The organism is Bradyrhizobium sp. USDA 4454 (genome assembly GCF_054822705.1).
The window spans coordinates 4804728-4917601 of the sequence record NZ_JBTRCN010000001.1 but is presented as its reverse complement, the minus strand read 5'-3'; the positions used below and the strand labels follow the sequence as shown (position 1 = coordinate 4917601).

The window sequence follows — 112874 nt, the reverse complement described above, 5'->3', positions numbered from 1 at the left end:
CGACGAGGAAAACAGGAAGCGCTTGACCTTGTTGCGCTGTGCAGCCTGCAGCATGTGCGCATCGATCAGGGTGTTGTTGAGCGTGATCTCGGCGTGTTGCGTGCTGATATAGCCGATGCCGCCCATGTCGGCGGCAAGATGATAGACCTCGTCGATATTCTCGGTGACGCGCAGGCACTCCGCACGCTCACGCAAGTCGGCAATCATGAACTCGTCGGCGGCGGTCTCTTCGTATTCTGGAGACTTGATGTCGGCGCCGCGGACGAAGTATCCGTGCCCGACAAGGTACTTGACCAAATGGTGGCCGATGAACCCACCGGCACCCGTGACGAGCGCCGTTTTCCTGCCTCGCATTTTCGCGCCTCCATGTTGTCTCGGTAGCTGTCTGAACTGCACCAATCGCGGAAGGACTGAGCAACGTCGAACGCAAGCTTAACCGGAGCGTTTCAAAGTCCCGATTGAAACGAGGTGGTAGTCCGAAATCGCAGTAACCATGGACTGTCGATGTGCGCGGCTTGCGAGCATCGTGACCTGGTCATGTCAATGGACGAGGAGACTGCCGTGCTGTTCGAGCCCGGCGTGTTGCAGTCGGTCCCAATCGAGGACGGCACGCCCCCCACGCGAATCTGACCGGCGCGCCTCCACGGGAGATGCGATAGACGTTGTGATCGAACTGGTTGTTGCCGGTCTCGATGACGTCGGCGTTTGCGCTGTCAGCTCCGACGTCGGAGGCGGCGCCGGCACAAACTGCACCCTCGAACGTCATGTCGTTGTCGTGGATGTGATTGTCGCGGGTCTTGTAGAGCTCACCCGATTTGGTGCGGCGGCCCTGGTCGACAAGGATGATGCCGCACTTTCCTGCGCTTACGATCAGCTCGTTGCCATACACGTCGACGTTCTGCGATGCGGCAATCAGGAGGTTGTTGCCCCAGAACCCGCCCTTGCCGAGGCCGTTGTGCCGAAGCTTGTTGTTGCGGATCACCGCAGCGAACGAGATCTCGTGAAATATGCCGGCTTCGCTGTTTCCTTCGGCGATATTGCCTTCGTAGAGAACGTCGCGGCATTCGATGTCGCACCACAGGCCTGGGCCGCGATTGTTGTAGACGACATTGTCGCGCATGACGACGTTCGAGCTGACCGCAAGCTTGACGCCCCCGGCTTCCCAGTTGGGATTGAACTCGCGGGTGTTATTCTCGAATACGCGATTGCGTTCGATCACGACGTCGTGGCCGACTCCCGTGATCCCGATCTGGCCGTTGTGGTGGACGTCACAGTCGCGGATCCGGGTGCCGGAGCCCACCGCGATCCCTCCCGCGCTGTTCAGCCGAAGTTCGCAATTCTCGACCACCCAGCCGTTGGCATCCTGGGCCTGGACGGCCCCCTTCTGGCCGACACTGGCATATTTCTCGATGATGAGATTCTTGATCAAGACGCCGGGTGCGGTGCTGTCGAACGCGAACGCCGCAACGGTGACCTCGACCTTATGGCCCGAAGGATCGTTGGCGAGGAATATCCTTCCAGTTGAATGATCGAAGTAAAAGCGGCCGGAAGTCACGTCGTTCTTCGTCAACACCTGAGTGAGCGGAACGTCGTCGACGAAGACGGCCTCCGGCAAATTGCAGGCCGGCGCCGACTTGATACATGATCCAACCCGGCGTCCCTGCTGGTTCTGGCCACCGGCAACCCAGTAAGTGCCTTCCCGGCTGAAGTCGGTGAGCACGCGGCTGCCGTTCAGGATTGTCCGGCCCTCTCCATAAAAGCGCTGGTCTTTGCGTGGCCGGACAGCCTGGCTGCGATGAATGCCGCTCTTCAGACAGAAGGCCGCGCCCACCTGGGCACGATCGACGGCGGCCTGGATCGGCTCGTCCGGCTGAATCGGAATGGCATCGGCGGGGCAGGGCTGCTCGACCGGGCCACACAGCGCCGGCTGGGCCGAGACAACCCAGATCAGCGCCGCGAGCCAGGCTGCGTGCCTCAGCGTGCGCCGGCTTGCGAGAGCTCGCGATAGGTGGGTGCGTAGGACGCTCGGAGCTGGCGCGGGCGGGACGATCAGGCAGCCGGACCGAAGCAGGGCAAGTAACCCCGCGATCAGGGTGAATTCGCCGACGAGGACCGGTCGGTAAGAAAAATACGCCAAGCCTGTTCCGAGCAGCGCATAACCTACGAGAACGCAACCTGGCAGGAGGACGTAGCAGTCCGGAGATACGGAGCGCGCGGTCGAGGCGGGTGTTGTCATGGCTCCTGAAGGGCCCAGGCTCAATTCACGGGCGGCAGTTCGATGGCAGCGCGACCTGGCTATCTCGCAATCGGGTTGGTGAAGTCCTGGCCGCTGGCTTGTTCAGTCCCGGACGATCGCGGTCCGAGCGATTGCGCGGTGGCCTGCTCGCCCGACGTGATGCCGCCTGGCATCTCGTTCCTGACCTCGATGACGTCGCCGGGCTCAACGGACGTCGTCTCGTCGGCATCCGAGACGACGGCCTTGCCGTTGCGCATGCGCGTGATGCTGATCAAATGCTTGGCGCCGGCGCCGCCGCCGACGTTCCGCCATCGGGCGTCGCGAACCGCGGTGGCCGCGGGCAGCGTGATCTCGAGGTCGTTGAGCTGATCGCGCGTCTGCTGCAGATCTATCGCGACCTGGCGCTTGAATGCCGCGTCAACCTCCTTGATCCTGAAGTCCACGTTTCCCGCATCGACCTGCAGCCGGGACACGTCCGAGAGCGATCGCCAGACCGCCGCTTCCTGGTTTGCCTCGAGGACGCGGTAATTGAAGTCGTTGTTCTGTGTCCCCAATCCTTGCCGGAGAAGGTTGGCATATCGATCGATCTGTTGGCGGATCAGGTCGAGCTGCTTCTTCCCGGCACTGCCCTGTTCGCTGTTGGCCTCGATCTGCTCCTTCAGCAGCGGTTTTTGTGACCGAAGCAGGTCGATCTGGCCTTGCAGAATCGCAGTCTGGACCCGGAACATGTCCTGCTCGCTTGCGATGATCCGGAGCGTTTCTTTGTCGTTGGCCGCGTTGCCGAGATCTGGCGGGGAGAAGCTGTCCTTGCCGTCGCGCTGCGCCTCGAGACGAGCCTGGCGAATGAGCATGGTGCGCTTCTGGTTGGTGAGCTGGCGGACACGTTCGTCTGCCAGCAGATAGTCGGAGAGTGCGGTCTGGCGAAGTGCGTCGACGGGGCCATATCCTCCAGCAAGCGCCACGGCACTCTGCGTCGTGCTGCCGTAGCGGAACGGATAGGCGCCCGGCAGCCGCACGTCGCCCAGCACATAAAGGGGCCGCAGTTCGGCGATGCGCACGCCGACGGATCGGGTCCGGAGAAGTCCTTCGGCAAGCAGTTGGTCGTTGATCCGCTCCTGGCATTCGAACACGGTCAGGTCCTTGACCTCGATGGCCGCGGCAAGGGGAAGGCTGATGGTGCCGGCATCATCGATCAGGTGGTCGCCCGAGAGTTCGGGCTGCCCGAACACGGTCACCGTGATGCGGTCTCCCGGCGCAAGATGGTAAGTTGTCTGGCCTGCCGGCGCTATGCCGGAGCACAACAAGACGGAAAGGCACGCCGCCGACAACGATGTCAGGAAGCGTCGGATCGGCGTCGACGCGCCGGTGCCGAAAGCAATCGGTCGGTGATCACTGTCCACGAAGAACTCCACGCGTGGCCGGCCGAATGCGCGCAGACGCGTCATTGCCGGCGGCGTCAAGACTAGTGGTTGTGTGGGCCAAGTGCGGAAAAACACGGGCTAATAAGGCGCGCGTCGGCGGTACTTCGCTGGTGGTACCCCTCGATTCGCGCCGGATAGCTCCTATTCGTTGCGGCTTATCCATGAGCGCGACTGTCGGCTGTCCCTTGGCTCACGCAAGATCAGAAACGCCGGAGACTGTCCGGCGAACATGCAAAACGGCGGAGAGCCAGCGTGAAAAGACGTGTTCTGGTCACCGGGGGAGCAGGATTCCTCGGCTCACATCTGTGTGCACGACTGCTGAAGCAGGAATGCGAGGTGCTTTGCGTCGACAATTTCTTCACCGGGATGCGTCGGAACATCGAACCGCTTCTCGGCGAGCCTGCATTCGAGGTCATGCGGCACGACGTCACGTTCCCGCTCTATGTCGAGGTCGACGAAATCTACAACCTCGCATGCCCGGCATCGCCGATTCACTACCAGCGCGATCCGATCCAGACCACGAAGACGAGCGTGCTCGGCGCCATCAATATGCTGGGCCTCGCCAAGCGGCTGCATGCCCGCATCCTTCAGGCGTCGACCAGCGAGGTATATGGTGATCCGGACGTCCATCCGCAGACCGAGGATTACTGCGGCATCGTCAACATCGCCGGACCGCGCGCCTGTTACGACGAGGCAAAGCGCTGCACGGAGACGCTGTTCTACGATTACCGGCGGCAACATCGGCTGGATATTCGCGTCGCCCGCATCTTCAACACCTACGGCCCGAACATGCATCCGCAGGACGGCCGCGTCGTGTCCAGCTTCATCGTGCAGGCGCTCAGGGGCGAACCGATCACGGTTTTCGGTACGGGAATGCAGACACGATCGTTCTGCTACGTCGACGATCTGATCGATGGCCTGACGCGGTTGATGAACGCGACAGTGGACATCGAGGGATCGGTCAATCTCGGCAATCCGACCGAGATGACCATGTGCCAACTCGCCGAGCTCATCATCTCGCTGACGGGGTCGCGCTCCAAACTCGAGTTCCGGCCGTTGCCGCAGGACGATCCGCGCCAGCGCCGGCCCGACATTTCCCGTGCGCGTGAGCTGCTGCACTGGGCGCCGGTCGTGAGCGTGGTCGAAGGACTGAGCAAGACCATCGAATACTTCGACAAACTGCTGTCCGATCCGCGCGAGGCCGACAAGCTCGTGTGGAAGGTGCCCCAGTGATCGCCAGGGCCAACCCAGCGCTTGATCGTGGCGACGTGCTCGGTGTCGGCGTGAGCGCCATTACCATGGACGACGCGGTTGCGACGCTCGAGCGCTGGATCGAGGAGCGCCGCCGCGAATATGTCTGCGTCACGGGCGTGCACGGCGTGATGGAATGTCGAAGCGATCCGTCGCTCCGCAAGATCCACGATGAGGCCGGCATGGTGACCCCGGACGGGATGCCGCTTGTGTATTTCCTGCGCCTGGCCGGCAAGAAGCGCACGCAACGGGTCTATGGACCGGACTTGATGCGCGCGATGACGGCGCTTTCCGCGAGGCGGGGTTATCGGCAATTCTACTATGGCGGAGATGTCGGCCTCGCCGAGAAGCTGCAGGAAACCCTGGTTCACACCGCTCCGGGATTGCAGGTGGTAGGCACCTTCTCGCCGCCGTTTCGCGCACTGACACCGGACGAAGACCGCGCGATTGTCGACATGATCAACGCCGCGCGTCCGGACATCGTCTGGGTCGGCCTGAGCACGCCGAAGCAGGAGCGGTGGATGGCGGCGCATCGCGAACAGATCGAGGCGCCGGTAATGGTCGGCGTCGGCGCGGCATTCGATTTCCTCGCGGGCACCAAGCGTCAGGCGCCGCTGTGGATGCAGCGTCATAGCCTCGAATGGCTGTTCCGGCTGTGCTCGGAGCCGCGGCGTCTGTGGCGACGCTATGCCTACATCGTCCCGGGATTCTCCTGCCTTGCGGCGGGTGAGTTGTTGCGACGCGCCATGCGAAGTCGAAAGTCGACCGGCGCGATGCCGTCGCGTGAGGCCGGGTGAGTCGAAGGTCGGGATGCGGAAAATTGGAATGAAAAGCCATTCCGTGGCGCTTGGTGTGGACCGCAACGCGCTGCCGCATCCGAAGCACCACGCTGTGCGAGAACCCGCCAGCCGGAGCGCCACAGCGTGGGCTGCGATCACGCGCATCATCTTTGGAACGCATGTCTTGGCGTTGGCGGACCAGGCGATCGTGAGTGGCACCAGCCTGTTGTCGACGGTGCTGGTTGGTCGTTTCACCCAGCCCAGCCAACTCGGCATCTACGCCATCGGGCTGTCGGTGGTGGGATTTGTGCTCGCGGTCCAGGACGCCCTTGTCCTGATGCCTTATACGATTCAGCGGCACCGCTCGTCGCGAACTCCCGCGCAGCATGCCGGGCTCGCGCTGCTGCACAGCACATGGTTGGCGGTGGCCGCCATCGTCGTGCTGGCGATCGTGACCATCGTGATGACCGTGCTATGGGGCGGGAGGGATTTGACCTGGCTGGTCTGTACGCTGGTGCTGACCGTTCCGTTCGTATTGCAGCGGGAGTTCAATCGGACTTATGCATTCGCACATTTGAATGTGGCGAATGCCTTCATCCTGGACGCCGGCGTGGCGGCGGTGCAACTGCCTGCGCTGGCCTGGCTGGGATGGACCGGCAGAATGTCCGCCGTCAGTGCCTCCGTCGCACTGGGGGGCGCCTGCGCGTTGACAAGCCTCGTCTGGCTCTATTTGGCACGACGGAAGTTCTCGATTCCGACGGGCCAGGTGCGGCGGGCGACTGCGGACAGCTGGCGACTCGGCAAATGGCTGTGCGCCGGACAGATGACGGTCACGATCCAGAGCTATGTCACTTACTGGGTGCTGCCGCTCTTGATCAGCCTGGGGGAAACCGGCGTTTTCGCGGCTTGCAACAGTATTGCGTCTCTGGCCAACCCATTGTTGAGCGCGTTCCGCAATACGCTGACGCCGCGCTCGGTCCTTGCTTTCAAGGAGGGGGGAGTCGAGAGATTGCGCCGTCAGGCGTCGCGTGATGCGCTTCTGCTTGTCGGTGTCATGTCACTTTTCTGGCTCGTGATTTTCTTCGGCGGCGACACCTTGATGAGCGTGGTCTACCACGATCCCGGATACGACGGGCGGGGTGACGTCGTGACGATCCTCGCGCTGGCAGTGCTTGCGACTGCCGCCGGGGCGTCGGCCTCCAACGCAATGGCAAGCATGGAACGGCCGCGAGCGGTCGTGCTGGCGACGTCGGTCGGAGCGTTCGTCACGGCGGCAGCCGTCTGGGCATTTACCGTCGAATGGGGATTGCTCGGAGCAGCTTACGGGATATTGGCCGGCAGCATTGCGGGCTCGTCGGCCCGCTGGATCGCATTCCTGACGATCGCGGCCAGGCCCGGTCCTGAAGATCACGTCCGGGCTCCGATCGTGCGGGTTTTGCAACAATTCGCGCAACCGAATCCGGCGCTCGAACTGGACATCAGGCAAATCGGAGAAGGATTCCAGGGCCGGATCTACGGCATCCGTACTGGCAGGGACGATGTGGTCTGGCGAGGATATCGCGATCTGGCCGTCAAGCTCTATCCCGATGAGCCGTCCGCGATCGAGACGGCAAAGCGGCAGTTCGATGCCCAGGTGCGGCTGCACGATTCGGTCGACGGCAAGACGGTTCATGACTGGACGTTACGCGCGCCATTGCCACTTCACGTCTCCGAAGCGCCGCCGGCCCTGGTGATGACGCTGGCTGCCGGCACCGACCTCAATAAGTCCCTTGCTGCCCATAGCGATCAGCCTCCCGAAGTGCTGGCGGCCATGGCCCGGGTCCTTGTCACCGTGCTGCAGCCGCACTGGGCGTCGGGCAGTCCGCACGGTGATCTCTGCCTTCAGAACATCCTTTACGATCCTGCGCATCGCATTCTCACGCTGGTCGACGCCGACAAGCCGGCATGTGCCGGCGCCGTATTCAACCAAAGTCACCCGGCGGCCTACGACCTGGCCGGCCTGCTTTGCGATGTGGCGACTGATATTCGCACCATCGATCGGCGCGTGGCCCTCAGCAAGCGGACGTTTGTGGAAAGCGCCTTGTCGACCTTCCTGACAACGATGGACGCGCCGGAGCAGGAGCCGGCGCTGATCGCGGAAATCCGCGCCTTCGCATGCGCCGAGCTCAAATTGCTCGACCTGCGATGGTCGCCGCGCGGGCTTTTCCGCCTGATACAGCGAAGCATCGCGATGCCCCGCATCGATCGGATGCTCGCCGCCGCACAGGCGAACGTCCGGACGCGTCATCGTCTGCGTGTGGTGGGAGGCGGGTCATGACGTTGCCGGCCTACATCACGACCAGTTGGGATGATGGCCACCCCCTGGATCTTCGCGTGGCGGCATTGCTCTCGAAATATGGACTGGAGGGCACCTTCTACGTGCCGGCGACCACCAGCGAACGACCGACCATGTCCGCCACGCAGCTGCGCGCGCTGAGCAAGAGTTTCGAGATTGGCGCACACACGCTCCATCATGTCGATTTGACGTCCGTGACGACAGAAACGGCCTCGCGCGAGATCGCCGATTCCAAGTCCTGGATCGAAGACAGCACCGGTGTTCGTTGCGAGTGCTTCTGCCCGCCAATCGGCCGCTTCCGCAGCGAGCATGTGCGCATGATTCAGCGCGCGGGATATGTCGGCCTGCGCACCGTCGAGCTCCTCGCGCTCGGCTTTCCGCGTCCGTCGGCTGGCCTGTTGCACGTACCGACGACGGTCCAGGCGTTTCCGCACCGCGGTTCCGCGCTGGCGAGGAATGCGATCAAGCGGAAGGCCTTCGGCAATCTCTGGCGCTACATCCGCCACGGCCGCACGGCAGATTGGCCCGCGCTCGCGGAATCGCTGCTGTCTCAGGTCATTGCACGCGGCGGCGTCTTCCATCTCTGGGGACATTCCTGGGAGCTGGAGGAGTTCGACCAATGGCAGCGGCTGGAAACCGTGCTGCGCCTGATGGGGCAATGCATGCGGCAGGCGCCGGCGATCAGCAACGGACAGCTTTGCCGGCTGCCGATTCCGCCCGTCGCGACGTCCGGTGAGACGGTGCCCGCCGTGGAAGCCGCAGCTGCAGGAGGACGTCGATGAACATTCTCGTGGCGCACAACTTCTACAAGCTCGCCGGCGGCGAGGACCAATGCGTCGCGGCCGAGGTTGCGCTGCTCAGGGCGCACGGCCACGAGGTGACGCAGTATTGCCTCTCCAACGACGCGATCGACGACATGGGTCGTCTGAAGCTCGTGGGCCGCACGATCTGGAGCCGGCAGACCATTGTCGAGATGCGGCGATTGATCCGTTCGCATCGGCCGCAGGTCGTTCACTTCCACAACACGTTTCCCCTGATGTCTCCAGCCGCCTATTACGCCGCGCATGCCGAGGGTGTTCCCGTGGTGCAGACGCTGCACAATTTCCGTCTCGTGTGCGTCAATGCGCTGCTGTTCCGCGATGGCAAGCCTTGCGAGGATTGCCTCGGCAAGGCGACGCTGTGGCGTGGCGTTGCGCACAACTGCTACCGGCACAGCACAGCGGCGAGCGCGACCGTCGCGACGATGCTTGCGACGCATCGCTTGCTGGGGACCTGGCAGCACGCGGTGGATGCGTATGTCGCCCTCAGCGCATTCAGTCGCCGGAAGTTCATCGAAGGGGGGCTTCCCGCGGAGAAAATCGTGGTAAAGCCCAACTTCCTGTTTCCCGAGCCGCGCGTCGGCGTCGGCGATGGCGGCTACGCCGTCTATGTCGGCCGGCTTTCCGAGGAAAAAGGCATTCAAGCGCTTCTCGAGGCCTGGCGAGGACTCGACGTGCCGCTGAAGATCGTCGGCGACGGCCCGCTTGACGGGCTGGTCCGCGAGGCGGCCGCCCGTAATGCGGCGATCGAATGGTTGCACGGCGTGTCCCACGACGACGTCTACGAACTGGTCGGTGCCGCGGCGGCGTTGATCCTGCCGTCGCAATGTTACGAGGGGGCACTTCCTCGTGTCGTGATCGAGGCGTTCGCCAAGGGCACGCCCGTTATCGTTCCCCGACATGGCGCGATGGCCGACATCGTCGATGGGCGCAACGGCGTGTGCTTTGCAGCCGGCGACGCAGACGATCTCGCGGCATCTGTGCGCTCGCTCTGGTCCGAGGCATCAGCGCTGACCGAGATGCGCCGCGCTGCGCGAGAGACGTTTGAGCGGTACTTCACCGCCGAAGCCAACTATCACGCGCTGATGGCGGTCTATGCACGCGCGATCGATCAATACGCCCGGCACGATGTGTCCGAAATCGAAGCGGGGTCGGCGGCGTAATCTCTGGGGAATCGGAGCCGAAATATCGATGTTGATGCTGGAGAGGCAGGCGATAATCGAGCGATCGACGGTGGCGCTGGACCCGCTGCCGGCCGAGGCCGAGTTCTATTCCGCCTATGATTGGAGCCTCGATCCTCATCTGACGGTGGGCGAAGCGAGCGAGCGACTTGCCGGGGAGCTTGACCGGCTCGGCGATGTTGAACCGGGCTGGCAGGCGAGGGACGTTGCCACAAACATATATCTGCTTTCGTGCTCGATTCTGAATGGTGTCGACGAATATCTGCGCGGACGCACGCTGCGCATACCCTCGCAGTTGGCAAGAACCCGGCTCGGGCGTCTCGCATCATGGACCACTGATAACGTCGCGCAGAAGTGGCCGCTGCAGCACAGGTCTGAGCTTCGTCGCTGGAGAGAGGAGTGGCAGAACGGGCTCGAAATGCTCCTTGCCGACTTGATGCGATCGGAAGGCGATGCGGCGCCGTTTGCGGAGGTGATCGGGAAGCTGTCGGCGTTGTTGCGCTGGCGGCTGCCGTCCGGTTTGCGCGACATCCGCCTGGGCATCCCGTCCGCATTCAATCGGCTCGATCTCACGCCTGTCGATGTGTTCGAGCTGGGGCGACAGTTTATGCGGCAGGTTCCCGAGAGGTCGCATCCGATCCTCGTTCTGGGTTTGCGAACGGCTGGCACCTACTTCTCTGCGCTGTTGTGCTCTTTCTTCAAGTCTGAAGGTTACGGCCGGATCGCCGAGCTCACGGTGCAGCCGAAGAAGGGCCCGAGCAAGTCGGAGCGCAGGCAGTTGTCGGAATACGCCCGAAAGGGCTTCACGCTCGTCATTGTAGACGATCCGCCGAATTCGGGGGGCACGATCGTTCTTGCCGTCGATATCGCGCGTCAGGCTGGCTTCGACCTTTCCAGGATAAGGGCGCTGGTACCGACGCATCCGGCAACGCCCGATTGGGCCACGGCGTTGCCGGATGGCTTGGTGATCACGCTCGAGCCGGAGCGCTGGCGAAAGCGGCAGCTGCTTGATCCCGGGATCGTCGAGGCACGATTGGCCGAATATCTTGCACCACGTGGGTTTAGCGATGTCGAGGTGCTGGATAGCTGGCCGGCGGAGGAGTTCGATGGCAGTGTGCAGCACGGCGCGGGCGCCAAGCGAGGCGCGACGCTGAAGCGGGTGTTCAAGGTGCAGCTGCAGACCGCGCAAGGCGATCACGAGATCCGTCACTTTGTGGCGAAGAGCGTCGGGCTGGGATACCTCGGTTATCCGGCGTTCCTTGTCGCGCAGCGGCTGTCCGAATTCGTTGCGCCGATCCTCGGGCTGCGTGACGGCATCCTCTACAGCGAGTGGCTGCCGCAAAAGCAGGCTGCCATGGACATCGGACTGAATCGCGATTCCTGGATCGACAGGGTGGCCTGCTACGTCGCTGCGCGCACCCGTCTGCTGGCCCTGCCGAAGTCGCGGGCGGCGGGCAAGGCCGTGCACGAGAACGGCTGGACGCTGCTGGCGGAGGCGTTCGGTCGCGCGTATGGCAGTTTCGTGCTCGACGTTCCGATGCGGTCGTTGATCCAGCAGCGTCTTTATCGGTTGCAGTGCCCCTATCCCACCCTGATCGATGGCAACATGGGACCTGCCGGGTGGATCGGGGGCGCGACGGGCCTGTTGAAGACGGGCTATTTTGGGCACGCCCTCGGCAAGACCTTGCTGAACAGCGTCGATCCGGCTTACGACCTCGCCGAGGCCATCTTGAGCTTCGAGCTGTCGCACGACGAGGAGGATCGATTGGTCCGCCGTTACGTCGAGGATTCCGGCGACGCGTCGGTTGCAGACCGGCTCTTCATCAACAAGCTGCTCGCCGGCTTGTGGGCAATGGAGACCGCGCAGGAGAATCTCTTCAGCGTCGTGCAGTGCGGCAGGCAGCAGCAGGAACAGCACCGCCGCTTCCTCGCTGCTTGGGATTTCCTGACCGTCCAGACCGCTCAGTTCTGCGGTGCGCGATGTCGGCCCCCGCGAGCGGTGTCCTGGCGCTCGCCCCTTGTGTTCCTCGACATCGACGGCGTCATGGATCGGCGCATCTTCGGTTATCCGTCCACGACGGCAGCGGGCATCGAGGCTCTTTCCCTGCTGTCAAAGCACGGCTGCTCGGTCGCGCTCAACACGGCGCGGTCGGTCTATGAGGTCAAGGACTATTGTGAAGCCTACGGGCTGGCCGGGGCGGTGGCGGAAAGCGGAGCTTATTTGTGGGATGCCGTTGCCGGACACGGGCTGCCGCTGATCGATCAGGACTCGCTGGTTCAGCTCGATGAATTCAGGCGGGCGCTGCGGCAACTTCCCGGCGTTTTTCTCGACGAGCGCCACAGATATTCCATCCGGGCCTACATGATCGAGAAGAAGCCCCAGAGCCTGCTATCGCGGATGCGCCGCTTTACCGTCGGCCAGGGCGTCCCGGTCCCGCTGCCAACGCTGATCGTGCGTGATCTGATCACGACGCTGCGGCTCGACCGGCTTTGCTTCCGTCAGACCACGAGCGATACCACCGTGGTAGCAAAGGACGTCAACAAGGGGACAGGCCTGACGGCCCTGCGCGACCGGGTCTTGGGACCGGACGCCGAGACGATTGCAATCGGCGACACCGAAGCCGACCTGCCGATGTTTCGGTCGGCTACACGCAGCTTTGCTCCGGCGCAAATCCGCTGCAGGCAAGAGGCGCGGCTGCTCGGCTGCACGGTCTCGCGCTATTCCTATCAGCGGGGTTTGCTCGACATAGTCGGCGCTCTCGTCGACCGAAAAGCCGACGGGCGCGATGGCCGAATGGAACCGGCCGTCCGATCCGACGGCGAGCGCCTGTTTCTGGATCTGCTCAGGGTAGCCGACCGCCTTCAGGCCCGTGCGCTGGTCGGCGCGCTTTTCAACCGGGCCACTTTCAGGATTTTCATACGATGACGTCACTGAGCAATCGGCTACGGGCCAACCGCTTTGGCCACTCGCAAAGATCGGGGACCAGCCCCCGCTCGGGAGATCAGGACATGTTTGTCGAGACAGGCGCGATCAACGCCCCCCGCATGCACTATGAGCAGGCCGTATATCATGCGCTGGGTGTCGTATGGAGGCACCGGCGGCTCGTCATGGGAACTGTCGTGGTTGCGCTGGCAGCCTTCCTGGCCGCTTTCATGTTTATGGCACCGCGATACACCGGTGAAGCCGTCATTCAACTCGATTTTGTCCGCAACGAAAATATCGCCGGCGAGAGGCTGCAATCGACAGCGGCCGTCGATGCGGCCGCCGTCGTGGACAGCTCGGCACGTATCATCCGGTCGCGCGGCACTGCCAGCGCGGTGGTGTCGGCATTACGGCTCGACCAAGACCCCGAATACACGCGCCCGAGCCGCCTGGAGCGAGCGTTGTCCTATGTCGGGCAGTACTTCGGAGCTCATTCCGCAACAACGCCGCGCGAGCTCGCGATCACACATCTCATGAAGCAGATCACCGTTACCAACGATCCGCGGTCTTATCTGATCTCGATCGCGGTGACCACGTCGAACCCGGAGCGCGCGGCCAGCCTGGCGAATTGGGTTGGGTCCGAGTATCTGCGCGGGCGGCTGCGCGCGCAGGCGACGGAGGGCTACGCCGCGGCCGAACGGGAATTGGCCGGCCTTTCGGCCGTGTTGGGCCCGCGTCATCCGACCTATCTCAGCGCTCAAGCCAAACTCGAACGTCTGAAGCAGGTCATGGAGGGCGCGGAGAAGGATGCCGCGTTCGACGACCAACACAGCGCGCCGGCGCAAGACGTGGTCAGGTTCGCCGCGGGGCAAACGCTACTGCCCGCGGAACCCGTGATGATACCCTCCGGTCCCAACGGTCCGCTGCTGTTTGCTCTGACGCTCCTCGCCGCACTGGTGCTCGGTGGTCTGCTGTCGTTGCTCGCCGAAAGACGCCGCTAAAGCATGATCCGGAAAAGTGGAAACCGGTTTTCCGAAAAGATCATGCTCAAACAAAGAGATGAGATCATGATGCGATTCCGTGGAAACGCATCATGATCTAACGACAACGGTCCGCCCGTCCGCGGGGGCCATTGAGGAGGTTGGCTCTCGCGGGCAATGACTCCCGTTTGGTCCGGAGATGCCGTCGTTTGGCCGCACGCAGATGCAAATGGACGATGGGTCGGTCAAGCCCGCGTCTGGCGCGGTGACGGTTGAGATCACGACGGGCAGGCGCCGGATCAGGCAGGGGCACCAGCACCAGGCGTTGCGAAACGATGGACAGTCCGGCTGCGTTGGCGCGGACCTCGGCACCGGTCATCGCGCATCGCATCCGCTTGCGCGCCTAGCGGTTCGCGCGACATCCCGCCGGGGTAACCCAGCGGGACGTCAAGCGGGAAGGCGTCGGCTATTTGCGAAGCCGGATCGCCCCGTCGATCTTCGAGTTCATGCCGTTGCGGGTGTGGCCGTTCGTGAGCGGCACTTCAAAATAGTTCACCGCGTGGTCGATCGTGCCAAGCGGCGCCGGCTGGCTCGCTCGTGCGATCTTGGGAGCTTCTCGCTTCGGCGGGAGCGGCCGCCCGGCATCCGTGGCCTGAAGCGCAGAGCCGTTGTTCTTGGGCCAGGCCGCAGGCCGATGGTTCAGGCCCCAGATCGCTGCCTGGGTCCTGTTCTGCACCCGGATCTTGCGCAGGATCGCCTTGATGTGAACCTTCACCGTGGCTTCGGCGATATTGATCTTGCGCGCGATGCACTTGTTGGAGTCGCCTTCGATCAGGCACTGCAGAATGGAGACTTCCCGCGGCGACAATTGCCGAGCAAGCCGGTCATCGGTCTCCGCGACGGCGCGATCGTCATCGATCGGGGCCGGCGCATCGTCTGCGTCGTGTTCTTCGGCATCGAGCGCGGACGTCAGGAACGCCGGCGGGAACACCGTCCCACCCATCATGACGAGCTCGATGGACTTGATGAACGCGTCGCAATTCATCACGTCGATGAAGTATCCGGTGGCGCCGGCGCGAAGCGCGGCAGCGAGGTCGCTCACACGATATTGATCGGCGACGACTGCCACGCGCCCGTCGACGTGACGACGCTTGAAGGATTCGATCTGCTCGATTGTCGGGCGGAAATCATCGCCTGTATGAACAATGAGGAGCAGCAGCGGCTGCCTGGTCGGAGCTTTCTGATGCGCGTCGCCGCCAAGCAAATCATCGGCATCGGATATTGAAGCCAGGACTTGAAAACTTTCCGCGTTCAAAATTCTGGCAAGACCTTCTTTGCGAAGACTATTTTCACCAACAAGCGCAATGGCAAAAGGATATCGCCGTCTCATGGAAACTCTCCTGGACGCTACAATGAAACAATGGGCTGAATCGGTTGAATCCGGCTCCTTTTCGGTGATGGTTCCGCCCAGCAAAAAAGAACGAGGTATCGAAAAATCTTCCTTGGTCGTCACTCGGGAATCAAAGCTGAGGACCAAAAAGTCCCAAGCCCACTCAGAAAATATTTAAGAATGTTAGATGCTAATCCCCAATATCCCTATATACCGTTGGTTATAGTCAATGCTTTGGATGTCGACCGTAATAAGAAAGCCGCCGGCGTAATCCAATTGGGCTATTGGCCCCGCCGGGGGGAACCCGCTCTGGGTGAGCGAAACACCCGTTGCGATCATTCGTTGTTCCAATTGTGCCCGTTCGCGCGCTCTGGCCGTAGATTCCCGGATACCAGCGACAACAAATTCTTACTCGAAAATCTCAAATTGGAGTAGCCTGATTAAGGAAGGCGGGCGCCGATCTGAAGCCGGAGGGATGCGAGGATTGGTCGTAAATGCATTTCAGTCGTGTGGTTATTGCCAGTAGATTTCCAGTTGTCTTATTGGGTTTGAACTGCCTGCTCGAAGCAGAACGTGATTTCCAGGTTGTCGCTCGTTGCAACGACGGTGCGAGCTGTTTCGAGACAATACGAAGTCTTGCACCCGATATAGCCATTTTGGATATGTCGATGCCCGATATTCTGGGGCAGGCGACGCTCGATGTCGCGAACTACGGGACGGCGGCTGCGCGTCTCGTATTCCTTGCTACCTCGGTCGAGGATCGCGATCTCGCCGTGCTGGCGGCGGCGGGGGCCTATGCCGTTATCCTGAACGACGAGGAGCCGGAGACTCTCGTACAGACGTTGCGGCAGGTCGCGGACGGCCAGAAGATGCTGCCACCGCCCGCGTGCGACGAAGCTCTCTCTTGTGCGCAAACCGCAATGCCGGAGAAATATCTGGCAGTGCTGACCGACCGCGAGCGTCAGATCATGAGCCTGGTGTCGGAGGGTTTGTCGAACAAGGAGATTGGCCGCCGCCTCAAGGTGGCCGACGGGACCATCAAGGTTCACTTGCACCACATCTTCCGCAAGCTCGAGATCAGCAACCGGACAGTTCTCGCCACGCTCGTCGTCTCGCAGGCCGGGCCGGGCGGCCTGCCATCCAGCTGATACGGGTGTGCGGTCGCCAGCCTCTCGCGGCAAGGACGAAGCTCGGCGCAGCGGCCATAGCTGTAGATGCAGGCAGGCCTTCGTCGAAGGTCAGCTTCGCTTCAGATAGGCCGCCAGCATCTTGCGTGCGTCGTCGCGCCGGCTGGCGCGCCATGCCGGGTCCGCAAGGTCGCTGGCGAACATCGAAGACAGCGTGTGGACGTTGGTGAGATGGAACTGGCTCAGCGCGGCGATCATGACGTAGAGGCGCAGCGGATCGATATCAGCGGCAAGCGCGCCCTCGGCGACACCGCGTGCCAGCAGGCGCTTGGTCATCGAGAGCACCGGCGAGGACATCTCGTGGATGCGCGGCGACTTCTTCATGAAGCGCGCTTTCAACAGATTCTCGGTCCGCAGCAGGCTCACGAGGTGGCCGTTGCGTTCGAAATGCCCGTTCATGAAATCGAACAGTTTCAGCAATCCCTCCAGCGGATCGAGATGCATCACGTCGAGCGTGAGCTCTTCGGTTCGTAGCGCGCTGAGCGCGCTTTCCAGGGTTGCAACATAAAGCTCGGACTTGCTGCCGAACAACTCGTAGATGATCCGCGGGTTGGCGCCGGCTTTCTTGACGATCCGGGTGATGCGGCCACCGGCATAGCCATGCGCCGCAAACTCGGCCGTCGCCGCGCGCAAGATTTCCGCGCGGTTCTGCTCGGCGGAGCGGCGTGGTCGCCGCCGCGGCTTTGGATTGTGATCTGTGCTGGAAGAGAGACGTTCGGTCATGTCATTCTGCTGGTCGTGAAGGGAAGCGCCCAGGCGCGGACGCCATCGAGCAGCGCGCGGTCGTGCCCGGCCGGGGCGACGACCGAAAGGCCGACGGGACAGCCATCGACCAGGCCAACGGGAACCGTGATCTGGGGCACGCCGGCGTGACCGGCGATCGAGGTCAACGCCAATGCCCTTTGATAGAAGGCGCCGATCTTCTCGCCGCTCGCGTCCTTCCGCAGGGCAGGCGAGGGTGCCGTTGGTATCACCAGCCCTGTGCCATCCGCAAGCTTTGCCCGGACGCGCGCCGTGAAGGCCGCGCGCATCGGCGTCCAACGCGCGACCTCTGCTGCGGTGATGGACGCTGCGTCCGCAAAGCGCGGGGCGATGTTGTCGCCGAAGACCGGCTTCGTTGCCGTGATCCAGCCGCCCAACTCGCGCCAGATTTCTGCTCCCTGAAGCACCCGGTAGCATTCGCGCCAGTCGTCGGCAGGACCGTCAAAGATCTCGATCTCGTCGCTGACGCCGAGCTCTGCGCAGGCGTCGCGCATGATCGCGGAGACCGAGCCATCGGCCAGCTCGACAGCGTCGCGCACGGCGACCAATCTGCTAATGCGCGGCGGCGCGGCCCGCGGCAGCAGGACGCTGCCGACCGCGGCGACCGTTGCGGGTTCGCGCGCGAACCAGCCGATGGTGTCGTAGGACGGTGCGAACGGGACGACGCCCGTCAACGGAATCGCGTTGTGGGTCGGTCGGAAGCCGAACAGGCCGCAGAAGCTCGCCGGCACGCGCACCGATCCGCCGGTGTCGGTGCCGAGTGCGAAGTCGACGAGGCCGGCGGCGACCGCGGCGGCCGAGCCTGACGATGATCCGCCGGGGATTCGATCCGGGCAGGCCGCATTCAGCGGCGTACCGTAATGGGCATTGACGCCTTCGAGACTGAAGGCGAGTTCGTCGGTCACGGTCTTGCCGCGCAGTCTCGCGCCTGCGGCCAGAAGCCGGTCCACGGCCGGTGCCGAGCCTGCCGCCGGCGCGTGCGTACGCTGCCAGTCCGGGTTGCCGCCGCCGGTGACATGGCCTGCGACATCGATCAGGTCCTTCACCGCGAAGGCGAGGCCGCTCAGCGGCCCGGTGGCTGTCGGCTCCAGCGCAACCGGTGGTCCGGGAACGAATGCGCCGATGTCGGCGTCCGGTTCGCATCCCGTCGTGGCGGCCGTACCCACGTCAGTCGCGCTTTCCGAGCGCGCTGATGATGGCGGCGGAGTCCGTGACGAAGCCGAAGCACTTCTTCACATTCCACACCGTCGCCTCGGTGCAGAAGTCCGGTGACGAAGTGGCGCAGCAATCCTCGACCAGAAGACAGCCATACCCAAGGAAGTTGGCATCGGTCAGCGAATGCATCACGCATTGGTCGGTATTGACGCCGGCGAACAGCACCGACTTGACGCCGAGATTGCGCAGGATGCTGTCGAGCGGCGTGTCCCAGAAGCCGCTGATGCGATACTTGTCGACCTTGATGTCCTGCGGTTCCTGCGGCAGCTCATCGACGATCGCGGCGGCCCATGAATCCTTCTCCAGCACGTGCGCGCCGTTCCCGGGCAGGGGGTCACCGAGTCCGACGCCGGTGCCCTTCGGCTTATAGAGGTGGATCTGGTTCGGCGGCATGTTGGCCAGATCAGGCCGATTGCCCCAGTTCACCCAGATCACCGGCACGCCGGCCTTGCGCAGCGCCGGCAGCAGGCGTTGCAGGGGCTCGATCGGCTTGCGGTCCGGGCGATAGTCGCCGCCGATGTGGTCGACCCAGCCGCCGGCCGTGCAGAAATCGTTCTGCATGTCGATGACGATGATCGCGGTGCGCAGGAGATCGATCGTGACGTTCTGCGGCGCGCAAGCAATGGTCACCGGGACCGGCATCGGTTGCGGCATCGCCATGTTCACGTCGGTTTCGGTCGCCCACCACGTGTATTGCTGGCCGAGGCCAAGCCGCCCGCCCGAGGTCGGTTCCGCGCGTTGTTCACTCGTCTTCATCGTCTTCTCCTCCCAGGCGAGGCCGGCGTGCGGATCGCGTTGCGCGCTCGGTGCATCGATGCCGATGAGGAAGTGCAAATTCGCTGCCAGAGATATTTCGCGAGGATTTTCAACGCCGGCTCGCTTGCGCGCCGGCGCTGTTGCCCATGAATCCGACAAACGCTCACGCGATCTGGATAAAAAGTAAGCATTTGTTTGTTTCGAGCGGCCCTCTCAATGCGATTGTTTAGTAAAATCAATGTATTGAATCTCTGGCATGCCGCTTGCTGCGTGAACGTCGCCGGGCGATTTAACGCAGTGTGCAAGAGGTTTTTCCATGAGGTCATGCCGTTTGGTTCTTCAGGCCGCGCTGCTTGCCGGAGCGCTCGCGCTTTCCGCAAACGCGGCCCACGCCGATCCGCTCAAGGTCGGCATCCTCATTCCGGGATCGAAGTCCGACAAGGGATGGATGGAGTCGTCCTACGACGGCCTGATGGCCGCCGAAAAGAAGTACGGCGACAAGGTCCAGGTGCAGATGATCGAGAACATCAACTACGCCGACATGGATCAGGCGCTGACCAATCTGGCGAGCAAGAATGAGCTCGTGATCGGCGTCGGCGGCCAGACCCAGGCGTCGGTGTACAAGATCGCGAAGCGCTTTCCCAAGGTGCACTTCTCGATCGTCGGCGGCAATGACGGGGAGAGCGCGCCGAACGTCGCCGGCTATGACGTGAAGCAGGCCGAGATCGCCTATGTCGCCGGTGCCGCGGCCGCGATGCTGTCGAAGACCGGCGCGATCAGCTATGTCGGCGGGCTCGAGATTCCCTCGATCGTCAACGCCGGCAAGGAATTCGGCAACGGCGCGAAGTCGATCAACCCGAACATCAAATATACCGAGAACTATACCGGCGATTTCGACGACGTCGCCAAGGCCAAGGAAGCGACACTGGCCGCGATCGCGCAAGGTGCCGACATCCACTATCACATCCTGAACCTAGGCCTGCGCGGCATGGAGCAGGCCGCGAAGGAGAAGGGCACCCACATCATCGGGAGCTACACCGATCGCTGCGGCACCGATCCGCTCTACGTCGCCTATTCGATCACCGGCACCGGCTACCAGGTGCAATATGCGATCGACGAGGCGGTGAAGGGCTCGTGGAAGGCGGGATACAAGGAGTTCGGTCTCAAGATGGGCCCCGAGGCTTCCAGCATGGTGATCTGCGGTGCCACGCCCGAACAGAAGGCGAAGCTTGATCAGATCATGAAGGATCTGCTCGACGGCAAGATCAAAGTGCTGAAGGGCTGAGGCCTGATGACCGCCATGTCCCAGGGATCGGCCACAACCGTGGCCGAGCCGCTGCTCACCTTGTCGGAGGTGACGAAGCGGTTCGGCAGCTTCACCGCGTTGTCGGAGGTCTCGCTCGAGCTCCGGCGCGGCGAGGTACACTGCATCCTGGGAGAGAACGGTGCCGGCAAGTCGACGCTGTGCAACCTGATCTTCGGCGTGCACCGGCCCGATGGCGGCGTCATGCGCTACCGCGGTGCGCCGTTCCAGCCCGCCGGGCCGGCGGATGCGTTGGCGCAGGGCATCGCGATGGTGCACCAGCATTTCAGCCTCGTCGATGACATGAGTGTCGTCGACAATGTGCTGCTGGGCCGCGAGCGCGGCATCCTCAACCGCAAGCAGTGCGCGCAGCAGCTCGAGCAGGTCGCCGCCGAATACGGCCTGCCGCTCGATCCATTTGCAAGGATCGAGCAGCTCTCCGTCGGTGAGCGGCAGCGGGTCGAGATCGTCAAATGCCTGATCCGCGATCCCCAGCTGTTCGTGCTTGACGAGCCGACCGCTGTGCTGCTTCCGGATGAAATCTCGGCGCTGCTCGATGTCTGCCGCCGGGTCGCGGCTGGTGGCCGCGCGGTGGTGCTGGTGACCCACAAGCTCGCCGAAATCAAGAAGGTCGCCGATTGCGTCACCGTGCTGCGCGGCGGCCGCACGGTGACGACATCGAGCGATCCGGCCGGGGATATCGACGCGCTGGTGCGCGCGATGATCCAGGGCAATGTCGACGCGCTCGACACCTCCGCGGCATCGATCCTCGGACTCGAGCCCGTCACGCATGTCGGCCATGGGCCGGCTGCGAAAACCAGGATCGAGGCGCTTCAGATCGACGGCCTGACCGTGAAGGACAGTCAGGGTGTCACGCGGCTCGACAATTTCACGCTCACGGTCGACCGCGGCGAGATCGTCGGCGTTGCCGGCGTCGAGGGCAACGGTCAGAGTGAACTGACGGCCGTGCTTGCCGGCATGATGGAGGCGACCGAGGGACGCATCCATCTCGGCGCGACCGACCTGACCGGCCGATCGCCGCAGCAGATCACGGCGGCCGGCATCGGCATCGTGCCGGAGGACCGTCATGCCGTCGGTTGCGTGCTCGGCATGAGCCTTGCCGAAAACATCTATCTCAACCGGCTCGACGAGTTCACCCGCTTCGGCTTCCTCAACCGTACCGCGCTGGAGCGCGAGGCGAACGTGCTGATGCAGCGCTTTGACGTGCGCGCCCGCGGTCCGGGCTCGCTGTTCTCCTCGCTCTCCGGCGGCAATCAGCAGAAGGCGGTGCTCGCGCGCGAGATCACGCTGCCGAACCTGTCGTGCCTGGTTGCGGCGCAGCCGACCCGCGGCCTCGATGTCGGTGCGGTCGCCGCAGTCTACAGCCACATTCGCGAAGCCTGCGGTCGCGGCATCGCGGTGCTGCTGGTTTCGTCCGAGCTCGACGAGCTCCTGACGGTTGCCGACCGCATCATCGTGCTCTACCGGGGCCGCATCATGGGGTCCTGCCCGGCCGATCCGGCACGGAAAGAAGCGATCGGCGCCATGATGGCGGGGCAGCCGCAATGACCGCCGTGAACCAGGAGCGTCCACTTGCCGCCTTGCCGCGATTTGCGCTGCGTCCGGCACTCATCGTGCCCGTGCTCGCGGTGGCTTTCGCGTCCGCGGTCGGGCTCGTCTTGATCGCGCTGATCGGTGTTTCCGTGCCGAAGGCAGTCGCAGCGTTCGTTGACGGGACGTTCGGTTCGCCGTTCGCGCTCGCGGCGTCGCTCAACCGCAGCTCGGTGTTTGCGCTGGTCGGCTTCGGCTTCGTGCTCGCCAACCGCGCCAACCTGACCAATGTCGGCGGTGAGGGTCAGATCGCGGTCGGCGGCATCGCGGCCACCGCGGTCGCGCTCTACGGCCAAGTCAGCGGGCTGCCGCTGGGCCTCGCCTTCATCCTGCCGACGCTTGCGGCTGTGCTTGCCGGCGCGCTGTGGGGCGCGCTTGCCGCCGTGCTGAAGGTGAAGTCGGGTACCAATGAGGTGATCTCGACCCTGTTGCTCTCCTTCATCGGGGTCTGGCTGCTGTATTGGTCCGTGCAGTCTCCATCGCTGTTGCGCAAGCCAATGACGAGCTCGGCGACTTTGCCTGAATCGCTCGAGATTCCGGAATCGACACAGCTTCCTCTGCTGACCGGTGACTACTCGTTCCCGGTTCACATCGGGCTGCCCCTGACGCTGATCCTCGCTGTCATCGTCGGCGTTGTCCTGTCACGAACCATCCTGGGCTTTCGCCTGCGCGCGATCGGTCTCAATCCCGTCGCGGCCAAGCGGGCCGGGTTCTCCTACGCCAGGACTGTCATTTTCGCGCTCTCGACCGCCGGCGCGCTGGGCGGCCTTGCAGGGGCGCTGATGCTGCTCGGCGAGCAATACACGCTGAAGGACGGCTTCTCGTCCGGCTATGGTTTCGATGGTCTCGTCGCGGGATTGCTGTCGCGCGGCTCGATTCCGGGCGTGATCGCCGCGTCGCTGCTGTTCGGCTTCATGCGCTCCGGCGGCATCAACATGGAGATGGTCGCGGCAGTGCCGACCGCGCTGGTCGTGGTGATTCAGGGCCTGATCGTCGTAACGCTGGCGGGCGCCGGCCTCTTCATTGAGAAGTGGGAGCAGCGATGACCTGGGAGCTGTTCGCGGTCTTCTTGGGCTCCTCGATCCGGCTGGCCACTCCGCTGCTGCTCGCCGGCATTGGCGAGATGGTGTCCGAGCGTGCCGGTGTGCTCAACATGAGCATCGAGGGCATGATGCTGATGTCGGCGTTTGCCGGCGCCGTGGGCGCCTGGGCGAGCGGCGATCCCCTGATCGGCCTCCTGATCGGCATCGTCGCGGTCGTCCCGGTCGCGCTGCTTCAGGCGTTCCTCAGCAACACGCTGCGCGCCAACCAGATCGTATCGGGCATCGGCATCAACATCCTGGTGCTCGGCGCCACCACGCTCGCCTATCGCGAGATTTTCGGCGCACGGTCGCGCGCGGAAATACCAGGGCTTGCCAAGGTGAAACCGCCGCTGCTCGGCGACATTCCGATCATTGGTCCGGCCGTATTCGAGCAGGTGTGGCTGCTCTACGCCGGCGTTGCCGTGATCGTCGTCACCGCGCTGGTGCTGCGCTACACGTCGATCGGTCTCGCGATCCATGCTGCCGGTGCGGAGCCCAAGGCCGTCGACAAGTCGGGCCTGTCGGTCGGGCGCATCCGCTATGCCTGCGTGGTTTTCGCGGGCTTCATGGCCTCGCTCGCCGGCGCCTTCCTGTCGATCGGCGACATCCACACCTTCACCGAGGGCATGACCCGCGGCGCCGGATATCTTGCGATCGCCTCCGTCATCTTCGGCAAGTGGCGGATCGGCGGCACGGTACTCGCTTGCTTGCTGTTCGGGGCGGCGACCGCGCTGCAATTCCAGTTGCCCGCGCTCGGTATCGGCGTGCCCAACGCGCTTCTGATCATGCTGCCGTATCTTCTGGCCCTGCTGGCCGTCGGCGGCCTGGTCGGTCGCCAGGCGGCACCCTCGGCATTAGGCGTCCCGTACCGGCGCTGACGATGCCCGGTTCGGCGGGCTGCCGGTCGGCGCCGGTTCCGTGGGGCGATGCAGGTGGAGAGCTAAACCGACGATCCCGGCCGGGGTGCTCCTTTGCAAGGGGTTGTTTTCGATATTTGAGTTGGGGCAGGCCGGCAGGTTATCAAAAGCAAGTCCTGGTTGCTCCGCTGCCTTGCGAACGCCAGCACTCCAGGCATATGGAAGTTGCTCGCCATTCAATTCGTGCGCGCCGATCGCGCGGAGCTTGAAGATGGCGGGATTGTGGGAAGCGATGGTCCGTGCGTTGCGCCAGTGCCGATCGATGGCGAGTTTCTCCGAGCTGAGGGAGGCGCCCGCGTGAGCAAATGGATCGAGCACGCAATCTGGTGGCATGTGTATCCGCTCGGCTTCGTCGGCGCCGAACGGGAGGCCGACGCGTGTGCCGGCATCGTGCATCGCCTCGACCACCTGGTGCGCTGGCTCGATTACGCCGTGGAACTCGGCGCATCCGGTCTCCTGCTGGGGCCGATCTTTGCCTCGTCGACCCACGGCTATGACACCACCGATCACCTCCAGATCGACCGGCGGCTCGGGGACGATGCGGACTTCGATGCATTGGTCGCAGCAGGCCGTCGCCGCGGGCTGCGCATGATCCTGGATGGTGTGTTCAACCATGTCGGCCGCGACTCTCCACGCTTTCGGCGCGCTGTCGCAGGCCGCCGATCGCCGGAAGCCGCCTGGTTTCGCTTGACGTGGCCGCCGGACGGCAAGGAACCTGATTGCGCGACCTTCGAAGGCCACCACCAGCTTGTGACGCTTAATCATGACGAGCCCGCCGTCGTCGACTATGTCATCGGCGTGATGAATCACTGGCTTGACCGCGGTGCCGATGGCTGGCGTCTCGACGCGGCCTATGCCGTTCCGCGGCAATTCTGGCAGCGCGTCTTGCCCGCGGTGCGCGCCCGGCATCCCGCCGCCTACATTTTCGGCGAGGTCATCCACGGCGATTATGCCGGCTTCGTCGGCGAGATCGGTGTCGATGCCGTCACGCAATACGAGCTTTGGAAGGCGATCTGGAGCGCGCTGAACGATCGCAATTTCCATGAGCTCGCATGGGCGCTTGCGCGGCATAATGCGATGCTCGACCGGTTCGTGCCGCAGACGTTCGTCGGCAATCACGACGTCACGCGGATCGCGAGCCAGCTTGTGGACGAGCGGCATCTCCCGCACGCGCTGGTCATCCTCATGACCTGTGGCGGCACACCCTCGATCTACGCCGGTGATGAACAGGCGTTCCGCGGCATCAAAGAGCGCCGTGCCGGAGGCGACGACGCGATCCGTCCGCACTTTCCGGCGACGCCGGCTGAGCTGGCGCCATTCGGCTGGCCGATCTACCGGCTCCATCAGGAACTGATCGGACTGCGGCGGCGACATCCATGGCTGCCTCGGGCGAAGTCCCGCATGATCGAGCTTCGCAATACGGACATCGTCTTCGAAGCATTCGATGAAGGCAATCGGTTATGGGTTGCTCTGAACCTCGCCGATGCAGCCGTCGTGCGCACCATCGAGTCGGGCGCCGACAGGCTGGCAGGATCAGCCACGGTCAGCAGAGCAGGTGCAAAGACCGAGTTCACGCTGCCGCCGCATGGGTGGGCTATCCTGGGCTAACGTCTGCCGGCGATTGCGGCCGAGTTACAGCGTCCGACCTGATATCCTGGTTCAGCGCGCGCCACGCACGAACGCGAAGCGGCCGAGCGACGCGCCGCGCGTCTGTTCGGGCGAGTTGACGCGAGCGGGCTGCGGCTCGAACCCGCAGTCGGAACGGACGGGTGGCCGCGAAGTCTCGGATGCTGGACGGACTGTTGTGTCGGCGCTTTCCGACATCCTGCTCAGCAGCGTGCGCAGCCGCCGGTTCTCGGACTGCAACTCCTTCATGGCCAATAGCGCCGGTGGCGTCAGGCTGCCGTAGCGCTTGCGCCAACGATAGAATGTCCGCTCGGAAATGTGGGCTGTTCGGCAGATTTCTGGTATCGAGATACCGGAATCGGCCTCGTGCAATAGATACAGAATCTCGGTGTCGGTGTGCTGGGAGTGGCGCATGGGCTCACGCTTTCATCGTTGCGTATCCTGCAGAACGAACACCGCTCGCCGGCGCAATAAGCCTGCGCAATCACGCGCGGTCATCATGCGCGGCGCCGACCATGTGACGTTGCGACGCCGGAATGATGCCGACAAGACTACTGCGAAACGCCGGCGATCCAAAATGGCAAAATTGACATCAAGCTTGCCGGAGAAGCGTTTTTGCCGACTGATTGAGCAGACTTGCAGGTTATTTGGAGTTGCCGCTCCGTCGCCTGCGGGGGAACACTCACGGCACTTCCACCACAGGGGTCGGCCATGAGCAGGTTTACGCGGCGTTCGTTTCTTCAGACCACCGGACTCGCGGCGGCAGCGCTGACGTCACCGCTCGGCGCGCCTTCGATCATCCGCTCTGCACAGGCGGCCGGCACCGTGAAGCTTGGTTGTCTGTTCTCTTCATCCGGCACGATGGCGAACATTGAAGGTCGGCTCAATCACGTCGTTCGCATGGCCGCCGACGAGATCAACGCCAAGGGCGGCGTCAACGGCCGCACCATCGAAGTTGCGGTGTCCGATCCCGCCTCGGACTGGCCGCTCTATGCGCAGATCGGCAAACAGATGCTGGAGCAGGACAAGGTCGCGGCGCTGTTCGGCTGCTGGACGTCGGTGTCGCGCAAGTCGGTGCTGCCGGTGGTCGAACAGGCCAACGGCCTGCTGTTCTATCCGTTGCACTTCGAGGGAGACGAGAATTCCAAGAACGTCGTCTACGTCAATTCGCCGCCAGCCAGCTCCGTGCTGCCGGCGGTCGACTACCTGATGAGCGAGGACGGCGTCAGCGCCAAGCGCTTCTTCATGCTCGGCTCGGACTACGTCTGGCCGCGCACCATCAACAAGCAACTCAAGGGATATTGGAAGTCGAAGGGGATCCCGGAGAGCGCGTGGAAGGAAGAATACGTCCCGCTCGGCTTCTCCAACTTCCAGACGCTGGTCAATCAGATCCGCGCTTTCGCCGATCAGGGCGGCGGCAAGCCGATCGTTGTGCTGACGGTGGTCGGCTCGTCGATACCGGACTTTCTGCGCGAGTTCGCCAATCAGGGCATCAAGGCGACCGACGTGCCGGTGCTTGGCCTCGACATGGTGGAAGCCGATCTCGAGGGCCTCAACACCGAGCCGCTGGTCGGCCATCTCAATTGCTGGGCCTATCTGCAGAACGCCAAGGGCGAAGCCAACGCCAAGTTCCTCAAGCAGTGGGCGGACTACGTCAAGGCCAAGAACGTGCCGTTCAAGGCGGACGTTGCGATCGACCCGATGGTCTCAGCCTACGATGCCGTGCATCTGTGGGCGATGGCAGCCGCCAAGGCCAATTCGTTCGACGTGCCGGAGGTGCGCAAGGCGTTCGCAGGGCTCAGCTTCGACTGCCCATCCGGCTACAAGATCCAGATGACCGCCGAGAATAACTATGCGTCGCGCGGCGTGTTCATCGGCTCGGTCAACGAGAAGCAGGGCTTTGATGTGCTGTGGCAGTCAAAGGACGCGCCGAAGCCGGTACCGTTCAGCCCGTACAGCTGATGATGCGAGAGGCGAGCGTCTGCCGGCCGGATCGGGCCGGCGGAAATCGGCAAGCTTGATGCGACGTTTGTTTCTCATTCTGTTGTCCCTGTTCGTGGCCGTCGGCCCGTCCACGGCCGCCGAACTGGATCGCGCCGGGCTGATCGGCCGCCTGTGCGGCGATGCCGCTGCGGTCGGCGAGGCGGGTCGCTCCTTGATCGGCATCGCCGCCGAGAGCGCCTCGGCCGATCGCGACTGGGCCGCGCCGATCGCGCGGGCGATGATGGACCGCAAGCTGACATGCGACGGCGAGGGCGCAGTGATGACGACCGCCGATGGCGGCCGGGATGCACTCAGCGGCGCGCTGCGTGCCGCTGCTGCGAGCGCTCGATCGCCCTTGCTCAGCCTCAAGAACCGCGGCGTGTTCGAGATGGCCGATGCGGCACTGGCGCTGCGTAGCGCGTCCGACCCCGGACGGCGTGCGGCGGCGCTTCGTACGCTGGAGCGGCAGGCCGCAACACTGCCGGAACGCCTGTTCGAGTCCGCGGCCGCGGAGGAAAGCGATCCGGTGCTGAGGGCGCAGATCGGCGCGGTTGCGGAAGCCGCGGCGCTCAATTCCGCCGACCCGGCGAAGCGGATCGTCGCCTTGCAGCGCATCGCCGCAACCCCGGACCGGCGCGCGCTCGCCAAGGTCGATTCTCTGACCAAGGACCCGGCCTATGCCGCCGATCCCGCGTTCAAGGCTGCGGTCGACGCGGCGGTCACAAAGATCGAGCGCGGCATCAGGATCGGCGACGTTCTGGCGACGCTGTATAATGGCCTGAGCTTCGCCAGCATCCTGTTCATGGCTGCGATCGGGCTGGCGGTGATTTTCGGCCTGATGGGCGTGATCAACCTGGCGCAAGGCGAGTTGATCATGATCGGTGCTTACGCCACCTGGATGGTACAGGAGGCGCTGCAGCGGTTCGCGCCGGCGCTGATCGAATACTACCTGATCATCGCCATTCCCGTCGCTTTCCTGGTCACCGCCACGATCGGCATCGCGCTCGAAGCGGTCCTGCTGCGGCATCTGTATCGCCGACCGCTGATGAGCCTTCTGGCAACCTGGGCGGTCAGCCTGTTCCTGATCAATCTCGTCCGCGTGGCGTTCGGCACGCAAAATCTGAATTTCACCACGCCGTTCTACGTCACCGGCGGCGTGCCGGTGATCGGCGATTTCATCTTCACCTGGAACCGGATGTTCGCGATCGCTTTCGCGGCGGTCACGTTGGGGCTGACCTGGAGCATTATGCGGCTGACGCCGCTCGGCCTTAACATTCGGGCCGTGACGCAGAACCGCACCATGGCGGGCTGCATCGGCATCCCGGTCCGCCGTGTCGACATGCTGGCGTTCGGACTGGGCTCGGGGCTCGCCGGGCTGGCGGGCCTGGCGTTGGCGCCGATCTACAGCGTCAATCCGCAGATGGGGCAGAACTTCGTCATCGACAGTTTCATGGTTGTGGTGCTTGGCGGCGTCGGCACCATCGTCGGCACCGTGGTCGCCGCTCTCGGCATCGGCCAGGTCAACGTTCTGATCGAGCCGCTGTGGGGTGCGGTCGCAGCCAAGGTCATCGTGCTGCTGATGATCATAGCCTTTCTGCAATGGCGACCCGAAGGGCTGTTCGCCATCAAGGGCCGCCGCAAATGAAGCCGCTGGCATGCGATCGCCCGTTTCAAATCCTGCTCATCGTCGTGCTGGCGATCGCCGCGCTGCTCGCCGTGTCAATGGTGACGTCGTTCGGCATCTCGGCCTATCTCGCGAACGCCGTCGGCCAGCTCGCGGCCTTCGCCGTGTTGGCGCTCGCCCTCGACCTGATCTGGGGCTATCTCGGCATCCTGTCGCTCGGCCACGGACTGTTCTTCAGCATCGGCGGCTACGTCGTGGCGATGCATCTGCTCAAGCATTCGAGCGAAGTCACCGGCCGGGTACCGGACTTCATGCAGTTCATGGGCTGGACGAGCTATCCGTTCTACTGGGCCGGGCTCGGCTTCTTCCCGTACGCCCTGCTGGTCGCGGCGGTGGTGACGCTTCTGATCTCCGGCGCGTTGGGCTACGTGTCGTTTCGCTCGCGGGTCGACGGCGTGTACTTCGCGATCATCACCCAGGCGCTGGTTTATGTCGCCATGCTGCTGATGTTCCGCAACGATACCGGATTCGGAGGCAACAACGGCATGACCGGCTTTTCGGTGCTGTTCGGTTGGCCGATCGGCGGCAGGGCTGTTGTGATTGCAATGGCGGTGGTCTCCGTGCTGTTGCTTGCAGCGGTCCTGCTTGGCTGCCGGCTGTTGCTCGGCAGCAATTTCGGCGTGCTGATGATCGCGACGCGGGACGACGAGGTGCGACTGCGCACGCTGGGCTACGAGACGCTGCGGCTCAAGCTTGCGGTGTGGTGCCTGTCGGCGCTGATCGCCGCCCTTGCCGGCATGCTCTACGTACCGCAGGTCGGCATCATCAATCCGCGGCTGCTGTCGCCCGAATTGTCGTTGGAAATCGCCGTATGGGTCGCGATCGGCGGACGCGGACATCTGATCGGCGCGGTGATCGGCGCCGTGCTGGTCAACGCGCTTAAATTCTGGCTGTCTGCGGCGGCGCCGGAATTGTGGCCGTTTATCTTGTCCGGTCTCATCGTCCTGGTCGTGCTGGTATTTCCCAACGGGCTGGTCGATCTCGCCAAGTGGAAGCTGACGCGGCCGATGGGTATCAAGCGCCTCGCTTCCGAACCGGAGCTGCGCTGATGGCGGCGGCGCTGCTGATCGACGATGTCACGGTGGAGTTCGGCAGCTTCCGCGCCATCGACGCCCTGTCGCTGGCGATCGATTTCGGCGAAGTGCGTGCCGTGATCGGTCCGAACGGCGCCGGCAAAACCACCATGCTCGACGTCGTCTCCGGCATCACGCGGGCCAAACAGGGGCGGGTGGTATTCGACGATGCGATCGACATCACCCGGTCGAGCGAATCCGAGATCGCGCGTGCCGGCGTGCGCCGCAAATTCCAGAAGCCAAGCATTTTCGAAGGGCTCGACGTGCGTCAGCATATCGCGATCGGCGCGCAAGGCGGCCTGCGGCGGACGCTGTCGCCCGACGCTCTCGTACGGCGCGTCGACGACGTGCTGGTGGAGATCGGGCTTGCCGATCTCGCGCTGCGCTCGGCATCCGAACTGGCGCATGGCCAGAAACAGTGGCTGGAGATCGGCATGGTGCTGGCGTCCCGACCCAAGGTGTTGATGCTGGACGAGCCGGTCGCGGGCCTCACCGACGAGGAGACCGAGCGCACCGTCGCGTTGGTCCGTAAGCTTCGACGTCCTGACCGGGCGATCGTGGTGGTCGAGCACGACATGGACTTCGTCGAGCAGATCGCGGATCGGGTGACCGTGTTGCACGAGGGCAGGACGTTGTTCGAAGGCTCGATGCAAGACGCCCGCGCCGATGCGCGGGTCGTCGACGTCTATCTGGGGCGATGACCATGCGCTTTCGCGTCGAAAGCCTCGATCAGCATTATGGCAGCGCGCAGGTGCTGCGCCGCGTCGACCTCGAAATCGCACCGGGCGAATGCCTTGCCGTGCTCGGCCGCAACGGCGCCGGTAAGACCACGCTGCTGAAATGCCTGATGGGTGTGCTGCCGCTGACGCGTGGCAAGATCCTGGTCGATGATATGGACATTGCCGGCTGGTCGTCGCATCGCCGCTCCACCGCCGGTCTCGCTTATGTGCCGCAGGGCCGCGAAATCTTTTCAGAGCTGACGGTCGGCGAGAACATCGAGGCCGCGGCGCGCGCCCACGGCACGTTCGGAACGCCGTTCATGGACGAGGCGGTCGGACTGTTTCCGGTGCTTCGCCAGATGTGGCGACGGCCCGGGGGCGCGCTGTCCGGCGGCCAGCAGCAACAACTCGCGATCGTGCGGGCCCTGGTGACGAAGCCGGGCCTGCTGATCCTGGACGAGCCGACTGAAGGCATCCAGCCCAATCTCGTTGCGATGATTCGCGATGTGCTGGCCGCGTTCAAAGGCCGGATCTCGTTGCTGCTGGTGGAGCAGTATCTCGATTTCGCCGTCAGCCTCGCCGACTCCTTCGTGGTGCTGTCGCGCGGCAGCGTCGCCGAGTCCGGCCGCATCGATAATGCCAGCCGCGAAACGCTCGCCCGCCATATCGCGATCTGATCCCCCTGAAACCGAACGGAGTCTTGCAATGTCCCGCCGCCACGAAATTCCAGCGAAGCCCGAAAACATGGTGTGGGGCTATCTCGACAGCACCACGCCGCCGGTGCTCGAGGTCGCCTCCGGCGATACCGTGACGTTGCATTCGTTTCCGGCTGGCGGCAAGGAAACGCTGCCGGAAGATCGCAGCATCGTGCCAGCGGACTATCTGAACGCGCTCGACACGATGGTGCAGGGGCCGGGCCCGCATTTCATCACCGGCCCGGTGCACGTGAAAGGCGCCAAGCCAGGCGACGTACTGCAGGTCGACATCCTCAGCGTCAAGGTGCGTCAGGATTGGGGATTTGTCTCAATCCTGCCGTTGCTCGGGACGTTGCCGGACGAGTTCACCGAGTATGAAACCATCCACCCCAAGGTCGATCACGACCGCAATGTCTGCATCATGCCGTGGGGAACGGAGATCCCGCTCGATCCGTTCTTCGGCATCATCGCCACCGCGCCGCCGCCGGCCTGGGGCCGGTGCGGATCGCCGGTGCCTCGCGTCTTTGGCGGCAACATGGACAACAAGGAACTGCGCGCCGGCACGACGTTGTATCTGCCGGTGTTCAATGAAGGCGCGTTGTTCTTCGCCGGCGATGGCCACGGCGTGCAGGGCGATGGCGAAGTCTGCATCACCGCGCTGGAGACCGGCGTTACCGGCACCTTCAGGCTGACGGTTCGCAAGGACATGGACCTGACCTGGCCGTTCGCCGAAAGCGCCACGCACCTGATGTCGATCGGTCTCGATGAAGACCTCGACGACGCTGCCAAGCAGGCGGTACGCGAGATGGTCAAGCACGTCTGCGACCGTACCAACCTGTCGCGCAACCAGGCCTACATGCTATGCTCATTGGCCGGCAATCTGCGCGTCACGCAACTCGTCGATGGCAACAAAGGCATCCACATGCTGCTGCCGAAGGCGTATCTCTAGGAACCAACAGGTGCGCCTCGCGCGAGCCACGTTATGCTTGAGGCTGCCTCGCGCGCTGCCCTGAACTCAGGTTCTCCGGCCCATCCGCGTGCCTGGCCGATGCGCCCGGCAACCGGACCACAAAGATCGGGGCGGACGACGACCGCGAGATCAGAACGGTTGCCTTTGCCGTGGCGTTCCCCAATCGATGGGCGCCTGCTGACCATGCGTCGGGTATTATTGCTGCTTCGCCAGGCCGCAGGACTCGCGCATGATAAATTCCGTCGGCACGACCAGCCTACCTCGGCACGACAGCGTCGTTTCCTCTCAGCCTCTCGAGCGCGAAGCGCGCGGCCATGCGCCCGACAGAGCGATCAAACCGGAAAAAATGCGAGGCTGCTCGACAGGGCGGGAACGCCGCACCCGGCGGCTCGAGCGCCATCCATCGGCACAATGCACATGCGTTTGTTTACGTGCTGGAGGGGGCTGTCGTGATGCAGCTGAAGGGTGGAGAAGAGGTGACGCTGACACCGGGACAGTCGTTCTATGAAGGCCCGGCTGACGTTCATGTCATCGACCGGAACGCGAGCGCCAACCAGCCGGCGAAATTCCTGGTTCTCCTGATCAAGGACAAGGGCGCCCCGGCGCTCGTGCCCGCAAAGTGATCTAGATGCAACCCAAGTACGCCACTGTCGTTCCGCCCGTTGTTTGCTGCCCCTCATGAGTCAGCTTGTGGCCCTTACGGAACACTGGCGTCGCCTGCTCAGATGCCTACATCTAGACGTGGAGGGGACTTGGCCTAGTCGGCTGAAGTTGGCTTGTGACGGAGAACAGAGAGCCTGTCCATACTCCGAACAGGGCGTGCACCAGACGGACTCGCAGTTCGGCCCGATCGGCGTCGCCTAGCGTGGCGATTTTGATCAGGTTGCTTACTCAGACAATCCCGTGCGCGCTGTAGATCGAGATAAAACAGGCGCATCATTTTGGACGATAACGATAGTTGGCGCACCCGACACGATTCGAACGTGTGGGTCGCCAGCTGTTAGCGCGAGACGGACGATCTTTGATCGCGCTGCTCTTGAAATCCTCTAGCTAGCTCCCATTGGTCCATGATGGATTGGAGCGAGAGTTCAAGTCTTACAACGCTTGGAGAGCGGCGTACGCACGCCGTGTGCACGGGGAGATCTAAAAATATCTATCGAGCGCAAGCGTCGGCGGTCGCTCTTGGCTTGGTGTGTGAAATGGAGGGTGCAGACCTCACGAAAGGAGCTTTCAGTGTTCGGTCGATTCGATGAGCTACCCCAATCTGTGGTCGCGGTGAAAATTGGCGTCCGGAGGTTCGAGGCGCTCACCGCTAGTCCCGCCTTGCGGTGCAAGCTCTGACATTCAGTAACGATTGCCGTCGGGGACCGGAGGAATCTCGGGTCGCAGAGGTCACCACCAATTTCAGTTAGGAGAACGGCTACGTCTCCGAGAAGATTTCAACGATTTCGTTGGTCATACCGTTCACGATCAGCACCTGGTTCTTCATCTTCACGTACATGTAGTCACGCAGCTCAGGCATTTGCGAGAGAACCGCCGTCGGCAACGATTGGGCCTTAACTCCTTTTGTTGGCACGACAGCAGGAGTGAAGTCCTTGGCGGATTTGGCGGCTGCCAGACGGAATTCCACCTCGTTGTGTTCGGTCAGCACGGCCTTGCGAATCTGCTCGCGCTGGGAGTTTGAGAGGTTGAGTTTCGGTAACGATGGATTCTACAGCACCTTGGTGCCGTTGCTCAGTTCAAACCGCGCTTTGTCCATTCTGTTGCGCCTGAAAGCGGGGTGCCGCCATGATTGCCAGTGCGGCGACGATGGTGGGCTCCTCATGGGCTTCATCCTTCTGCGGATGCTCTGCCCCTGGAAAGTAATGGAGAGAGTTTTCCTCCGTTCCTGACGAGCCTTCGCTGGACGAGCATTTCGCCCGCGATCGGCTCTGGTTCCAGATCGGGAACCGGCGCGCGCAACTCAACATCGCGAGAGCTGTGAGGCGGTTCACACCGGGGAGTCCTGTTTGGCACTAGTCAGAGCACTGCAGGATATCGCTGCACGATATTTCTGGATTTCAAAGCGGGAGATTTCGCATGAAGCTTCTGATCGTTGTTTCTTTCACCGCCGCCGTGAGTCTGCTTGCTGCTCTGACCGCCATACCGCGATCACACTCCGGCTTGACGACCGGGCGAGGCGGTACAGCAAACACGTCGATATTGCATGACATGCAAAGCGCCCGCAGCATGGACAATTTGCCAGCCGAGGACTTCGAGGATCGGTCATTGGTGTATCCGAGGGAAACGAAGCGCTGATTGGAAACAACGCGCGGCAAGCTTTAAGGGCCCCAGAAGGCAGTCGGGATGGACTGATCGCCCGCCACCAGACCAAGCGATTGCAGTTCACTTCGATAAGCGTTTATTTCGAGAATGGCGAGGAGAAGCGCCAGCACGATCACGGTAAAGATGAGCGCCGGCGATGCTTTGGCGGGCACACGCTCATGGCGTGGCGAAATCGCATTGCGAAGCAATCGCCATAGAGAGGTGAGATGCAGATACGTTTTTGGTCGTATTTGCATAACGTCATCCTTGACGCGTCATGATCGAGCATAGGATCAGGCTATATCCGGTTCAAGCTGACAACGGCCGTTGCGGCATTGAGTAGCAGGTGCATCTTGTCTCGTGCGATGCAGCATTGAACGGGGCAACTGCTACCAACATCGACGAGATAGCGAATGCGAATGGCCCAAAGGACCGCCACGAGTCTGAGCATGACCGCCGCTCTGCTGGCGCTTCTTGTTGCGTCGGCGCAGGCACAACTGGCGGGTCACGGCGGTCCGGTGCGGGCAATTGCGATCTCCGGCGATGGAAACAGCCTGCTGTCGGGCAGCTTCGACACCGCCGCTATCCGATGGTCGCTCAAGACAGAATCCGCCGAGCAGGTTCTGCGCTTCCACTCGGATGCGGTGAACGCGGTCGCCTTCCTGAAGGATGGGCGAATGGTGACCGCTGGAGCGGATGCGAAGGTCGCGATCTGGACGTTCGGCAGGCAGCGGCCGGACCGGGATTTCGAGGGCCATACCGCACCGGTCGTTTCACTCGCTGTCTCGCCGGACGGCGCAAGGCTGGCTTCTGCCTCCTGGGACCATACGGTTCGCGTCTGGTCGCTGGACGACGGCACGCATCAGCTGCTGGAAGGGCATTCGCAGCAGGTCAATGGCGTCGCATTCACACCCGATGGACGATATCTGGTAAGCGTCGGATACGATCGCGAACTGAGGATCTGGCCATTGGCGGGCGGCACTCCAAACGTTATTGCGCTAGGATCACCCCTTAACGCCGTGGCAGTCACGCTTGACGGCGAGATTGTCGCGGGCGGTGCCGATGGGAAGCTGCACTTTCTGACGACGGAGGGCCACGAGAGCAGCGAGGTGCAAGCCGGGCAGAGGCCTATTGTCGCGCTGGCAGTCTCTTCCGACGGCACGTCGGTGGCGGCTGCGGGAATTGGCGGCAGCGTTGCTTTGATCGATCGCGAAGCGCGGACGATCGCGCAAACGCTGGCCGATTCCGGTTCGCCCGTGTGGGCGGTCGCGTTCTTGCCGGACAGCGCAACATTGCTGACTGGCGGCGCCGACGGCAAGATCCGGCGTTGGAACGCTCGGACCGGCGCTGCCGTCGGCACGTCGCAAGCCCCGGCGAGCGATCCGCTCGCCGCCTATGCCGGAGATCACGGCGCCGAGGTGTTCAGGGCGTGCGTTGCCTGTCACACCCTGTCAGGGAAGGACGCGCAACGCGCCGGCCCCACGCTTGCGGGCCTTTATGGGCGCAGGATTGCGTCACTGCCGGGCTATCGCTTCTCGGACGCCCTTAAGGGCATGAACATCATATGGACGCCCGAGACCGTGTCGAAATTGTTCGAACTCGGTCCGAACACCTATACTCCCGGCACGAAAATGCCGGAGCAGCGGATTGGATCTGCGGAGGATCGCAAGGCCCTAACCGATTTTCTCGGGCGCGCGACATCGAAATGACGCCGAAGGTCTAGTACCCGGGCCATCGCTCGACCGGAAGATCCGTTAAATCCGGACGGTCCCTGAGCATGGTGGAGACGTCCATGTTGGGATGTTCCTTCATTGCCTCCGTGACGCAGTTGTTGACGTATTTCCTGCGCGAGAGCCACTTGATCTTCTTGCCCTTCGCTTCCGCCTTGCAGGCCACGATCGCCCGCTTAAGGGCGGCTTTGTCGGCCTTCGATACGGCAGCCGCGGCCGGCACGGTCTGTATTGCGAGGGCACCAACAAGCAGCGCGGTCGCGAATACTCTTGCGTTTGTGCAACGAAACATAACGCCCCCCATTGTTGCTTATCGATTGATTACTTGTTCGTGATCTCCGGCTAATCCTTGCGTTCTCGCTCGCGTAAATAATCATCCGTCGTCCGGGGCGGAGCGCGTTCCGGAAAGTCGTTGAACGGATCGAACTGCTGCTCGCTCATGGTGACGACGCGGCAATCGGCGCACATCCTGACCACGTCCAGCCGCTTGTCGCCGGCGGGATACATCCAGTGCCGGCCCTCGAGCTTCGCCGCGATCTTCTCGATCGTGCTCTTCACGCCGAAGGGCGTGCCGCAGCGGATGCAAAGCGCTGGCTCCTCTTCCCTGATTATGCGGGCTGGAGCGGTGGCGGCGCGGAAGTCGATCTGCGGCTTCAAGGTGATGACCTTTTCCGGGCAGGTGCTCTGGCATAATCCACACTGCACGCAGGCATCTTCGACGAATTTGAGCACGGGACGCTCGGGATCGTCGCGGAGGGCGCCGGTGGGGCAGGCCGAAACGCAGGCCAGGCACAGGGTGCAGCCGTCCACGTTGACACTGATCGCTCCGAGCGGCGCGCCTTCTGGCAAGGCAATCACGTCAGTGGGCGCAGGCGCGACGCGATGCAGCTCGCGAAGAGCGAAACGAAGCAGGTCGCGCCGCTTGCCTACCGTCTTGAAGGTTGCGGGAGTCTCCACGGCCGGCGCGGGCTCGATGGCCCGCAGCACGTTCCCCAGCACATCCGGATCATCCGTTTCGATCGTCGAGACAGGTTTGCCGGAAAATCCAAGCCCGACAACAATCGCATCGGCCATCGCTATGGTTCGGCGAAGACCGGCGACGTCGTGCCGCGGTTTGGCCCGCAGCAGGAAACGGATTGCCGCCGTGCCATAGGCAAAGGAGGCTGCGATCGCTTCGAGGCCGACCTGCGTCACCTCGTTGACGGTGAACGGCAGCACGTTGGCAGGAAGCCCGTCGCCGTAGCGGGCGAGAGCATCAATCAGCGCAGTGCCATGTTGGCCATCGTGAAACAGGATAACCGCATTCGAGCCGCCGGCTTCACGATAGGTCAGCAGCGTCGCGCGCAATTTGTGAAGCAGGACGTCGGCTGGCGGCAAGGCATAGGTCGCTGCGCCCGTCGGACAGGCAGCGACGCACTGCCCGCAACCGGCGCAGACCTCCGCATTGATCCTGACATGGTCGCCGTCCGGGGTGATCGCTCCGGTCGGGCAGAGATCGAGGCATCGATGGCAACCCGTTAATTTAGAGCGCGAATGGACGCAAATCTCCGGGATGAAATTGACGTATTTGGGCTTGTCGAAGCTACCGACGAGGTCGCGCGCCCTCAGCACGGCACGCAGCATCGCAGCCGGATCTCGCGGGTCGGCGCGGAGATAGCCGTCACGCAGCTCATGGGCGGAGAAAAGCGGCGTTCCGCCGGAGAGATCAAGGACGATGTCGCAGCGCGATGTCAGGTCGTTGCGCGAAGCGTCGAAGACGAGCGCGTTGCGCGAGGAGGGGCGCGGGGCCGCATAGTCATCGACCGTCAGTTCGAACGCTCCCAGATAGCCGCTGGCGTTACGGATCGTTCCCTTGACGATTGGGAACGACGTCGTTGCCGGCGGCATGATCTGTGTCGGCTTTGTAATCATGACCGTCACGTCGAGATGCTCGGCAAGCAGTCGGCCAGCTTCGATTGCCACTTCGTCGCGGCCGTAGATCAGGATCACCCCTCCGCTCGCCAAGGTGACAAACGAAAAATCGGGCATAGCCTCCGACGCCGCGGCAAGCAGAGCTGCCATTTTTGGGCCCGCCTTCGCAGCCTCCGCTGACCAGCCGGCCGTCTCCCGAAGGTTGACGAATTCTATCGCCCCGGCACGTTGCTTCGCTTCCTCGCCAAACAGCGCCGCCTCCTGGGTGCAGCCGACGATAAGGGCTCCATCCGCCTTCGCCGCGTTGCGAAAATAATCGAGCTCCGCACGGCAGAGCTGACGGAATCCGGCGATTTCGCTTTTGCGGCACCCACGGCTGATCGCGCCCGTGTCGAGACGCATGGTGTCCTCGCAAGAGCAGATCAGGATCGCTTTTGGCGGTTCGGACATGCGCAGCCGCTTACCTCACCGAGAGGCAGGGAACGATCGCGAGCAGACTCGCGTCAATCCTTCTGCTCGATTAAGTTATTCTCACGAGAAAGGAAAAGGAAGCCGGAGGTCCGACTGACACCGACAGCCCCCAAGCGCTCTGCGGTTTCGGAGTCCATAAATCTGCCTCCGCCATTCACGCTGGTGAGGCTGCGCGAAAGCCGTGACGCCTTTGCCCACGCAACCGATATCGCGAAGGCGAGTGGGGCAGGTACGCTGACCTATGTGGGGCGGTTCGATCTTGCCGAATTCGCAGTCGTGCTCGAACCTAGCGAGCCCTTGCGCACTGCGCGCCGCGCTTTCTACGCGGGGATGGTGGCGCTGACCGATGCCTTGCGTGCCTACGCACCGCCGAACAAGGCGATCGCGATCGACTGGCCCGACACGGTCCGTGTCGACGGTGGCCTTGTTGGCGGCGGACGGCTTGGCTGGCCGCCATCAGCGGAGGAGGACAAGCCTCCGCGCTGGCTGGTGTTCGGCGCCGTGATCCGGACTGTTGCGATCACCGACACGGAAGCTGGCCTGTATCCGCTCGCTACCGCACTGGATCAGGAGGGATTCGGCGAGGCCGGTGCGGTTCAGCTCACGGAAAGCTTTGCGCGGCATCTGATGCGTGCGCTGGACGGCTGGCAAACCGACGGGTTCGACGGTATCGCACGCGAATTCCTGGGTCGGCTGTCGCGTGAGCCGCAGATTACGCATGTGATAGCTGACAATGGCGACCTCATCACCCGCCGGATCGGGACAGATATGACCGCCCGGCAGGACCTGAGAAAAGGCTTGCTGTCGCCCGCATGGCTCGATCCAAATTTCGGAGGGCCGCGCCTGTGAAACTCTTGCGCACCATCGCGCTCGATCCGTCCGACAGGTTCGTATTCGACGTGGCCGCGGAGCCCGGAGATTGGGCGGTTTCTGGCGCGTTCCGCTTTTGCGATCAGGATCCGGCGAAGCTGGGCGGCAAGGCCCGTTCGGCGTTTCGCAGCGGCTTTCTTGGGGTGCAGTCCTGGGGCTGGTCGACGCTGGCGCAAATCGTCCCTGCATCAGAGGACGACCGGCTCGCGTTGGTGGAGCTCCTTGCAAAACAGCTGGTGGAACAGTTCGCCGCGCCGGATGCTGCGACCGCGCACCTTGCCGCGGAGGACGAGGTCGCCTTTGCGCAGTCACTCTGCACCCATCCCGTAAGCACGCTGATCGCCGTTCATCGCTCAGTGAACGATAGCGAGCTCCGCGAGTCATTCCGCAGGCTGCGACTGCGGGAGGGGCCGCGTCACGGCAATGCGTTCTCGTTCATGGAGGTCGAGGATGACCTCGAGCCCGACAGCGATCTAAATCTTGCGAATATCGGCGCGGAGCCGTCACGGCGATGAAGGATTTCTGGATCACTTGCGGCCATCACCTGCTCGATCGAGATGCGGGCGGCCGCCTCGTGGCGACCGAACAGTTCCTGAAGGCCTATTTCGTCCGTCCCGAGTTGATGCCGCCGGACGATGCCTGCGATATCGAACGCAGGCTGCATCGGGAGTTGCGCGCCGATCCGCGCAGGGCGGTTGCCGAGGAAGAGGTTGCCGCGATCGGCGATGCGGATGCCCGGGAGAATTGGCAGTTTGTGCTGGCGTTCCGCGACCTCTTGCTGCGCGAACCCACGTTGGAAGCGGCCTATCTTGCGCTCGTTCGGTCAGGGTCGATCAACCTGCCGCCCCTGTTCGTGAACCAGCTCGTGCACGTCATCCTGCGCAACGCACTCGATGGTTGCGAGGACTCGTTCGTGTTGCGTGCAGCCGAGTTGTTCTTCCGGCCTCAGCTCATCGTGCCGCACGAGCAGTCGTTGCTGCTCGGTGACGCGGAAGTCATTGGCGGACGAAACTTGACGCCGGTGTTGTCGCTGATCTCCATGTTGGGGAGCGCGACTGGAGCCGGGGTCGACGTCTTGGGCGATGCGAATGCCGACAGCTACTGGCATCGCAGCGATCAGTTCGATCTTGCGGTCGATTTCAGCAGCGGAACGCGGGGGCCGGCTGCCCTGGCGGACGTCATGAAACTCTGGATTTCTCATTTGCTTGGGGTTGACGTCGCGATCGAGCCGCTCACCGCCCTGCGCGATGCGAAGCTCGCCTGGTATGTCGGGCTCGATGCCGAAGCCACTCGGATCGGCGACCGGCTGTGGCACGGCGAGACGCTCGATGACCGAACGATGGCGCGCGTGCTGGCGTTATTTCGGGTGACTTTCGCTGATGCACATCTGGTCGTCGACGCCGTCGGGCGCGAGGGCGTCTATCTGATACTGGCAATGAGCCCCGATCAGCTTGTGCGGATGAAACCGCAGAATCTGTTGACGGGGCTGCCGATCAAACACCTGGAGGCTATGACGTGAGTTCCGCCGTCCTGCCGTTGTTGCGCATTCCGCTCGGCGTCGTGGTCGAGCGGGCCAGCGCGGAATCCCCGTGGATCGATTTTGTCTGGCGCGGCACCGGGGTGTTGCCGGATGAGCCCGACATGACGCCGTGGACCGTCTTGCGGGAGCAGGAGGGAACCACGCTGTTTTATGCCGGGAGCGCGATGGTCGATCTCTATCGTTCGGAAGCAGCGCGCTACCGCGACAATCTCGCCAGCGGTGATCCCAGTGTCTGGATTATACTGACTCCTTCCGAGGGCGCCTGGCCCTATGTTGTTTCGGCAATCACCGCAGACCCCGCGGAAGGAGAGGCATTCAGCGAAGCCGGTGCCAATCTGGTCGAGGCGGTGCCGATGCCTGAGGTGCTACGTCAGGCGATTGAAAATTTCATCGTGCAGCACCACGTCGAAACGGAGTTCGTCAAGCGCGAGCGGCGACGCGCCGACCCCGAGGCGCTTGCGCGGCGTCTCCACGAAGGTGAGCATGAATGAGTGACGAGCATTTTCTGGCCCGCTGGTCGCGTCGCAAGCAGGAGGCGAAGCCCGATTACGTCGAGCCGGCGTCGGAACAAGCGTTCGAGGCGAGCGCGCCGGCGCCGGCAGACCCTGCGCCGGCGGTGCCGGCTCTCGCCCAGCCGGATCTTTCGAACTTGCCGCCCATTGAATCGATTGATGCCGCCACCGACATCACGGCTTTCCTGCGCAAAGGCATTCCGCTGGAGTTGAGCCGGGCGGCGCTTCGTCGTGCCTGGAGTGCCGATCCCGCCATCCGCGATTTCGTGGGCTTGGCGGAGAACGCCTGGGACTTCAACGACCCGAACGCCATGTCGGGCTTCGGCCCATTAGACTGTTCAGCCGAGCGGGTCGGCGCGCTCGTCAATCGCATTGTCGGGGGTGCGGCGGAGGCCGCCGAAAGCCTCGCCAACCCGTCCACCGAAGGGGCCGAAGAGGCCGCGCGATCGGCTGATGTGCAATCCGAATTTGGGCCGTCATCAGGCCCGGTGAAGGCGATCACCAATCCTCAACGGTTCGGGGAGCGCCCGGTCGAGGAAGTACCGCCCGGTTCTGCTGCGCCGCAACCCGCAGCTGCGCGTGACGAGACTTCCGTTCCGCGCCGCACACATGGCGGTGCGCTGCCCCGGTAGACTGCGACGAAATGCGATAGCCTAAAGCTATGGCAGTTGATTGACCGCTTGCCGAGGCGGGCCGTATTCTTCGTCGTCCGCAAATGCATTTGGCCCCTTGAACGGGAGGTCGGCGTGCGCGATGCGGGACTTGAACGCGCAATTGATGCGGCGGGCGGCGTCGCCGAGCTCGCCCGCAAGATTGGTATTGCCCAGCCTTCAGTGTCGAACTGGAACAGGGTGCCTGCGCAACGCGTGATCGCGGTCGAGACCGTAACGGGCGTCCCGCGCAAGCTGCTTCGCCCCGATCTCTACAGCGGGCCTGTGGTAGGCGACGCAGTTGATCCGATCGATGCGGCGCGTGCCCAGGAATACGTGCTGCTTGCAAGCTTGCTTTGGTCCGCGCCATCGGCCGCATTGCTTGAGCAGATCGCGCACTTGAAGGGCGATGCGACGCCGCTCGGGCGCGCCCACATAGTTCTTGCCGACGCTGCATCGGTTGCCGTGGCATCCGAGGTTGAGCGCGAATATTTCGATCTGTTCGTCGGTCTCGGCCGTGGCGAGTTGCTGCCTTACGCGTCCTATTACCTGACCGGCTTTCTCAACGAACGTCCTTTGTCGCGCCTGCGCGACGATCTGGCTCTGCTCGGCATCGAGCGGGTGGAGAACAACTTTGAGCCGGAGGATCATGCGGGGACGTTGTGCGAGATCATGGCGGAGCTTGCGGTGGCGGGCCCTTCGGCATCGCCGGACGCGCAACGCGCCTTCTTCGAAAAGCACGTATCCCTCTGGATGGGACGTTTGTTCGCCGACATGGAGAAGGCGGAAAGCGCTGGATTCTACCGATCGGTAGGGACGCTCGGACGGGTTTTTCTGGAAATAGAAGCCGAGGCTTTCACGTTCGCCAACTGACCGGCGCTGCCGGTCCGGGAGTAACGCGATGAAAGACGAGAGGAAAACGATAGCCGGCCGCCGCGACTTTCTTCGTAAGGCCGGAATCGGCGCCATCGGCGCGGGAGCCACACTGGCGACGCCCTTGATTGCGCCCGCAAAAGCCGACAGCGAGACCGACGATGAGAAACGCAAGGCGCGCTACAAGGAAACCGACCACGTGAAGGCCTACTACCGCGTCAATCGTTATCCCGGGTGAGGGAGGCGGCCGTGCTGATCAAGAGAACACAACAGCGTTCCGAAATCGTCTCAAGCGGATCTATCGCGGCAGGCTTGTCCGGGCAAAGGAATGGTCTCGACCGCCGCACCTTCCTGCGCCGCTCGGGTCTTGCGGGCGGTGCGCTCGCCGCGTTGAGCACGCTGCCGCCTGGCAGCGTGCGGACCGCTAAAGCAGCAATGGCAGGTCCCCTCTCATCGGGGGCGACGGTTCGCAAGAGCATTTGCACGCATTGCTCGGTGGGATGCACCGTGACCGCGGAGGTGTTGAACGGGGTCTGGATCGGTCAGGAGCCGAGTTGGGATTCTCCGATCAATCGCGGATCGCATTGTGCGAAAGGCGCTTCCGTGCGCGAGCTCGTGCACAGCGAACGCCGGCTCCGTTATCCGATGAAGCTGGTGGCTGGACAGTGGACGCGCGTCTCTTGGGAGACGGCGATCAACGAGATCGGCGACAAGCTACTCGAGGTTCGCGAGAAATCCGGCCCGGATTCGGTTTATTGGCTCGGCTCGGCCAAAATGACGAATGAAGGCGCCTATCTGTTCCGCAAACTCGGAGCATTCTGGGGCACCAACAACACCGACCATCAGGCACGCATCTGCCATTCAACAACCGTCACCGGCGTAGCCAACACCTGGGGCTACGGCGCGATGACCAACAGCTTCAACGATATCCGCAATGCCAAGACCCAAATGATCATGGGCGGAAATCCGGCTGAGGCGCATCCGGTCTCGTTGCAGCATCTGCTCGAGGGCAAGGAACTCCAAAAGGCCAACTTCATTGTCATCGATCCCCGTCTAACGCGAACCGCGGCGCACGCGACTGAATATGTCCGCATGCGGCCGGGTACCGACATCCCGGTGCTCTACGGCATCATGTGGCACATCCTCCAGAACGGCTGGGAAGACAAGGAATTCATCAGGCAGCGCGTCTACGGTTTCGACGATCTTCGCAAGGAGGCCGACAAATGGAATCCGGAGGAGGTTGAGCGCGTCAGCGGTATTCCCGGCGAACAACTCAAGCGTGTCGCCAAGATGTTTGCGACCGAAAAGCCGTCGACGCTGATCTGGGCCATGGGCCAAACCCAGAAGACAGTCGGCACGGCCAACGTGCGGGCGAGTTGCATCCTGCTCCTCATGACCGGCAACGTCGGCGGACCGGGTATGGGCGCCAACATCTTCCGCGGCCATGACAACGTGCAGGGAGCGACTGACGTCGGGCTCGATATCGTCACGCTGCCGTTCTACTACGGCCTTGCCGAGGGCGCCTGGAAGCACTGGTCGCGGGTCTGGGAGGTCGACTATGAGTTTCTGAAATCGCGCTTCGATTCCAAGCAGATCATGGAAACCCCTGGCATTCCGCTGACGCGCTGGTTCGACGCGGTGACGTTGCCGAAGGATCAGGTCGCGCAGAGAGACAATGTGAGGGCGGTGTTCGTGCAGGGACACGCCTCCAACAGCATCACCCGTATCCCTGAATCCCTCAACGGGCTGAAGGCGCTTGAACTGCTTGTCATCGCCGACCCGCATCCGACCACTTGGGCATCGCTTTCCATCGAGGCGGGACGCAAGGATGGCGTCTACGTTCTTCCGGTTGCCACGCAATTCGAGTGCAAGGGTTCGCGTGTCGCCTCCAACCGCTCGCTGCAGTGGGGTGAGCAGATCGTCAAACCGGTGTTCGAATCGAAGGATGATCTCGAGATCATCTATCTGATGGCGAAGAAGTGCGGCTTCGCCGACAAGATGTTCAAGAACATCAAGGTCGAGAACAATCTGCCGGAGGCCGAGGATGTCCTGCGAGAGATGAATCGCGGCAGCTGGTCCACCGGCTATTGCGGCCAGTCGCCCGAGCGCCTCAAGGCGCACATGAAGAACCAGGCCAAGTTCGACTTCCTGACCATGCGGGCGCCCAAGGACGATCCCGAAGTCGGCGGCGACTATTACGGCCTGCCGTGGCCGTGCTGGGGCTCGCCTGAGGTGCGCCATCCCGGCACGCCGCTGCTCTACAATACCAACTTGAGTGTGATGGATGGCGGCGGCACGTTCCGTCCGCGCTTCGGCATCGAGCGCGAGGAGAAGCTTGCGGACGGTACCACGCGCAAGGTGAGCCTGCTTGCGGAGGGATCCTACTCCAAGGATTCCGAAATTACGGACGGCTATCCGGAATTCACGCTGGCGAGCCTGAAGAAGCTCGGCTGGGACAAGGATCTCAGCGAGGTGGAGATGGCCACCATCACCAAGATCAACTCCGCCAATCCGGACGCGGTCTCATGGTCGCTCGACCTCTCCGGCGGCATCCAGCGCGTAGCGCTCAAACACGGCTGTGTGCCCTATGGCAACGGTAAGGCGCGCATGAACGCGTTCGGCCTGCCCGATCCCATTCCGGTTCATCGCGAACCGATCTATACGCCGCGCGTCGACCTGGTCGCGAAATATCCGACCCTGCCCGACGCCAAGCAATTCCGCTTGCCGAACATCGGTTTCTCCGTGCAGAAGGCCGCAGTCGAGAAGGGGATCGCCAAACAATTCCCGCTTATCCTGTCTTCGGGCCGCCTCGTCGAGTACGAAGGTGGCGGCGAGGAGACGCGCACCAACCCGTGGCTTGCTGAATTGCAGCAGGACATGTTCATCGAGATCAGCCCGGCTGATGCCGCCGATCGCGGCATCAAGGACGGCGGCTGGGTCTGGGTGACAGGCGCCGAAAACAATTCGCGCGCCAGGATGAAGGCGCTGGTGACTGAACGCGTCGGTAAGGGGGTCGCCTGGATGCCCTTCCACTTCGGCGGCTGGTTCGCAGGCAAGGATCTGCGCGGCAATTATCCGAACGGCACCGATCCGATCGTGCTCGGCGAAAGCGCGAACACGATCACTACCTACGGATACGATCCGGCGACCGGCATGCAGGAGCCCAAAGTCACCCTCTGCCAGATCGCGGCGGCATAAGGAGCAACGACCATGGCACGTATGAAATTCCTCTGCGACGCCGACCGTTGCATCGAATGCAATGCCTGCGTCACCGCCTGCAAGAACGAGCACGAGGTACCCTGGGGCATCAACCGGCGCCGCGTCGTCACCATCAATGATGGAAAGCCGGGCGAGCGTTCCGTCTCGATGGCCTGCATGCATTGCACCGACGCCCCATGCGCAGCGGTTTGCCCGGTGAATTGCATCTACACGACGGCCGACGGTGTCGTGCTTCATTCCAAGGACCTCTGCATCGGCTGCGGCTATTGCTTCTACGCCTGTCCGTTCGGAGCGCCGCAGTATCCGAAGGTCGGCAACTTCGGCTCGCGCGGCAAGATGGACAAGTGCACCTTCTGCGCTGGCGGTCCCGAAGCTGACGGCAGCAAGGAGGAGTATGAGAAATACGGCGCAAACCGTCTCGCCGAAGGCAAGCTGCCGCTCTGCGCCGAGATGTGCTCGACCAAGTCGCTGCTCGCCGGCGACGGCGAGATCATTGCCCAGATCTACAAGGAGCGTGTGATGAAGCGCGGCTACGGCTCCGGCGCCTGGGGCTGGAAGACCGCCTATCGGGAGACGATTGAGTCGTAATGGCGATATCGCCGGCGATCGCTCAATACCGGGAGGAATTGATGGTGTGTCTTGCACGATTTATTCGGCTCGCGGTTGGTACAGGCGCGCTGGCGCTGTTGGTATTCGCGGCTTCACCGTCCATTGCCCAGCAGGTCAATCCGACCGCAAGCTCAGTCAAGGAGCAGCAGCTTCTCCAGGAATTCAACCGGGTCCAGGGACGCGTCAGCATTCCCGACCAGCGTTCCGGCGTGCTCGAGCAACCGGCAGGCCGTGAATGGCGTGAATTCCGGAACGTGACGCTGCACTGGATAGGCGGTATCGCCATTCTGGGGATGCTTGCGGCGTTGATCATTTTCTATCTGATCCGGGGCATGGTGCGGCTTCAGAGCGGTCGTTCGGGCCGGACCCTCGTGCGCTTTGGCTCATTCGAGCGCTTCGTGCACTGGATGACGGCGACCTGCTTCATCATTCTTGCGCTTTCGGGATTGAACGTCACCTTCGGCCGTACGCTGCTTCTGCCCTTGGTGGGTCACGAAGTGTTTTCCGAATGGTCGCAATGGGCGAAGTATGCGCACAATTACCTGAGCTTGCCGTTCACGATTGGCGTCGTTCTGATCTTCCTGATGTGGCTCGCTGGCAATATCCCGAATAAGGTGGATATCGCTTGGCTCAAGCGCGGCGGCGGCATCGTGGGTCACGACCACCCACCGGCCTATCGTTTCAACGCCGGCCAGAAGGCAATCTATTGGATCGTTGTCATCGGCGGGGGCGTAGTGGCAGCCACCGGATATGAGCTGATGTTCCCGTTCTATCTATCAGGTATCGAAGGGATGCAGCTCGCGCAGGTCGTCCACGCCACCGTGGCGATGCTGTTCATCGCGGTGATGCTGGCCCACATCTATATCGGCACGATAGGCATGGAAGGGGCGTTCGAGGCTATGGGTAGCGGCACCGTCGACGTCAACTGGGCGAAGGAGCACCATAGTCTCTGGCTCGAAGAGGAGAATGCGCGTATCGGTGCAAACGATGCGCGAACACAGCCCACTGCCGCGGAGTAGGTGGCGCACGCAGCCCGAGACGTTTGGCGCATCCCACTAAAGGCGCACGCCGGTCGTTGCAAAGGCTTGCTGGACCGGCTCCTGCACGCGGTTCAGAACTGCGGCCCCAATTGCTGCCAGAACAATGGCGGCCGCGCAGGCGAGCAAGAAGGACTTCATCGCTGTCTCCCAAAACGGCCGGGATGTCATGAGCTTACATAAAACAGCTCATCGCGCATAGCGCCGTCATGTGCCGTCGTTAGCTGCGGTTCGAGGAGGCCGCAGAAGAATGTGCGCGGACGCCGTTCTCGTCGCACCGGCGTCTCCAGATAAGACGGTGAACCTTCAAAGGAAAAACTCCGTCGCTTCCCGTTGCGCAGCATTGATAAATTCCCAAGCCCAATGATGAGATATAAATCTCAACAATTTCAATTGGTTGGATAGCCGCATTGTGCACGACCTGTGCATCGGGAGATCAACAGAAGTCAATTGAGGGAATGTGTGTTTGGTCGCACCCTACGGTGATTGGCCCTCTGCAGCCGTGATGGGCCCTATTATCCTCGCGGCTACTACACCACAAAGACAGAGTTCGAGGCCGAGCGGCCGAGCAAATAGGATGCGGTTGCGTGCCGCACCGCGAGGTGGGCCTCACCGTCGTGCGCGGAGCGCATCGATGGTGTGGGCCGCAAAAACGCCTACGCTCGCTAGGGCCAGAAATGCGATCAGGATATTCACGAAGTCCATCCTCGCGCTCGAGGAGGCCGGCTCCTAAGACAAAGCGCCACACGCCTCCCTGGTCGAGAGCCAACACCGGCACCGTTCGGGAGACGATCGTGTTGTTCACCAACCTGAGGTGATGTTGCAATGCTCTGGAATGCCACTGGCCGTTCTCTGAGTCGTGCTATCGTGAGGCGGTTTGTCGGTTGCTAGCTTTAGCGATGCCCCCTTGCGGAGCAGACCCAAGGACTTCGACGGTAGCCGTAGCTCCGGCGACGAGTTGGTTGCGCTCGTCGGCGCGATCGAGCGCGATCCGGACTGGGACACGTTGTGCCAGCCGCACCCAGTTGAAGGTCGGGTTGACGTTGGCGAGCAGGGTCGAGCCGTTGCTGCGATCGCGATCTTCGATACCGGCTGCAACGCTCTCGACCTTGCCCAGCAACGCACGGCTGCTTCCCATCAGGCGCACGTTGACGGGATCGCCGACATGGATGCGCTGCAGCTTGGTTTCTTCGAAGTAGCCCTGGACGTGCAGCGTGTCACTATCGAGCAGCGCCATCACGCCCTTTCCGGGAGTGAGATAGGCGCCCGGACGCAGCTCGTTGTTGGTGACAATGCCGCTGACCGAGGCCCGTACCTCGCTGCGTTCGATGTTGAGCTTCGCAAGGGCAACGTCCGCGAAGGCCTGGTCATAGGCCGCCTGGGCCGAGCCCTGGATGGCGACGACCTGGTCCATCCGCTGCGTGGAAACCACGACGCCGGGTGTCAGCGCGCTGTAGCGCTTTAGATCGGCATTGGCGTTGTCGAGCGTGGCGCGCTTGCCTTCCCGTACCGCCTCTGCCTGCTTGAGCGCGATTTCATAGCGCGCCCGGTCGATCCGGAAGAGCACATCGCCCTTTTTTACTTGCTGATTGTCCCGAACCAGAACCTCGCTGACAAAGCCGGAAACATCGGGAGCCACGGGCACCACGTCGGCTCGCACATGTCCGTCACGGGTCCAGGGTGCATCAAAATAGTAATCCCACAGCTTGTAACCGGCCCAAAGTGCGACCAGCACAATGAGACCGGTCAGCGCGAAGCGACGCAGCGGGTTCAGAACGGCTTTCATGGCACCAACTCCTTGGAGGCGAGGTGAGGAATGGGAGTGACGCCATCGGGGGCCTCTCGATCCCGGCGGCGTCTGCCGATCTCGAATCCGTGCATGCCGGTCTGCCATTGGAGGCCAACAATCGTCCCCTTTACGGGCTGCAGGAGAAAGAGAGCCGAAAGCCCGGTGACGGGGAGCCAGATCAGCAGCTGAAGCCAGGCCGGAGGTGAATAGGCGATCTCGACGGCAAGAAGTCCCGGCACGACAAGGTGGCCAACGATCGCGATCACGAGATAGGCCGGAAGGTCGTCGGCGCGTTGCGGCGTGTAATCTTCACCGCAAACCTCGCAATTGTCGACCACCTTGAGAAAGGCGCCGAACAGGTGGCCTTGTCCGCAGTTCGGGCACTTCATCGTGAACCCGCGCCATAAAGCCTTCTTGAGGGAGACGGGTGCGGTCATGTGAGTAACTCCGCTGAGCCTAAGACGAGGCCGGTGACGAGGCAGATGAAAAGCGCGAAATCGAAGAGTGCGGGATGCCAGATCCATCGATAGAGGCCGATACGCGCGATATGCTTGCTGATGAGGCGCTCGAACGCGTAGGCAACAACTGTCCAGAGCAGGAGCGTCGGAACGAGCACGCCAAATAGGTCAAGTTGATATTTCATGCGGCGATCGTCCCAGGTTCGATTTGCTGCGGTTGATAGGCCGGCGACTCCGGAAAGAGCCCGGAACGAACGCCGGTGAGACCGACCAGCACGCGATCGCGGGCTTCGCTCCTTGGTTCCTGCAACGTCAATGCGATGGTCCCGTCGAGCTGCCCCATCAGGTCATCGGGGATCGTCCCCCTCGTGTGGGTCCGGCAAATCGGGGCAAGACGAGCGAAGAACGCTTCGGTTGCCGCTCTTGCGCAGCGTGACAGCCCCAGGCTCGAGCGCCTCACGCCGAGAATGTTGAGCGCCGTCCGAAGTTGACGAAGATTGGCGGCGCCGCTCCTTGCGTCGGCAGGGACGACGGCGATACGCGCAGCAAGCAGGGCGAGGCGATGCTGCATGAGGCTGGCAAGCGCAAAGGGGTCCTGATCCGAGGTGCGCTCGGCGACTGATGCAAGCGTGGTCCAATTGCTTTGTAGCAATCGCTTTGCCATCCAATCGGCTCCAGCCAGGCGAACGATGCCGCAGGTCACGCCGGTCAGCGCTACACCGAGCATCAGCGCAACGCTGGAGTTGGCATAGGTGATAAAATCGGCCGAATAGGTCTCGGTCAACGCGAGTTGCACCGAGAGGTAGATGGCAAGTATGGCGCCGATACGCGCGGTCGCGGGCCGCGCAGTCATCCAGCCGAACAGCACGAAGGGAGGCATCAATGCGGCGATGAGCACCTCGAGAGTCGTAATCCGCGGCAACACGCCAAACAGGTAGATGCCATGGACGGCGATCACGACGAGGAATAGTCCGTAGAAATTGCGGAACGCCGGAAGCGGATCGTCCGCGCCCGCCAGAAAGCTGCCGACGACAGCTGCGAAAAGCGGTGCGGCAACCCCGTCTGACCAGCCGGTCGCAATGGAGAAGCAACTGCAGCATAGCACCGCAAGGGCCACGGACCCGGCCGCCAGGAGCGCAGACCAGTAGTCGCGATGCGGGACGGCAACAGCCGCGGCGCCATGAGAGAGGGCGAGAGGAAACGAATCGGGATTGCGTTCCTCGGAGATGGCCTGGCGCAGAAGCTGGCAATCCTGCATGACATCGATAAGGTTGCGGAGCCGCGCAACGAGACCAAAGATCGTGATCTCGATCCAGTCGGCGTCCACGCTCGGTGCTGGTCGTACTTCATCAAGTGCTGCGCGCAACCCGCTTGCTTCCTGCCCATCGCGACCGCCCGCTTCGAGCCATGCCGCTATCCTTGAGCAAATGTTGGCGACCCGCACAGCGGCCTCTTCATGCGAGCTGATAGGAAGCCTGCGATCTTCGATCGATCCGAGCAGCGGCAGTAGCGACAGCATGTGCTGCCGGAGCAATTGCAGCCCCCGTCCCATGTTCGTGGACGTGGTCGCCTCATAGCCGAGATGACGCTCAAGCTGGTCGATTTCGGAAGCCGCGGCGGCGAGACGTAGGCGTTCGCTATCACGCTGCTGATCGCCGCCGCGGCCCGTCAGGACGTCTGCGGCTAGCCGGCGCGCGCCGGCTAGCCATGCGTCGGTTTGCGCGGTGACGGCGGAGGCTACGCTGCGCGGCATCACCAGCATCGCGACGATGTTCGCGCACACGATTCCGAGCATGATCTCCTGCACGCGGGAAACCACGATGTCAAAGGCCGACTGGGGCGTCGAGACGATGGGAAATCCGAGCAGCGCGACGGTGTAGCCGGCCAGCATGAAGACGTAGCCGCGCGGCGTGCCGTCGATCAGCGAGAGATACAGGCAGATGCCGACCCACACGGCGATGCAGAGACTGAGCAGCTCCGGCGCGTCGACGAGGTTCGGAACCAGCACGATGGTGCCTGCCCCACCGATCAGTGTGCCCAAAATGCGATAGACGGCCTTTGAGGTGGTCGCTCCCGTGAAGAGGTTCGAGGTGATGTAGACTGACGCCATGGCCCAATAAGGACGCGGCATGTCCAGCAGCAGCGCGATCGAGAACGCCAGCATCGCCGCTGCAAAGGTCCGCAGCGCGAAGATGATGGCGGCATGTCGATCGCGGAATGAGGCAGCTTGGGTCATGGCGGCGGCGAACCGTTGCGTCAGCAGTGAGCGGAATTTCTATGTGCGATGCATGACTTCGCTTCGGACAGCGAAGCTGTTGCAAATACGTTCGAAACGCATTCCTGCCGTGCTGGGCGTTGCAATCCGCAGCTAGCGGCAGGCGCCGACGTCCGGATGACGCCGATAGCGTCCGGTTTCAGGACCGTCACGAACATCGCGAGACACAAGAGTATCCCTGCGAATACGGCGAGGCACAGAACGTCTTTCATGTCGGCTCTCGATCAATGGGTCTTGGCTGCACTCGTCATACGCGTCCTGGGCTGCTGCGGCTTTGCATGGATTGCCGATGCATTTTCATTTTTTGCTGTCGGGCCAGCCGCCGCAGCTTCTTCCACCGCAGCGAACGCATCGCGTGGGCTGCGCCGCGAGGTCTGGGAAAAAACTTCGGGGACAAGGTCCGGCGCGAGGCCAGACTCAGCAATGTGTGTCACTGGCGCGTGAGCGGTGTCGAATACTATCCGCTCCGGCCATTTTTGGTCCGAGGTGATACGCAGGTTGGCCCGTTCGCTCGGAGCGACCGCGGAATGTGAATATGCAGGAGGCGCTGGGAGCAGCCAGTCAGCCGCAAACAACAACCCGAGGAGGGCGCCTCCCACGCACACGAAGTATTGACGTATCGGCACGTCGAGCGGCCTTTCAGTGAATAACCAGCCTGGCGAAGATAGTCGCATGACGGCCCGCGTGCTTTGCAGAGCGTGCTCTCATCTTGTCATTTGTTGCTGCCGGCTAGCTCGCAAACGATATGCAGGCTCAGGCAAAAACCGAAAGCGAATGCCTGACGTCCATCAGGGTGGATTGGGCTGCGTGGGATCCCGCCGTTTGACGATATTGACCTGGCGCCTGCCCGGTCGCCTGCTTGAAAGCTCGCGTGAAATTGGCTTGGCTGGAAAAGTTGAGCGTCAGCGCGATGTCCACCAAGGGGCGATCACTACGTATCAGCAGGGCTTTCGCCCGCTCCAGGCGCTTGGCACTGACGTAGCGATGGGGAGATTCTCCGACGGCTTGTCGGAAGGCTCGCGCAAAATGGTATTTGCTCAGGCACGCGATCGTTGCCATGCCTTCGAGGCTGAGGTCACGTTCCAGATTCGCATCGATGTAGTCCAGCACACGAAAGAGTCTGCGCTGATCGAGCCCATGGTGGGCACGACGCGGAAAAAGCTGAGTGAGCGATGTGCTGTCCCGCTTTTGAAGCAACCTCGCCGCCAGACTGGATGCGAGGGATTGGACGAACAGACTGCCAGTGGAAGTTTCAGTCTTTAGCTCGGAGGCGACGGCAAATCCGATCTCGGCCAGCAGCGGATCCTCGAAACCTGTTTCGTAGTTTAACGCGTGGATTACCGATTCACCGGTCTCGTTTTCGAAATTGCTCGACGAGAACTGGCTTAGTGGAAGATAGATGTGCAAGAATTCCGGCAGATCCTCAGCGAAATCGATCTCACCTTCCTGCAAGCCGGGAGGAGAGAGCCAAACCGTACCTCGCTCGGCGACTATCTGACTTTCGATGCCTGGCGCCCGCCGCGTCAGAGTCGCTTGATTGCTCCGGGTGGCGACGCAAATCCGGATATCAGATTGTGGGGTCCTCCACGGGCCAACCCCTCTTCTAACAGCGCACAATTCGGCCGACAGGCCGGACCAGCCCCGATCCGTCGACGACAGCAGCAGCTTGCCAGGACAGTCCCGATCCCAAACGCCGCGGTGCGGCCACTGCTCATAGCGGCCTGCGGCGGTCAGCTGCTCTGATTGCATCTCCATGTGGCGCTCCAGGATCGCATTCATCATTGTTGGGAGGCTAACTCGGCACAGGCGGCGCAATTTGCTCGTTATCGGTTGTTAGAGGCTGTTAGTGTTTGCGAGTCTCACACCAGACAGCGCCGCCCCACACGCCCGCGGCAATGGCCGCTAATACTCAATACTCCGCCGAATTTGGGATCATCCACGCCGACACCGTCTGCCAAACGCCGTCGCTTGACTTGCGCCGATATGTGACGAAGTCGGCCTCGTCGCTGTACTGGATTTCGTACCGATAGGATTCGAGATGCCTTGTCATTGAACTCTCCCGTGTTGAGGACGGCGCTTCTCACGTCATCATCCCAAAACATCGATTGGAGAGCTCGACTCAGAAAGGGCCATACGTGGAAAGGGTCCTTCCAGGCAGCGGAAGGTTCGTACGAGATCGCCAGCTGATTCACCCAACCGATGCCGTCTTCCGAAATCCGGGGCGGTATGGCAAAGTTGGAAGGTATCCTCCCGATTTATGGAAGGAGATCCGATGGATCGCCTGGAAGCGATGTCGACCTTTCTGACCGTGGTCGAGCAGGGCAGCTTGTCCGCGGCGGCGCGGCAACTGAAAACGCCACTCACAACAGTCAGTCGCAACGTATCCGAGCTCGAGGCTCACCTGCGGACCAAGCTCTTCAACCGGTCGAGCCGGCAGCTGGTGCTGACGGATGCAGGCACGTCCTACGTTGCAGCTTGCAAGCGCATCCTCACAGATGTGCTCGAAGCGGAGCGTACCGCCTCCGGCGAGTATACCACGCCGACGGGCGAGCTGGCCGTGACCACCCCATTGGGCCTTGGGCGCATCATTCTGATGCCGATCATCGCGGATTTCCTCAAGACCTACCCGGATATCAAGGTCAGGATGATCCCCACCGATCAGAAGCTGAGCCTTGCCCAGGAGCAAATCGATGTCGCGGTGCGCATCGGCGAATTGCCGGACTCGAGCCTGGTCGCGCTACGGCTCGGCAGGACGCGCCGGGTGGTGTGCGCCAGTCCGGCCTATCTGGCGGCGCGCGGAACGCCGCGTACGCCTGAAGATTTGGCCGCGCATGATTGCATCAGCTATCCCGGCTTCTCGCCACCCGATGTCTGGACGTTCGTGAGAGGCAAGGCGCCCATCGCCGCGCCGGTGCATACGCGGCTCACCGTCGGCAGCGCGGAAGCGGCTTGTACGGCAGCCCGCGCTGGCGTGGGAATTTCCATCGCCTTTGCCTATCAACTCGAAGCCGGTTCGGAAGCGGGAGCATTGATGACCGTGCTGGATGAATTCCAGCCACCGGCAATGCCGGTTAATCTCGTCTACACAGCCAACCGATTTCTGCCGATCAAGGTCAGAGCGTTCCTTGACTTTGCAGCACCGCGGCTGAAGCGAGTTTTCGCGGAGTAAACCGAGCCGTGCTCACTCCGCTGTCGAGTTTCCAAAATCCGGAAGGATGACTCCCGGGTTCCCCGCCTGTTGACCCCGGCCTTTCGCCCTACCTCCCAGTCACGACCTGCCGGAAACGGCGTTGCGAACTGGAGGCGAACATGGGTGAAGTTATCCAATTTATCCCGAAGGCCGAGCGCGAACGGCTCCGCCTGATACGGGAAGCCCGCGCGATCTACGACAGCGTCTTCCCGTCGGTCGATCCGGTCAACGGGCAGCCCGATAGCGCACCGATCGTCATCAACGGAACCTGGATTCATCGGGGCGGCGAACCGTTGTCGTAATCAACGACTTCGCAGTGCTCGATCGTCAACTATTCGGAGAAATCGTCATGTCAATCCGCAACACGCTTTTCGCTGCTGGATTCGGTATCGCCTCCCTCACGGCCGCCCAGGCAGAAGGGCTGCGTCCAATCGAGGCCAAGAGCATCGACCTCGGCGCGATATCTGGGGTCGCCTACTATACTGTCGAGCGCGACGGATTCCACGTGGTTGCGACCTTGGCACAGGGCGAAACAGGAACACCGCTCCGCGTCGTATCTGTTCTTACACCTGGTCAGCGCGTGCTTCTCTCGACACCGCAACCGGCGGGCGTGATCGAGATCAGCCGCGAAGGGGACAGCGTGCTCATTCGCAAACCGGGCACAGCCTCGAACTGAACTTCGACTCGTGCGGCTGCCAATCCATGTGTGACCATGCAGCAGTAGCATTCTCAAAAGGAAAAGTGAGACAGGAAAATACGATGAACACCATTTCACGTCGTCACATTCTGGCCGCCAGCGCCGGAGGTCTCCTGAACCAGGTAGCGTACCTGCGACTCTTGAGACCATGAATGCGTTGTCTTTCTGGTGGCGGAGCGCCATGCGAGATCCTCATGACGTGCAGGTCGTGGTCAGTGAAGGTGTCGCGTTCGACTTCTTTAGCGCTATTATTCCCGTTCTGAAGAACCTGAAAATCGATTCCGGGCGATATTGGAGCGTGCATGCCGACATCGGCATGCACCATTTGACGATGGGGCCCGATCTTTGCGAGGAGGTCGCGCCAAACTCCGTGAAGGGGCAGCTCTATCACCGCACGCTGTGGCAATCCGCCACTCTCTACCACCAAAATGCTCAGCTCCTGGATCGGCGAGCGGGTTGCGCCGACCGCTGACCTAACCGGACTAAGTCGTCAATAAGGCAAGAATCCAGGTGACGAGTGCATGCCCTGAAAGCTCGCGCCGCGCGACAGGACTTTTCCGCCATATTTTTTTTGAATGTCCGGAACCTTGATCCGTGCAACGTTTGTAGGACACGGGATCGTTAATCATTGCGCGGGCAGGCCAGTAACAGCTCATCGTAGGTCTCTCAGTTTTCGAAGCGGGTTAGTTGCCGCGCATCCGACGCGGATTGATCAGGCACGTGACGAGTGCGGCAGCGACGGCCGTCAGCGTCACGGACACTGCACCGGCGGTAGACCACCCAAGAACCGGGACAAGTGCGCCGAACGTTGGGCCAGCGACGAACCCGGCAAGATGTGGACTTGCTGCGGACCCGCATTGAGAGGATGATGCCGCGCAAGAGTTGGTGTCATCCGTCATTTCGATGGAGATCAGCGATGCGCGTACCGGTCTACTATGGCGATTACCTGCGGCTCGACCGCCTCTTGTCATCGCAAGAGCCCGAAAGTGCCAGAATCGGCATCAGCGCCCATGACGAGATGCTATTCATCATCGTCCACCAGGCCTACGAGCTGTGGTTCAAGCAGATCCTGCATGAGCTTGACCGGGTTGAGGCAGACTTTGGCACGATCCCAGTCACCGATGATGCCATGGCCCGTATCGTACACGGGCTCAATCGTGTCCACGAAATCCTCAAGCTTGTCGTCGCCCAGCTTGACGTGCTGGAAACCATGACGCCATTTGACTTCCTGGATTTTCGCGACCTGTTGATGCCGGCTTCGGGTTTCCAGTCCCTGCAGTTCCGGCTGATCGAGACGCGGCTCGGCTTGCCGCCTGAAACGCGCATTCCATTTGATGAAAAGGCGATCGACGAGCGTCTTTCCCAATCGGATCGGGACGCCCTTCGAGCCGCCGGCGCTCGGCCATCATTATTTGACTTGCTCAATCGTTGGCTTGCGCGAACGCCATTTCTCGACTGGGGAGGGGAGACATTCCGCGAGGCCTATCGCACTGCGGTCAAAAAGCATCTAGCTCGCGATGCCGAGCTGGTGCGTGCGGATCCTGCGATCCCGCCGGAAAAGCGCGATCGCGAACTGAAGAATATCGAGCGGGCTATTGCGTCGTTCTCGGAAATTTTCTCGGAAACAGACGAGGGGGGTAGTTGGCGGCTGTTGCCGCAATCAGTGCAGGCTGCCCTTTTCATCACGCTCTATCGTGACAAGCCTGCCGTGCAGCCGGCGTTCGGACTTTTGACTGCCCTCATGGACATCGACGAAACCCTAACTCTGTGGCGATATCGGCATGCACTCATGGTGGAGCGCATGATCGGTTTGAAGATCGGTACTGGCGGCTCCTCGGGTCACGCCTATCTTCGGATGACGGCCGAGCGACATCGCATTTTCTCTGACCTGTTTCGACTGTCCACTTTCCTCATTCCGCGTTCAGCTGTGCCCGAGCTCCCGGCCCCGATTCAGGAGCAGATGAGGTTCGTTTACGCGTCATGACCATGCTCGATCTTACCGCTCATTTTGCGAAGTTTCGCGCCGCGGCGCCTGAGCGGATCAACCTCGCGGCGCACAGCCACCACGACTGGCCCGACGTGACACTCGCGGCGCAAGAGCAGTGCTGGCGCGATGCGGCGCGGCTCGCCGGCGAAAAATGGGGCTTGGTGTTCGATGAGCTGATCCCGCGGGTCCAGGCCGGGATCGCCAAGCACCTCCAACTACCCGACCCATCGACCATCGCCGTTGCGCCCAACACGCACGAATTCCTGCGCAGGTTGTTGTCCTGCTTTCCGTCGGATCGACCTATCCGTATCCTGACGAGCGACGCCGAATTCCATACCGCACGGCGTCAGATCGACCGCCTGGAGGAGGATGGATTGGTCGCCGTCACGCGCATATCCGTCGAGCCATACGAGACCTTCGCTGAACGCTTTCATGCGGCATGCGGGAGCGGCGAACATGACCTTGTCTTTGTAAGCCAGGTGTTTTTCACCTCGTCAGCAACGTCGGGAAATCTCAAGGCCCTGGTCGAGGCAGTACCTTCGCGCGATACTTTCATCGTAATCGACGGCTATCACGGCTTCATGGCCCGTCCAACCGATCTGTCTGAGATCGCGGGCCGCGCCTTTTATCTCGCAGGCGGCTACAAATATGCGATGGCGGGGGAGGGATGCTGCTTCCTGCATTGCCCGCCTGGCTACGGCCCAAGACCCCGAGACACAGGCTGGTTCGCCGATTTTGGCTCGCTTGCAGCGCCTCCGGGGAAATCAGTCGGGTATCCGCGGGATGCCGGCCGTTTCCTCGGTGCGACCTTCGATCCCTCGGGTCTCTACCGGCTTGTCGCCGTATTCGATTGGTTTGCCCGTGAGAGCTTGACCGCTGAGCAAATCCACCGTCACGCGCAGGGATTGATGACGTTATTCATCGAGGGGCTCGCGCTTCAGCACAATGAGGGACTGCGGTTTGCAGATTTGATTACGCCATGGGGCGCTAAGGCCCAGCACGGCAATTTTCTGACGTTCCGGACGCGGCGTGCAGGCGAGATTGAGGCAAAACTTGCCGACGTCCACGTGCACTGCGATCACCGCGGCGACCGCCTTCGCTTCGGTTTCGGAATTTGCACGAATGCAGCGGACCTCGATCAGGCGCTGGCGAGAATCCGACGTGTGATTGGCAACTAAGGCCCGTCCGGCACTCAATGGTGCGCAGTCTGCGGTTCTGCGCGTTCTTGCAGCCAGAACCAGCCGCGTCCGCGAGGGTTTGAACGGCTTCGTCGGGAGCAGGCCTACCCGTCGAACGCGCAATTCTGCAAGCGACCGGGATGATCGGTGAAGTCACCTGTCGCTTCACCCACGTCTACCCGGACGGGCCCGCGCCCTTGTGATTTGCCGGGCCTCCAAGCGTGGACAGCCGATCAGCGTATCCGAGTTTGAAGAGTACGTCTTCGGTATCGTCTTGCTGAACGATTGGAGTGCGAGAGATTTGCAGCGTTTCGAAACCGAGTGGCTCACTACAACCTCTGCCGCGTACATGAAGCTCTGCGCACCACGCCTGCGGTCGCGCTTGGAGTGGATTGAGCGCGTGTGGAGTATCGGGGATTTGCTGGACACCGTCTTGCCGCTGGACCCGAATCGGCCGGTTCGGATAACGCGGAATTTTACCGTAATCGATGGCGGCAAACGGTAGGTTTGCCAGAGCCCGCAAATGCAAAAGGCCGCCCGGAAGGCGGCCCTTCAAAATTCTGGGATTTTATCCGTGATCAGGCGTGAGACGGATCTGCTCGGTGCGACCAACCTCGCCCGCGCGAGATCAGTCGATCTCTTCGATGACCCGACGTTCGTGGGGTTCGACGATGTAGGTGCGGCTGTCCCGGTTGATGTACCGGTACTCGCGAAGGCTCGGAGCATCCCGATAGACCTCGTCTGGAAAGACATCGATGTCAACGCCGTCCGGCACGCGCTCGCCGGTCCGGATCTCGGTTCGGACGGTGCTGCCGGTCGTGCGACTCTCGCGTTCGACCGGGCGAGCCTTGACGTGTTTGCGGACAACCTCTCGGTCGCGGTCGCTGAACGTCACCTTGCGTTGCTCGGTGCGCGCCGGCGCCGACGCGGTCGAGCGGCCGGAGTACGGCAGGACCGTCACGATCTTGTAGGTGGACGGCTCCACGATCACGATCTCGTCTTTCACCAGGACGAAGTCATAGCCCCGATACTGGGGCACGATCTCGACGACCTCGGCTGGCAGTGGCTGCAGGCGGACGTCCCGCGGCACGACCGTGCCCACCGACAACGAGAAGTTCACGTTGGTGAGGGGCTGCACGTTCAGGTGCGAGATCGACGTGCTGATGCGCGTCCGCTGCTGGTCGTTGATGTTCGCCGAGGCGTTCACATTGGTGTTCGACGAACGGTCAGCAGTGTTCTGCTGATTGTTCGGCTGCTGCGCGGTGTTTGTCGATCCGCTACCCGTCGGCGACTGCGCCTGGTTGGTGTTCGAGGCGGGCGGATTGGCGCTCTGCGTCGGATTGTTCGTGCTTGACGGCGGATTGGTCTGCGCCGGGTTCGAGGGCGTTGTACCCTGGGTGGAGGGATTGCTCTGAGCCTGGTTGGCCGAATTGTTTGAGGCAGGCGCCTGGGTCGTGTTCGTGCCGCTTCCAGAACTGGACGACTGGCCTGCCGCAGTCTGACCGTTCGAGGACGGAGCCTGCGTCTGGGCGGAATTCGACGACGGGTTGGTCTGTGCGGATCCGGATGACGAGCCGGATGACGTGGTCGATGTCGATGGTGACGTGGTTGATGTGGAATCCTGCTGACGCTGCGTCGTCGACGGACTGGAGCTTGACGTGCTTGGAGAAGACTGCGCAAACGCCGAAGTCGCGATGGCGACCGCAGCGGTCGTAGCCAAGAATAAACGCTTGTTCATCTGAACCTCCCTAATGTGGACGCCGATCAACCCTCGGCATGGCCTTCGGTTCCGAATCGAGAAATATCGGCAATTGCCGTGAGATCGGGGCCGGGATTTTCTCTGGGGAGCCGGCGATGCTGCTTCGCGGAATGGCGAGCGCGCGCTAATTACCAGAGGTGGTCCGCGGAAAGAATCCTCGCCCGCCTAAAGCGCTTGCGAGAGCGCAGCATCGAGTTCCTCGAGCGGCGTCACCTGCGAGCGACCAGCTCGCGATACCGGCTTTCGTATTCCCTCGCCATGCGACTGGCGACGAAACGATCCTCGAAACGGGCGCGGACCGTTCTTCTGTCCAGCCGCACGGCTTCCTTGATGGCTTCCATCGCCTGCTCCTCGCTGTCCACAATATAGCCTGTGACACCGTCCTCCACGACTTCCGGCACCGATCCGGAGCGATAGGCGATCACGGGCGTGCCGCACGCCATCGCCTCGATCATCACCAAGCCGAAGGGCTCGGGCCAATCGATTGGGAACAGCAAGGCGGCGGCACCCGCGAGGAACGGTTGCTTGCGGACTTCGTCTACCTCGCCGACCAGCATGATATTCTCGCCGTCGATCTCATGCTCGAGCTTCTTTTTGAAGTAGACCGTCTGCGCGCGGGGAATCTTGGCGGCAATCCGCAGCGGCATCCGGACGGCGCGGGCGATGCGTATTGCATCCTCCGGGCCTTTCTCCGCAGTAAGTCGCCCGAGAAAAGCCAGGTACGAACCCGATTCGTAGGAGGGCCGAAACAGATCCTTAGGTAGTCCGTGCGGAATCGTCGCGATCCAGTGCGCGCCCGGAAGGGGCTGGCGCTGATTGTCCGAAATGGAGACGAATGGGGCCTCCGGAAACGCGCCGACGACGTCGGACAAGCCGGGAAGGTCGAGCCGCCCGTGCATGGTCGTCAGAAACGGCACACCCGCGCGAGTCAGGACCGGCAGAGGCAACCAGTCGACATGCGAGTGGATTACATCGAATTCGCCTGCGCGCTCGGCGATGGCCTCAATCAGCAGCGCGCAGGCGGCGTTTGAATCGACGCCCTTCTGTCCCAGCCGCAATGCGCGCGGCCAGACAGCATGGAGCTTCCCCTTCGTCCTCGAATCTCCGCTCGCGAACAGGGTGACGTCGTGCCCGAGTTCGACCATCTGATCCACCAGCCAGGCGATCACCCGCTCCGTGCCACCATACAACCTTGGAGGAACACTCTCGGCCAAGGGGGCAAGCTGGGCGATCCGCATCGATCACTCACCAAAGACCGCGGAGATGAGAAAGGCGATCGCGAGCAGCGTCGAAAAGGGGCCTTGTACTCCCCCGACCTACGTGTATGACGAGCATTTTCATGCTCGTCTTCATTCGTCTAGGGGAAGGCGGTGCAGGTAGGCAATCCCGAAGCCGGCGAGTTCTTCGGTATCGCTCTCTCGCTCTTCCCCTCTCCTTTGCAGGAAGCGTTCGAGAAGGCAGCGCCGGTTGTCCTGCGGACCAACGTCAGGGTGGCGCGCCCGGTAAACTGTCCAGGCGGTCTCCGCGGCATTCTTCAAGACGACATCGTTGACCATCTTCACGCTCCCGGCGACCGATCCAACCTCTGGCAACTCAAGACGTCAGCAAAGTTTCCTATTTTTCCCGGCCACCCAAATGAGTCAAAGAATACGTATCCAACACGCTTTGGCGGTCCTCTCGCGTGCCGAACAGCGACGCTGCAGGCGCTGGCTTCGGCCAGAGCGCTTGGCGGCAAGAAGCGGGGACGAAGTGGGGCTGAAGCCGACGGCTTGCTGCGGGCGCGGCGCTCTCCGTCCGCATCTCGGCGGTCCCGCCTCCATGAACTCGAGCACGGCACGACCTTTCTCAGTGGTGTGCCATCTGCCTTTCAGACGCTCGACATGCGAGAGGATATCGAGCTCGGACAGCGCGAGCGGCAAGGCGCTTAGTCGGCTCGGCCCAGTCGCCCCCTCGTCGCCAGAATCGCTATATCGCGCTTGAGGTCGGCATGACCGCGAACCCCCTCGGGATACTGACCAGGGTCTTGGGCACAGTGACCTGGAAGTTCACCCCGCCTGCTTCTGCCTATCGCCCCCTGTCGGAACGTCGTTAGGGGCCTCGCGTCCCACCTGGTTCTAGCTTCTCGGACGAGGCGTCACTGTTGGTAGCCGCTTCAGAATCCTTGAGGCCACGTGGGCGCACACTGGGGCTTCATAGCGCGAGACATCTTCGCAGACCTCGTCGATTACGGCGCGCAAGAGCGCGATCGTGGCCTACCGAACATCGGAACCCGTAGCGCAAGAAGAGCCGATTGCGTAAAACTCTCTCCGGCGAATTCAACAAAGTTAACGCGGCCACATCGGGCAACAGCCATCGAGCGCTTCCGCGGCGCAGCATGAACTGAGCCCCGCCTAGAACTTCCTGTTGGGGTGAAAGTTCGATGCGCTCGGGTCAAGGTGCGTCGGCGCCGAGTACCCATTGCCCGCCCGCCGTCGGGCAAGCGAAACCATTGCCAATTGTTCCCGTTGTTGATGGGGCGCTCGAACAATATGAAAGGATCCTCGATGAAAAAGATTGCAATATCGGCGCTGATGGTTGGCGCCCTCGGTCTGGCCTCTGTAGCCACGACGGCTCCGGCCGAAGCTCACTGGCGAGGCGGATGGGGACCAGGGATCGCCGGTGGCTTGGTTGCCGGTGCCGTGATCGGCGGGCTCGCCTCTTCGGCTTACGGCTGGGGACCGGGTTACGGTTACTACAGCGGCCCCGGCTACTACGGCGCCAGCTATTATGGCGGCCCGTACGCCTACGACTACGGGTACGACGAGCCGTATCGCTGGGGCGGCGGCTATAGCACGACCTACTACACGGCGCCCGTCTCCTACGGTTATCGCTATCACCGAGTCGTCCGCCCGGCCTACGCCTATTACCGTGGCTCTTATCCAGTCATTCGACACCACTGGCATCGGCATTACCGGCACTGGTGAGAGCTATCGATCCGCACGCAGCGAGGCCGCGCTATAGAAGGCGCGGCCTATTCCTTTGCAGGATCACGGCCAGCATTCTGTCACTATCCACCAGCAAATGGCTCGGTTCGCTCGAAGGCGAGACGCCGGTCGGGGCTTCTTTTCTACAGCTTTGCTGAACGCTTTGGATGCGGGCGGGTCGTGGAGCCTTAATCTCGACGCCCTATGCTGCAGGTATTGCGGCCATGGCTCAGCAGCATCCGCGATGAAATGATCGGCATGAACGGCCGCTCGCAGATAAGAAATCAGGTATCGGCGGAGGCCGGATTGAAGCGGCGGGCCGCGTCGTTCAGCGGCCCGCCACTGGAAGGACTAGTCGATCTCCTGGACGACCTCTCGGGTCGACGGATCGACCAGCATCACGCGCTCGCCCGAGTAGACATAGCGGTACTTGGTGAGCGAGGGACCCCATTCGGCAGGCACCGCCTCGAGCTCGACTTCGCGCGGTACCGGCCGACCGACGACGATCTTCTCGCGGGTCTCCACGGGACGGACCTTGTGTTCGGTGACGTAAGTGCGGATCTTCGTGCGGTATTCCGGCTCGATCTGCACGGCGGCAGCACGTCCGGTGCCGGTGGTGGTGGTGACGGTGGACTGCGCCATCGCGCCCGTTGAAATCATCGCTACCATCGCAGTTGTCAGTAAGAGCTTGTTCATCTTTCTCTCTCCTCGCCGCCATATGCGGCAGGGTCGAGAACCCTCGAATGATGGCAAGGTTCCGGTTCGTCCGCATGCGCCTGACGGAACATTCAGGTTCGGCGGCGGTTCGTCCCAGGTTCCCAGCAGGGACTTGCTTAGGGAGTCCGCTGATGCCACCGTCCGACGCAGCCAGGAGTGCCTCCGATCAACGCCAACGAAGGCTCCTGATCCTGCTGGCTTTGGGATTCATCATTTTTGGCGCTGCTGCGGCCGCCCTGTTCTATGTCCTGCAGCCCGAGACCCTCCGGGTCGCCGTCGGCCCCTCAGGCAGCGACGACCATCAGGTGATCCAAGCGATGGCCGAGGCCTTCGAAGAAGAAAGCAGGACGGTTAGACTGTCTCCAATCACTACCGCCGGAGCGGCCGAATCCCTTACATTCCTGGGGGCCGGCAAAACCGACCTTGCAATCGGTCGCGGCGACCTCGCCATGCCGGCTGATGCGCAGACGGTGGCCGTCCTGCGTAAGAACTACATCGTCATATGGTCGCCGTCCGGACGCGCGGGCAAGGACTCCAAGAAGAAGGGCGCTGCAAAGATCGGTGAGATTGCCGATCTCGCGGGACACAAGGTCGGCATCATCGGACAGACCGGCGCCAACGTCGCGCTCCTGCGGACAATCCTAGAAGGTTCAGGCGTGCAGCCCGACAAGGTTGCCACGGCCCAATTCGGGACCCAAGAGATCGAAAAGCTTGCGCAGGACAACACGCTGGACGCGTATCTCGCCGTCGGGCCCCTCGACAGCAAGATCACGGCCGCGGCCATCGCCGCGACGTCCCGATCACGCGGAGCGCCGAAGTTTCTTCCGATCGAAGCGTCCGAGGCGATCGCCCTGCGGCATCCACGCTACGAAGCCGAGGAAATCCCCGGCAGCGTCTTCAACGCCAACCCGGCCTGGCCCGAGGACAAGATCGACACCATCAGTGTCAGCCATCTTATCCTGGCCAGAAAAGAACTATCGGAAGCCAAGGCGGCGGCCTTCTATCGGCAGCTTTTCGCGGTACGCGACACGATCACGCAACGCGTCGCCGGCGCGGCGCACATCACAAAACCGGAGACGGACAAGGAGGCCGAACCTTCCGTGCACCGGGGCGCAACAGCAGTCATCAACGGGACCGAGCGGACGTTTCTGGACAAGTACAGCGACTACTTCTGGTTCGCCCTGCTTCTTCTCTCCGGGATCGGTTCGGCCGCCGCCTGGCTTCGGCGATATCTGAACCGGGACGAACGGGAGGATAACACCAGTCATCGCAACCGCATTCTCGCCGCGGTTTCGGAGGTTCGCGATGCCGGCTCCGAGCAGGACCTGCTGATATCGCAGCGAGAGGTCGACGCGATCGTCGGGGAGACCCTCAAGTGCTACGACGAAGGAGCCATCGAACAGGAGGACATGGTGGTGTTTGGCCTCGTCCTTGAGCTATTCGATCATGCGGTCACGGAAAGGCGGGCGGCGCTTCAGAGCGGTCTCCCCGATCCAGCGCGGACACAAGGACCGAGTCTCGCCTCTCGCCGATAGCCGCACCTGGCAGGCCAAACTCCTCGTGCAACACCGTCGAAAGCGCCGAGCCGTCGTTCAAGATCGAGAAGACCTCCCGCGGAGGTAGATCCGCGGTGGCTCCCTCGAACGTCTGCTCGCATCGACTTTGGCACGCCGACCGCCAGGTTGGCATCGACCGTATCGGGTCTCTCGGGGCGAGGAGGCGGCGTAAGCGGCGTTCAGAGGGAGTGATCTGCGAGTCTGCGGTTTGGAGCGAGCTGGTGCGCAGTTGAAACACACCGGGCCTGCGCCAAACTTCAAGGTCGCTATCGTGGCCGTCAACCAGGTTTCTTGATCGCTTGGTAAAGCGAAATGCGACCTCGTCGAGATCAGGCCAGGCAAATAGACCTAGCGTGCTGTCCGCGCGTTCCGATCCCTACGTTTCGGCGCGATGGCGGCGGCCGCGCATGTGTCCAAACGCGCCCAGACCTTGGATGCAGACTACCGCACATTCGTCATCCAACTTGGCCGATGCGGAGTTTCGAAGGCCTTCTGACAGCTGTCTATCAATATCAGATCAGAGACGGGTGGACGTTGCAGCCCAATCTGCAATACATCATCCATCCGGGCGGAGGTGCCACCAGCCCTTCCAGTGCAATGCCCGGAAGGGTTCTACATAACGCAACCGTGCTTGGCCTACGTATGACACTGAAGTTTTAGGCCGAGTGCCCGGTAAATGTGGCGCCGGTATATGCGTCACTCCACAGTGACTATACATCGGCTCCATTACTTTTTCTTGGGGACTTTCTTGCCTTTTTTGCGGGCCTTGGAAAGACCGATCGCGATCGCCTGCTTTTTGCTTTTTACCTTGCCGCCCTTTCCGCCACGGCCACTTTTGGCCGTCCCCTTCTTGTACCGTCGCATCTCGCTTTTGACGTCCGAACCGGAGCTCTTCGAGTAGCGACGTTTCTTCTTGGCTTTCTTTGCCATGGGTTTTTCTCTTTCCGTGTGAGGACGATAAATGACGCGGCTGGTGCCAACTTGAGAAGCATGAGCGCGGCGCCGTCTGGCTGTCCCATTCAACGCATCGACAATCTTGTTAGCCCTGGCAAGTTCCACGGCGCGGTTCCGAGCATCCGTCACAGGACGTGCTGAACGCAGTGCCCGCATAGGAACGGTGCCAGGTACTTCTAGCTTGAGGTGCCAGGTGTGATTCTCACTTGATAGGTTGGAGATCCGCGTCGATGCGCCGCACTAGAATTCGGCTCAAGCACCAGATATCCGGCCGACCCGGCCCACGCGGTCGGCGGCTTAGCGCCGAGGAAGAAGAAGAAGGTATCGAGGATTGGATGGGCGGTGGAGGCGACAGCCCGTCAGCTTGAACCGCGAATGATCCCGGGAAATTGCTACTACCACAAACTTCGGAAAGGGTCCTCGTACTGGTTCGATCGCGATTCAGCGGGCCAACCGCTTAATGGCCTTGGCCGCACGGTTGGGCCCATGCCAGCCGAGAAACTTCAGCTCCTTGTTCTCCAGCGCATTCGTCGCGCGAAAGAACTGTTTGAGATCATCGCGCGCATGGGACGGAAGATTGCGGATATCCTTGAGATCCGTTTCGAGCGGCGACCTGTCTGGCACCGCGAACACCCGGTCGTTGCGCTCCGTCTTGCCCTTTTTCCTCTGCTCGACTTCGAGAATGCCTACCGGGCGGTAGCGCAGAACGACACCTGGATAGGTCTGCGCGTCATGCAGGATCAGCACGTCAAGCGGATCGCCATCCTTTGCCTTAGTCGAGGGAATGAAGCCCCAATCGTAGGGATAGGTCAGACCTGCCATCAGCGGCTTCGCCAATGCAAAAACGCCAAGCTTGGAGTCGAAATCGAGCTTGCACGAACTGCCCCGCGGCGTCTCGACCACGGCGAACATATTGTCGTCGTCGGCCCCTCGGCAGTTTTGCCAGATTGGTCATAGCGGGTGACTTGGGCCTCGAAAGGGAATCGGGCCCGACGGAAGCTTGATCCGCCAGGCCCTGCCGGATCAGGCAGCGGTGGAAGCCTTCTTATTGACGCCCTTGCGCAACGCAACTGTGTTGAGCTTGGTGTTCGCCGCCTTCTCTTCATTCAGGTTCGTGGTCAGGAAGCGCACGATATCGTCGTGGCCGAGCTCCTCTGCCCAGGCGATCAAGGTGCCGTAGCGGCATATCTCGTAGTGCTCGACGGCCTGCGCGTTGGCAACGATCGCCGCATCCAGCACCATCTTGTCCTCGATCTCACCGGCCGTTTCGTCGGCTTCTTTGATGATCCCGTCGATGGCTGGGCATTGCGTGCCGCTTGGCGATTGGCCGAGCTTTTCGAAGACCTTTTCGAGGCGCTCGATCTGCTTGTTCGTCTCCTCGAGATGGTTCTTGAGGCCCGTGGCCAGATCCTTGTTGGTGGCCTTGTCGATCATTTTCGGCAAGGCCTTGGTGATCTGCTGCTCCGCATAATAGATGTCCTGCAAGCCATGCAGCAGCAGGTCATCCATCGTCTTGATGTCTTTCGTGAATAGTCCCATGACGTCGCTCCTCCAATTCAAAGCGATGGAACGGCGGCGGCTTGGCTTTGTTCCACGCACTAGTGCCGCTGTCGCGGTCCTGGCGCGTGAGTTGCTCAACGGGCTGTCGCGCACCGATCATCTGCGAATACCGGGGAGGAGGTGGGCTGCCGCGCGCTCGCAGGAACCCGCGCAAACAGCCCGCGTTTTGCCTCTTTAGGTGGAGTTCAGCATGGTCAGCACCTCGCTCTGGATGGACACCGCGATCCTGCCGGAGGCGGCTACGCTAAAGGGCGATGTGCACTGCGATGTCGCGGTCGTTGGCTCCGGGATTGCCGGTCTCTCGACGGCGTACGAGCTGATGAAGCGCGGCCGATCGGTTGCTGTCATCGACCGCAAGGGTATCGCCAGCGGCATGACGGCGCGCACGTCGGCGCATCTTGCGCCGCTTTGCGATGATTTGATGAGCGAATTTAGGAAGCTGCGTGGCCCGGATGCCGCCAAGCTGTTCTACGAAAGTCAGGCCGCCGCCATCGACCGGATCGAGGAAATCCAGGCCAGCGAGAAGATCGCCTGCGACTTTCGCCGTCTTGACGGGTATCTGTTTCAGGGCAACGGCATGCCTGCCGACATATTCGATGAGGAGCTAGAAGCGGTGCGCGAGGTAGGCGCACCGGTTCACCGGTTGGTCGGGGTACCACTTAAGGGCTGCGAGAACCGGCACGTCCTTCGATATCCCCGCCAGGCAAAATTCCATCCCCTCAAATATCTCGCCGGACTTGCGGCCGTTTGCGAGAGCGGCAGCGTTCGTTTCTTCGCCAACAGCCCGGTCGAGGAAGTCGCCGAGCAAGACAGCGCGGTTACGCTGCGAACCTCCCAAGGGCGGATCACGGCGGGGCATGCCGTGATCGCGACCAACGCATCCATCGCCGACCGCTTTCAACTGCACACAAAGGTGGCTCCCTATCGCACGTATGTTGTCGCGTTTGCCATCGAACGGGGCGAATTTCCCGACGCCCTCTACTGGGACACCGAAGATCCATACCATTATGTGCGCCTGCAAACAGGTTCAGATGATCATGATTTTGTTCTTGTCGGTGGCGAAGACCATAAAAGCGGCGAGGCAAACGACGCCGACCAGCGCTTTGCCCGGCTGGAGAGTTGGGCACGCGACCTGATCCCGGCGCTGCGCCGCATCACCCATCGCTGGTCGGGCCAGGTTCTCGATACGATCGACTATGCCGGCTTTATCGGCCGCGAGCCCGGTAGCGAACGCATCTTGCTCGCGATGGGTGATTCGGGCCAAGGCCTGACCCATGGCGTGATGGGCGCAATGCTGAACACCTCCCTTATTCTGGGTGAGGATCATCCGTGGAAATCTGTTTATGCGCCGGATCGCAAGCCGCTCTCAGCGGCGTGGAATTTGCTGCGCGAGAACGTGACGATCCTGCAAAATCTCACGGAATACCTCGCGCCGGGTGAAATCACCTCGCTCGAAGAGCTAGAGCCGGGTGAGGGCGCCATTCTACGCCGCGGTCTCGAAAAGATCGCGGCCTACAAGGGCAAGGCTGGCGAACTTCATCTTCATTCGGCCAGTTGCACTCACGTCGGCTGTCATCTGCACTGGAACAGCTTTGAGAGTTGTTGGGATTGTGCGTGCCACGGTTCGATCTTTGCGCCCAACGGACAGCCGATCAATGCTCCGGCCGTGTCGGCTTTGCGCCCCGTGAAGGCCTAGCGAGATATGATCAAGGATCTGGGAGCGGTCGATCTTCAAGGACGACGACATCGAGAAAGACGATCTGCGCAGCCCGCGCACACCTTGGGCCGTCCTGCCGCCGCGGCCGATCGAGGCCATCGCTGAAAGCTTTCGATGTGAGGTTCTGATCATCGGCGCCGGCATAACCGGTGCGCTGATGGCCGAGCGCCTGACACGGCAAGGCCGCCAGGTGGTCATCATCGATCGCGAGCTTCCCAGTCTCGGCAGCACGATGGCCAGCACCGCCATGCTGCTCTGGGAAATCGACCGACCCCTGTTTGAACTCGCGCAGCTCTATGGCTTCGAGAAGGCGGTGCGCTGCTATCGGGCAAGCCATCATGCCGCGCAAGGTCTGCTGTCGCTGGTCGCGCATCATGGAATTGCCTGCCAGGTGCGACGACGCCTTTCGCTCTATCTCGCCGTCGATAATAGTCCGAAGCGTGTCCAGGATGAATATGCGTCCAGGGGCCGCGCCGATCTGCCGTCCCTCTATCTCGATCATAGCGCGTTGCTGCAGCGCTTCGGCATCGCGCGGGCGGGCGCTCTGTTGTCAAGAGACGCGGCTGATGCCGATCCGGTTCTGCTCACGCATGGCCTGCTTAATATCTTCCTCCGGCGCGGCGCTCGCCTTCTCAAGGCCAATGCCGTGGCCTACGATAGCGCTGCCCGCAGCGTGACCGTCGGCCTTGAGAGCGGCCTTTCGATCGACGCGCGCCAGGTCGTGCTCGCGACAGGCTACGTGATGCCGGATATTGTGTGGGCCGCGGCGCAGCAGTCAGCCTCCAGCTGGGCCATCGCGACCCGGCGGCAGCCAGGCCATCTGTGGCCCGAACAGGCGCTCATTTGGGAAGCGAGCCGGAACTATCACTATGCGCGAACCACCGCTGATGGCCGTATCATTCTTGGTGGCGAGGATGACGGAGCGCTCATCGAGACGGACGCTCGTGATGATGCTACACCTGCAAAGGTGAGGGCGCTCAAGGACTATCTGAAGGCGCTCTGGCCACATGCATCAGATCAGCTCGAGTTCCATTGGTCGGGCGCCTTCGATACCACCCAAGACGGCCTGCCGTTGATTGGTGCGGTCCCCGGTTGCATGAATATTCGCCGCCTTTGGCTATGGCGGCAACGGCATTACCTTCAGCTTCCTCGCGGCGGAACTTCTGGCCGCGTTGCTTGCCGGAGAGTCTTCGCCCCTGCTCGACGATCTTGCGATTGACCGCGATATTCCCAGCTAGCGATGCGCGATCACAAGGCCCAGCATGCGGGCGACGAGTGGCGAGGGGCCCTCCTAGCTACATCGCGCAGAAAGGCGAGCGCCTGGCCTAGTGGCTGCCCGTCTTCCAGGGCTTTGCCGCACCGCGCGGGCGGCCCACGTACGCCTTCCGAAACGTTCTTCACTTTTGCCAAGGCGTCTTCGCTGTCCATCTCACCGGCGTATTCAGCAAGCTCACCGGCGCCGAGTTGTTCCGCCAGCATTCCGGCCCTCGCACCGATGCAGACATGACGCTGACAGTGGGATGAACCAATCGGCGGAAACTTGCCTCGGCGCCCGAGACGAAAGACGGAGAGCAAGCCACGGCGCCTCCGGTAGTGTAGCCGTTCGCGGCGCCGCCTCGCGTGGGCCGTACGGAAGACCGGTTTAGGAACTTCTGATCGCGGCGGGGCGTTTAGGCATGTTTCGCGAATTCGGGAACTGACCGGCCAAGGCGACCCAGCGGCAGAAAAGCAATGGTGCGGTTACCCCTCTTGGTCCTGGCGCAGGGCACGAGGCCTATGAATATTCAGCAGACGGCGGTCGATCTTGAGAGTCTCGAGCCGCTCGCATCGCTCGGCTTGCAAAGTCCGGCGTCCGCTTTTCTGGCGCAGCTTCCCATCGCAATCTATGCTTGTAACGCGGAGGGCCGCATTTTGTGGTTCAGCCGGCGCGCGGCGGATTTGTGGGGACGCACGCCACGGATTGGCGATGATGGCGAATTCTTCTGCGGCCCCTACAAGCTCTTCCTTGACGGGCGACCGATCTCGCGCGAACAGACGCCGATGGCCGAAGTGCTGCGGACCGGCATTCCGATCCGGGGTATTGAAGGGCGCCTCGAAAGACCTGATGGCTCGCACATCTGGGCCACCATCCATATTGCGCCGGTCTTCGATGAGGATGGCGTCCTGGCTGGTGCCATCAACTGCTTTCACGAGCGCATCGGCGGCAGATTGGATGTGTCCGACTCCCGTTCCGGCGACTGGGCGCAGGCCCGCGACGAGCGGCTCGCTGCCACCTACGAGCACGTGGGTGCCGGCATCGTCGAAATCGATCGCGACGGCCGCATGCTGCGGGTCAACCAGCAGCTTTGCCGTCTGACCAGACACACGGCCTCCGAGCTTTTGGGGCGAACGATCTTCGAGGAGACGCTGCCGGAAGATGTTGCCGAGGATCGCGCGCAATTCAGCCGCCAGATCGCGGGCGAATTCGATCGCTATAGCATCGAGAAGCGCATCTACTGCAAGGATGGCGGATATATTTGGGCGGCCGTCACCTCATCGAGCATTCGCGACGCCGCCGGCAATTTTCTCTACGCCGTCCGTGTGCAGCATGACATTACGGACCGCAAGCGCGCCGAACAGTCGCTCGCCCGGCGCATGGAAGAGCAAGCCGCCTTGTTTGCTTTCTCGGAGAGACTTCAGCACTGCCAATCGGCCGAGCAAGTCCACCAAGCCGCGCTTGATGCCATCACGCGCGCGCTGGGCTGCACGCGCGCCTCGATCTTGCTGTATGATCAGGCCGACGTCATGCGGTTCGCGGCCTGGCGCGACCTCTCGGAAGCCTACCGGAAGGCGGTCGAAGGACATTCCCCGTGGGATCGTGATGAGGTCAGACCAGCGCCTGTTTGCATCGAAGATGTCGACCGCAGCGACCTGCCCGATGATCTGAAACAGACAATCCTCAATGAAGGCATTCAAGCTGCGGCCTTTACGCCTATTGTCCAGGATGGCCGGCTTGCCGGCAAGTTCATGGCCTACCATGGCGAGCCCCATCACTTCACGCCATCCGAGCTAGATACCGCGCTCACGCTGGCACGCCTGCTCGGCTTTGCCCTCGCGCGTCTTGCTGGCGAAGAGGCCCGCCGCCTGGCCGAGCGTGACGCCCAGCAATTGGCGGCCATCGTCGAATCATCTGCGGACGCCATCATCAGCAAGAATCTCGATGGCATTATCCAGACCTGGAATGACGGCGCCCGGCGTCTGTTTGGCTACAGCCGGGATGAGGCTGTCGGCCGATCGATCACGATGCTTTTTCCGCCCGATCGGCAGGATGAGGAGCCGCGCATTCTGGCCAAGATCAAAGCCGGCGGGCGGGTCGATCATTCCGAGACCGTGCGCCGCCGCAAGGATGGCAGTCTGGTCGACATTTCGGTCACAATCTCGCCGATCCGCGATCGCTCGGGCCGTGTGATCGGAGCCTCGAAGATCGCCCGGGACATCACCGAGCGCAAGCTCAGCGAAAAGAGATTAAAGGAGAGCGAGCAGCGGCTGCATGAATTGCTCGACGCCATACCCGCCGCCATCTACACCACCGATGCCGACGGCAAGATCAGCTACTTCAATCAAACCGCCATTGAATTTGCCGGGCGGACACCGTCGCTCGGCAGTGACGAATGGTGCGTGACCTGGAAGCTCTATCTTCCCGACGGCACGCCGTTGCCGCATGATCAATGCCCCATGGCCGTCGCCCTCAAGGAAGGCCGCCCGGTACGCGGGGTCGAAGCTGTTGCTGAACGGCCGGACGGGACCCGCGTTCCCTTCATTCCGTTCCCGACGCCCCTGTTCGGTGCATCCGGCCAGGTCACCGGAGCCATAAATATGCTGGTTGATTTGAGCGAGCGAAAGCAGGCTGAGACCCAGCAGCGCCTGCTGCTCAATGAACTCAACCATCGTACCAAGAACAACATGCAGATGCTCCAGGGGCTCCTTTACACAGCGGCCCGCAGCGCCCGGAGCGAGGAGGCCCGGCGCGTGCTTGATGATGCCTGCAGCCGGATCACCGCCATGGCCGCAGCCCAGCGCGTCCTCTACGGCACCACCGACGCGACCAGCTTCGCGGCGGATGAGTTTCTCGGTGCTGTGGTAGAAACGATCCAGCAGACCCTGCCAGCAGGAATCAGAATCACGCGCATGCCGGCCAACGGCGCACTGTCCAACGATCTCGCCATGCCGCTGGCGCTAATCCTCAATGAACTGCTGACCAACGCAGCCAAGCATGGGATCAGCGATCCGGCCACGGATAGCATACGTGTCAGCCTTATCGAGCATAATGGAGCGTTCGAGCTTCATGTCGAGGATGACGGACCAGGGTTCGAGCTGAATGCGGTGCGGCAAACCTCGTCGGGCCTGCGTCTAGTACTTGGCCTAGCGCGCCAGCTCCACGCTGAGCTCACGGTGAGCCGGTCGCCTTCACGCGCCACGCTTCGTTTCGGCGCATCGCGAGGTGCATGATGACGCAGGCGAGCCAGTCCGATCGCCACGAGTTTGCCGTTCCGACCGACCTCCCGCCTGATGACAAGGTGGCGCCAGCCGCTAACGAAACGAGCGACCGGGTTGATCAGTCCCACGCGGTTCTGATCGTCGAAGACGATTTTCTAATCGCCATGCAAGCTGAAGCCGCGTTGCTCGATGCAGGCTTTCAGGTGACCGGCATCGCAACCACGGCCGAGGAAGCCTTGACGATGGCGAGGGAACAGAAACCGGCCCTTGCCGTCATGGATATACGTCTGGCCGGCCGACGCGACGGCGTTGAAGCGGCTGGTGATCTCTTTCGCGAACTCGGCCTGCGTTGTGTCTTCGCTACGGCCCATGACGATCTCTCGACGCGCACGCGCGCCGAACCGTTCGCGCCGCTTGGCTGGCTCTCGAAGCCTTACACCATGGCCTCCCTGACGAGCGTGGTCCGTGCATCGTTGGCGCGGACTGTTCGGTTGTGATCTTCGTCGCCGAACTCGAGGGCTTTTCATGTATCACCACGTCAAGAAGCTGACGTTCACCGTCCGCGTCGATGAGCCGGACCCGCGTTTTGGCAATATGCGGCGCCAGTAGCGACGATCTTGCGGCCGGCACCTTACAAGATCCCACGCGCCGCGCGGCCAGCAAGATGAACTGAGGCCGCCTCAGTCGAGCCGGTACTTTCTGCCGTTAGTGTTGGGTCGCTATTGTCGCTTGTCGAGAACATTAGTATCAGCGCGCTTTCATCCTCTTCCTTGTAGAGCCGGTAGAGGCCGGCCCTTCGCAGAGATTTCCTGCGGATCGCTGTTTGCGAGGCCGATCAGAACCCCGTCCTCGTAGAGCTTCGCCTCTCGCAGCTGGTATATCGCCGCAACATTCGCCAGTCTTTGTGCCCTGTCACCATGGCAACCTGCTGTATTGAGAAGCCCGCTTCGAAGAGTCTACTTGTTCCTTCATGGCGCAAATCGTGAAAGCATAGGTCGTCTATATCGATGGCGTTGCATGACCTGCGGAAGGCAGCTCCTACGGACTTTGAGTGGTAAGGAAAACGTGTCCGAGGCCGCGCGTGAGAATCCGCTGCTCGAGCATAATCTGCCAGGCATCGTACCCGGTCGAATTGAGGAGAGGAACCACTTGGTGGTCTTTGCGGTCGCGAATAGTGACGGTTCGCTTTGACATGTCGACATCAGACCACTCGATGCGGCAGATCTCAGCCTGGCGTATTGCCGTCGCCACAGCGAAGCGAATAATTCTACCGAGCGGTAGATACTGTTGGGCGTTAGACTCTGTGTATCCGATCAGTCGATCGAGTTCGACTTGACTAGGGCCCCGATCTCGTTCGTTTGACTTTCCGACGAGATCCAGGTGCTTTAGTGCGGCTCTGGCCAGTTGCACGTTCTCGACTGAAACGTTGATGCCGTTGTGCAATTTTGGCTAGTTTGGAGTGCACACGTGTGCACTTGTTCCTCTTCTAGTCCGTTGAAATGATAGGGTAAGTAATTGGAATCTCAAGACTATCGCTTTTCAGTGGCGCCCATGATGGATTGGACTGACCGGCATTGCCGCGTCTTCCATCGCCTGATGTCGCGCAGGGCGCGGCTTTATACGGAGATGCTGACGACTGGCGCTGTGATTCATGGCGACCGGGCGCGGCTGCTCGGCTTCGATGCCATCGAGCATCCGGTGGCGTTGCAACTCGGCGGTTCCGATCCGGACGATCTCGCGACTGCAGCCCGGATCGGCGAGGAGTTCGGTTACGACGAGATCAACCTCAATGTCGGCTGTCCGTCCGATCGGGTGAAGGATGGCCGCTTCGGCGCCTGCCTGATGGCGGAGCCGGCCCTGGTTGCCGAAGGCGTCGCGGCGATGAAGCGCGCGGTGCAAATTCCGGTCACGGTGAAATGCCGGATCGGCATCGACGATCAGGATCCGGAGGCCGCGCTTGATACGCTGGCACGAGGCGTCATTGCCGCCGGTGCGGATGTACTGGTCGTGCATGCGCGCAAGGCCTGGCTGAACGGATTGTCGCCGAAGGAGAACCGCGACATCCCGCCGCTCGACTATGATCGGGTCTATCGCCTCAAGGCGGCGCTGCCCGATGTGCCCATCATCATCAACGGCGGCATCACGAGCCTTGCCGAGGCCAGGCAGCATCTCGCGCGTGTCGATGGCGTGATGCTGGGGCGGGCGGCCTATCAGGAGCCGTGGCGGCTACTGACCGTCGATTCCGAGCTGTTCGGCGAAACGCCGGCGCACGCGACGATGAAGGATGTGTTCGAAGCGATGCTGCCCTATATCGAGCGCCAACTGGCCGCGGGCACGCGGCTGCACTCGATCACGCGCCATTTCGTCGGCGCCTTCCACGGTGTCCCCGGCGCGCGTGCGTTCCGCAGGCATCTCGCGGAGAACGGTGTTCGGCCGGGCGCCGAGATCGACGTGCTGCGCGATGCGATCGCGCGCGTTGACGATCGCGCACGCACGGCGGTGGCGGCCTGACGGCGCAAGTTACGGCTTGCGCTGCCGCCGCGTGACGTCCTGCGCGATCTTCAGGAAATTGAACAAATGTGGCATCCGGTTGTCGCGCCGGTAGTTCAGCGACAGCGCGGTGCCCGGATTATGTCCCTGGTAGGCGCGGTAGGCGACGCCGGGGCGTTCCGCCTGCGAGACCGATTGCGGCACCAGCGCGATGCCGACGCCGACCGAGACCAGGCTGATCGCGGTCTGATAGTCCTGCGCCAGCACCTGTGATTTCGGAATGAAACCTTCCTCGAGGCAGATGTTGAGGATGTGGTCGGCGAAGCTCGGCCGCGGCTTGCGCGGATAGAGCACGAAGGTCTCGGCCTTCAGTGCCGAGAGAAGCGTGACCTGCTGTTCGAGCAAAGGCGAGGTATCCGACAGCGCGAGGATCAACGGCTCCTGCAGCAGCGGCTCCGACTTCAGTTCCTCGTCGTCGAGCGAGGGCCGCGCGACGGCGATGTCGATCTCGCGCTGGATCACCGCGCGCTTCTGCTCGGCATTGTTCATCGCCGACAGCGCGAGCTCGACGTCGGGATAGGCCGCGCGAAACGCCTTGATCACGTTGGGCAGCACGCCATAGGTCGCCGATCCGACGAAGGCGACGCGCAGGTGTCCCGAAAAGCCTTCGCCTATCCGCTTGATCTCGCGATGGGTGCGGTCGAGCCGCTCCAGCACATCGCGCGCCCGCTCCAGCAGCACGCTGCCGGCCTGGGTCAGGCGGATCTGGCTGCGGCTGCGGTCGATCAGCATGACGCCGAGATCGCTCTCGAGCTGCGCGATCTGCCGGCTCAGCGGCGGCTGGGCGATCGCAAGCCGCGATGCGGCGCGGCCGAAATGCAGTTCTTCGGCAACCGCGACGAAGTAGACCAGCCGCCTGAGGTCCATGACATCGTCGCGCTCGGTCACGGTCAGCCGCGTGTTGGTTCGCGCGCTTCCGCGGAAGCTGTGGGAAGGGCCTGCCGGGTTCGATGCCGCGTGATCATCGGTGCACGATCGAGTTGATTGCAGCGCAAACACTGGGCGTGGCTCCCCGGATTGTCAATTGTCCGAGGGAGCGAGGCCATCCGGCTAGTCCTTGCGGGCGTAGGCACGGATCTTGTCCTCGTCGAGCTCGACACCGAGGCCGGGGCCGTCGGGCACGCAGATCTCGAACTCGTCGAATCTGATCGGGCTCGCGACCAGATCCTCCACCAGGATTCGCGGACCGAAATGTTCGGTGCCCCATTCGAGCCTGGGGAAGGTGGCAAAGGCGGCGAGATGTGCAGCCGCGCCGATGCTGCTCTCCAGCAGACAGCCGCCATAGAGCTCGAGGCCGTGCGCGCTAGCGACCGCGGCGGCGCGCTTGATCTCGAACAGGCCGCCGCTCTTCACGAGCTTCAGCGAGTAGACGCTGCCGCAGCCCATCGTGGCGACGCGGGCGATCTCCTCCTTGGTGAACGCCGCTTCATCGACCAGCAGCGGGATGGAGGTGCGCCCAGCGACACGCGCCATCGCCTCGAGCTGCAGCGCCGACACCGGTTGCTCGACCAGGGCAACATCCAGGTCCTCCAGCGCCGGCATGAAGCGGATGCATTCGGCCTCGGTCCAGCCCTGGTTGACGTCGACGATCAGGCGCACCTCGTGGCCGAGCCCTGAGCGCAGGGCTTGCAGCCGCTTCAGATCGGCCTGCGGCCGGTTGAAGCCGAACTTGATCTTGAACTGGCGGTGCTCGCGGCGCCGCAGCTTCTCCTTGGCTTCCTCCAGCTCCTGGCCGCTGTCGCCCGAAGCGAGCGCCCAGATCACCTCCATGCGCTCGCGCACCGCGCCGCCGAGCAGCGCGCTGGCGGGAAGGCCGAGCGTCTTGCCGGCGGCGTCGAGCAACGCGGATTCGAGCGCGCCCTTGGCCGCGAAATTGCGAGTGGCGGCCTTGCTCATGCGGACGGCATTGGCTTCGAAGGCGAGGGCAGGCTGCCCGAGCAGCGCCGGCGCCAGGTAATTCGTGACCGCGGCCTTGATCGATTCCACGCTTTCCTCGGCCCAGCGTGGTCCGCCGAGCGTCGAGGCCTCGCCGATCCCGCTCACGCCATTGTCGAGCAGGACGCGCACCAGCACGTAGCCCTGATGCGTGACTTCGGTGTTCGACAGTTTGTGCCGGCGGCGGGTCGGCGCCTCGACGATGGTGGCGCGGATGCTGCGGATCGCGGTGTCCCTTGCGAGGCTCCGCACGTGCTCCACGGGCTCGGCGATGTCGATCACGGCACGGCTCATTTGTCCTCACAGGTCAGTTCAAGTGGCGCCCGCCGGGCCGTCGAGGTCCGGCGGGGCTTGGTACGTGTTACTCGGCCGCGACGAGCCGCTCGGCCGCCGCCTTCTTCAGCTTGAAGTCGAAGTTGAGCACGAGATCGGTGTCGGCGCCGGCCGGCGCCTTGTTAAACTTGCCGATCAGGCTCTGCTTCACGGCGAACACCGAGTCGTTGTCGAGATACTTGGTCTCGGAATCGTAGATCTGCGAGATCAGCGATTGATAGCCGTCCTTGGAGAGCATGAAGTGGATGTGACCGGGGCGCCATGGATGGTGGCCCATGTACTTCAGGAGTTCGCCGCCGGCGCCGTCATAGGGGATCGGGTAGGGCTCGGGGCGGAGCGCCACGAAGGCATATTCGCCGTTGGCATCGGTCGTGAACCGGCCACGCAGGTTGTAGGCGGGCTGCTCGGGGTCCTGCAGATCATAAAGCCCGTTCGGCGCGTCTTCCCAGACGTCGATGGTGACGCCCTCGATCGGCCGTCCCGCGGTGTCGACGATGCGCCCCGAGATCTTGACGGTCTGCGCGTTGTCGAACGTCTTCTTGATGATGGAAGCGCCCTTCGGCAGCACCGGCGGGTTCTCGCGGTAGAACGGCCCGAGCACGGTCGACTCGCTCTCGCCGTCGGTGACGCGGTGGTCGAGCATGTCGACCAGCACCTCGACGCCGAGAATGTCCGCGATCAGGATGAACTCGTTGCGCTTCTCGTCCGAGATGTCGCCGGCGCGGCGCAGGAATTCGCAGGCCGCGAACCATTCGGCGAAGGTCAGGTCGACTTCCTTGCAGAAGTCGTGCATGTGGCGAATCAGGCTCGTCATGATCTGACGGTTGCGATCCGGAATATCCTTCGCGAGCGCCGCGATCACGTGGTCGGTGATGGTGTCCTTGTTGACGTTCAGCATGGTCGTTTCCTCCTTTTCTTGCAGTTTCCTCAAACGTGCATCCCCGTTTTCGGGAATATCGGCTGGTGGTCTCACCAGATGAATTCGTAAGCGGCATTCTCCAGCGTCGCGGGAGCAGGGTGCGGGTCGGCGAGGCCGCCGAACCGGCCGCGGCAGAACAGCAGCGGCTTCTTGCCCGGCTCCAGCGCCATCTCGCGGACGTGGCCGAGGAAGATCGTGTGGTCTCCGGCGACGATCTCATCGGCGAGATCGGTCACGAAATACGCCGCTGCATTGGCGATGACGGGCAGCTCGTTGCGGCGCTCGAACACGTCGCAGAGATCGCGCTTGGGCTTGCCGGCGAAATGCCAGGCGAGATATTCCATTCCCTCCGCGAGCACGCTGACGGCAAAACGGCCGGTGTTCTGGATGTTGCAAAGCATCTTGGCACTTTGCGCGATCGAGATCGCGACCAGCGGCGGATCGAGCGAGACCGACATGAAGGCGTTGGCCGTCATGCCATGGTCGCGTCCCTCGCAATGCGTGGTGATGATGGTGACGCCGGTGCCGAACTGGCCGCAGGCGTTGCGCAGCTCGCGCGGATCGATGGCGGTCATTGGCAGATGACCTCGAGTTGGGCCGGGCCGGATCGGCTGGCCGGCGGCGCGCTCACAATATCCCGCCAGTTTTCTAGCGCCGACGCTGCGGCCGCAAGGCCGGATCGCCGAAGCGCGCGGATCCGGCTGCTGGAGACGATCTCGCCATTGCCGCAGCGCACCGGCGGCAGGATGCGCGTGTTGAAGTGTTGCTGCAACAGTTGCGCGGTGCCGCCCTTACAAGACCCGAAGCGGAAGTCCTCGCCGACGACCACCTCGCGCGGGCGCAGAAGCTGCAATTCGGCGAGGAAATCGGCCGCGCTGCGCCGGACATAGATCTGGTTGAAGTCGGCCACGACGACATGGTCGGGCACGAATGTTGCGATGCGCGCGAGCTTTTCGCGGAGCGAGATCAGCGGCTCGGCCTGGCCGAAATACACTTTTGGCGGCGGATCGAAGGTGTAGACGACAGCGGGAAGTCCGCGGCGCCGCGCTGCCGCAATCGTCTGCTTGAGCAGTTCCTGATGGCCGCGATGAACGCCGTCGAATGCGCCGATCGTGACGACGCAAGCGTCGAGGGCCAATTCCCCATCGCGATGGAAAGCGACAGCGGTGCTGTCAAAACCCTTGCCCAAAGCCTTGCCCAGGCCCTTGCCCATGGTTCGCTCCCTGTGCCGCGCAGTGCACTGCTGCATCAGCCGCGTCGTTGCGTCGGCGGGACGATCATCGCCGTCCGGTCCGTGCCGGCCGAGTCATAGCCTGAGCCCGGTCAATCCGCGCGGTATGGTGTGATACCTTTCGCCGGCTCCTGCCGAGCGCGTAGCTTTTCCTCCGATGTCACGCCGACCAAGAGCGTGACGGGATGGTCCGGGCCGGTGTGGCAACGCTCCGCCGGTTCAACGACACAAGCGGAGGAGAACCCATGACGACAGCAGCAGCGCTACGGGCCGACGCGCCCCAGCCAACGACCAGCGTCTATACCGGCGCGGAATTCCTGGACAGCATCCAGGACGGCCGCGAAATCTACATCTATGGCGAGCGCGTCAAGAACGTCACCCAGCATCCCGCGTTTCGCAACTCGGCGCGGATGGTTGCGCGCTGGTACGACCGCTTCCACGAAAAGAAGGATCAGATCGCCGTCCTGACCGACACCGGCTCGGGGCAGCTGACCCATCCGTTCTTCCTCGGCTCGAAGACGGCCGACGACCTCGTCAGGGGGCGCGATGCGATCGCCGAATTGCAGAAGGTCGCGTATGGCTGGATGGGCCGCTCGCCGGACTACAAAGCGGCATTCCTCGGCACGCTCGGCGCGAACTCGGGCTTCTACGGCGAATACGCCGGCAACGCGAAGAAGTGGTATTCCCGGACCCAGGAGCGGCTCGACTTCTGGAACCACGCCATCGTCAATCCGCCGATCGACCGCGATCGCGCCATCGAGGAGGTGCGCGATGTCTTCATGCATGTGGAGAAGGAGACCGACGCCGGCCTGATCGTCTCGGGCGCGAAGGTGGTCGCGACCGGCTCGGCGCTGACACACTACAATTTCATCGCGCACTACGGCATTCCGATCAAGGACAAGTCGTTCGCGCTGATCTTCACCGCGCCGATGGACGCCAAGGGCATCAAGCTGATCGCCCGCTCGTCCTACGAATTCACCGCGGCCGCGACCGGCTCGCCGTTCGACTATCCGCTGTCGAGCCGCTTCGACGAGAATGACTCGATCCTCGTCTTCGACAAGGTGCTGGTGCCCTGGGAGAACGTCTTCATCTATGGCGACGTCGACAAGATCAACCAGTTCTTCCCGGCGTCCGGCTTCATCCCGCGCTTCACGCTGCACGGCGTGACGCGGCTCGCGGTGAAGCTCGACTTCATCGCCGGCCTGTTCTCGATGGCGGTCGAGGCGACCGGGTCGAAGGATTTCCGCGGCGTGCAGACGGCGGTGGGAGAGGTGATCGCCTGGCGCAACCTGTTCCACGGCATTGCCGACGCGATGGTGAAGTCGCCGATCGCCTGGCACGGCACCGACGGCTACAATCTGCCCAATCTGAATTACGGGCTGGCCTATCGCGTGTTCGCGCCGATGGCCTATCCGCGGATCAAGGAATTGATCGAGCGCCATGTCGCGAGCGGCCTGATCTATCTGCCGTCGAGCTCGGCCGATCTGGAGAGCGATGCGATCAGGCCCTATCTCGACCGTTTCGTGCGCGGCTCCAACGGCTATGCGGCGATCGACCGGATCAAGCTGCTCAAGCTGCTGTGGGACGCGGTCGGCTCCGAGTTCGGTGGCCGGCACGAGCTCTACGAGCGCAACTATGCCGGCAATTACGAGAACCTGCGGGTCGAGACGCTGAACGCCGCGGCCGCCACCGGCGACCTCGGCGCGATGCAGGATTTCGTGCGCAACTGCATGAGCGACTACGACGTCTCCGGTTGGACGGCGAAGGATCTCGTCAATCCCGACGACATCAACCTCGTCAGCCGCGGCCTGGTGCAAGGTTGATGACAAGGCTGACGACAGGGCCGACGATCTGATAGAGATCGATCAACGGAGCCGCCGCGATTGCGCGGCGGCTCCATCATTTGCGGAGAGTTCATCATCATGCTGTTTCACGTCGAAATGGACGTGCGAATCCCGCACGACATCCCCGCCGAGAAGATCGACGCGCTGAAGCAGGCCGAGCGCACCCGCGCTATGGAGCTGCAGCGCACGGGCTCCTGGCGCCATCTGTGGCGGGTGGCCGGGCGCTACGCCAATGTCAGCGTCTTCGACGTCTCGGGCGCGCAGGAACTGCACGACATCCTGTCGAGCCTGCCGCTGTTTCCGTTCATGGAGATAAAGGTCACGCCGCTGTGCCGTCACCCGTCGTCGATCCACGACGACGATCGCTAGCGCTAATCGACCACCGTGCGCGGGCGACGATGCCGGCTTGGAGTGTTGATGCTGCCGGTGACGTCGGGGTAGCCGGTCAGGCTCAGCGTGTCGGAGCGGACGCCCCAGCTTTCGAGCCGGTCGAGGAAGCTCATGCCGAGCAGGTTGGTCTTCATCTGCCCGCGCTGCACCACCAGCGCCGGCACCGATTTCTCGACCAGCTTGCCGACCGCGAGACGATCGAGCGTCAGCCGCGCCGCCTTGGTGTGACCGCCGGCGGTCTCGAGGTCGACATTGTAGTCGAGCATGTCGGTCGGCAGCCCGATCGCCTTGGCGGTTTCCCAGGTCAGCACCACCGAGGTCGCGCCGGTGTCGATCACCATCGGCGCGCTGACGCCGTTGATCTTGGCGCGGAAGGCGAACTCGCCGCCCTGGCTGCGGGCGATCTGCACGGCGGGAGCGGTTGAGGCCGTGGCCGAGGTGCTGCGGCCGAAGATCTGGGTCAGATTCTCCCTGGCGCGCGCGATCTGGTCGGGATCGCCATAGGCGACGACGGCGCCGGCGGTTGCCATCAGGAGCAGGATAACGAGGAGGATGCGGGTCACCATGCACCTCCGGCCACAGGGGGGCTCAGGCGCGCGTCGGACGCGGCTCCATGCGCTGGAGCCCGGCCTCGGCCATACGCGCCGGCAACCCCGCCATGACAGTCAGCCGCTCCGTGCTGTCCATCTTGTGCCAGCGTGCGATTTCCGGAAGCGTGCGGCCGCAGCCGAAGCAAAGCTTCGTCCTGGGGTCCATCATGCAGACTGCGATACACGGTGTCTCTGAACTCATTCTTCAACTGTTGAACGGTTTCGGCCGCGAGTGCAACCCGGCTAAGGCGGGATGTGCCATCACGCCCCGGCTTTTTGCCGCGAGCATGGTCGTCGCGCGAACGCCTCGCATTTGTTGGCAACCAAGACCGCGTCACGTTTTTCCGCGACATGCTCTACAATCCAGTGCCGGCACTCATGATCGACTTGCGGCGCACGCTCTTCCGGTCGGCGGCCATCGTGGGCTCGGCGGGCTCCGGCTGCATCGGCGGCGATTCTTCCGCCATCGGTGCCAGCGCGCTCATCACCCGCTCCGGCGGCAAGGTCACGATCACCTCGGTGCCGATGCGCAGCTTCGATTTCAGCGTGAAGGTGCCGCCATGCATGTCGATCAGGCTCTTCGCGATCGGCAGGCCAAGGCCCGCACCCTGTTCCGCCGACTTGATCGAGTTGGAGCCCTGGCCGAACGACGCCAGCACGATCGGGATCTCGTCCTCGGCGATGCCGCTGCCGGTGTCCTTGACGCTGAGATACTGCCCGCCCGAGGCGGTCCAGCCGACCTTCAGCCAGATCTCGCCGCCCTGCGGGGTGAACTTGATCGCGTTGGAGAGCAGGTTGAGCACGACTTGGCGGATGGCGCGCTCGTCGCCCCAGATCCGGGGCATGCCGTGCTCGAACACCTCGTGGATGGTGATGCCGCGGCTCGAGGCGCGCAGCTTCAAGAGATGATGGCAGTCGGCGACGACATGCACCAGCGCCACCGCCTCCTCGTTCAGCTCGTAGCGGCCGGCCTCGATGCGCGACAGATCGAGGATCTCGTTGATGAGGTTCAGCAGGTGCACACCGGAATTATGGATGTCGGCGGAATATTCCTTGTAGACCGGCACCGCGTGCGCGCCGAAAATCTCGCTCTTCATCACCTCGGAGAAGCCGAGGATGGCGTTGAGCGGCGTGCGCAGCTCATGGCTCATCTGGGCCAGGAAGCGCGACTTGGCGACGTTGGCGGATTCGGCGCGGTGCCGCGCCTCGTCGGAGATCGCCTTGGCCTGTTCCAGTTCGCCGATCAGCGCGTCCTTTTCGGCGCGGGCCTCCAGCGTCGCCAGCGTGGTCGAATGCAGGCGGTGCGCCAGCAGCGCGAAATAGCCCTCGGCGGCCAGCGCCAGCAGCGCCAGCACGTAATTGTCGAACGCGCCGTTCAGCACGAGGTCGAGTGCGATCCCGATCGTCACCGGAACGGTTGCGGCGAGCGCTGCGATCGGCAGGCTCGCCGCCAGCATGCTGGAGACCGCGATCACCAGCAGCATCAGGAACATCATCAGCGTGTTGGAGGCGAGATCGCGCCCGGCGGGGTGGATCAGGATGGCGGTCCAGCACAGGCCGTAGAGCAGGTCGAGCAGCACGAAGCGCGTGCGCCATTTGCGGGTCACCGCAACCGAGGTCGGCTCGGCGAGGAAGCGGGCGCAGCTGCGGATGATCGCGAGATGGACGCAGAGGATGCCGACGGTCCAGGCGCCGGCCACGATCGGCTTCATCCAGAGCCCGAACAGCACGCCGGTGGCCACCACCAGCAGCATCACGACGTAGGAGGCTGAGATCCGGGTCTGGGCGTATTGGCGGAGCAGTTCGGCGTCGAACGCCGGGCGGGTTCCACTTGTTGACGTTAACCGATCCCGCGCCTCGCGCACCCGCTGCGCAGCGACGCGCCGGCTGTTCACCGGCACCGTCACCTGAGGTCCTGCCGGAAGCGCGACAACTTCAGGCCTTTCTGCGGGATTACTCATAAACAACACAAATCCTGCCAGCGAACCGCGCGGGCCTTTTGCATTGTCTATCTGTGACGCCAAATCATTAAGCGATGACTTAAAGAGCTAAAGAAAACCGTTAACCGGAGGTTAAATTAACTTTTGCAGCGGGCGGCGCGCCGTTGCGCAAATGGCGCGCAATTGCAAGCGTCGCAGCGCTTGCGAATGTCGGGAGATGCCGCCACGGGCAGTGACCCGCCGGCGCGGGTTACCGCGACGGGATGCGAGGCGTTAACGCTGTGGCCGTGCCGGCAGGCTCGACGTATCTCAAGATTGCAGATTACGGTGACAGTGGACTAGATCGTCAACTAGAAGTTGAGCGCAGCGTCACCGTAATTCTACGTAATTCGAATTGGTACATAATTTGTAGCTCTGTGTAATTGCGGGATTTTCCAGTCGGTCCAGACTGCTCACATGTCACCAACTGTAATGATGCAACGTGCCGAAACCTATGAAGCAATGGCTGGATGGGCTAACCAGTCGAACCGGACGCGCTTCCATGAGGTTGCCGATAACTGGAGGAAGGTTGCTTGCCAGGTCGAGGCTCTTGAACGATCTTCCGTCTACCGGATGACGTCGCATCCACACCCCGAGCCGGTTCTTCGAGCGGAGCGCGCGGCGAAGCAAGGCGTTGGCGCTTGGCAACCATGAAGCTACTAACAGAGTATATTGAGCACGCTTTGCAATTTGAGCGCCTCGCCGCCGCGGAGAGTGATCCCAGGCTGAAAGCGCAGTTCATTCAGCAGGCAAAGGACTATCGGAAGTTGGCCGCCGATCGGGCCAAGCGCTACGGGCTCCCCCCACCGAGCCCTCCGTCTGAGGCTGAGTAAGCCTTGTTGCATCCTTTCCGGCGTTACAGAACCGTCTCGATCAGACCCAACGTCTTCGCCTCCTGCGCCTCCAAATACCAGTTTGACGGCGCCTTCTGCATGACCTCATCGATCGTTACGTTAGAGCCCAGTATTAGATTTTGAAAGCCTTCGTTCTGTATGGCGATCGAGCATTCGATTTCGTTGAGCGTCGCTCTCACAACCGCAATGCATGTTGTTAAAGGGCCATCGATCACCAAGCTCTTCGAAAGCTTGCGTTCATGGATCATCAGTCGCGTGCCGCGCGCGAGGTACCTGTTCGGCCGCGCAAAGAAGCTCATGAACGTAACCCCCGCCGAATAGATCATAGCCTTACCGAGGAACACGAAGCGACGTTGCGGCTCCGTCTCACTCGCGAACCGCACGTCCTCCCCCATCATTCGGGCGACCTCGGGGTCGCCGCCCAAGGTCGACAGTTCGATCACGACAAGGTCTTTATCGGCCGCGTTGTCGAACTGCGTTCGAAAGGCGGTGTACATGTTGTAGTCGACAATGCCCGAGAGGCTAATGGCCGGCGACTTGAAGGCTGTGGCCGGTAGCGTTGCGAGTTGCATCTAACAATCCCTTCGCGGCTTTCGTCCTGGACTACACGCAGATGCCGTAACTGGTTCCCGATCGGCCCACGGACCGGGCGGACGCGGCTCCAAGAATCTGCAATTACTACTGGCATTTCATCACGGAACAAGTTGGAGGGGTTCATGCCAGCAGGATCGTGGTCCGCTGAAGAAGAGAACGGAGCTATTGCAATTGATCCGGGAGACCGGGATGACGCGGCGCGAGATCGCCAGAAGCTCGGCCGTACCGAGGCGGCGGTCAGCGCCCGGCTGACTATCATCCGAAGGCGGAGTAACGCGACCTATGACGCTGATGGGTTCGGCTAGTCGTGCCGATTGTTCAGTTTCTCCTCCACTTCTTGCGAAGCCGCGAGGGCTGCTTCGCTCGCAGCCAGGACGCGATAACTGTGCTCCATCCGCTCGAGAAAATAGCGAGTGAACGTGTCGTCGGCCGTCTCCTTGGCCCGCCGGTAGTGTTCCGCCCTCACCAGGTAATCGCCCGCGCTCATGACCGGAAAATCCATCAGCGTCCGGAGCGTTCCAGAGCGCCGGGAGGGACGCCGCCTAGCGGACCGCCCGCTAACCGTCTCTGTCCTATGCGCGATGGGTCGATGCCAGCTCAGGTCGCCTAAAGAAAACGACCCCAGCATCCGGATCATGCTGGGGTCAATCTGGACCGCTGACCGCTGTCACGTATTAGCAGCAGCCGTCTTCAGGGCTGAAAAAATACGAAATGAAAATCACCTGCCCCGCAGGGTTATCATCGCGTAGGCCGGCCGCTGCAAAAATAACCCGTGTGAATCTGCTCCTAGATTTTCTCAATACGTACGTGGAGGAGCCGGAATTTTGTTCCTTTCGCGGAACCATACCGCCTACCTCGGCAGTATCGTCGTCTGTTACCCCTGCGGCTGAGATTGGACCTTCTTGACCACCTTCTTCACAGTCGCCGCAGACTTGCCGGTCTTCCGCGCCTCGTAGCCTCATAGGACCTCATAGTCCTGCGACGACGGTGGCAGTGCACTAAACCGCCAACTAGAAATTACAATTTCGGAATACTGGAAGTGTGCCCCTGATTTGCCCGACGTGTCAAGTTGACAAATCGAATGCCGGCGGCCGGCCGGCTCCTTTGCATGGGGTTGTTTTCGATGTTTTGGCAGCGCGCGGCTTCGAGGGGGATTTTCTTCGGGAGACGGCGCTGCGGGGCAGATGACCCGCCGGCGGCTCACACGGCGCTGAAGTGTGACTCGCATTCGGTCGTCATTGCGAGGAGCTCGCGACAAAATTGCGAGGCAATTTTGCGCTGGAGCGACGAAGCAATCCATGCTTCCGCGAAAGCGGGCAGATGGATTGCTTCGCGGAGCCTGTCATCCGCCGGCGCTTCGCGCCGACCGGGTGGCTCGCAATGACAGTTGCGTCTCGCGAACCGTGATGATTCCTAGCGCTGCAGCCTTGCCAGCAGGCTCGACGTATCCCAGCGCTTGCCGCCCATCTTCTCGACCTCGGCATAGAACTGGTCGACCAGCGCGGTGGCGGGCAGGGTGGCGCCGTTGCGGCGGGCTTCCGCCAGCGCGATCGAGAGATCCTTGCGCATCCATTCGACGGCGAAGCCGAAATCGTACTTGCCCTCGTTCATGGTCTTGTAGCGGTTCTCCATCTGCCAGGACTGCGCCGCGCCCTTCGAGATGGTCTCGATCACAGCGGTGACGTCGAGGCCGCTCTTCTTGGCGAAGTGGATGCCCTCGGAGAGGCCCTGCACCAGGCCGGCGATGCAGATCTGGTTGACCATTTTTGTCAGTTGGCCCGCGCCCGCCGGTCCAAGCAATTTGCACATCCGCGCATAAGAGCCGGTGATAACTGGCTCGGCGCCGGCATAGGCGTCCTCGCTGCCGCCGCACATCACCGTCAGCACGCCGTTCTCGGCGCCGGCCTGGCCGCCGGACACCGGCGCGTCGACGAATTTGAAGCCGGCCTTGGCGGCGGCGGCATCGAGCTCGCGGGCGACCTCGGCGGAGGCGGTGGTGTGATCGACGAAGGTCGCGCCCTTCTTCATCCCGGCAAAGGCACCGTCCGGGCCGATCGTGACCGCGCGCAGGTCGTTGTCATTGCCGACGCAGCACATCACGAAGTCCTGACCTTCGGCGGCGGCCTTCGGCGTGGCTGCGGTCTTGCCGCCGAACTTGTCGGCCCATTGCTTCGCCTTCGCCGCGGTCCGGTTGTACACGGTGACCTCATGGCCGCCTTTGTTCACGAGGTGCCCCGCCATCGGGAAGCCCATTACGCCGAGACCGAGAAAAGCGACTTTAGCCATATCTGCTACCTTGTGTCTGATACCTTGTGATTTGCCGTGGTGATGGCCCCTTGGGCGTGCCGGCAACGGCGCGCCGGGCAGGGCATTCCGTCCATGGAAGGAGCCGCACCATACCCCCTGCGCAGCGGAGGGCAACGGCTTCGTTGGATGGCAGACCCTGGTTTTGTGCTAGGATCGGGCTACCAAAGAACCTCACAAAAAAGGGAGTGTCTCGCATGGGCATGAGCGTCGGTGTGCTCGATCATTTCAATATCCGGACCCGCAATCTCGCCGCCACGGTGCGGTTCTATGAGGACATTCTGGGCCTCGAAAAGGGCGCGCGGCCGAACTTCGCGTTCCCCGGAGCGTGGATGTACAGCGAGGGCAAGGCGGTGGTGCATCTGGTCGATATTTCCGCGACCGACGAGGCACAAAAGCCCGACTCGGGCGTCGTCCATCATGTCGCCTTTGCCAGCCGGGGCTTCGACGGGATGCGCCAACGGCTGCAGGCCAAGGGCATGGAGTTCGACTCGCGCCAGGTTCCCGGCGGCGATCTCTGGCAGATCTTCGTCAACGACCCCAACGGGGTGATGATCGAATTGAACTACGAGGCCGCCAAGGAAGGCGGCGCGGCAGCACCAGCCGAGCGGCGCGACGACGTCGGAGCGAGGTAGCCTTTTGCGCTGCAACGCTCTATGGGTGCTCCCTTGAATTTTCTGGGAGGTACGGCGTGAGCGTGACGCAGCAACAGGTTCTCGATTGCCTTGCCAGGGTGATGTCGCCGCGCGGCGTCCCCTTGACCAACGCCAATGTGCTGTCGGCGATCACGGTCACCGACGGCAAGGTGTTCTTCTCGATCAATGTCGATGCCGCCGAGGCCCGCGCCTGGGAGAGCGTGCGGGCGCAGGCCGAGACCGCCGTGCGCGCCATTCCCGGCGTCAGCGTCGCGATGATCGCGCTGACCGCCGAGCGCAAGGCGGGCGCTGCGGCGCCTGCGCCGCGGCCGGCCGGCGGCGTCCCGCCCGCATCCGCGCATCGTCATCCGCACCCGCCCGGCGCGCAATCGCCGATGGCGCGTCAGGCCGAGATTCCCGGCATCGCCGCCGTCATCGCAGTTGCCAGTGGCAAGGGCGGGGTCGGCAAGTCGACCACCGCGCTCAACCTTGCGCTCGGCCTGCGCGACCTCGGCCTGCGGGTCGGGCTGCTCGACGCCGACATCTACGGCCCGTCGGTGCCGCGGCTGACCGGCATCCGCGAGAAGCCGCAGCTCAACGACGACAAGAAGATGGTGCCGCTGCAGCGCTTCGGCCTGTCGATCATGTCGATCGGCTTTTTGGTCGAGGAGGACACCGCGATGATCTGGCGCGGGCCAATGGTGATGTCGGCGATCACCCAGATGCTGCGCGACGTCGCCTGGGGCACCCTCGACGTGCTGGTCGTCGACATGCCGCCCGGCACCGGCGATGCCCAGCTGACGCTGGCGCAGAACGTCCCGCTCAAGGGCGCCGTCATCATCTCGACGCCGCAGGACCTCTCGCTGATCGACGCACGGCGGGGGCTGGCGATGTTCAAGAAGGTCAACGTGCCGGTGCTCGGCATCGTCGAGAACATGAGCTATTTCCAGTGCCCGCATTGCGGCACCCGCTCGGACATCTTCGGCCATGGCGGCGCCCGCCACGAGGCCGAGAAGCTCGGGGTGCCGTTCCTCGGCGAGGTCCCCCTGCATATCGCGATCCGCACCGCCTCCGATTCCGGTAACCCGGTGGTCGAGAGCGAGCCGGACGGCCCGCACGCGGCGATTTACCGCGCGATCGGCGGCAAGGTCCGCGAGCAGCTGCAAGGCGTGATTGCCGCCGCCTGAGCCCACGGTGCTGTCCCGGCGAGCCGACCGGCCTGAAATGCCGGCGCGCGGTGGGCCTTTCTTCACAGGCCTGTCGCCCTTGGTGCCTTCTGGACGATTGCTGAATCGATTTCGGCCTGTATGTTTGTGCAGCAGCGGCCGAATCGTACCACCCGTGTATTGGTCGAAGGCGGCCAGGGGTGAGGCCGAACGGCAGAAGGGTCGTGGACGACCGTCGATATGGCAGCATCACGCGAAGCAAAGAAACCACGCCGCAAGCATCTGACGCGGGAGAAGCGCGAAGAGGCCTCCCGCCTGGCGTTCAACGTCGCCAAGAAATCCGACTCGATCGGCGAGGCCGCCGAGGCGATCGCCAAGACCTATGGCGTCAGCAAGACCACCGCGCAAAGCTGGATCCGGCGCGGGCGCTATTTGGCCGACAAGGCCAAGAAGGCGCGCGAGACGACGCGGCGCTGATTGCCTTGGTCGCCCGGTGGTTGTGGGCGGGTGGGATGGCCCGCACGCGGCGATTTACCGCTGATCGCAGGCTTGCGCCGCGTGTGGCTTCAAGACGTCATCGCCACCGCCCGAGCCCGCATTTTCCAGCCGATTTCCTGCGTCATCAGACTTTCGTTTAATTGGCGCGGTCATGCCATTGTCGCGTTTCCGTGACGGCTCCTTCCGTGGTAAAGGGCCGACCCAGAGCGCCCCGGCAGGCCTTCCAGCGTCCTGCCGGAGAACCGCTTGCGGTCATTGGGAAACGCCCCTCAAGGAGAAGCCTTACGATGAAGCGTCGTGATTTTTTGAAAGTGTCTGCGGCCGGTGCTGCCGCGACGGCGGTTGCCGCGCCGGCGATTGCGCAGTCCTCGCCTGAAATCAAGTGGCGCCTGACCTCGAGCTTCCCGAAGTCGCTGGACACCATCTATGGCGGCGCCGAGCAGGTGGCGAAGTACGTCGCCGAAATGACCGACAACAAGTTCCAGATCCAGGTGTTCGCGGCGGGCGAAATCGTCCCCGGCCTGCAGGCGCTGGACGCGACCTCCAACGGCACCGTCGAGATGTGCCACACCGTGTCCTACTACTATGTCGGCAAGGATCCGACCTTTGCGATCTACGCGTCGGTGCCGTTCGGCCTCAACGCGCGCATGCAGAATTCCTGGTGGTACCAGGGCGGCGGTGAGGCGCTCGGCAACGAGTTCTTCAAGAAGTTCGGCGTGATCGGTTTCCCCTGCGGCAACACCGGCACCCAGATGGGCGGCTGGTTCCGCAAGGAGATCAAGACGGTCGCCGATCTCTCTGGCCTCAAATTCCGGATCGGCGGCATCGCCGGCCAGGTGTTGCAGAAGGTCGGCGTGGTGCCGCAGCAGCTCGCCGGCGGCGACATCTATCCGGCGCTCGAAAAGGGCACCATCGACGCTGCCGAGTGGGTCGGTCCCTATGACGACGAGAAGCTCGGCTTCCAGAAGGTCGCCAAGTACTATTACTATCCGGGCTTCTGGGAAGGCGGCCCGACCGTGCACGCCTACTGCAACCTGGAAAAGTGGAACGCGCTGCCGAAGAGCTACCAGGCGATCCTGACCAACGCGACCGCCAACGCCAACAGCTGGATGGCTGCGCGCTACGACATGCAGAACCCGACCGCGCTGAAGCGGCTGGTTGCCAGCGGCACGCAGCTGCGTCCGTTCACCAACGAAGTGCTCGAGGCCTGCCTCAAGGCGACCAACGAGCTGTGGGGTGAGATCTCGGCCAAGAATGCCGATTTCAAGAAGTCGATCGATGCCATGCAGGCCTACCGCTCCGACCAGTATCTGTGGTGGCAGGTCGCCGAATACACCTTCGACAGCTTTATGATCCGCTCGCGTACCCGCGGCTAACAGCGTCTCAAGCGTTCGCGAGAAGAGAACGCCGCAAAAAATTCAACTTAAGTAGCCCGGCCTTCACAAGAAGGCCGGGTTTTTTGCGTCTGGCATTCGGCAAGGGGATGTTCCATGCTCGCACCCGAAGCCTCGGCACGAAGGCGGCGCGTGACCGGTAACCGGTCACGACGGCAAAGAAAAGCAGCGCGACGATACGAAGCAGTCGACGCTCGGACAACAATTACACAGGGCAGGATTTCAAAAATGAAGCGCAGGGATTTCATCAAGGTCACGGGACTGGGCGTCGCCGGTGCCACGACCGTTGCAGCACCAGCGATCGCGCAGTCGATGCCGGAGCTGAAATGGCGCCTGACCACCAGCTGGCCGAAGACGCTCGACACGCTGCACGGCGGCGCCGAACTGATGGCCAAGGCGGTCGGTGAGGCCACCGACAACAAATTCCAGATCCAGACCTTTGCTGCCGGCGAGATCGTGCCCGGCCTCCAGGTGCTCGACGCGGTGCAGAACGGCACGGTCGAGATGGGCCACACCGCGCCGTATTATTACTTCGGCAAGGACCCGACCTTCACCTTCGGCTCCTCGGTGCCGTTCGGGCCGAACATGCGGTTGAACCAGGCCTGGTACATTCTCGGCGGCGGCAAGGAGCTGCTGAACGACTTCTACAAGAACTACAACGTCACCTCGCTGCTGGCCGGCAACACCGGCTGCCAGATGGGCGGTTGGTTCCGCAAGGAGATCAACAGCGTCGACGATCTCAACGGCCTGAAATTCCGGATCGGCGGCTTTGCCGGGCGCGTGATGCAGAAGCTCGGCTGCGTGCCGCAGCAGCTTGCCGGCGGCGACATCTATCCGGCGCTCGAGAAGGGCACGATCGACGCGGCGGAATGGGTCGGACCCTATGACGACGAGAAGCTCGGTCTCTACAAGGTCGCGCCGAATTACTACTTCCCCGGCTGGTGGGAAGGCGGCCCGATGCTGGTGGCGATGATCAATCTCGACAAGTGGAATGCGCTGCCGAAATATTATCGCAACGTGCTCGAACAGGCCGGCCATCTCGCCAACAACTGGATGATGGCACGTTACGATCAGGCCAATCCGCTCGCGCTGAAGAAGCTGCTCGCCAGCGGCACCAAGCTGCGTCCGTTCCCGGCACCGGTGATGGAAGCCTCGTTCAAGGCGGCCAAGGAGCTGCACAACGAGGTAGCGGCGAGCAACGCCAACTTCAAGAAAGTCTACGACTCGCTGACGTCGTTCTCCAACAGCGGCTATCAGTGGTTCCAGGTCGCCGAAGTCGGCTACGACAATTTCATGGCGCGCCACTCCCAGGTGTGACCGCGCGCCGCGTTGGACGGGAAATCGGCCTCGGAGCGAAAGCTTCGGGGCTTTTCCATGCCGCGATCACGACTGCACGTCATCTTGTCATGGCCGGCTAACGTCAGCCTTGCACGAATTCGAATGATGGCGCGCCGGGCGCTGATTTTGATTGCGGCGGGGAGGCAGTTATCTATTTTCAGCGCGGAAACAGCCGGAGCGAGCAACATGGCCCTCGTGTCGCCACCGAGACGTCACCTTTGCATGCGTCCTGTCTTGGCGACAGCAAACAGAAACCCGATGGAATGAAGACAGGATTGCTGCGATGCGCCTTCTGATCGTCGAGGATAACGTCGAACTCTCCAGGCTGCTCGCCAGCGGGCTGATGGCGGCGGGATATGAATCCGACATCGTCAACAGCGTTGCCGAGGCGCGGGATGCACTGCGCAGCGTCAGCTATGCTGCCATGATCCTCGATCTCAGCCTGCCCGACGGCGATGGCCTGGCGGTGCTGTCGGAGCTGCGCCGCAGGAGCGACCCGCTTCCGGTGCTGGTGCTGACCGCGCGCAACGGGTTGCAGGATCGGGTCAACGGCCTGCGCGGCGGCGCCGACGACTATCTGGCGAAGCCGTTCGCGCTGGAAGAGCTGGTGGCGCGACTCGAAGCCATCCTGCGCCGGCCCGGGCAGCTGCTCGGCTCCTCTCTCAAGCTTGCCAATCTGATTTACGATACCGAGAGCAAGCAGGTGTTCGTCGATGGCGCGCCGCACGTGTTCTCGGCGCGGGAGACCTCGGTGCTGGAGATCCTGATGCGGCGGCAGGGGCGGGTGGTGCCGAAGAAGAACGTCGAGGATCACATCTTCGGCCTGTCGGGCGAGGTCGCCTCCAACGCGGTCGAGGTCTACGTGTCGCGCCTGCGCAAGCTGCTCGCCGAGCACCGTGCCAAGGTCATCATCCACACCATTCGCGGCGTGGGCTATCTGATGGCGGAGGAGAAATAGCGGTGTTCCGCTTCAAGTCGCTGACCTCGCGGATCGTGTTCCTGCACATCGTGGCGGTCGCTGTCGCCGCGATCTTCCTGCCGCTGCTGCTGCTGTGGCTCCTGAATTCGGAGATCAACCATCTGCATCGCGAGGCGATGCGCGATCAGGCCGCCGATCTTGGCCAGAACCTCGCGGTCGATTCAGACGGCAAGGTCCAGCTCAATCTGCCCGACAGCCTGCGGGGGCTCTATTCCGACGCCTATGGCCGTTACCGCTACGACATCTACGATGCGGACGATCATCTGCTGTTCTCGTCGCATCGCGGGCCGCCGCGGCTGCCGGCTGCGGCTGACCGGATTTCCGGTGCCAGCGTCACCAAGCTGCTCGGCGGACAGGCGTTGCGCATCAAGGTTGCCGAGGACCTGTCGCATCGCGACGTCATCATCGACGACATCGTCTCCAACTTCTTCCGTCGGGTCGGCTGGATCACCATCCCGATCCTGTTGATCCTGCTTGCGACCGACATCCTGATCTTCCGCCGCGCGGTCGTGCCGTTGCTGCGCGCCTCGGAGAAGGCCAGGAGCATCGGACCTGCCAGAACCGATATCCGGCTTCCGACCGAGGGGATTCCGAGCGAGATCCTGCCTCTGGTGACCGCCGTCAACCAGGCCTTCGACCGTCTGGAGGAGGGGTTTCACGCGCAGCGCCAATTCACCGCAGATGCCGCCCATCAGCTTCGCACGCCGCTCGCGATCCTGAGGACCCGGATCGAGACGCTGGATGCGGCCAAGGGCACCAGGGAGCTGCACGCCGACATCGAAAGCATGAGCCGCATCGTCAGCCAGCTCCTGGAGATCGCCGAGCTCGATACGCTGGTGCTGGATCCGGGCGAGACCGCGGACCTGCGTGCGGTCTGTGCCGAGGTGGTCGGCTCGATCGCGCCCTACGCGCTGGCGCAGCACAAGGACATCGCGCTGCGCGGTGCCGACGGTCCGGTGCAGGTCAGAGGCAATGCCGAGATGCTGCAACGCGCGATCTTCAATCTGGCGGAGAACGCCATCAAGTACACCGCCGACAAGACCTCGGTCGATGTCGAGGTGCACGCCAACGGCTCGGTGCAGGTGCGCGACTGCGGGCCGGGGATTGCGCCTGCTGAGCAGGCCCTGATCTTCCAGCGCTTCTGGCGCGGCGACCGCCAGCGCCAGCGCACCGATGGCGCCGGGCTTGGGCTCTCGATCGTGCGCGGCGTCGTCGACGATCACGACGCGACGGTCAAGGTGGAGAACCTGGCGTCCGGCGGCGCCCAGTTCACGCTGAGCTTCCGCCTCGCCAAGGCACAGCCGGCGTCCGCGTGAGCGCCTTGCGATCCCGCGCAGCGGGCCTGCCGGCCTATTTCAGCTTGCCGCCGGACAGGTCCATGACCATGCGCGTGGTCAAATACAGCCGCGGCACGATGCTGTTGATTTGCACATATTCGGCATCGTTGGAGTGCGCGCCGAAGCCGGACAAGTCCATGCCTTCGACCACGGCTCCCCTGGCCTTGAGCGCGGCAAAGGCGGCGTCGGTGCCGCCGCCGGTCGCCCTCTCGGCGACGTTCAGCGGCAGGCCCAGTTCCTGGTAGATGGTCTTGCCGTGGCCGGCGACGCGGCGCGAGGCGTCGGTGGCCTCCAGCGGCGGGCGGCGCACCTCGAACTTCACCTCCACCTTGGAGTCGGGCAGCAGGCGGTTCTCGATCTTGTCGTGCAGCGCCTTCTCGAGCTCGTCGAAGTCGGACACCTTGAGCGCGCGCGCATCGGCCTGCGCGGTGGCCTCGGCGGGGATCACGTTGCGGTTGGTGCCGGATTTGGAAACCGTCCAGTTCAGCTTCAGGCCCTGTTCGGGCTTCGACAGGTCCTTCATCTGCAGCACCTGGTGCGACAGCTCGTAGAGCGCATTCACGCCACCTTCCGGCCGTGCGCCCGCATGCGACGACTTGCCGTGCACGGTCAGATAGGCCGAGCCGATGCCGCTGGTGGCGAGGCGGAGCGTGCCGCTGGCATCGCTGCCTTCGAACGAGAACACGGCATCCTGATCGGCGGCGAGGCGGGTGATGGTTGAGCGCCAGCCGGGCGAGGAGATCTCCTCGTCGCCGTTGATCAGCACCGTCAGCGTGCCGTAGTCCTTGAAGTTGAGCTTCTGCAGCAGCGCCACGCTGTGCAGGATGGTGGCGATGCCCTGCTTGTCGTCGGCAATGCCGAGGCCATAGGCCTTGTCGCCATCAACGCGGAACGGTTGGTCCTTCAGCATGCCCTTGAGATACACCGTGTCCATATGCGCGATCAGCATGATCTTGGCGCTGCCGGTGCCCTTGAACACGGCCTGCACGGCCGGGCCGATCGTCTCGGGCGTGTCGTCGAGGCGATAGATGTCGGTGGTTTGCAGGATGTCCACGCTGCCGCCGAGCTGCTTGAGCTGGCCGGCGATCCGCGCCGCGATCTGGTTGAGGCCTTCGATGTCCTTGCTGCCGGATTCGATCTGCACGAGGTCGCGCAGGGTGTCGAGCAGCGGCTGCTGCTCCTGCTGCGCCAACGCGCGAAGGTCGGCCGCCGGCTCCGCATGCGCCACGGCAGCAGCAAACAGCATGCCGAGGGAGGCGACGAGCGGGCGAACGAACGGGCGGGCGGGATGCGGTTGGGGCATGGGCGGAGGTCTGCGAGTTGGAGGACGATCCCTATCCCCTTCACAGGACTCGACGCCGCCGTCAACGGTTCCAGCGTGCCTCGCTCCCGCAGGGCACGCTGAACGGGTCGACGTCGGCTATTGCTTCGGTTGCCCGAAATCGAGCGGTGGCAGCTCGATCTGCGGCACCTCGATCTTGACCTTGTTGAGATCGACGTCGAGCGGCTTGTCGAGCAGTCCGGTGACGACGACGGGGAATGCGATCACCAGCGCCACCATGATCGCCTGCAGCCCGATCCAGGGCATGGCGCCCCAGTAGATGTCGGAGCTCTTCACTTCCTTCGGCGCCACGCCGCGCAGATAGAACAGCGCGAAGCCGAACGGTGGATGCAGGAACGAGGTCTGCATGTTGACGCAGAGCATCACGCCGAACCAGATCAGCGCAGCGTCGGGACCGACAACCGGCGCCAGCACCTTCTGCGCGATCGGCGCGATCATCGGCAGGATGATGAAGGCGATCTCGAAGAAGTCGAGGAAGAACGCCAGGAAGAAGATGAAGAGGTTGATGAAGATCAGGAAGCCCCAGACGCCGCCCGGCAGCGAGGTCAGGAGGTGCTCGAGCCAGACGCCGCCGGACACGCCGAGGAACACCACCGAGAAGCAGGTCGAGCCGATCAGGATGAAGGTGACCATGCAGGTGATGCGCATGGTGGTCTCGTAGCCCTGCTTGATAAGGTCGCGCAGGTCGGGGATCTTGACGGCCTCGAGGCAGATCCAGACCACCGCGAGATAGGTGACCGCGAACGCGAGCCTGAAAATCAGGTTCTCACTGTAGAGCATCGCGATGATGGTGCCGATGCCGCCGGCGATCACGCCGATGATCAGCACCTTGCGCCCGGTCGCGCTGAAGTCCTTGTGGTGGATGGCGGCGAGCACGATGGCGCCGACCGCACCCATGGCGCCGGCTTCGGTCGGGGTCGCAAGGCCCATCATCATGGTGCCGAGCACGACGAAGATCAGCACCGCGGACGGGATGATGCCGAGCAGGCACTTCTTCCACAGCGCCCAGCCGGTCAGCGTGCGCGCCTCGATCGGCACCGCGGGCACGTGGCTCGGCTTGAAGATGCCGAGCAGGAAGGTGTAGCCGGCGAACAGCAGGATCTGGAACACCGACGGGCCCCAGGCGCCGAGATACATGTCGCCGACCGACTTGCCGAGCTGGTCGGCGAGCACGATCAGGACGAGAGAGGGCGGGACGAGTTGCGTGATGGTGCCGGAGGCGGCGAGCACGCCGGTGATGTAGCGGATGTTGTAGCCGTAGCGGATCATCACCGGCATCGAGATCAGCGCCATCGCGATCACCTGCGCCGCCACCGTGCCGGTGATGGCGCCGAGGATGAAGCCGACGATGATCACGGAATAGCCGAGGCCGCCGCGGATCGGGCCGAACAGCTGGCCCATCGAATCCAGCATGTCCTCGGCGAGCCCGCATCGCTCCAATATCGCGCCCATGAAGGTGAAGAACGGGATCGCGAGCAGCAGCTCGTTGGACAGCACGCTGCCGAAGATGCGGCCCGGGATCGCCTGCAGGAAGTTGAGGTCGAAGAAGCCGAGCCAGATCGAGAGGAACCCGAACGACAGGCCGACCGCGGCGAGCGTGAACGCCACCGGATAGCCGATCAGCATCGCTATGATCAGGCCGCCGAACATCAGAGGCGGCATCATCTCCAGCGTGATCATTGCGTCGGCCTCTCATACTTCGCGTCGATGGTCACATAGCCCTGCAGCGCGGCGATCCGCTTGATCACCTCTGAGACGCCTTGCAACGCAAGCATCACGAAGCCGGACGGGATGACGAACTTGATCGGCCAGCGCAGCAAGCCGCCGGCATTGCCGCTCATCTCGCCGACCGCATAGGCCTGGTAGAAGAACGGCCAGGACAGGTAAGCGAGCAGCAGGCAGGAGGGGATCAGAAAGCATAGCGTGCCGATCAGGTCGAGCCAGAGCTGGCCGCGTTCCGACAGCATCAGATAGAGGATCTCGACGCGGACGTGCTCGTTGCGCTTGAAGGTGTAGGAGGCGCCGAACATCACGAGGATTGCGAACATGTACCACTGCGCCTCGAGCCAGCCGTTCGAGGAGTAGCTGAAGGCGTAGCGGATCATGGCGTTGCCGGCGCTGACCAGACAGGAGATCAGCACCAGCAGGTTGCAGACGTAGCCGATCTTCTCGTTCAGTCGGTCGATGGCCTGACTGAGTGCCAACAATGGGCGCATCAAGATCTCCGTGGCCGCGCCATCGGCGCGCCGAAAATTTCAAGCATCATCTGGCCGCCGCGCGCAGACGCACGGAGCCACGGCTCACTTTCAGGAGCAGTTGCAAACGTTCATCCTCCCCCGAAATCCGCTTCCGCCGTTCTTGGCTGCCGGATCGTCGGTGGGCGCCGACGGCAGGGCAACGGCCTATCCGGCCACACTAGCGTGAAAGCTGAGGCACCAAATCAGCGCCGGGTAGCGCCGTCAATCGGAAAATGGGCAAATTGACGGCGCGGCAAACCGTTGTCCCGCCTTGGTAAAACGGGAGCGGCCAAGGCATCCGGGAAGCTACGGAGGCTAGCCGCCGGTGACGCTCATGTGGCGGCTGACGCTCGGGCGGTTATGGCGGCGGTCGATGATGAAATCGTGCCCCTTCGGCTTCAGCCCGATGGCGCGGTCGATCGCCGCCGCGAGCAGGTCGTTGTCGTCGGAGGCGCGCAGCGGCCGGCGCAGGTCGGAGGCGTCCTCATGGCCGAGGCAGGTGTGCAGCGTGCCGGTGCAGGTGATCCGCACCCGGTTGCAGGATTCGCAGAAATTGTGGGTCATCGGCGTGATGAAGCCGAGCTTGCCGCCGGTCTCGGCGACGGCGACATAGCGGGCAGGGCCGCCGGTGTCGTCGGCGAGGTCGGTCAGCGTGTAGTGCTTCTCGAGCCGCGCGCGCAGCAGCGACAGCGGCACGTACTGATCGATCCGGCCTTCGCCGATGTCGCCCATCGGCATCACCTCGATCAGGGTCAGGCCCATGCCCTTGCCATGCGCCCACTCCATTAGCGCCGGGATCTCGTCCTCGTTGATGTTCTTCAGCGCGACCGCGTTGATCTTGACCGCGAGCCCGGCTGAGCGCGCCGCCTCGATGCCGGACAGCACCTTGTCGATGTCGCCCCAGCGGGTGATGGCGCGGAATTTGGCGGGGTCCAGCGTGTCGAGCGAGACGTTGACGCGGCGCACGCCGCAATCGGCCAGCTCCTGGGCGAAGCGGGCGAGCTGCGAGCCGTTGGTGGTCAGCGTCAGTTCGTCGAGCGCGCCGGTGGTCAGATGCCGCGACAGCGAGCGCACCAGGCCCATCACGTTGCGGCGGACCAGCGGCTCGCCGCCGGTGAGGCGGATCTTGCGCACGCCCTTGGCGACGAAGGCCGAGCAGAGCCGGTCGAGCTCTTCCAAGGTCAGCAGGTCGGCCTTGGGCAGGAAGGTCATGTCCTCGGACATGCAGTAGAAGCAGCGCAGGTCGCAGCGGTCGGTGACGGAGACGCGCAGGTAACGGATGGTCCGGCCGAACGGGTCGGTCATCGGACGAAACAGCGTGTCGGACTGCGCTTGCGTTGAGACGTTCATTCAACCCGGGCCTTGCAATCGGTTGCTTGCGTGCCGCGCCGTGATCGGCGCCGCGCACCCGCAATCTATGCATGTTGGCACGTTGTCACAATGCGTTCCAAGGGAGGATACGCAACATGCAATCCCAATCGCAAAGCGATAGGTGAGCCATATCGCGTGATGCATGATCGCAATCGCCGATGTGCCTCCACGCAATGCAAAAAGCCCGGCTTGCGGCCGGGCTTTTGTGCAGTGCAAATCTCGCGCAGTGCTAGCGCGTCGATGCTGGCGCGGCGGCTGGCGGCGCCGCAGCCGGGGCGGGGAACGCGGAATCCGGAGCGGCGGCAGGAGCCGCGGCGGCGGCAGCCGGCTTCGGCTTCTTTTTCGGCCGCATCGCCTTGTGCGCGCGCGGCGGCGGGCCGGCGGGTTGCAGCTCGGCGAACACCGGGCTCGGATCGAGCGTGGTGGTGGCCGGGCTGGTGAAGTCGCCCGGCGTGCGGGTCACGGTCACCGGCACCGTCGCCGGCTGGAACTTGGGCATGTTGAAGGTGACGGTGAAGTTGGCCTCCGGCGTCGGGACCGAGACGCTGCAGGGCGTCTTGCAGCCCGGTCCGAGCGAGGTCACGGCATCGGCACCCTGCGGCGCCGAGTCCAGTTGCACCTGCATCGGCGGCGGCGCCGACTTGAACGAATCCCATGAGAAGGAGGAGCAGCCGGCCAGGCTCAGCCCGGCGGCCGCGAACACGATGATACGACGCATGATCCACACTCTACTGCGGCAATCAGCCACAATCCCCGGGCGGACCATAGGGGCGTCGGAACAGAGGCGCAACCAGGGGAGGCCTGCTCGTTAAAGGATGGTTAATGCAAAATCGCATGGCAAATTATTGCCAAGCGATATCAGCATATTGCGGAAAATTATGCGGCGATCAGGGCGGCCACGGCAGCCGGCAGATCGCGCATATGGCTGATCAGCCGGTCCGGCTTCAGCTCGGCCATCGGGACGTCGGTATAGCCGAAATCGACGCCGATCACCGGGACGCTGGCACGCCGGGCGACCCCGACATCCGGGCCGGCATCGCCGACCATGATGGCGCCGGGCAGCCTTCCGCCGGCGCGGGCGACCGTCTCGCGCAGGAACGCCGGGTCGGGCTTGGCGACGCCGAATGTGTCCTGGCCGCAGATCGCGGCAAAGCGCGGCGTCAGGCCGAGCCGGTCGAGCAAAAGCTTCGACAGCCATTCCAGCTTGTTGGTGCACACCGCGAAGCGATGGCCCCTGGCGGCGAGCTGGTCGAGCGCGGCTTCGAGCCCGTCGAACGGGCGCGAGCCGTCGGCGATGTGCTCGGCGTAGAAGTCGACGAAATCCCTGGTCAGGCGGTCGAGATCGCCGATGCTGACCGTGCGCCCGTCCACCTCGAGCCCGCGCTCCAGCAGCTTGCGCGCGCCGGCGCCGATCATGTTGCGCGCCGCCGCCAGCGGCACCGGCGCCAGGCCCTCGCGGTCGAGCACGAAATTGAGCGCGCCGATCAGATCGGGCGCGGTGTCGACCAGCGTGCCGTCGAGATCGAAGACGATGATGGGGGGAGAGGAGGCGGGCATGATGGTTTTGGCTATCGGGCCGTGCGCTGCGATGCAAGAGCAGATGTACGCGTGTCGGGAAATTGCGGGGACGCCATGCCTCGTTCCGCGCCTTCGGCGATGCGGGCCGAGGTCAAGGAGCGCTTTTCGGCGATTTTGGCCGCGATCGATGCCGTTTCGGCCTGAAGACCGGTCCGGATGGCGCTGTTCCTGCCCGTGAATCGAGGCTAGATATGCGCCCGCCGGGCCGCCCGATGGCGCGCCCGGAACGGACAACCGAGGGGCTAACGGCACGTGGACATGGACGCACTGAAACGCCAGGCGGCGGCGCGCGCGCTCGAAGAGGTGCGCGACGGCATGAAGCTCGGCCTCGGCACCGGCTCGACCGCCAAGCACTTCGTCGAGCTGCTCGGCGACAAGGTCCGATCCGGCATGAAGGTGATCGGCGTGCCGACCTCGGAGGCGACCCGGGCGGATGCGATCCGCTGCGGCGTGCCGCTGACCACGCTGGACGAGATCGACCATCTCGACCTTACCATCGACGGCGCCGACGAGATCGACCCGGCGCTCAATTTGATCAAGGGCGGCGGCGGCGCGCTGCTGCGCGAGAAGATCGTGGCGGCCGCCAGCGATCGCATGATCGTGATCGCCGACGACAGCAAATGGGTCGACGTGCTCGGCCGCTTTCCGCTGCCGGTCGAGGTGATCCCGTTCGGGCTGGCCGCGACCCAGGCCGCGATGGCGCGGGCGTTCGCGCAGGCCGGCGTGTCCGGCCAGATGATCGTCCGCAAGGGCAAGGACGGTCACGCTTTTGTCACCGATGGCGGCCACTGGATCGTCGATGCCCATCTCGGCCGGATCGCCGACCCGCCGCGTCTGGCCGGTCTGCTCAGCGTGATCCCGGGCGTGGTCGAACACGGCCTGTTCATCGGGCTTGGCAGCGTCGCCGTTCTGGCCGGCGCACAGGGAATTCGGGTTGTTGAACGGCCATGAGGCCGCAAGCAAGGAGACTTGGAATGAAGCGTTTTTCGGGACTTTTGTCGGCGGCGGTCCTGGCGGCTGGCCTCGCGCTCGCGGCCGCCCCGGCGATGGCGCAGCAGCCGCAGCTGCCGCCCATGCCCAAGGTCAAGCAGTCGACCCCGGCGGCGATCGGCTACGCCAAGGAAATCCTGGCGATGAAGAACGTCGCGGTGATGTACAACGGCGCCGTTCCCGGCATCATCGAGAAGACCAAGACCGGTCTCTTGCAGCAGTACCTGAACTACCAGAAGGACCTCGACGAGACGGCGCTGGTCGTCGCCAAGCAGTTCGCGGGCAGCGAGAAGGAGATCGGCGAGGGCATGGCCCAGATCTACGCCGCCGAGTTCAGCGAGCAGGAGCTGAAGGATCTCGTGACGTTCTACAAGACCCCGCTCGGTCAGAAGCTTTTGACCGCGGAGCCCACGGCGATCAACGGTTCGCTGCAATATATGCAGCAATGGGCGCAGCAGTTCGGCGTAATCGTCAACGGCCAGTTCAAGGCCGAGATGAAGAAGCGCGGCAAGGATATCTGAAGGATATCTGAAAACGATACCTATATGCTTGTGACCTCGCCCCCCTTGCGGGGAGAGGTCGGCACGTAGTGCCGGGTGAGGGGGACTCTCCACTAGCCTGGCTCGTGGAGGCGGCCCCTCACCCCGACCCTCTCCCCGCATCCGCCTTCGCCCGAAGGCGGGCTTCGGCGGACAAGAGAGCGGGGCGAGGGAGCAGCAAGAGAGGTTGGTTGCCATGGCCGAGTTCGACGTCGACCTGTTTGTCATCGGTGGCGGTTCGGGTGGCGTGCGCGCCGCGCGCATTGCCGCGAACTACGGCGCGAAGGTCATGGTCGCCGAAGAGTACCGGATGGGCGGCACCTGCGTGATCCGCGGCTGCGTGCCGAAGAAGCTGTTCGTGATCGGCAGCCACGTCCACCAGGAGATCGAGGACGCCGCCGGCTTCGGCTGGAGCATCGGCCAGGTCTCGCTCGACTGGGCCACCCTGGTCGCCAACAAGGACAAGGAGATCGCCCGGCTCGAGCGCGCCTACACCACGAATGTCGAGAAGTCGGGCGCCGTGATCGTCAAGACCCGCGCGGTGCTGGAGGATGCCCACACGCTCCGCCTCGCCACCGGCGAGAAGGTCACCGCGAAATACATCCTGATCGCGACCGGCGGCGCGCCCAACCATGGGCCGGCCATCCCCGGCATCGAGCATGTGATCTCCTCCAACGAGGCGTTTCACCTCAAGGAGCTGCCGAAGCGGATCGTGATCCAGGGCGGCGGCTACATCGCGCTGGAATTCGCCGGCATCTTCGCCGGCTACGGCTCCGACGTGACGGTGGTCTATCGCGGCGACAACATCCTGCGCGGCTTCGACGAGGACGTGCGCAAGCATGTCCGCGCCGAGATGGAGAAGCGCGGCATCACCATCATCACCGGCTGCACGGTAGCCAAGGTCGACAAGCACGGCCGTGATTACACCACGCACCTGTCGAGCGGCTCCAGCATCGCTTCCGACCAGGTGATGTTCGCGATCGGCCGGCATCCCAATCTCGCCAATCTCGGGCTGGAGACGGCCGGCGTCGCCATCAATCCCGCCAACGGCGGCATCCAGGTCGACGGCTGGTCGAAGACCTCGGTCGACAACATCTATGCGGTCGGCGACGTCACCCACCGCACCAACCTGACCCCGGTCGCGATCCGCGAGGGGCATGCCTTCGCCGACACCGTGTTCGGCAAGCGGCCGGTGCAGGTCGACCACGCCACGATCCCGACCGCGGTGTTCTCGCAGCCCGAGGTCGGCACGGTCGGCCTGACGGAGGAAGAGGCACGGGCGCAGTTTTCCCACGTCGACATCTACAAGTCCGATTTCCGCCCGATCAAGGCGACGATGTCCGGCCGCGACACCCGCGTGCTGATGAAGCTCGTAGTCGACGGAGCGAGCGACCGCGTGGTCGGCTGCCACATCGTCGGCGACAGCGCCGCCGAGATCACGCAAGTCGTCGCGATCGCCGTGAAGATGAAGGCGACCAAGGCCGATTTCGACGCCACCATCGCGCTGCATCCGACCGCATCGGAAGAGCTGGTGACGATGCGCACGCCCACCGCGCGCCACGTCCGCCAGGCGGCGGAGTAGGGACGCTCACCCGAGGCCTTATCCCGATGCGGTTTCTGGCGCTGTGGTTGATCCTTCTCACGGCGCCGGGGGGCGCACGCGCCGACGACGCAATATTCAAGGTCGGCGTCACCACGCGCGATTTCATCCCGGCCGAACCTTACGACTGGCGTGGCGCGAGGACGCATGCGCTCCGCGCCATGATCTGGTACCCGGCCGCGGCCGATGCGCACGAAATGCCGCAATGGATCGGGCCGCCGATCATTCCATTCGTCAGCACCGGACGCGCCGCGCCTGATGCAGCGCCGGCGGCGGGGCCGCCGCGTCCAATGATTCTGCTGTCCCATGGCTTCGGCGGCATCGCGGCTGATCTGGCCTGGCTCGGCGCCGGACTTGCGGCGCATGGATTCATTGCCGTTGCGGTCAACCATCCCGGCAACAATCGATCCGAGGACAGGACGGTCGACGGCTATGCGCTGAAATGGCTTCGCGCCGTCGATCTCAGCCGGGTCATCGACGCCATGCGCGCCGACCAGACTTTCGGTGACCGGATCGATTTGGGCCGGATCGGCGCCGCCGGCCATTCCTACGGCGGCTACACCGTCATCGCCATCGCCGGCGGTATCACCGATCCGGCGCGGACAGAGGCGTTCTGCCAGTCGCCCGCCGCCGATGCGTTGTGCACGTCGCAGTCTGACGCGACAGAGCTGCGCCGGAAGAGCGACATGCGGTTGACCACCGATCTCGATTTCCGTCAGCGCTACGGCCTTGCCGGCCAATCCTATCGCGATGAGCGGGTTCGTGCCGTGCTCGCGATGGCGCCGGGGCCGGTGCCGGCCTTCACGCCGGAGAGCCTTGGCGCCATATCGATCCCCGTCGCGATCGTCGCGGGAAGCGCCGATGAGATCGCGCCGCCAGCCTCGGGGGCCGAGGCGCTCGGCAAGCTGATTCCCCGTGCGACGCTCAAGCTGTTTCCGCATGCGGGCCACTTCGTCTTCTTCGATACCTGTACCACGGTAGGGCGCCTGGCCGTCCGGACCCCATGCCGCGACCTTGAAGGCGCCGACCGCGACGCGGTCCATGCCGAGACCATGAGGCTTGCGCTCGATTTCTTCACCGCGAATCTGCGGTGAACGACCTCGACCGCGCAGGACGGCGGCTGCGTCATGCCCGGCCTCGCCGGGCGTCCACGTCCTCGTTTCCGCGAGAGCAAGGCGCGGGGACAAATTTTACCGTTGTGCGGCGCCAATACAGCATTGCTTTGGCGGCCAAATCCCGCAGAATTGGCGGGCCGGGAAGGGGGTACAGCCGCTTGGAACCTTGTGCCGAACCAGAAGTTCGTTTTTCCAGCCAATGAATTCAACGAATTGAGGGAGCCGCTCATGACAGGCCCAACCGAGCAAGAGATTCGGACCCGCGCCTACGAATTATGGAAGGACGCCGGCGAGCCGCCGGGCCGGATGGACCAGCTCTGGTACCAGGCCGAACGCGAATTGCTGGCGCGCAAGGCGGCCAATGGCGAGTCGCATTGCGACATCAACGGCCACCACAAGGCGACCACGTTCCAGTAAGCGCCGATCGAGCTTGATGCAGTCAACGGCATGCGATCGCCGCGTCCCGAGGGCGCGGCGATCGCGTCTGTGTTGCGACCCCTGCTTCGAGATCGCGCGCAGCCAGCCGCGCTTCGGAACATCTCACTCCCGCGGACATTGACCCCCGTGTCCCGAACGACGGAGGAGAAAGAAAATGATCCGACCGATTGCTGTTGCCCTTTCAGTTCTCATCGCCTCGACGTCCCTCGCTCTGGCTCAGGCCAGCTCGAGCTCCAGCGGCAGTGCAAGCTCCAGCGGCAGTGCGAGCTCAAGCAAGAGTTCGAGCGCTTCCGGCAGCGCTCAGGGTTCGGCCGCCACGACGGGACAGGGGCAGGGCGAGAAGCCGCCGAGCACGACGGACAAATGATATCGGCAAATGATCAAGGAGGCCGCCCGCGCAGCGGCCTCTTTCATTTGTGGTGGCTGCCATCTATCGATGCCAGGCTCGCAGGCCCGGAGGCATCCATGAACGACGCGATCGATCTTGCACAGAAGCTGTCGACATTCAGCGACCACTGGTCGCCGCGCACGGTGGCGCAATTCAACGCCTGCGACGTCATGGTGGTGAAGGTCGAGGGCGAGTTCGTCTGGCACAAGCACGACGACACCGACGACTTCTTCCTGGTGCTGAAAGGCGTCCTCGACATCGAGCTGCGCGACCGCACCGTCACGCTGAAGCCGGGCCAGATGTACATCGTGCCGAAAGGCGTCGAGCACCGCCCCGTCGCACGGGAAGAGGTGCATCTGCTGCTGATCGAGCCGACGGGGACGCCGAACACGGGGGACAAGGCGACGGCGGCGGTGAGGAAGGTGGTGTGAGGCGCGCAGTGGATTGCGCCAAAATGTAAAATATTCCAGCTGTATCAATATGATGATGGCTGTCCAGTCCTTGCTAAGAAAATATTCCGCTTGGCGTTTGACCCAACTCAGATGTTCAATATGCCCGTCTCACCCGATCGAGGGGCGCTGCGCATCGTCAGGAGTGTTGCGGTGAGATGCGGTGGACGCTGCTTGCGCACTGACGACGTGCGCGATGTAGCGGACGGCGAAGTCGTGCAGACCTGACGCCCTAGCGGCAGGTGTCTCCTAGCGGAACGCGCAAGCGTTCTCGCGAAGGACGGTGACAAACAAGCCCAGTCTCACCGGGGCGAGCACGTATAAGCCGTAAAACCATCGCGCAGGGAAAGCCGGGATGTTCCCGGTTACACCTGTGGTCCGACCTCCGGTGCTTTTTTATTGCACCGGACCCATGGGTGCGATCGGCACCCGGCTTTCCCTGCGCCCTCTGATTGAAGAGCGGCGAAACGAACAGCAAAGCTCGGGCAATCATGTCGCGAGAATGCGAAGCTATGTCCTCACCCACAACTGTCATCGCCCGCGAAGGCGGGCGATCCAGTATTCCAGAGACAGCCGTTGTTGAATCGATGAGCCGCGGCGTACTGGATCGCCCGGTCAAGCCGGGCGATGACACCGAAATGAGGCGCGCAAGCGCGGTGCATCGTATTGCGCGAGAAGCATCCGCATCGTCGTCCCGGCGAAGGCCGGGACCCATAACCACAAACGCTGCTTGTTGTGCGATGCTGGAACGACCAGTCCTATTCACTACCGCTGCTGCGGCGTATGGGTCCCGCCTTCGCCGGGACGACAGTTGAGGGCGTCAATTCGCCAGGACGACGGCGGAGAGAGCGCGCCGCTACCCCTCCGCCTCGAGCCATTCCGCGGCGCCGCGCCACAGCGTGTCGCGGTGGTCGCTACGGAAGAAGCCGAAATGGCCGATCTTGCTGACGCCGGCATCCGCGGGGCGGATCGAGATGATCTCCGGGCTCGTCGCGGTGAAGGCGGAGCAAAACAGTTCGACCGCGGGCCGCGTCGCCCAGGTGTCGTCGGTGATGCTGAAGGCGCGGAGCTTGCCCTTGAACTTCGTAAAATTCTCGCGCCCGGCGAGCGCGGGATCGTCGAGCAGATAGCGCTCGCGCATCACCCAGCTCCGCCATTGCTCGAACACGCCCTTCGGCAGGTCCATGCCGAGGCCGGCCCAGGCCGGCACATAGCCGAGCGTGCGCGCCAGCGGCAGGCCGATGCCGTTCATGAAGGCAACGACCCGGTAGCGCTCGGGCGAGGCCATCAGCTTCCAATAGGCGGCCTGCGCGGCGATCAGCAGCGCGCGCCGGATCTCGGTGTTGTTGGCCAGCAGGCCGAGCGCCTGGCCGCCGAAGGAGTGGCCGACATAGCCGAGCGGGAGGTCGCCATAGCGGTCGCGCATCCAGCTCACCGCGGCGGTGGTGTCGAGCGCGGCCCAGTCCGCCATCGTGGCCTGGAAGCCGGAAAGCGACTTCGGCTTGTTCAAGCCGGTCGCGGCAAGCGGTCTCGAGTCGCCGGTGCCGCGGTAGTCATAGGTCAGGACGGCGGCGCCGCGGCGGGCGAGGTATCCGGCAAAGCCGCGATAGAAATTGCGTGGCACGGCGGTCGCCGAATTGATCAGCACGGCGCGGCGCTTCTTGCCGCGCGGCAGGAACAGCGTCGCGGCGAGCGGATAGCCGTCCGCCGCCGGCACGACGATGTCGTCGCTAAAAACGTCGTCCGGCGTGGTCTCCGCCACGGCAATTTGGCTGGCATTCATGGTATGGTCCAGCAAAGGCGAATTCGGATTTTCTTGCAAGGGCTTGACGGAATTGCCGGAATCCTTCTAGCGGGGGAGCGGGCGGCTGTGTATAAGCCCTGCTTTCCCGTCGATTAAGTCGCGGTTTTTGCTCAGGAGTTGACCTCATGTCCGAGCGGTGGACACCCGATAGCTGGCGCACCAAGAAGGTGCTGCAGGTGCCCGATTATCCCGATGCCAAGGCATTGGCCGATGTCGAGGCCCAGCTCGCGAGCTTTCCGCCGCTGGTGTTCGCG

Annotated in this window: 110 protein-coding genes and 2 pseudogenes (2 of these 112 cut by a window edge); 63 read left to right on the top strand and 49 right to left on the bottom strand. The window is 62.9% G+C overall.

All coding sequences use genetic code 11. The features are described from left to right. The 3 genes from ACVIW0_RS23165 to ACVIW0_RS23155 form a co-directional block, all read right to left on the bottom strand. A protein-coding gene (locus ACVIW0_RS23165) for an NAD-dependent epimerase/dehydratase family protein (RefSeq protein ID WP_461354439.1) crosses the window boundary here: on the bottom strand, positions 1-354 show its start. Its footprint begins 639 nt before the window's first position; only the first 354 of its 993 coding nucleotides appear in the window; the start codon lies at positions 352-354; the stop codon falls past the left edge of the window. Positions 355-535: 181 nt separating this feature from the next. Continuing rightward, positions 536-2236, bottom strand: coding sequence for a right-handed parallel beta-helix repeat-containing protein (locus ACVIW0_RS23160; protein ID WP_461354438.1), 1701 nt, complete (start codon positions 2234-2236; stop codon positions 536-538). A 59-nt stretch (positions 2237-2295) separates the two neighbouring features. Continuing rightward, the gene (locus ACVIW0_RS23155; RefSeq protein ID WP_461354437.1) at positions 2296-3681 is read right to left on the bottom strand and encodes a polysaccharide biosynthesis/export family protein; all 1386 of its coding nucleotides are present in this window, start codon (positions 3679-3681) and stop codon (positions 2296-2298) included. A gap of 228 nt (positions 3682-3909) precedes the next feature. Here ACVIW0_RS23155 and ACVIW0_RS23150 point away from each other — a divergent pair, with 228 nt between their 5' ends. The 7 genes from ACVIW0_RS23150 (at position 3910) to ACVIW0_RS23120 (ending at position 13945) form a co-directional block, all read left to right on the top strand. Then, complete coding sequence (locus ACVIW0_RS23150; protein ID WP_461354436.1) at positions 3910-4890, top strand: UDP-glucuronic acid decarboxylase family protein; 981 nt, start codon at positions 3910-3912, stop codon at positions 4888-4890. Between the two features lie 65 nt (positions 4891-4955). Further along, on the top strand, positions 4956-5705 hold the full coding sequence (locus tag ACVIW0_RS23145; protein WP_461357402.1) for a WecB/TagA/CpsF family glycosyltransferase: 750 nt from the start codon (positions 4956-4958) through the stop codon (positions 5703-5705). 28 nt (positions 5706-5733) lie between these two features. After that, the gene (locus ACVIW0_RS23140) at positions 5734-8004 is read left to right on the top strand and encodes a hypothetical protein (RefSeq protein ID WP_461354435.1); all 2271 of its coding nucleotides are present in this window, start codon (positions 5734-5736) and stop codon (positions 8002-8004) included. Further along, the gene (locus tag ACVIW0_RS23135) at positions 8001-8804 is read left to right on the top strand and encodes a polysaccharide deacetylase family protein (protein ID WP_461354434.1); all 804 of its coding nucleotides are present in this window, start codon (positions 8001-8003) and stop codon (positions 8802-8804) included. Before ACVIW0_RS23140 ends, ACVIW0_RS23135 begins: the two co-directional genes overlap by 4 nt. Beyond that, a complete protein-coding gene (locus ACVIW0_RS23130) occupies positions 8801-10003 on the top strand; it encodes a glycosyltransferase family 4 protein (protein WP_461354433.1) in 1203 nt (400 codons plus the stop codon). The genes ACVIW0_RS23135 and ACVIW0_RS23130 overlap by 4 nt, the downstream gene beginning before the upstream one ends. 28 nt (positions 10004-10031) lie before the next feature. After that, entirely contained in the window at positions 10032-12947 is a 2916-nt protein-coding gene (locus ACVIW0_RS23125) for an HAD hydrolase family protein (RefSeq protein ID WP_461354432.1), read from the top strand. An 83-nt stretch (positions 12948-13030) separates the two neighbouring features. Further along, the gene (locus tag ACVIW0_RS23120) at positions 13031-13945 is read left to right on the top strand and encodes a Wzz/FepE/Etk N-terminal domain-containing protein (protein WP_461354431.1); all 915 of its coding nucleotides are present in this window, start codon (positions 13031-13033) and stop codon (positions 13943-13945) included. A gap of 445 nt (positions 13946-14390) precedes the next feature. Here the strand turns inward: ACVIW0_RS23120 and ACVIW0_RS23115 are convergent, their stop codons facing one another. After that, a complete protein-coding gene (locus tag ACVIW0_RS23115) occupies positions 14391-15437 on the bottom strand; it encodes a LuxR C-terminal-related transcriptional regulator (protein WP_461354430.1) in 1047 nt (348 codons plus the stop codon). Between the two features lie 371 nt (positions 15438-15808). Here ACVIW0_RS23115 and ACVIW0_RS23110 point away from each other — a divergent pair, with 371 nt between their 5' ends. Next, on the top strand, positions 15809-16462 hold the full coding sequence (locus tag ACVIW0_RS23110) for a LuxR C-terminal-related transcriptional regulator (RefSeq protein WP_461354429.1): 654 nt from the start codon (positions 15809-15811) through the stop codon (positions 16460-16462). Positions 16463-16552: 90 nt separating this feature from the next. On the opposite strand, the gene ACVIW0_RS23105 is transcribed toward ACVIW0_RS23110, so the two are convergent. Genes ACVIW0_RS23105 through ACVIW0_RS23095 form a run of 3 tightly spaced genes read right to left on the bottom strand, consistent with a single transcriptional unit; the run spans position 16553 to position 19234 of the window. Continuing rightward, the gene (locus ACVIW0_RS23105) at positions 16553-17224 is read right to left on the bottom strand and encodes a TetR/AcrR family transcriptional regulator (protein WP_461354428.1); all 672 of its coding nucleotides are present in this window, start codon (positions 17222-17224) and stop codon (positions 16553-16555) included. Next, positions 17221-18429, bottom strand: coding sequence for an amidase (locus ACVIW0_RS23100; RefSeq protein ID WP_461354427.1), 1209 nt, complete (start codon positions 18427-18429; stop codon positions 17221-17223). Before ACVIW0_RS23100 ends, ACVIW0_RS23105 begins: the two co-directional genes overlap by 4 nt. Position 18430: 1 nt before the next feature. Beyond that, on the bottom strand, positions 18431-19234 hold the full coding sequence (locus ACVIW0_RS23095; protein ID WP_461354426.1) for a cysteine hydrolase family protein: 804 nt from the start codon (positions 19232-19234) through the stop codon (positions 18431-18433). A gap of 331 nt (positions 19235-19565) precedes the next feature. On the opposite strand from ACVIW0_RS23095, the gene ACVIW0_RS23090 reads away from it, so the two are divergent. Genes ACVIW0_RS23090 through ACVIW0_RS23075 form a run of 4 tightly spaced genes read left to right on the top strand, consistent with a single transcriptional unit; the run spans position 19566 to position 24108 of the window. Beyond that, complete coding sequence (locus tag ACVIW0_RS23090) at positions 19566-20519, top strand: BMP family protein (protein ID WP_461354425.1); 954 nt, start codon at positions 19566-19568, stop codon at positions 20517-20519. A 6-nt stretch (positions 20520-20525) separates the two neighbouring features. Further along, entirely contained in the window at positions 20526-22106 is a 1581-nt protein-coding gene (locus tag ACVIW0_RS23085) for an ABC transporter ATP-binding protein (protein WP_461354424.1), read from the top strand. Beyond that, on the top strand, positions 22103-23194 hold the full coding sequence (locus ACVIW0_RS23080; protein WP_461354423.1) for an ABC transporter permease: 1092 nt from the start codon (positions 22103-22105) through the stop codon (positions 23192-23194). Before ACVIW0_RS23085 ends, ACVIW0_RS23080 begins: the two co-directional genes overlap by 4 nt. Further along, entirely contained in the window at positions 23191-24108 is a 918-nt protein-coding gene (locus ACVIW0_RS23075; RefSeq protein WP_461354422.1) for an ABC transporter permease, read from the top strand. Before ACVIW0_RS23080 ends, ACVIW0_RS23075 begins: the two co-directional genes overlap by 4 nt. On the opposite strand, the gene ACVIW0_RS23070 is transcribed toward ACVIW0_RS23075, so the two are convergent. Beyond that, positions 24085-24465: a hypothetical protein gene (locus tag ACVIW0_RS23070; RefSeq protein ID WP_461354421.1), complete on the bottom strand. Its 381-nt coding sequence runs from the start codon at positions 24463-24465 to the stop codon at positions 24085-24087. The genes ACVIW0_RS23075 and ACVIW0_RS23070 overlap by 24 nt on opposite strands. Here ACVIW0_RS23070 and ACVIW0_RS23065 point away from each other — a divergent pair. After that, positions 24445-25755 (top strand): alpha-amylase family protein, encoded by a 1311-nt coding sequence (locus ACVIW0_RS23065; protein ID WP_461354420.1) that lies wholly within the window; start codon positions 24445-24447, stop codon positions 25753-25755. The genes ACVIW0_RS23070 and ACVIW0_RS23065 overlap by 21 nt on opposite strands. Positions 25756-25806: 51 nt before the next feature. Here the strand turns inward: ACVIW0_RS23065 and ACVIW0_RS23060 are convergent, their stop codons facing one another. Next, complete coding sequence (locus ACVIW0_RS23060; RefSeq protein ID WP_461354419.1) at positions 25807-26187, bottom strand: transposase; 381 nt, start codon at positions 26185-26187, stop codon at positions 25807-25809. Between the two features lie 297 nt (positions 26188-26484). Here ACVIW0_RS23060 and ACVIW0_RS23055 point away from each other — a divergent pair, with 297 nt between their 5' ends. From ACVIW0_RS23055 to ACVIW0_RS23025, 7 genes are all read left to right on the top strand, one after another. Continuing rightward, positions 26485-27735 carry an urea ABC transporter substrate-binding protein gene (locus ACVIW0_RS23055; RefSeq protein WP_461354418.1) on the top strand — a complete coding sequence of 417 codons (1251 nt, stop codon included), beginning with the start codon at positions 26485-26487 and terminating at the stop codon, positions 27733-27735. Between the two features lie 58 nt (positions 27736-27793). After that, a complete protein-coding gene (gene urtB, locus ACVIW0_RS23050) occupies positions 27794-29401 on the top strand; it encodes an urea ABC transporter permease subunit UrtB (RefSeq protein WP_461354417.1) in 1608 nt (535 codons plus the stop codon). Continuing rightward, the gene (gene urtC, locus ACVIW0_RS23045; protein WP_461354416.1) at positions 29398-30489 is read left to right on the top strand and encodes an urea ABC transporter permease subunit UrtC; all 1092 of its coding nucleotides are present in this window, start codon (positions 29398-29400) and stop codon (positions 30487-30489) included. The genes urtB and urtC overlap by 4 nt, the downstream gene beginning before the upstream one ends. Beyond that, complete coding sequence (locus tag ACVIW0_RS23040; protein WP_461354415.1) at positions 30489-31214, top strand: ATP-binding cassette domain-containing protein; 726 nt, start codon at positions 30489-30491, stop codon at positions 31212-31214. The genes urtC and ACVIW0_RS23040 overlap by 1 nt, the downstream gene beginning before the upstream one ends. A 2-nt stretch (positions 31215-31216) precedes the next feature. After that, positions 31217-31909, top strand: a complete 693-nt coding sequence (locus ACVIW0_RS23035; protein WP_461354414.1) for an ATP-binding cassette domain-containing protein — start codon at positions 31217-31219, stop codon at positions 31907-31909. A 28-nt stretch (positions 31910-31937) separates the two neighbouring features. Further along, on the top strand, positions 31938-32876 hold the full coding sequence (locus ACVIW0_RS23030; RefSeq protein WP_461354413.1) for an acetamidase/formamidase family protein: 939 nt from the start codon (positions 31938-31940) through the stop codon (positions 32874-32876). A gap of 335 nt (positions 32877-33211) precedes the next feature. Further along, entirely contained in the window at positions 33212-33520 is a 309-nt protein-coding gene (locus ACVIW0_RS23025; protein ID WP_461354412.1) for a cupin domain-containing protein, read from the top strand. 797 nt (positions 33521-34317) lie between these two features. Here ACVIW0_RS23025 and ACVIW0_RS23020 read toward each other — a convergent pair. After that, complete coding sequence (locus tag ACVIW0_RS23020) at positions 34318-34548, bottom strand: hypothetical protein (RefSeq protein ID WP_461354411.1); 231 nt, start codon at positions 34546-34548, stop codon at positions 34318-34320. 88 nt (positions 34549-34636) lie between these two features. Further along, complete coding sequence (locus ACVIW0_RS23015; protein WP_461354410.1) at positions 34637-34891, bottom strand: hypothetical protein; 255 nt, start codon at positions 34889-34891, stop codon at positions 34637-34639. A gap of 85 nt (positions 34892-34976) precedes the next feature. Here ACVIW0_RS23015 and ACVIW0_RS23010 point away from each other — a divergent pair, with 85 nt between their 5' ends. After that, the gene (locus ACVIW0_RS23010; protein WP_461354409.1) at positions 34977-35195 is read left to right on the top strand and encodes a hypothetical protein; all 219 of its coding nucleotides are present in this window, start codon (positions 34977-34979) and stop codon (positions 35193-35195) included. A gap of 23 nt (positions 35196-35218) precedes the next feature. Here the strand turns inward: ACVIW0_RS23010 and ACVIW0_RS23005 are convergent, their stop codons facing one another. Further along, positions 35219-35458, bottom strand: a complete 240-nt coding sequence (locus ACVIW0_RS23005; RefSeq protein WP_461354408.1) for a hypothetical protein — start codon at positions 35456-35458, stop codon at positions 35219-35221. A 192-nt stretch (positions 35459-35650) separates the two neighbouring features. Here ACVIW0_RS23005 and ACVIW0_RS23000 point away from each other — a divergent pair, with 192 nt between their 5' ends. Then, positions 35651-36910: a c-type cytochrome gene (locus tag ACVIW0_RS23000; RefSeq protein WP_461354407.1), complete on the top strand. Its 1260-nt coding sequence runs from the start codon at positions 35651-35653 to the stop codon at positions 36908-36910. Positions 36911-36920: 10 nt separating this feature from the next. On the opposite strand, the gene ACVIW0_RS22995 is transcribed toward ACVIW0_RS23000, so the two are convergent. Both ACVIW0_RS22995 and ACVIW0_RS22990 read right to left on the bottom strand, forming a co-directional pair. Further along, positions 36921-37154, bottom strand: a complete 234-nt coding sequence (locus ACVIW0_RS22995) for a hypothetical protein (protein WP_461354406.1) — start codon at positions 37152-37154, stop codon at positions 36921-36923. A gap of 119 nt (positions 37155-37273) precedes the next feature. After that, on the bottom strand, positions 37274-39244 hold the full coding sequence (locus tag ACVIW0_RS22990; protein WP_461354405.1) for a 4Fe-4S binding protein: 1971 nt from the start codon (positions 39242-39244) through the stop codon (positions 37274-37276). A gap of 210 nt (positions 39245-39454) precedes the next feature. On the opposite strand from ACVIW0_RS22990, the gene ACVIW0_RS22985 reads away from it, so the two are divergent. The 10 genes from ACVIW0_RS22985 to ACVIW0_RS22940 all read left to right on the top strand — a co-directional run bounded on the left by ACVIW0_RS22985 (position 39455) and on the right by ACVIW0_RS22940 (position 48605). Beyond that, on the top strand, positions 39455-40162 hold the full coding sequence (locus tag ACVIW0_RS22985; protein WP_461357401.1) for a biotin/lipoate--protein ligase family protein: 708 nt from the start codon (positions 39455-39457) through the stop codon (positions 40160-40162). After that, a complete protein-coding gene (locus ACVIW0_RS22980) occupies positions 40159-40698 on the top strand; it encodes a DUF6505 family protein (protein ID WP_461354404.1) in 540 nt (179 codons plus the stop codon). The genes ACVIW0_RS22985 and ACVIW0_RS22980 overlap by 4 nt, the downstream gene beginning before the upstream one ends. Beyond that, positions 40695-41702, top strand: coding sequence for a DUF6352 family protein (locus tag ACVIW0_RS22975; RefSeq protein WP_461354403.1), 1008 nt, complete (start codon positions 40695-40697; stop codon positions 41700-41702). Before ACVIW0_RS22980 ends, ACVIW0_RS22975 begins: the two co-directional genes overlap by 4 nt. Beyond that, complete coding sequence (locus ACVIW0_RS22970) at positions 41699-42214, top strand: DUF3305 domain-containing protein (RefSeq protein ID WP_461354402.1); 516 nt, start codon at positions 41699-41701, stop codon at positions 42212-42214. The genes ACVIW0_RS22975 and ACVIW0_RS22970 overlap by 4 nt, the downstream gene beginning before the upstream one ends. Continuing rightward, the gene (locus ACVIW0_RS22965; protein ID WP_461354401.1) at positions 42211-42867 is read left to right on the top strand and encodes a DUF3306 domain-containing protein; all 657 of its coding nucleotides are present in this window, start codon (positions 42211-42213) and stop codon (positions 42865-42867) included. The genes ACVIW0_RS22970 and ACVIW0_RS22965 overlap by 4 nt, the downstream gene beginning before the upstream one ends. Before the next feature lie 114 nt (positions 42868-42981). Next, positions 42982-43758, top strand: coding sequence for a molecular chaperone TorD family protein (locus ACVIW0_RS22960; protein ID WP_461354400.1), 777 nt, complete (start codon positions 42982-42984; stop codon positions 43756-43758). 28 nt (positions 43759-43786) lie between these two features. Continuing rightward, entirely contained in the window at positions 43787-43996 is a 210-nt protein-coding gene (locus tag ACVIW0_RS22955; RefSeq protein ID WP_461354399.1) for a twin-arginine translocation signal domain-containing protein, read from the top strand. An 11-nt stretch (positions 43997-44007) separates the two neighbouring features. Next, positions 44008-46956, top strand: a complete 2949-nt coding sequence (locus ACVIW0_RS22950) for a formate dehydrogenase subunit alpha (protein WP_461354398.1) — start codon at positions 44008-44010, stop codon at positions 46954-46956. A 12-nt stretch (positions 46957-46968) separates the two neighbouring features. Then, on the top strand, positions 46969-47565 hold the full coding sequence (fdh3B, locus tag ACVIW0_RS22945; RefSeq protein ID WP_035983358.1) for a formate dehydrogenase FDH3 subunit beta: 597 nt from the start codon (positions 46969-46971) through the stop codon (positions 47563-47565). A gap of 41 nt (positions 47566-47606) precedes the next feature. After that, positions 47607-48605: a formate dehydrogenase subunit gamma gene (locus tag ACVIW0_RS22940; RefSeq protein ID WP_461357400.1), complete on the top strand. Its 999-nt coding sequence runs from the start codon at positions 47607-47609 to the stop codon at positions 48603-48605. Positions 48606-48641: 36 nt separating this feature from the next. Here the strand turns inward: ACVIW0_RS22940 and ACVIW0_RS22935 are convergent, their stop codons facing one another. The 7 genes from ACVIW0_RS22935 to ACVIW0_RS22905 all read right to left on the bottom strand — a co-directional run bounded on the left by ACVIW0_RS22935 (position 48642) and on the right by ACVIW0_RS22905 (position 55195). Beyond that, complete coding sequence (locus ACVIW0_RS22935) at positions 48642-48764, bottom strand: hypothetical protein (RefSeq protein ID WP_283806591.1); 123 nt, start codon at positions 48762-48764, stop codon at positions 48642-48644. 721 nt (positions 48765-49485) lie between these two features. Continuing rightward, positions 49486-50409 (bottom strand): efflux RND transporter periplasmic adaptor subunit, encoded by a 924-nt coding sequence (locus ACVIW0_RS22930; protein ID WP_461354397.1) that lies wholly within the window; start codon positions 50407-50409, stop codon positions 49486-49488. Further along, positions 50406-50849 (bottom strand): DUF983 domain-containing protein, encoded by a 444-nt coding sequence (locus ACVIW0_RS22925; RefSeq protein WP_461354396.1) that lies wholly within the window; start codon positions 50847-50849, stop codon positions 50406-50408. Before ACVIW0_RS22925 ends, ACVIW0_RS22930 begins: the two co-directional genes overlap by 4 nt. Next, positions 50846-51055, bottom strand: coding sequence for a DUF1656 domain-containing protein (locus ACVIW0_RS22920; RefSeq protein WP_461354395.1), 210 nt, complete (start codon positions 51053-51055; stop codon positions 50846-50848). The genes ACVIW0_RS22925 and ACVIW0_RS22920 overlap by 4 nt, the downstream gene beginning before the upstream one ends. Beyond that, positions 51052-53106 carry an FUSC family protein gene (locus tag ACVIW0_RS22915; RefSeq protein WP_461354394.1) on the bottom strand — a complete coding sequence of 685 codons (2055 nt, stop codon included), beginning with the start codon at positions 53104-53106 and terminating at the stop codon, positions 51052-51054. Before ACVIW0_RS22915 ends, ACVIW0_RS22920 begins: the two co-directional genes overlap by 4 nt. Positions 53107-53898: 792 nt before the next feature. Further along, entirely contained in the window at positions 53899-54900 is a 1002-nt protein-coding gene (locus ACVIW0_RS22910) for a helix-turn-helix domain-containing protein (RefSeq protein ID WP_461354393.1), read from the bottom strand. Positions 54901-55054: 154 nt separating this feature from the next. Beyond that, positions 55055-55195, bottom strand: coding sequence for a hypothetical protein (locus ACVIW0_RS22905; RefSeq protein ID WP_461354392.1), 141 nt, complete (start codon positions 55193-55195; stop codon positions 55055-55057). A 222-nt stretch (positions 55196-55417) separates the two neighbouring features. On the opposite strand from ACVIW0_RS22905, the gene ACVIW0_RS22900 reads away from it, so the two are divergent. From ACVIW0_RS22900 to ACVIW0_RS22870, 7 genes are all read left to right on the top strand, one after another. Beyond that, a complete protein-coding gene (locus ACVIW0_RS22900; RefSeq protein WP_461354391.1) occupies positions 55418-56314 on the top strand; it encodes a LysR family transcriptional regulator in 897 nt (298 codons plus the stop codon). A 140-nt stretch (positions 56315-56454) separates the two neighbouring features. Further along, a complete protein-coding gene (locus tag ACVIW0_RS22895) occupies positions 56455-56637 on the top strand; it encodes a hypothetical protein (RefSeq protein ID WP_461354390.1) in 183 nt (60 codons plus the stop codon). 47 nt (positions 56638-56684) lie between these two features. Next, positions 56685-57011 (top strand): hypothetical protein, encoded by a 327-nt coding sequence (locus ACVIW0_RS22890; RefSeq protein WP_461354389.1) that lies wholly within the window; start codon positions 56685-56687, stop codon positions 57009-57011. A gap of 169 nt (positions 57012-57180) precedes the next feature. Then, positions 57181-57504 carry a hypothetical protein gene (locus ACVIW0_RS22885; RefSeq protein WP_461354388.1) on the top strand — a complete coding sequence of 108 codons (324 nt, stop codon included), beginning with the start codon at positions 57181-57183 and terminating at the stop codon, positions 57502-57504. Positions 57505-57948: 444 nt separating this feature from the next. Beyond that, on the top strand, positions 57949-59016 hold the full coding sequence (locus tag ACVIW0_RS22880; protein ID WP_461354387.1) for a tryptophan 2,3-dioxygenase family protein: 1068 nt from the start codon (positions 57949-57951) through the stop codon (positions 59014-59016). Beyond that, positions 59013-60197 carry an aminotransferase class V-fold PLP-dependent enzyme gene (locus tag ACVIW0_RS22875; RefSeq protein ID WP_461354386.1) on the top strand — a complete coding sequence of 395 codons (1185 nt, stop codon included), beginning with the start codon at positions 59013-59015 and terminating at the stop codon, positions 60195-60197. Before ACVIW0_RS22880 ends, ACVIW0_RS22875 begins: the two co-directional genes overlap by 4 nt. Before the next feature lie 199 nt (positions 60198-60396). Next, on the top strand, positions 60397-60702 hold the full coding sequence (locus tag ACVIW0_RS22870) for a fumarylacetoacetate hydrolase family protein (protein ID WP_461354385.1): 306 nt from the start codon (positions 60397-60399) through the stop codon (positions 60700-60702). A 123-nt stretch (positions 60703-60825) separates the two neighbouring features. On the opposite strand, the gene ACVIW0_RS22865 is transcribed toward ACVIW0_RS22870, so the two are convergent. From ACVIW0_RS22865 to ACVIW0_RS22855, 3 genes are all read right to left on the bottom strand, one after another. Further along, positions 60826-61935 carry a DUF1236 domain-containing protein gene (locus ACVIW0_RS22865; protein ID WP_461354384.1) on the bottom strand — a complete coding sequence of 370 codons (1110 nt, stop codon included), beginning with the start codon at positions 61933-61935 and terminating at the stop codon, positions 60826-60828. 230 nt (positions 61936-62165) lie between these two features. Next, positions 62166-63194 (bottom strand): glycosyltransferase family 4 protein, encoded by a 1029-nt coding sequence (locus ACVIW0_RS22860; RefSeq protein ID WP_461354383.1) that lies wholly within the window; start codon positions 63192-63194, stop codon positions 62166-62168. A gap of 111 nt (positions 63195-63305) precedes the next feature. Next, on the bottom strand, positions 63306-63512 hold the full coding sequence (locus ACVIW0_RS22855; RefSeq protein WP_461354382.1) for a hypothetical protein: 207 nt from the start codon (positions 63510-63512) through the stop codon (positions 63306-63308). Between the two features lie 987 nt (positions 63513-64499). On the opposite strand from ACVIW0_RS22855, the gene ACVIW0_RS22850 reads away from it, so the two are divergent. Further along, on the top strand, positions 64500-64919 hold the full coding sequence (locus ACVIW0_RS22850; RefSeq protein WP_461354381.1) for a hypothetical protein: 420 nt from the start codon (positions 64500-64502) through the stop codon (positions 64917-64919). A 351-nt stretch (positions 64920-65270) separates the two neighbouring features. Here ACVIW0_RS22850 and ACVIW0_RS22845 read toward each other — a convergent pair whose 3' ends face one another. Beyond that, positions 65271-65615 carry a DUF1236 domain-containing protein gene (locus ACVIW0_RS22845; protein ID WP_461354380.1) on the bottom strand — a complete coding sequence of 115 codons (345 nt, stop codon included), beginning with the start codon at positions 65613-65615 and terminating at the stop codon, positions 65271-65273. A gap of 152 nt (positions 65616-65767) precedes the next feature. Here ACVIW0_RS22845 and ACVIW0_RS22840 point away from each other — a divergent pair, with 152 nt between their 5' ends. After that, on the top strand, positions 65768-67171 hold the full coding sequence (locus tag ACVIW0_RS22840) for a TAXI family TRAP transporter solute-binding subunit (protein WP_461354379.1): 1404 nt from the start codon (positions 65768-65770) through the stop codon (positions 67169-67171). Between the two features lie 333 nt (positions 67172-67504). After that, on the top strand, positions 67505-67852 hold the full coding sequence (locus ACVIW0_RS22835) for a carbohydrate porin (RefSeq protein WP_461354378.1): 348 nt from the start codon (positions 67505-67507) through the stop codon (positions 67850-67852). 72 nt (positions 67853-67924) lie between these two features. Here the strand turns inward: ACVIW0_RS22835 and ACVIW0_RS22830 are convergent. From ACVIW0_RS22830 to ACVIW0_RS22820, 3 genes and pseudogenes are all read right to left on the bottom strand, one after another. Continuing rightward, positions 67925-68122, bottom strand: a pseudogene (locus tag ACVIW0_RS22830) (DUF6496 domain-containing protein); the annotation flags it as partial. Between the two features lie 465 nt (positions 68123-68587). Continuing rightward, complete coding sequence (locus ACVIW0_RS22825; protein WP_461354377.1) at positions 68588-69058, bottom strand: inorganic diphosphatase; 471 nt, start codon at positions 69056-69058, stop codon at positions 68588-68590. Between the two features lie 111 nt (positions 69059-69169). Further along, on the bottom strand, positions 69170-69685 hold the full coding sequence (locus ACVIW0_RS22820) for a YciE/YciF ferroxidase family protein (RefSeq protein ID WP_461357399.1): 516 nt from the start codon (positions 69683-69685) through the stop codon (positions 69170-69172). Between the two features lie 211 nt (positions 69686-69896). On the opposite strand from ACVIW0_RS22820, the gene ACVIW0_RS22815 reads away from it, so the two are divergent. Both ACVIW0_RS22815 and ACVIW0_RS22810 read left to right on the top strand, forming a co-directional pair. Further along, the gene (locus ACVIW0_RS22815; protein WP_461354376.1) at positions 69897-71402 is read left to right on the top strand and encodes an FAD-dependent oxidoreductase; all 1506 of its coding nucleotides are present in this window, start codon (positions 69897-69899) and stop codon (positions 71400-71402) included. 175 nt (positions 71403-71577) lie between these two features. Beyond that, positions 71578-72661, top strand: a pseudogene (locus ACVIW0_RS22810) (NAD(P)/FAD-dependent oxidoreductase). 10 nt (positions 72662-72671) lie between these two features. Here the strand turns inward: ACVIW0_RS22810 and ACVIW0_RS22805 are convergent. Continuing rightward, complete coding sequence (locus ACVIW0_RS22805) at positions 72672-72902, bottom strand: hypothetical protein (protein ID WP_461354375.1); 231 nt, start codon at positions 72900-72902, stop codon at positions 72672-72674. Between the two features lie 297 nt (positions 72903-73199). Between ACVIW0_RS22805 and ACVIW0_RS22800 the strand changes: the two genes are divergently transcribed. Both ACVIW0_RS22800 and ACVIW0_RS22795 read left to right on the top strand, forming a co-directional pair. Continuing rightward, positions 73200-75911, top strand: coding sequence for a PAS domain S-box protein (locus ACVIW0_RS22800; RefSeq protein ID WP_461354374.1), 2712 nt, complete (start codon positions 73200-73202; stop codon positions 75909-75911). Next, on the top strand, positions 75911-76396 hold the full coding sequence (locus ACVIW0_RS22795; RefSeq protein WP_461354373.1) for a response regulator: 486 nt from the start codon (positions 75911-75913) through the stop codon (positions 76394-76396). Before ACVIW0_RS22800 ends, ACVIW0_RS22795 begins: the two co-directional genes overlap by 1 nt. A gap of 338 nt (positions 76397-76734) precedes the next feature. Here the strand turns inward: ACVIW0_RS22795 and ACVIW0_RS22790 are convergent, their stop codons facing one another. Both ACVIW0_RS22790 and ACVIW0_RS22785 read right to left on the bottom strand, forming a co-directional pair. Then, a complete protein-coding gene (locus ACVIW0_RS22790) occupies positions 76735-76902 on the bottom strand; it encodes a tyrosine-type recombinase/integrase (protein WP_461357398.1) in 168 nt (55 codons plus the stop codon). Between the two features lie 35 nt (positions 76903-76937). Continuing rightward, positions 76938-77309: a tyrosine-type recombinase/integrase gene (locus ACVIW0_RS22785; protein WP_461357397.1), complete on the bottom strand. Its 372-nt coding sequence runs from the start codon at positions 77307-77309 to the stop codon at positions 76938-76940. A gap of 105 nt (positions 77310-77414) precedes the next feature. On the opposite strand from ACVIW0_RS22785, the gene dusA reads away from it, so the two are divergent. Beyond that, positions 77415-78410, top strand: a complete 996-nt coding sequence (gene dusA / locus ACVIW0_RS22780; protein WP_461354372.1) for a tRNA dihydrouridine(20/20a) synthase DusA — start codon at positions 77415-77417, stop codon at positions 78408-78410. Between the two features lie 9 nt (positions 78411-78419). Here dusA and ACVIW0_RS22775 read toward each other — a convergent pair whose 3' ends face one another. The 5 genes from ACVIW0_RS22775 to ACVIW0_RS22755 all read right to left on the bottom strand — a co-directional run bounded on the left by ACVIW0_RS22775 (position 78420) and on the right by ACVIW0_RS22755 (position 82849). Next, complete coding sequence (locus ACVIW0_RS22775; protein WP_461354371.1) at positions 78420-79337, bottom strand: LysR family transcriptional regulator; 918 nt, start codon at positions 79335-79337, stop codon at positions 78420-78422. A 162-nt stretch (positions 79338-79499) separates the two neighbouring features. Beyond that, the gene (locus ACVIW0_RS22770; protein ID WP_461354370.1) at positions 79500-80678 is read right to left on the bottom strand and encodes a muconate/chloromuconate family cycloisomerase; all 1179 of its coding nucleotides are present in this window, start codon (positions 80676-80678) and stop codon (positions 79500-79502) included. 67 nt (positions 80679-80745) lie between these two features. Beyond that, on the bottom strand, positions 80746-81615 hold the full coding sequence (locus tag ACVIW0_RS22765) for an intradiol ring-cleavage dioxygenase (protein WP_461354369.1): 870 nt from the start codon (positions 81613-81615) through the stop codon (positions 80746-80748). 71 nt (positions 81616-81686) lie between these two features. Continuing rightward, entirely contained in the window at positions 81687-82211 is a 525-nt protein-coding gene (locus ACVIW0_RS22760) for a flavin reductase family protein (RefSeq protein ID WP_461354368.1), read from the bottom strand. Then, positions 82208-82849, bottom strand: a complete 642-nt coding sequence (locus tag ACVIW0_RS22755; protein WP_461354367.1) for an FAD synthetase — start codon at positions 82847-82849, stop codon at positions 82208-82210. Before ACVIW0_RS22755 ends, ACVIW0_RS22760 begins: the two co-directional genes overlap by 4 nt. 263 nt (positions 82850-83112) lie before the next feature. Here ACVIW0_RS22755 and ACVIW0_RS22750 point away from each other — a divergent pair, with 263 nt between their 5' ends. Then, positions 83113-84690 (top strand): 4-hydroxyphenylacetate 3-hydroxylase N-terminal domain-containing protein, encoded by a 1578-nt coding sequence (locus ACVIW0_RS22750; protein WP_461354366.1) that lies wholly within the window; start codon positions 83113-83115, stop codon positions 84688-84690. A gap of 99 nt (positions 84691-84789) precedes the next feature. Then, positions 84790-85080: a muconolactone Delta-isomerase gene (gene catC, locus ACVIW0_RS22745; RefSeq protein ID WP_461354365.1), complete on the top strand. Its 291-nt coding sequence runs from the start codon at positions 84790-84792 to the stop codon at positions 85078-85080. A 2-nt stretch (positions 85081-85082) separates the two neighbouring features. On the opposite strand, the gene ACVIW0_RS22740 is transcribed toward catC, so the two are convergent. The 6 genes from ACVIW0_RS22740 to ACVIW0_RS22715 all read right to left on the bottom strand — a co-directional run bounded on the left by ACVIW0_RS22740 (position 85083) and on the right by ACVIW0_RS22715 (position 91404). Next, complete coding sequence (locus tag ACVIW0_RS22740; protein WP_461354364.1) at positions 85083-85664, bottom strand: TIGR02281 family clan AA aspartic protease; 582 nt, start codon at positions 85662-85664, stop codon at positions 85083-85085. Between the two features lie 25 nt (positions 85665-85689). After that, on the bottom strand, positions 85690-85893 hold the full coding sequence (locus ACVIW0_RS22735) for a DUF1289 domain-containing protein (RefSeq protein ID WP_461354363.1): 204 nt from the start codon (positions 85891-85893) through the stop codon (positions 85690-85692). Between the two features lie 154 nt (positions 85894-86047). Continuing rightward, positions 86048-87652, bottom strand: coding sequence for a sensor histidine kinase (locus ACVIW0_RS22730; RefSeq protein ID WP_461354362.1), 1605 nt, complete (start codon positions 87650-87652; stop codon positions 86048-86050). An 874-nt stretch (positions 87653-88526) separates the two neighbouring features. Next, positions 88527-89096 carry a peptidase S14 gene (locus ACVIW0_RS22725; protein ID WP_461354361.1) on the bottom strand — a complete coding sequence of 190 codons (570 nt, stop codon included), beginning with the start codon at positions 89094-89096 and terminating at the stop codon, positions 88527-88529. A gap of 323 nt (positions 89097-89419) precedes the next feature. Continuing rightward, a complete protein-coding gene (locus ACVIW0_RS22720; RefSeq protein ID WP_461354360.1) occupies positions 89420-89620 on the bottom strand; it encodes a hypothetical protein in 201 nt (66 codons plus the stop codon). A gap of 911 nt (positions 89621-90531) precedes the next feature. Continuing rightward, on the bottom strand, positions 90532-91404 hold the full coding sequence (locus ACVIW0_RS22715) for an NAD(P)-dependent oxidoreductase (protein WP_461354359.1): 873 nt from the start codon (positions 91402-91404) through the stop codon (positions 90532-90534). Positions 91405-91619: 215 nt separating this feature from the next. On the opposite strand from ACVIW0_RS22715, the gene ACVIW0_RS22710 reads away from it, so the two are divergent. From ACVIW0_RS22710 to ACVIW0_RS22680, 7 genes are all read left to right on the top strand, one after another. Beyond that, the gene (locus ACVIW0_RS22710; RefSeq protein ID WP_461354358.1) at positions 91620-92057 is read left to right on the top strand and encodes a VOC family protein; all 438 of its coding nucleotides are present in this window, start codon (positions 91620-91622) and stop codon (positions 92055-92057) included. 56 nt (positions 92058-92113) lie between these two features. Then, complete coding sequence (locus ACVIW0_RS22705; RefSeq protein ID WP_461354357.1) at positions 92114-93244, top strand: Mrp/NBP35 family ATP-binding protein; 1131 nt, start codon at positions 92114-92116, stop codon at positions 93242-93244. Positions 93245-93463: 219 nt separating this feature from the next. Then, complete coding sequence (locus tag ACVIW0_RS22700; protein ID WP_461354356.1) at positions 93464-93700, top strand: hypothetical protein; 237 nt, start codon at positions 93464-93466, stop codon at positions 93698-93700. A gap of 308 nt (positions 93701-94008) precedes the next feature. Further along, entirely contained in the window at positions 94009-95097 is a 1089-nt protein-coding gene (locus tag ACVIW0_RS22695) for a TRAP transporter substrate-binding protein (RefSeq protein WP_461354355.1), read from the top strand. A gap of 246 nt (positions 95098-95343) precedes the next feature. Beyond that, positions 95344-96432 carry a TRAP transporter substrate-binding protein gene (locus ACVIW0_RS22690; protein WP_461354354.1) on the top strand — a complete coding sequence of 363 codons (1089 nt, stop codon included), beginning with the start codon at positions 95344-95346 and terminating at the stop codon, positions 96430-96432. Between the two features lie 304 nt (positions 96433-96736). Further along, positions 96737-97411 (top strand): response regulator transcription factor, encoded by a 675-nt coding sequence (locus ACVIW0_RS22685; protein ID WP_461354353.1) that lies wholly within the window; start codon positions 96737-96739, stop codon positions 97409-97411. Between the two features lie 2 nt (positions 97412-97413). Continuing rightward, positions 97414-98748: a sensor histidine kinase gene (locus tag ACVIW0_RS22680; protein ID WP_461354352.1), complete on the top strand. Its 1335-nt coding sequence runs from the start codon at positions 97414-97416 to the stop codon at positions 98746-98748. A 34-nt stretch (positions 98749-98782) separates the two neighbouring features. On the opposite strand, the gene ACVIW0_RS22675 is transcribed toward ACVIW0_RS22680, so the two are convergent. The 6 genes from ACVIW0_RS22675 to ACVIW0_RS22650 form a co-directional block, all read right to left on the bottom strand. Beyond that, positions 98783-100072 (bottom strand): M20/M25/M40 family metallo-hydrolase, encoded by a 1290-nt coding sequence (locus ACVIW0_RS22675; RefSeq protein WP_461354351.1) that lies wholly within the window; start codon positions 100070-100072, stop codon positions 98783-98785. 117 nt (positions 100073-100189) lie between these two features. Continuing rightward, complete coding sequence (locus ACVIW0_RS22670; protein ID WP_461354350.1) at positions 100190-101791, bottom strand: TRAP transporter large permease; 1602 nt, start codon at positions 101789-101791, stop codon at positions 100190-100192. Continuing rightward, positions 101788-102327 (bottom strand): TRAP transporter small permease subunit, encoded by a 540-nt coding sequence (locus tag ACVIW0_RS22665; RefSeq protein ID WP_461354349.1) that lies wholly within the window; start codon positions 102325-102327, stop codon positions 101788-101790. The genes ACVIW0_RS22670 and ACVIW0_RS22665 overlap by 4 nt, the downstream gene beginning before the upstream one ends. Positions 102328-102663: 336 nt before the next feature. Continuing rightward, positions 102664-103698: a GTP 3',8-cyclase MoaA gene (gene moaA / locus ACVIW0_RS22660; protein ID WP_461354348.1), complete on the bottom strand. Its 1035-nt coding sequence runs from the start codon at positions 103696-103698 to the stop codon at positions 102664-102666. Between the two features lie 250 nt (positions 103699-103948). Beyond that, complete coding sequence (locus tag ACVIW0_RS22655) at positions 103949-104437, bottom strand: hypothetical protein (protein ID WP_461354347.1); 489 nt, start codon at positions 104435-104437, stop codon at positions 103949-103951. Between the two features lie 158 nt (positions 104438-104595). Then, complete coding sequence (locus ACVIW0_RS22650; RefSeq protein WP_461354346.1) at positions 104596-105276, bottom strand: HAD hydrolase-like protein; 681 nt, start codon at positions 105274-105276, stop codon at positions 104596-104598. A 273-nt stretch (positions 105277-105549) separates the two neighbouring features. Between ACVIW0_RS22650 and rpiA the strand changes: the two genes are divergently transcribed. The 6 genes from rpiA to ACVIW0_RS22620 all read left to right on the top strand — a co-directional run bounded on the left by rpiA (position 105550) and on the right by ACVIW0_RS22620 (position 110798). Next, positions 105550-106248 carry a ribose-5-phosphate isomerase RpiA gene (gene rpiA, locus ACVIW0_RS22645; protein ID WP_461354345.1) on the top strand — a complete coding sequence of 233 codons (699 nt, stop codon included), beginning with the start codon at positions 105550-105552 and terminating at the stop codon, positions 106246-106248. Positions 106249-106271: 23 nt separating this feature from the next. After that, entirely contained in the window at positions 106272-106808 is a 537-nt protein-coding gene (locus ACVIW0_RS22640; RefSeq protein WP_461354344.1) for a DUF2059 domain-containing protein, read from the top strand. 214 nt (positions 106809-107022) lie between these two features. After that, positions 107023-108408 (top strand): glutathione-disulfide reductase, encoded by a 1386-nt coding sequence (gene gor / locus ACVIW0_RS22635; RefSeq protein WP_461354343.1) that lies wholly within the window; start codon positions 107023-107025, stop codon positions 108406-108408. A gap of 47 nt (positions 108409-108455) precedes the next feature. Next, positions 108456-109520, top strand: coding sequence for an alpha/beta hydrolase family protein (locus tag ACVIW0_RS22630; protein ID WP_461354342.1), 1065 nt, complete (start codon positions 108456-108458; stop codon positions 109518-109520). Positions 109521-109769: 249 nt separating this feature from the next. Beyond that, entirely contained in the window at positions 109770-109958 is a 189-nt protein-coding gene (locus ACVIW0_RS22625) for a DUF2934 domain-containing protein (protein ID WP_461354341.1), read from the top strand. A gap of 486 nt (positions 109959-110444) precedes the next feature. Continuing rightward, complete coding sequence (locus tag ACVIW0_RS22620; protein ID WP_461354340.1) at positions 110445-110798, top strand: cupin domain-containing protein; 354 nt, start codon at positions 110445-110447, stop codon at positions 110796-110798. Positions 110799-111672: 874 nt separating this feature from the next. Here ACVIW0_RS22620 and ACVIW0_RS22615 read toward each other — a convergent pair. Continuing rightward, entirely contained in the window at positions 111673-112599 is a 927-nt protein-coding gene (locus tag ACVIW0_RS22615) for an alpha/beta hydrolase family protein (protein ID WP_461354339.1), read from the bottom strand. A gap of 146 nt (positions 112600-112745) precedes the next feature. Between ACVIW0_RS22615 and ACVIW0_RS22610 the strand changes: the two genes are divergently transcribed. Next, positions 112746-112874: the beginning of a class II 3-deoxy-7-phosphoheptulonate synthase gene (locus tag ACVIW0_RS22610; protein WP_461354338.1), read on the top strand. Its footprint extends 1260 nt past the window's final position; the window shows 129 of its 1389 coding nt (coding positions 1-129); it begins with the start codon at positions 112746-112748; the stop codon falls past the right edge of the window.

Coding starts and splice junctions, on each gene's coding strand:
- ACVIW0_RS22735 (WP_461354363.1), bottom strand. CDS start 85,893: ATGAGTTCAGAGACACCGTGTATCGCAGTCTGCATGATGGACCCCAGG.
- ACVIW0_RS22670 (WP_461354350.1), bottom strand. CDS start 101,791: ATGATCACGCTGGAGATGATGCCGCCTCTGATGTTCGGCGGCCTGATC.
- ACVIW0_RS23035 (WP_461354414.1), top strand. CDS start 31,217: ATGCGCTTTCGCGTCGAAAGCCTCGATCAGCATTATGGCAGCGCGCAG.
- ACVIW0_RS22975 (WP_461354403.1), top strand. CDS start 40,695: ATGAAGGATTTCTGGATCACTTGCGGCCATCACCTGCTCGATCGAGAT.
- ACVIW0_RS23155 (WP_461354437.1), bottom strand. CDS start 3,681: ATGACGCGTCTGCGCGCATTCGGCCGGCCACGCGTGGAGTTCTTCGTG.
- ACVIW0_RS22965 (WP_461354401.1), top strand. CDS start 42,211: ATGAGTGACGAGCATTTTCTGGCCCGCTGGTCGCGTCGCAAGCAGGAG.
- moaA (WP_461354348.1), bottom strand. CDS start 103,698: ATGAACGTCTCAACGCAAGCGCAGTCCGACACGCTGTTTCGTCCGATG.
- ACVIW0_RS22855 (WP_461354382.1), bottom strand. CDS start 63,512: ATGGTCAACGATGTCGTCTTGAAGAATGCCGCGGAGACCGCCTGGACA.
- ACVIW0_RS22930 (WP_461354397.1), bottom strand. CDS start 50,409: ATGAAAGCCGTTCTGAACCCGCTGCGTCGCTTCGCGCTGACCGGTCTC.
- ACVIW0_RS22815 (WP_461354376.1), top strand. CDS start 69,897: ATGGTCAGCACCTCGCTCTGGATGGACACCGCGATCCTGCCGGAGGCG.
- ACVIW0_RS22720 (WP_461354360.1), bottom strand. CDS start 89,620: ATGGATTTTCCGGTCATGAGCGCGGGCGATTACCTGGTGAGGGCGGAA.
- ACVIW0_RS22675 (WP_461354351.1), bottom strand. CDS start 100,072: ATGCCCCAACCGCATCCCGCCCGCCCGTTCGTTCGCCCGCTCGTCGCC.
- fdh3B (WP_035983358.1), top strand. CDS start 46,969: ATGGCACGTATGAAATTCCTCTGCGACGCCGACCGTTGCATCGAATGC.
- ACVIW0_RS23025 (WP_461354412.1), top strand. CDS start 33,212: ATGCGCCCGACAGAGCGATCAAACCGGAAAAAATGCGAGGCTGCTCGA.
- ACVIW0_RS22905 (WP_461354392.1), bottom strand. CDS start 55,195: ATGACAAGGCATCTCGAATCCTATCGGTACGAAATCCAGTACAGCGAC.
- ACVIW0_RS22625 (WP_461354341.1), top strand. CDS start 109,770: ATGACAGGCCCAACCGAGCAAGAGATTCGGACCCGCGCCTACGAATTA.
- ACVIW0_RS22690 (WP_461354354.1), top strand. CDS start 95,344: ATGAAGCGCAGGGATTTCATCAAGGTCACGGGACTGGGCGTCGCCGGT.
- ACVIW0_RS22925 (WP_461354396.1), bottom strand. CDS start 50,849: ATGACCGCACCCGTCTCCCTCAAGAAGGCTTTATGGCGCGGGTTCACG.
- catC (WP_461354365.1), top strand. CDS start 84,790: ATGCTGTTTCACGTCGAAATGGACGTGCGAATCCCGCACGACATCCCC.
- ACVIW0_RS22725 (WP_461354361.1), bottom strand. CDS start 89,096: ATGCAACTCGCAACGCTACCGGCCACAGCCTTCAAGTCGCCGGCCATT.
- ACVIW0_RS22920 (WP_461354395.1), bottom strand. CDS start 51,055: ATGAAATATCAACTTGACCTATTTGGCGTGCTCGTTCCGACGCTCCTG.
- ACVIW0_RS22940 (WP_461357400.1), top strand. CDS start 47,607: ATGGTGTGTCTTGCACGATTTATTCGGCTCGCGGTTGGTACAGGCGCG.
- ACVIW0_RS23135 (WP_461354434.1), top strand. CDS start 8,001: ATGACGTTGCCGGCCTACATCACGACCAGTTGGGATGATGGCCACCCC.
- ACVIW0_RS23075 (WP_461354422.1), top strand. CDS start 23,191: ATGACCTGGGAGCTGTTCGCGGTCTTCTTGGGCTCCTCGATCCGGCTG.
- ACVIW0_RS22750 (WP_461354366.1), top strand. CDS start 83,113: ATGACGACAGCAGCAGCGCTACGGGCCGACGCGCCCCAGCCAACGACC.
- ACVIW0_RS22850 (WP_461354381.1), top strand. CDS start 64,500: ATGAAAAAGATTGCAATATCGGCGCTGATGGTTGGCGCCCTCGGTCTG.
- ACVIW0_RS23005 (WP_461354408.1), bottom strand. CDS start 35,458: ATGCAAATACGACCAAAAACGTATCTGCATCTCACCTCTCTATGGCGA.
- ACVIW0_RS22620 (WP_461354340.1), top strand. CDS start 110,445: ATGAACGACGCGATCGATCTTGCACAGAAGCTGTCGACATTCAGCGAC.
- ACVIW0_RS22800 (WP_461354374.1), top strand. CDS start 73,200: ATGAATATTCAGCAGACGGCGGTCGATCTTGAGAGTCTCGAGCCGCTC.
- ACVIW0_RS22805 (WP_461354375.1), bottom strand. CDS start 72,902: ATGCTGGCGGAACAACTCGGCGCCGGTGAGCTTGCTGAATACGCCGGT.
- ACVIW0_RS22695 (WP_461354355.1), top strand. CDS start 94,009: ATGAAGCGTCGTGATTTTTTGAAAGTGTCTGCGGCCGGTGCTGCCGCG.
- ACVIW0_RS22890 (WP_461354389.1), top strand. CDS start 56,685: ATGTCAATCCGCAACACGCTTTTCGCTGCTGGATTCGGTATCGCCTCC.
- ACVIW0_RS22795 (WP_461354373.1), top strand. CDS start 75,911: ATGACGCAGGCGAGCCAGTCCGATCGCCACGAGTTTGCCGTTCCGACC.
- ACVIW0_RS22900 (WP_461354391.1), top strand. CDS start 55,418: ATGGATCGCCTGGAAGCGATGTCGACCTTTCTGACCGTGGTCGAGCAG.
- ACVIW0_RS22885 (WP_461354388.1), top strand. CDS start 57,181: ATGAATGCGTTGTCTTTCTGGTGGCGGAGCGCCATGCGAGATCCTCAT.
- ACVIW0_RS22640 (WP_461354344.1), top strand. CDS start 106,272: ATGAAGCGTTTTTCGGGACTTTTGTCGGCGGCGGTCCTGGCGGCTGGC.
- ACVIW0_RS23060 (WP_461354419.1), bottom strand. CDS start 26,187: ATGCGCCACTCCCAGCACACCGACACCGAGATTCTGTATCTATTGCAC.
- ACVIW0_RS23140 (WP_461354435.1), top strand. CDS start 5,734: ATGAAAAGCCATTCCGTGGCGCTTGGTGTGGACCGCAACGCGCTGCCG.
- ACVIW0_RS23000 (WP_461354407.1), top strand. CDS start 35,651: ATGACCGCCGCTCTGCTGGCGCTTCTTGTTGCGTCGGCGCAGGCACAA.
- ACVIW0_RS22650 (WP_461354346.1), bottom strand. CDS start 105,276: ATGCCCGCCTCCTCTCCCCCCATCATCGTCTTCGATCTCGACGGCACG.
- ACVIW0_RS22910 (WP_461354393.1), bottom strand. CDS start 54,900: ATGGAGATGCAATCAGAGCAGCTGACCGCCGCAGGCCGCTATGAGCAG.
- ACVIW0_RS22760 (WP_461354368.1), bottom strand. CDS start 82,211: ATGACCGCCATCGATCCGCGCGAGCTGCGCAACGCCTGCGGCCAGTTC.
- ACVIW0_RS22880 (WP_461354387.1), top strand. CDS start 57,949: ATGCGCGTACCGGTCTACTATGGCGATTACCTGCGGCTCGACCGCCTC.
- ACVIW0_RS22955 (WP_461354399.1), top strand. CDS start 43,787: ATGAAAGACGAGAGGAAAACGATAGCCGGCCGCCGCGACTTTCTTCGT.
- ACVIW0_RS23010 (WP_461354409.1), top strand. CDS start 34,977: ATGAAGCTTCTGATCGTTGTTTCTTTCACCGCCGCCGTGAGTCTGCTT.
- ACVIW0_RS22710 (WP_461354358.1), top strand. CDS start 91,620: ATGGGCATGAGCGTCGGTGTGCTCGATCATTTCAATATCCGGACCCGC.
- ACVIW0_RS23125 (WP_461354432.1), top strand. CDS start 10,032: ATGTTGATGCTGGAGAGGCAGGCGATAATCGAGCGATCGACGGTGGCG.
- ACVIW0_RS23110 (WP_461354429.1), top strand. CDS start 15,809: ATGCATTTCAGTCGTGTGGTTATTGCCAGTAGATTTCCAGTTGTCTTA.
- ACVIW0_RS22835 (WP_461354378.1), top strand. CDS start 67,505: ATGCGACCTCGTCGAGATCAGGCCAGGCAAATAGACCTAGCGTGCTGT.
- ACVIW0_RS22845 (WP_461354380.1), bottom strand. CDS start 65,615: ATGAACAAGCTCTTACTGACAACTGCGATGGTAGCGATGATTTCAACG.
- ACVIW0_RS22700 (WP_461354356.1), top strand. CDS start 93,464: ATGGCAGCATCACGCGAAGCAAAGAAACCACGCCGCAAGCATCTGACG.
- ACVIW0_RS22755 (WP_461354367.1), bottom strand. CDS start 82,849: ATGGGCAAGGGCCTGGGCAAGGCTTTGGGCAAGGGTTTTGACAGCACC.
- ACVIW0_RS23120 (WP_461354431.1), top strand. CDS start 13,031: ATGTTTGTCGAGACAGGCGCGATCAACGCCCCCCGCATGCACTATGAG.
- ACVIW0_RS22865 (WP_461354384.1), bottom strand. CDS start 61,935: ATGAACAAGCGTTTATTCTTGGCTACGACCGCTGCGGTCGCCATCGCG.
- ACVIW0_RS22935 (WP_283806591.1), bottom strand. CDS start 48,764: ATGAAGTCCTTCTTGCTCGCCTGCGCGGCCGCCATTGTTCTGGCAGCA.
- ACVIW0_RS22685 (WP_461354353.1), top strand. CDS start 96,737: ATGCGCCTTCTGATCGTCGAGGATAACGTCGAACTCTCCAGGCTGCTC.
- ACVIW0_RS22825 (WP_461354377.1), bottom strand. CDS start 69,058: ATGTTCGCCGTGGTCGAGACGCCGCGGGGCAGTTCGTGCAAGCTCGAT.
- ACVIW0_RS23085 (WP_461354424.1), top strand. CDS start 20,526: ATGACCGCCATGTCCCAGGGATCGGCCACAACCGTGGCCGAGCCGCTG.
- ACVIW0_RS22615 (WP_461354339.1), bottom strand. CDS start 112,599: ATGAATGCCAGCCAAATTGCCGTGGCGGAGACCACGCCGGACGACGTT.
- ACVIW0_RS22840 (WP_461354379.1), top strand. CDS start 65,768: ATGCCACCGTCCGACGCAGCCAGGAGTGCCTCCGATCAACGCCAACGA.
- ACVIW0_RS22765 (WP_461354369.1), bottom strand. CDS start 81,615: ATGCTGAACGTCAACAAGGACACCATCACCGACCACGTGATCGCGGCG.
- ACVIW0_RS23145 (WP_461357402.1), top strand. CDS start 4,956: ATGGACGACGCGGTTGCGACGCTCGAGCGCTGGATCGAGGAGCGCCGC.
- ACVIW0_RS22770 (WP_461354370.1), bottom strand. CDS start 80,678: ATGAGCCGTGCCGTGATCGACATCGCCGAGCCCGTGGAGCACGTGCGG.
- ACVIW0_RS22990 (WP_461354405.1), bottom strand. CDS start 39,244: ATGCGTCTCGACACGGGCGCGATCAGCCGTGGGTGCCGCAAAAGCGAA.
- ACVIW0_RS22730 (WP_461354362.1), bottom strand. CDS start 87,652: ATGAGTAATCCCGCAGAAAGGCCTGAAGTTGTCGCGCTTCCGGCAGGA.
- urtB (WP_461354417.1), top strand. CDS start 27,794: ATGCGACGTTTGTTTCTCATTCTGTTGTCCCTGTTCGTGGCCGTCGGC.
- ACVIW0_RS22915 (WP_461354394.1), bottom strand. CDS start 53,106: ATGACCCAAGCTGCCTCATTCCGCGATCGACATGCCGCCATCATCTTC.
- ACVIW0_RS23040 (WP_461354415.1), top strand. CDS start 30,489: ATGGCGGCGGCGCTGCTGATCGACGATGTCACGGTGGAGTTCGGCAGC.
- ACVIW0_RS23160 (WP_461354438.1), bottom strand. CDS start 2,236: ATGACAACACCCGCCTCGACCGCGCGCTCCGTATCTCCGGACTGCTAC.
- ACVIW0_RS23130 (WP_461354433.1), top strand. CDS start 8,801: ATGAACATTCTCGTGGCGCACAACTTCTACAAGCTCGCCGGCGGCGAG.
- ACVIW0_RS22860 (WP_461354383.1), bottom strand. CDS start 63,194: ATGCGGATCGCCCAGCTTGCCCCCTTGGCCGAGAGTGTTCCTCCAAGG.
- ACVIW0_RS22875 (WP_461354386.1), top strand. CDS start 59,013: ATGACCATGCTCGATCTTACCGCTCATTTTGCGAAGTTTCGCGCCGCG.
- ACVIW0_RS22655 (WP_461354347.1), bottom strand. CDS start 104,437: ATGCGTCGTATCATCGTGTTCGCGGCCGCCGGGCTGAGCCTGGCCGGC.
- ACVIW0_RS22715 (WP_461354359.1), bottom strand. CDS start 91,404: ATGGCTAAAGTCGCTTTTCTCGGTCTCGGCGTAATGGGCTTCCCGATG.
- ACVIW0_RS23080 (WP_461354423.1), top strand. CDS start 22,103: ATGACCGCCGTGAACCAGGAGCGTCCACTTGCCGCCTTGCCGCGATTT.
- ACVIW0_RS23030 (WP_461354413.1), top strand. CDS start 31,938: ATGTCCCGCCGCCACGAAATTCCAGCGAAGCCCGAAAACATGGTGTGG.
- ACVIW0_RS23095 (WP_461354426.1), bottom strand. CDS start 19,234: ATGAAGACGAGTGAACAACGCGCGGAACCGACCTCGGGCGGGCGGCTT.
- urtC (WP_461354416.1), top strand. CDS start 29,398: ATGAAGCCGCTGGCATGCGATCGCCCGTTTCAAATCCTGCTCATCGTC.
- ACVIW0_RS22665 (WP_461354349.1), bottom strand. CDS start 102,327: ATGCGCCCATTGTTGGCACTCAGTCAGGCCATCGACCGACTGAACGAG.
- gor (WP_461354343.1), top strand. CDS start 107,023: ATGGCCGAGTTCGACGTCGACCTGTTTGTCATCGGTGGCGGTTCGGGT.
- ACVIW0_RS22895 (WP_461354390.1), top strand. CDS start 56,455: ATGGGTGAAGTTATCCAATTTATCCCGAAGGCCGAGCGCGAACGGCTC.
- ACVIW0_RS23055 (WP_461354418.1), top strand. CDS start 26,485: ATGAGCAGGTTTACGCGGCGTTCGTTTCTTCAGACCACCGGACTCGCG.
- ACVIW0_RS23105 (WP_461354428.1), bottom strand. CDS start 17,224: ATGACCGAACGTCTCTCTTCCAGCACAGATCACAATCCAAAGCCGCGG.
- ACVIW0_RS22820 (WP_461357399.1), bottom strand. CDS start 69,685: ATGGGACTATTCACGAAAGACATCAAGACGATGGATGACCTGCTGCTG.